Source organism: Shewanella sp. 30m-14 (genome assembly GCF_052977125.1).
This window is the reverse complement of the sequence record NZ_JBRILW010000004.1, coordinates 1-115343: the sequence shown is the minus strand read 5'-3', so window position 1 is coordinate 115343 and position 115343 is coordinate 1. Positions and strand designations below refer to the sequence as shown.

The 115343-nt window shown below is 45.0% G+C and carries 89 protein-coding genes, 1 pseudogene and 2 riboswitches (1 of these 92 running past the window's edge); of the genes and pseudogenes, 40 read left to right on the top strand and 50 right to left on the bottom strand.

The genetic code is table 11. The features are described from left to right. The 6 genes from ACVBIU_RS04515 to nagB form a co-directional block, all read right to left on the bottom strand. Positions 1 to 306 carry the 5' portion of a PH domain-containing protein gene (locus ACVBIU_RS04515; RefSeq protein WP_220759134.1) on the bottom strand. It extends 69 nt beyond the left edge of the window, so the window shows 306 of its 375 coding nt (coding positions 1–306); its start codon is at positions 304 to 306; the stop codon falls past the left edge of the window. Positions 307 to 360: 54 nt separating this feature from the next. Then, positions 361 to 2232 carry a peptidase U32 family protein gene (locus ACVBIU_RS04510; protein ID WP_447162198.1) on the bottom strand — a complete coding sequence of 624 codons (1872 nt, stop codon included), beginning with the start codon at positions 2230 to 2232 and terminating at the stop codon, positions 361 to 363. Between the two features lie 275 nt (positions 2233 to 2507). Next, positions 2508 to 2825 carry a cupin domain-containing protein gene (locus ACVBIU_RS04505; RefSeq protein ID WP_447162178.1) on the bottom strand — a complete coding sequence of 106 codons (318 nt, stop codon included), beginning with the start codon at positions 2823 to 2825 and terminating at the stop codon, positions 2508 to 2510. Positions 2826 to 2888: 63 nt separating this feature from the next. Then, complete coding sequence (locus ACVBIU_RS04500) at positions 2889 to 3560, bottom strand: nitroreductase family protein (RefSeq protein WP_447163186.1); 672 nt, start codon at positions 3558 to 3560, stop codon at positions 2889 to 2891. 43 nt (positions 3561 to 3603) lie between these two features. Beyond that, positions 3604 to 4140 (bottom strand): SRPBCC family protein, encoded by a 537-nt coding sequence (locus tag ACVBIU_RS04495; RefSeq protein WP_447162180.1) that lies wholly within the window; start codon positions 4138 to 4140, stop codon positions 3604 to 3606. Between the two features lie 266 nt (positions 4141 to 4406). Beyond that, the gene (gene nagB, locus ACVBIU_RS04490) at positions 4407 to 5198 is read right to left on the bottom strand and encodes a glucosamine-6-phosphate deaminase (RefSeq protein WP_447163185.1); all 792 of its coding nucleotides are present in this window, start codon (positions 5196 to 5198) and stop codon (positions 4407 to 4409) included. Positions 5199 to 5479: 281 nt separating this feature from the next. Between nagB and ACVBIU_RS04485 the strand changes: the two genes are divergently transcribed. Next, positions 5480 to 6085: a pseudouridine synthase gene (locus ACVBIU_RS04485; RefSeq protein ID WP_447163184.1), complete on the top strand. Its 606-nt coding sequence runs from the start codon at positions 5480 to 5482 to the stop codon at positions 6083 to 6085. Positions 6086 to 6216: 131 nt separating this feature from the next. Here the strand turns inward: ACVBIU_RS04485 and ACVBIU_RS04480 are convergent, their stop codons facing one another. From ACVBIU_RS04480 to ACVBIU_RS04465, 4 genes are all read right to left on the bottom strand, one after another. Continuing rightward, positions 6217 to 8739 carry an EAL domain-containing protein gene (locus ACVBIU_RS04480; RefSeq protein ID WP_447163183.1) on the bottom strand — a complete coding sequence of 841 codons (2523 nt, stop codon included), beginning with the start codon at positions 8737 to 8739 and terminating at the stop codon, positions 6217 to 6219. Between the two features lie 585 nt (positions 8740 to 9324). After that, positions 9325 to 10830, bottom strand: a complete 1506-nt coding sequence (lysS, locus tag ACVBIU_RS04475; protein WP_447162184.1) for a lysine--tRNA ligase — start codon at positions 10828 to 10830, stop codon at positions 9325 to 9327. A 12-nt stretch (positions 10831 to 10842) separates the two neighbouring features. Next, positions 10843 to 11941 (bottom strand): peptide chain release factor 2 gene (prfB, locus tag ACVBIU_RS04470; protein WP_447162185.1). Its coding sequence is split into 2 segments (ribosomal slippage): positions 10843 to 11865 and positions 11867 to 11941, totalling 1098 coding nucleotides; the frame shifts between segments, so codons are not numbered across the junction. Between the two features lie 250 nt (positions 11942 to 12191). Then, a complete protein-coding gene (locus tag ACVBIU_RS04465) occupies positions 12192 to 12356 on the bottom strand; it encodes a hypothetical protein (RefSeq protein WP_447162186.1) in 165 nt (54 codons plus the stop codon). Positions 12357 to 12674: 318 nt separating this feature from the next. On the opposite strand from ACVBIU_RS04465, the gene fdhF reads away from it, so the two are divergent. After that, the gene (gene fdhF, locus ACVBIU_RS04460) at positions 12675 to 16994 is read left to right on the top strand and encodes a formate dehydrogenase subunit alpha (protein ID WP_447163182.1); all 4320 of its coding nucleotides are present in this window, start codon (positions 12675 to 12677) and stop codon (positions 16992 to 16994) included. Positions 16995 to 17081: 87 nt separating this feature from the next. Here fdhF and chrA read toward each other — a convergent pair whose 3' ends face one another. The 3 genes from chrA to ACVBIU_RS04445 form a co-directional block, all read right to left on the bottom strand. Next, positions 17082 to 18260, bottom strand: a complete 1179-nt coding sequence (gene chrA / locus ACVBIU_RS04455; protein ID WP_447162188.1) for a chromate efflux transporter — start codon at positions 18258 to 18260, stop codon at positions 17082 to 17084. A 210-nt stretch (positions 18261 to 18470) separates the two neighbouring features. Further along, positions 18471 to 19646: a glycerol-3-phosphate dehydrogenase/oxidase gene (locus ACVBIU_RS04450; protein ID WP_447163181.1), complete on the bottom strand. Its 1176-nt coding sequence runs from the start codon at positions 19644 to 19646 to the stop codon at positions 18471 to 18473. 133 nt (positions 19647 to 19779) lie between these two features. Continuing rightward, positions 19780 to 19917: a hypothetical protein gene (locus ACVBIU_RS04445; protein ID WP_447162190.1), complete on the bottom strand. Its 138-nt coding sequence runs from the start codon at positions 19915 to 19917 to the stop codon at positions 19780 to 19782. 434 nt (positions 19918 to 20351) lie between these two features. On the opposite strand from ACVBIU_RS04445, the gene ACVBIU_RS04440 reads away from it, so the two are divergent. The 3 genes from ACVBIU_RS04440 (at position 20352) to ACVBIU_RS04430 (ending at position 23945) form a co-directional block, all read left to right on the top strand. After that, positions 20352 to 20768, top strand: coding sequence for a hypothetical protein (locus ACVBIU_RS04440; protein ID WP_447163180.1), 417 nt, complete (start codon positions 20352 to 20354; stop codon positions 20766 to 20768). Between the two features lie 385 nt (positions 20769 to 21153). Further along, the gene (locus ACVBIU_RS04435) at positions 21154 to 22608 is read left to right on the top strand and encodes a cytochrome C biosynthesis protein (RefSeq protein WP_447163179.1); all 1455 of its coding nucleotides are present in this window, start codon (positions 21154 to 21156) and stop codon (positions 22606 to 22608) included. A gap of 1139 nt (positions 22609 to 23747) precedes the next feature. Beyond that, positions 23748 to 23945, top strand: a complete 198-nt coding sequence (locus ACVBIU_RS04430) for a hypothetical protein (RefSeq protein ID WP_439267985.1) — start codon at positions 23748 to 23750, stop codon at positions 23943 to 23945. On the opposite strand, the gene ACVBIU_RS04425 is transcribed toward ACVBIU_RS04430, so the two are convergent. The 4 genes and pseudogenes from ACVBIU_RS04425 to ACVBIU_RS04410 all read right to left on the bottom strand — a co-directional run bounded on the left by ACVBIU_RS04425 (position 23942) and on the right by ACVBIU_RS04410 (position 28928). Beyond that, a complete protein-coding gene (locus ACVBIU_RS04425) occupies positions 23942 to 25126 on the bottom strand; it encodes a GGDEF domain-containing protein (protein ID WP_447163178.1) in 1185 nt (394 codons plus the stop codon). The two genes, ACVBIU_RS04430 and ACVBIU_RS04425, sit on opposite strands and share 4 nt — an antisense overlap. A 165-nt stretch (positions 25127 to 25291) precedes the next feature. Further along, positions 25292 to 26866, bottom strand: a pseudogene (ahpF, locus tag ACVBIU_RS04420) (alkyl hydroperoxide reductase subunit F); the annotation flags it as partial. 353 nt (positions 26867 to 27219) lie between these two features. Next, a complete protein-coding gene (gene ahpC / locus ACVBIU_RS04415) occupies positions 27220 to 27789 on the bottom strand; it encodes an alkyl hydroperoxide reductase subunit C (protein ID WP_447162195.1) in 570 nt (189 codons plus the stop codon). Between the two features lie 395 nt (positions 27790 to 28184). Next, positions 28185 to 28928, bottom strand: coding sequence for a spermidine synthase (locus tag ACVBIU_RS04410; RefSeq protein ID WP_447163177.1), 744 nt, complete (start codon positions 28926 to 28928; stop codon positions 28185 to 28187). A gap of 311 nt (positions 28929 to 29239) precedes the next feature. Between ACVBIU_RS04410 and ACVBIU_RS04405 the strand changes: the two genes are divergently transcribed. Continuing rightward, positions 29240 to 29764, top strand: coding sequence for a DUF3332 domain-containing protein (locus ACVBIU_RS04405; protein ID WP_447162197.1), 525 nt, complete (start codon positions 29240 to 29242; stop codon positions 29762 to 29764). A 133-nt stretch (positions 29765 to 29897) separates the two neighbouring features. Here ACVBIU_RS04405 and ACVBIU_RS04400 read toward each other — a convergent pair whose 3' ends face one another. Together ACVBIU_RS04400 and ACVBIU_RS04395 are read right to left on the bottom strand one after the other, a co-directional pair. Further along, positions 29898 to 30635: a dienelactone hydrolase family protein gene (locus ACVBIU_RS04400; protein WP_447163176.1), complete on the bottom strand. Its 738-nt coding sequence runs from the start codon at positions 30633 to 30635 to the stop codon at positions 29898 to 29900. Positions 30636 to 30695: 60 nt separating this feature from the next. Then, positions 30696 to 31685, bottom strand: a complete 990-nt coding sequence (locus ACVBIU_RS04395; RefSeq protein ID WP_447163175.1) for a 2-hydroxyacid dehydrogenase — start codon at positions 31683 to 31685, stop codon at positions 30696 to 30698. A gap of 574 nt (positions 31686 to 32259) precedes the next feature. On the opposite strand from ACVBIU_RS04395, the gene ACVBIU_RS04390 reads away from it, so the two are divergent. The 6 genes from ACVBIU_RS04390 (at position 32260) to ACVBIU_RS04365 (ending at position 39124) form a co-directional block, all read left to right on the top strand. Further along, positions 32260 to 32670, top strand: a complete 411-nt coding sequence (locus ACVBIU_RS04390) for a hypothetical protein (RefSeq protein ID WP_447160978.1) — start codon at positions 32260 to 32262, stop codon at positions 32668 to 32670. Beyond that, a complete protein-coding gene (locus ACVBIU_RS04385; protein WP_447163174.1) occupies positions 32645 to 33193 on the top strand; it encodes a class I SAM-dependent methyltransferase in 549 nt (182 codons plus the stop codon). Before ACVBIU_RS04390 ends, ACVBIU_RS04385 begins: the two co-directional genes overlap by 26 nt. 23 nt (positions 33194 to 33216) lie before the next feature. Next, positions 33217 to 33507: a hypothetical protein gene (locus ACVBIU_RS04380; protein WP_447160976.1), complete on the top strand. Its 291-nt coding sequence runs from the start codon at positions 33217 to 33219 to the stop codon at positions 33505 to 33507. Between the two features lie 148 nt (positions 33508 to 33655). Continuing rightward, positions 33656 to 34333: a bifunctional tRNA pseudouridine(32) synthase/23S rRNA pseudouridine(746) synthase RluA gene (gene rluA / locus ACVBIU_RS04375; RefSeq protein ID WP_447160975.1), complete on the top strand. Its 678-nt coding sequence runs from the start codon at positions 33656 to 33658 to the stop codon at positions 34331 to 34333. Positions 34334 to 34515: 182 nt separating this feature from the next. After that, positions 34516 to 34977 (top strand): transcriptional regulator AsnC, encoded by a 462-nt coding sequence (gene asnC, locus ACVBIU_RS04370; RefSeq protein ID WP_447160974.1) that lies wholly within the window; start codon positions 34516 to 34518, stop codon positions 34975 to 34977. Between the two features lie 214 nt (positions 34978 to 35191). Beyond that, the gene (locus ACVBIU_RS04365; protein WP_447163173.1) at positions 35192 to 39124 is read left to right on the top strand and encodes a rhombosortase-dependent M36 family metallopeptidase; all 3933 of its coding nucleotides are present in this window, start codon (positions 35192 to 35194) and stop codon (positions 39122 to 39124) included. Positions 39125 to 39221: 97 nt separating this feature from the next. Here the strand turns inward: ACVBIU_RS04365 and ACVBIU_RS04360 are convergent, their stop codons facing one another. From ACVBIU_RS04360 to ACVBIU_RS04345, 4 genes are all read right to left on the bottom strand, one after another. Further along, positions 39222 to 39746, bottom strand: a complete 525-nt coding sequence (locus tag ACVBIU_RS04360; protein WP_447163172.1) for a hypothetical protein — start codon at positions 39744 to 39746, stop codon at positions 39222 to 39224. A 90-nt stretch (positions 39747 to 39836) separates the two neighbouring features. Then, positions 39837 to 40943: a succinylglutamate desuccinylase/aspartoacylase family protein gene (locus tag ACVBIU_RS04355; protein WP_447160971.1), complete on the bottom strand. Its 1107-nt coding sequence runs from the start codon at positions 40941 to 40943 to the stop codon at positions 39837 to 39839. Between the two features lie 105 nt (positions 40944 to 41048). Further along, a complete protein-coding gene (gene lysC, locus ACVBIU_RS04350) occupies positions 41049 to 42446 on the bottom strand; it encodes a lysine-sensitive aspartokinase 3 (RefSeq protein WP_447163171.1) in 1398 nt (465 codons plus the stop codon). A gap of 145 nt (positions 42447 to 42591) precedes the next feature. Next, positions 42592 to 42775, bottom strand: a riboswitch (Lysine riboswitch). A gap of 113 nt (positions 42776 to 42888) precedes the next feature. After that, on the bottom strand, positions 42889 to 43317 hold the full coding sequence (locus ACVBIU_RS04345; RefSeq protein WP_447163170.1) for a DUF3293 domain-containing protein: 429 nt from the start codon (positions 43315 to 43317) through the stop codon (positions 42889 to 42891). A 562-nt stretch (positions 43318 to 43879) separates the two neighbouring features. Here ACVBIU_RS04345 and arcA point away from each other — a divergent pair. After that, the gene (gene arcA, locus ACVBIU_RS04340; RefSeq protein ID WP_012153996.1) at positions 43880 to 44596 is read left to right on the top strand and encodes a two-component system response regulator ArcA; all 717 of its coding nucleotides are present in this window, start codon (positions 43880 to 43882) and stop codon (positions 44594 to 44596) included. Positions 44597 to 45001: 405 nt separating this feature from the next. On the opposite strand, the gene ACVBIU_RS04335 is transcribed toward arcA, so the two are convergent. Beyond that, positions 45002 to 47242 carry a DPP IV N-terminal domain-containing protein gene (locus tag ACVBIU_RS04335; RefSeq protein WP_447163169.1) on the bottom strand — a complete coding sequence of 747 codons (2241 nt, stop codon included), beginning with the start codon at positions 47240 to 47242 and terminating at the stop codon, positions 45002 to 45004. A 275-nt stretch (positions 47243 to 47517) separates the two neighbouring features. On the opposite strand from ACVBIU_RS04335, the gene ACVBIU_RS04330 reads away from it, so the two are divergent. Then, on the top strand, positions 47518 to 48507 hold the full coding sequence (locus ACVBIU_RS04330) for a class 1 fructose-bisphosphatase (protein ID WP_447163168.1): 990 nt from the start codon (positions 47518 to 47520) through the stop codon (positions 48505 to 48507). A gap of 447 nt (positions 48508 to 48954) precedes the next feature. Here ACVBIU_RS04330 and ACVBIU_RS04325 read toward each other — a convergent pair whose 3' ends face one another. Beyond that, entirely contained in the window at positions 48955 to 50745 is a 1791-nt protein-coding gene (locus tag ACVBIU_RS04325; protein ID WP_447160964.1) for a flavocytochrome c, read from the bottom strand. 405 nt (positions 50746 to 51150) lie between these two features. Between ACVBIU_RS04325 and ACVBIU_RS04320 the strand changes: the two genes are divergently transcribed. Both ACVBIU_RS04320 and ACVBIU_RS04315 read left to right on the top strand, forming a co-directional pair. Beyond that, positions 51151 to 53169, top strand: coding sequence for an ATP-binding protein (locus ACVBIU_RS04320; RefSeq protein WP_447163167.1), 2019 nt, complete (start codon positions 51151 to 51153; stop codon positions 53167 to 53169). 72 nt (positions 53170 to 53241) lie between these two features. Next, positions 53242 to 54624, top strand: coding sequence for a sigma-54-dependent transcriptional regulator (locus tag ACVBIU_RS04315; RefSeq protein ID WP_447160962.1), 1383 nt, complete (start codon positions 53242 to 53244; stop codon positions 54622 to 54624). 230 nt (positions 54625 to 54854) lie between these two features. Here ACVBIU_RS04315 and ACVBIU_RS04310 read toward each other — a convergent pair whose 3' ends face one another. The 6 genes from ACVBIU_RS04310 to ACVBIU_RS04285 all read right to left on the bottom strand — a co-directional run bounded on the left by ACVBIU_RS04310 (position 54855) and on the right by ACVBIU_RS04285 (position 65394). Continuing rightward, a complete protein-coding gene (locus tag ACVBIU_RS04310) occupies positions 54855 to 56120 on the bottom strand; it encodes a dicarboxylate/amino acid:cation symporter (RefSeq protein ID WP_447163166.1) in 1266 nt (421 codons plus the stop codon). Positions 56121 to 56602: 482 nt separating this feature from the next. Further along, a complete protein-coding gene (locus ACVBIU_RS04305) occupies positions 56603 to 57823 on the bottom strand; it encodes a phosphoenolpyruvate carboxylase (protein ID WP_447160960.1) in 1221 nt (406 codons plus the stop codon). Between the two features lies 1 nt (position 57824). After that, on the bottom strand, positions 57825 to 58478 hold the full coding sequence (locus ACVBIU_RS04300) for a hypothetical protein (RefSeq protein WP_447163165.1): 654 nt from the start codon (positions 58476 to 58478) through the stop codon (positions 57825 to 57827). Beyond that, the gene (locus tag ACVBIU_RS04295) at positions 58478 to 62167 is read right to left on the bottom strand and encodes an ATP-binding protein (protein WP_447160958.1); all 3690 of its coding nucleotides are present in this window, start codon (positions 62165 to 62167) and stop codon (positions 58478 to 58480) included. Before ACVBIU_RS04295 ends, ACVBIU_RS04300 begins: the two co-directional genes overlap by 1 nt. Before the next feature lie 424 nt (positions 62168 to 62591). Continuing rightward, a complete protein-coding gene (locus ACVBIU_RS04290; RefSeq protein ID WP_447163164.1) occupies positions 62592 to 63962 on the bottom strand; it encodes an alanine/glycine:cation symporter family protein in 1371 nt (456 codons plus the stop codon). A 207-nt stretch (positions 63963 to 64169) separates the two neighbouring features. Further along, a riboswitch (glycine riboswitch) is annotated at positions 64170 to 64303 on the bottom strand. 386 nt (positions 64304 to 64689) lie between these two features. Continuing rightward, positions 64690 to 65394, bottom strand: coding sequence for a DUF3581 domain-containing protein (locus ACVBIU_RS04285; RefSeq protein WP_447163163.1), 705 nt, complete (start codon positions 65392 to 65394; stop codon positions 64690 to 64692). Between the two features lie 312 nt (positions 65395 to 65706). Here ACVBIU_RS04285 and ACVBIU_RS04280 point away from each other — a divergent pair, with 312 nt between their 5' ends. The 6 genes from ACVBIU_RS04280 to ACVBIU_RS04255 all read left to right on the top strand — a co-directional run bounded on the left by ACVBIU_RS04280 (position 65707) and on the right by ACVBIU_RS04255 (position 72041). After that, positions 65707 to 66885: a porin gene (locus ACVBIU_RS04280; RefSeq protein ID WP_447160983.1), complete on the top strand. Its 1179-nt coding sequence runs from the start codon at positions 65707 to 65709 to the stop codon at positions 66883 to 66885. 177 nt (positions 66886 to 67062) lie between these two features. Continuing rightward, positions 67063 to 67590: an FMN-binding protein gene (locus ACVBIU_RS04275; RefSeq protein ID WP_447160955.1), complete on the top strand. Its 528-nt coding sequence runs from the start codon at positions 67063 to 67065 to the stop codon at positions 67588 to 67590. 214 nt (positions 67591 to 67804) lie between these two features. Then, positions 67805 to 68557, top strand: a complete 753-nt coding sequence (locus tag ACVBIU_RS04270) for a hypothetical protein (protein WP_447163162.1) — start codon at positions 67805 to 67807, stop codon at positions 68555 to 68557. Positions 68558 to 68938: 381 nt separating this feature from the next. Beyond that, positions 68939 to 69712, top strand: a complete 774-nt coding sequence (locus ACVBIU_RS04265; protein ID WP_447163161.1) for a PepSY-associated TM helix domain-containing protein — start codon at positions 68939 to 68941, stop codon at positions 69710 to 69712. Positions 69713 to 69997: 285 nt separating this feature from the next. Next, entirely contained in the window at positions 69998 to 70432 is a 435-nt protein-coding gene (locus tag ACVBIU_RS04260; RefSeq protein WP_447163160.1) for a GNAT family N-acetyltransferase, read from the top strand. A gap of 436 nt (positions 70433 to 70868) precedes the next feature. Continuing rightward, on the top strand, positions 70869 to 72041 hold the full coding sequence (locus ACVBIU_RS04255) for a sugar transporter (protein ID WP_447160951.1): 1173 nt from the start codon (positions 70869 to 70871) through the stop codon (positions 72039 to 72041). A gap of 127 nt (positions 72042 to 72168) precedes the next feature. On the opposite strand, the gene mrcB is transcribed toward ACVBIU_RS04255, so the two are convergent. Both mrcB and hrpB read right to left on the bottom strand, forming a co-directional pair. Next, a complete protein-coding gene (mrcB, locus tag ACVBIU_RS04250; RefSeq protein WP_447163159.1) occupies positions 72169 to 74532 on the bottom strand; it encodes a penicillin-binding protein 1B in 2364 nt (787 codons plus the stop codon). 24 nt (positions 74533 to 74556) lie between these two features. Further along, on the bottom strand, positions 74557 to 77061 hold the full coding sequence (gene hrpB / locus ACVBIU_RS04245; RefSeq protein WP_447163158.1) for an ATP-dependent helicase HrpB: 2505 nt from the start codon (positions 77059 to 77061) through the stop codon (positions 74557 to 74559). A 168-nt stretch (positions 77062 to 77229) separates the two neighbouring features. Between hrpB and thpR the strand changes: the two genes are divergently transcribed. Both thpR and ACVBIU_RS04235 read left to right on the top strand, forming a co-directional pair. After that, the gene (gene thpR / locus ACVBIU_RS04240; RefSeq protein ID WP_447160948.1) at positions 77230 to 77751 is read left to right on the top strand and encodes an RNA 2',3'-cyclic phosphodiesterase; all 522 of its coding nucleotides are present in this window, start codon (positions 77230 to 77232) and stop codon (positions 77749 to 77751) included. 65 nt (positions 77752 to 77816) lie between these two features. Continuing rightward, positions 77817 to 78128 carry a hypothetical protein gene (locus tag ACVBIU_RS04235; protein WP_447160947.1) on the top strand — a complete coding sequence of 104 codons (312 nt, stop codon included), beginning with the start codon at positions 77817 to 77819 and terminating at the stop codon, positions 78126 to 78128. 331 nt (positions 78129 to 78459) lie between these two features. Here ACVBIU_RS04235 and ACVBIU_RS04230 read toward each other — a convergent pair whose 3' ends face one another. Together ACVBIU_RS04230 and pepB are read right to left on the bottom strand one after the other, a co-directional pair. After that, on the bottom strand, positions 78460 to 79527 hold the full coding sequence (locus ACVBIU_RS04230) for a winged helix-turn-helix domain-containing protein (RefSeq protein ID WP_447163157.1): 1068 nt from the start codon (positions 79525 to 79527) through the stop codon (positions 78460 to 78462). Positions 79528 to 79798: 271 nt separating this feature from the next. After that, positions 79799 to 81076 carry an aminopeptidase PepB gene (pepB, locus tag ACVBIU_RS04225; RefSeq protein WP_447160945.1) on the bottom strand — a complete coding sequence of 426 codons (1278 nt, stop codon included), beginning with the start codon at positions 81074 to 81076 and terminating at the stop codon, positions 79799 to 79801. A gap of 302 nt (positions 81077 to 81378) precedes the next feature. On the opposite strand from pepB, the gene sfsA reads away from it, so the two are divergent. From sfsA to ACVBIU_RS04180, 9 genes are all read left to right on the top strand, one after another. Then, complete coding sequence (gene sfsA, locus ACVBIU_RS04220) at positions 81379 to 82083, top strand: DNA/RNA nuclease SfsA (protein ID WP_447163156.1); 705 nt, start codon at positions 81379 to 81381, stop codon at positions 82081 to 82083. 159 nt (positions 82084 to 82242) lie between these two features. Continuing rightward, a complete protein-coding gene (gene dksA, locus ACVBIU_RS04215; protein ID WP_248998233.1) occupies positions 82243 to 82686 on the top strand; it encodes an RNA polymerase-binding protein DksA in 444 nt (147 codons plus the stop codon). 54 nt (positions 82687 to 82740) lie between these two features. Then, positions 82741 to 83619, top strand: a complete 879-nt coding sequence (gene gluQRS, locus ACVBIU_RS04210; protein ID WP_447163155.1) for a tRNA glutamyl-Q(34) synthetase GluQRS — start codon at positions 82741 to 82743, stop codon at positions 83617 to 83619. 180 nt (positions 83620 to 83799) lie between these two features. Then, positions 83800 to 85104 carry a polynucleotide adenylyltransferase PcnB gene (gene pcnB, locus ACVBIU_RS04205; protein WP_447163154.1) on the top strand — a complete coding sequence of 435 codons (1305 nt, stop codon included), beginning with the start codon at positions 83800 to 83802 and terminating at the stop codon, positions 85102 to 85104. Continuing rightward, positions 85104 to 85598: a 2-amino-4-hydroxy-6-hydroxymethyldihydropteridine diphosphokinase gene (folK, locus tag ACVBIU_RS04200; RefSeq protein WP_447160941.1), complete on the top strand. Its 495-nt coding sequence runs from the start codon at positions 85104 to 85106 to the stop codon at positions 85596 to 85598. Before pcnB ends, folK begins: the two co-directional genes overlap by 1 nt. 135 nt (positions 85599 to 85733) lie before the next feature. Then, a complete protein-coding gene (gene panB, locus ACVBIU_RS04195) occupies positions 85734 to 86528 on the top strand; it encodes a 3-methyl-2-oxobutanoate hydroxymethyltransferase (protein ID WP_447160940.1) in 795 nt (264 codons plus the stop codon). A 64-nt stretch (positions 86529 to 86592) separates the two neighbouring features. Further along, positions 86593 to 87444: a pantoate--beta-alanine ligase gene (gene panC, locus ACVBIU_RS04190; RefSeq protein WP_447163153.1), complete on the top strand. Its 852-nt coding sequence runs from the start codon at positions 86593 to 86595 to the stop codon at positions 87442 to 87444. A 489-nt stretch (positions 87445 to 87933) separates the two neighbouring features. Continuing rightward, on the top strand, positions 87934 to 88440 hold the full coding sequence (locus ACVBIU_RS04185; RefSeq protein WP_447160938.1) for a DUF4124 domain-containing protein: 507 nt from the start codon (positions 87934 to 87936) through the stop codon (positions 88438 to 88440). An 85-nt stretch (positions 88441 to 88525) separates the two neighbouring features. After that, entirely contained in the window at positions 88526 to 88864 is a 339-nt protein-coding gene (locus ACVBIU_RS04180; RefSeq protein ID WP_447163152.1) for a DUF4144 family protein, read from the top strand. Positions 88865 to 88992: 128 nt separating this feature from the next. On the opposite strand, the gene ACVBIU_RS04175 is transcribed toward ACVBIU_RS04180, so the two are convergent. From ACVBIU_RS04175 to mpl, 5 genes are all read right to left on the bottom strand, one after another. Further along, positions 88993 to 89763: an ABC transporter permease gene (locus ACVBIU_RS04175; protein WP_447160982.1), complete on the bottom strand. Its 771-nt coding sequence runs from the start codon at positions 89761 to 89763 to the stop codon at positions 88993 to 88995. A gap of 2 nt (positions 89764 to 89765) precedes the next feature. Further along, positions 89766 to 90710 carry an ABC transporter ATP-binding protein gene (locus ACVBIU_RS04170; protein WP_447160936.1) on the bottom strand — a complete coding sequence of 315 codons (945 nt, stop codon included), beginning with the start codon at positions 90708 to 90710 and terminating at the stop codon, positions 89766 to 89768. 147 nt (positions 90711 to 90857) lie between these two features. Continuing rightward, positions 90858 to 91391, bottom strand: a complete 534-nt coding sequence (gene hpt / locus ACVBIU_RS04165) for a hypoxanthine phosphoribosyltransferase (RefSeq protein ID WP_447160935.1) — start codon at positions 91389 to 91391, stop codon at positions 90858 to 90860. Positions 91392 to 91398: 7 nt separating this feature from the next. Then, a complete protein-coding gene (locus ACVBIU_RS04160) occupies positions 91399 to 92052 on the bottom strand; it encodes a flavin prenyltransferase UbiX (RefSeq protein ID WP_447160934.1) in 654 nt (217 codons plus the stop codon). Beyond that, positions 92049 to 93443 carry a UDP-N-acetylmuramate:L-alanyl-gamma-D-glutamyl-meso-diaminopimelate ligase gene (gene mpl, locus ACVBIU_RS04155; RefSeq protein ID WP_447163151.1) on the bottom strand — a complete coding sequence of 465 codons (1395 nt, stop codon included), beginning with the start codon at positions 93441 to 93443 and terminating at the stop codon, positions 92049 to 92051. The genes ACVBIU_RS04160 and mpl overlap by 4 nt, the downstream gene beginning before the upstream one ends. A gap of 374 nt (positions 93444 to 93817) precedes the next feature. Here mpl and ACVBIU_RS04150 point away from each other — a divergent pair, with 374 nt between their 5' ends. The 3 genes from ACVBIU_RS04150 to ACVBIU_RS04140 all read left to right on the top strand — a co-directional run bounded on the left by ACVBIU_RS04150 (position 93818) and on the right by ACVBIU_RS04140 (position 96816). Beyond that, the gene (locus ACVBIU_RS04150; RefSeq protein ID WP_447160932.1) at positions 93818 to 95134 is read left to right on the top strand and encodes an anaerobic C4-dicarboxylate transporter; all 1317 of its coding nucleotides are present in this window, start codon (positions 93818 to 93820) and stop codon (positions 95132 to 95134) included. Between the two features lie 128 nt (positions 95135 to 95262). Then, complete coding sequence (bluB, locus tag ACVBIU_RS04145) at positions 95263 to 95907, top strand: 5,6-dimethylbenzimidazole synthase (protein WP_447163150.1); 645 nt, start codon at positions 95263 to 95265, stop codon at positions 95905 to 95907. A 195-nt stretch (positions 95908 to 96102) separates the two neighbouring features. Beyond that, on the top strand, positions 96103 to 96816 hold the full coding sequence (locus ACVBIU_RS04140; RefSeq protein ID WP_447160930.1) for an oxidative stress defense protein: 714 nt from the start codon (positions 96103 to 96105) through the stop codon (positions 96814 to 96816). An 85-nt stretch (positions 96817 to 96901) separates the two neighbouring features. Here ACVBIU_RS04140 and ACVBIU_RS04135 read toward each other — a convergent pair whose 3' ends face one another. The 4 genes from ACVBIU_RS04135 to ACVBIU_RS04120 all read right to left on the bottom strand — a co-directional run bounded on the left by ACVBIU_RS04135 (position 96902) and on the right by ACVBIU_RS04120 (position 102530). Next, positions 96902 to 98083, bottom strand: a complete 1182-nt coding sequence (locus ACVBIU_RS04135; protein WP_447160929.1) for a porin — start codon at positions 98081 to 98083, stop codon at positions 96902 to 96904. 236 nt (positions 98084 to 98319) lie between these two features. Further along, positions 98320 to 100179, bottom strand: coding sequence for a diguanylate cyclase (locus ACVBIU_RS04130; RefSeq protein ID WP_447163149.1), 1860 nt, complete (start codon positions 100177 to 100179; stop codon positions 98320 to 98322). Between the two features lie 326 nt (positions 100180 to 100505). Continuing rightward, positions 100506 to 101786 carry an O-acetylhomoserine aminocarboxypropyltransferase/cysteine synthase family protein gene (locus ACVBIU_RS04125; protein ID WP_447160927.1) on the bottom strand — a complete coding sequence of 427 codons (1281 nt, stop codon included), beginning with the start codon at positions 101784 to 101786 and terminating at the stop codon, positions 100506 to 100508. A gap of 219 nt (positions 101787 to 102005) precedes the next feature. Further along, positions 102006 to 102530, bottom strand: coding sequence for a DUF3087 domain-containing protein (locus ACVBIU_RS04120; protein WP_447163148.1), 525 nt, complete (start codon positions 102528 to 102530; stop codon positions 102006 to 102008). A gap of 414 nt (positions 102531 to 102944) precedes the next feature. Between ACVBIU_RS04120 and ACVBIU_RS04115 the strand changes: the two genes are divergently transcribed. The 3 genes from ACVBIU_RS04115 to ACVBIU_RS04105 all read left to right on the top strand — a co-directional run bounded on the left by ACVBIU_RS04115 (position 102945) and on the right by ACVBIU_RS04105 (position 105847). After that, positions 102945 to 104297, top strand: coding sequence for a Na+/H+ antiporter NhaC family protein (locus tag ACVBIU_RS04115; protein ID WP_447160925.1), 1353 nt, complete (start codon positions 102945 to 102947; stop codon positions 104295 to 104297). A 108-nt stretch (positions 104298 to 104405) separates the two neighbouring features. Continuing rightward, the gene (locus ACVBIU_RS04110; protein ID WP_447160924.1) at positions 104406 to 105122 is read left to right on the top strand and encodes a DUF998 domain-containing protein; all 717 of its coding nucleotides are present in this window, start codon (positions 104406 to 104408) and stop codon (positions 105120 to 105122) included. 8 nt (positions 105123 to 105130) lie between these two features. Further along, entirely contained in the window at positions 105131 to 105847 is a 717-nt protein-coding gene (locus ACVBIU_RS04105; RefSeq protein ID WP_447163147.1) for an RNA pseudouridine synthase, read from the top strand. Positions 105848 to 106328: 481 nt separating this feature from the next. Here the strand turns inward: ACVBIU_RS04105 and ACVBIU_RS04100 are convergent, their stop codons facing one another. The 6 genes from ACVBIU_RS04100 to ACVBIU_RS04075 form a co-directional block, all read right to left on the bottom strand. Continuing rightward, positions 106329 to 106883 (bottom strand): hypothetical protein, encoded by a 555-nt coding sequence (locus ACVBIU_RS04100; RefSeq protein WP_220757020.1) that lies wholly within the window; start codon positions 106881 to 106883, stop codon positions 106329 to 106331. A gap of 144 nt (positions 106884 to 107027) precedes the next feature. Beyond that, positions 107028 to 107750, bottom strand: coding sequence for a hypothetical protein (locus ACVBIU_RS04095; RefSeq protein WP_220757021.1), 723 nt, complete (start codon positions 107748 to 107750; stop codon positions 107028 to 107030). Between the two features lie 111 nt (positions 107751 to 107861). Next, positions 107862 to 108827 carry a hypothetical protein gene (locus ACVBIU_RS04090; RefSeq protein ID WP_447163146.1) on the bottom strand — a complete coding sequence of 322 codons (966 nt, stop codon included), beginning with the start codon at positions 108825 to 108827 and terminating at the stop codon, positions 107862 to 107864. Between the two features lie 134 nt (positions 108828 to 108961). Further along, positions 108962 to 109177 (bottom strand): hypothetical protein, encoded by a 216-nt coding sequence (locus ACVBIU_RS04085; RefSeq protein WP_447163145.1) that lies wholly within the window; start codon positions 109175 to 109177, stop codon positions 108962 to 108964. A 1049-nt stretch (positions 109178 to 110226) separates the two neighbouring features. After that, positions 110227 to 112383 (bottom strand): S46 family peptidase, encoded by a 2157-nt coding sequence (locus ACVBIU_RS04080; RefSeq protein ID WP_447163144.1) that lies wholly within the window; start codon positions 112381 to 112383, stop codon positions 110227 to 110229. A 259-nt stretch (positions 112384 to 112642) separates the two neighbouring features. After that, a complete protein-coding gene (locus ACVBIU_RS04075) occupies positions 112643 to 113842 on the bottom strand; it encodes an amino acid permease (protein ID WP_447160917.1) in 1200 nt (399 codons plus the stop codon). 670 nt (positions 113843 to 114512) lie between these two features. Here ACVBIU_RS04075 and ACVBIU_RS04070 point away from each other — a divergent pair. Continuing rightward, a complete protein-coding gene (locus ACVBIU_RS04070) occupies positions 114513 to 115067 on the top strand; it encodes a TMEM165/GDT1 family protein (protein WP_447160916.1) in 555 nt (184 codons plus the stop codon). The last annotated feature ends 276 nt before the right edge of the window (positions 115068 to 115343 follow it).

Here is a 115343-nt window from a genome sequence, read left to right as displayed (position 1 = left end):
CAAGGGATCTTTTTGGCCTGAGATCCAAATTTTTAACTCGGCGTCCATATCAAACGTGCCGGCAGTTTCCACTTCAAAATGGGTTATCGACTTATATGGCACCGAGTGATAACTCACCTTCTTACCCGTCACGCCTTGCTTATCAATTAAAATAAGCCGTTTATTGGTAAACACGAACATGTCGCGAATAACCTTATAAGCCAAGGTTAACGACTCATCGTCGGCCATAATAGGGCTTAATTCTTGGGTTAACTCCTCAAGGTTAACCTCTGAAGCATTACCCATTAGCGAATCTAATAATCCCATTGCTATTTTCCTTAATAGTGTGTGAGTGTTCGATTCGCCAACTTGTCGACGAACCTAATTCGTTGAGCGTACTTGTCTATTTTCGCCTACCACCATCATTTCACATTTCGGGCAGTCAAACACTAGCTTGAGTACATCTTTACCGATTTCTAACACCATAGGGTCGGCTTTAATCCCTGGTACCTCTTTCGGGCACAAGTTAAAGTTAAAGCGTAGGCAGTGTTTAGTCACCATTAATGGGACATCCTCAGAGATGCCGTTTTTCTCGTAGGTGTCTTGAATTTCAATCACGCCATGACGCTGGTAAAACGCTTTTGCTTGCTCGTTGGCCACATTGCCCAAATAGCTTAAGTGTTTAACCGGATAGACCGCATCTTGATTATATTTCCACGCCTTAGGACGCACATAATCATTCACTCGTGCCAGTTCCAATGCTGCAACAGTGTCACGACGCAGCCCGTTTAACTGTGAAGTTGGAATAAACCAGGTCTGTGCGGTGTCAATGCTGATGTTATGCGCTTTAAAGTCTGTGCTACCAAGCTTTGCTAGTTGCTTACGCAAACCTTGCTGCGTTTTTTCAATATCCGTCGCCGCCGTTTTTTCAACAACTAATGACTGCATTGCACTGTGACCATAAACGTCGGTCATGGTTAGCGACACGCCATCAGCCGTATCCGCTAATACCAGATCAACGCCGATAATACGTTTAGATGACTCTTTAGCCAGTACAGATTCAAAGGCTTGGTTGTGGTTACGATAAATCGTCATGCCAACTTTTAGCTCTTTTGGCATACGTGCCACAAACAGCGTTAGCCCTTCGGCGCGGTTAACCCGCAGGCCCTTTAGCTTGTCATCAGACTGTTTGGCTTCGGCGTAATCACTTGGAAAGAAACACAAGCCATCGCCGTTATTGAATGTCTCATTTGAGGTCACTTCAATATAGTCATTGCCAATACGCTTAACCGTCGCCACTTCTTCACCAATATATTTAGGCGAGCGGAAGTCACTTACGCCCTGGCTGCGCTCATTAACGAAATAATCGGTGCGGCCACGGTTAAAGGTTTTTTCAGGATCAGGCGTAAAAGAATGTTCACAACGTCCGTGAGATGATGCGACAAACTCACTGCGACGCGCCATGATCTTGTCTAACTCTTGACGATAATGTGCTGTAACGTTTTTAACGTAGCTTAAATCTTTTAAACGCCCTTCGATTTTAAATGAGCGCACGCCCGCATCAATCAGGGCTTCAAGGTTGTCAGTTTGGTTATTATCTTTAAGTGATAACAAGTGCTCGTTTTGCGCTAGCACTTCGCCTTGGCGGGTTTTAAGCTCGCCCGGCAAGCGACACATTTGCGAGCATTCACCGCGGTTGGCACTGCGGTTGCTGAACGAGTGGCTCAAGTTACAAAGGCCGCTGTAGGCCACACATAATGCACCATGAATAAAGAACTCAATTTGCATATTGGTGTTAGCAGCGACATCGCGAATTTGGCTTAAACCGAGTTCACGGGCAAGTACCACTTGAGAGAAGCCAACTTGCTCTAAAAAAGCCACTTTTTCTGGGCTACGGTTATCCATTTGCGTACTGGCATGCAGTGCAATAGGAGGCAAGTCGAGCTGTAAGATCCCCATGTCCTGCACGATAAGTGCATCGGCACCTGCTTCGTAGACTTCCCAAATGAGTTTTTGCGCCGCATCGAGTTCGTCGTCCATCAAAATAGTATTGATAGCGACAAACACTTGGGCGTGATATTGATGAGCAAAGGTACATAAGCGCGCAATGTCTTCGACACTATTGCCAGCAGTGGCACGTGCACCAAACGCTGGACCACCGATGTAAACCGCGTCCGCGCCATGGCGAATGGCTTCGATACCATAGTCGGCATTTTTAGCCGGAGCCAGCAGCTCTAGACGATTATTTTGCATCTCTAATGGAGAATGCGTCTCGCCAGTAGGCTTGTCACCAGACTTATCGCTAGGGTTGTAGATGCCAACATTGCTCATAAAAATCACTCAAAAAAGGGAAATACAAATATTTTGGGCGAAGATTATAGCAAAAATGCCGAGCTTTGGCGTTAGCTAATATAAAATCAATTTTTGAGCGATTCGCTATAGGTCGGAGTGGCGATTATCACAGTAGCTAATATCTAAGGGCGATAATCACAGTGACAATTAGCCAAATGCAATTATCACAGTAGCAATTAATAGTGAACCGCTAACCAGATAGTCTCAACCTCTTCACTCGTCCACGCCACACGATGTTTTACATGGGCCGGAATATTAAGATATTCCCCCACACTTAGCTCAACCACTGCACCATCAATAAATTCCAGCCTAGCCGCGCCCTGCATCACCATCACCCACTCGCTGCGGTGTTGATCATACCATTCACCTAAAGGGGTAATATGCGCCTTAGAAATGATGCGTTCAATGAGCACATCGCCTTGCTCCACCAGCGGCTCAAACGCCTCTTCAATTAAGTCTTGTGGTAGTTTATTAAAGATATTGTGCTTTTCCATCCGGCCTCACTTTTGTCATTAACCGCAGCGCTAAGCGACTAGGATAATAATAGGCTACTACGATTATAAAATGGTGCAGATCTCCTCTAGCGACTTTTTCTGCAATGCATGTTCTGGCACGGTCGCATCATCACTTGGATAACCGGCAATAATCAACATATAGGGGCGCTCATTGCTGCTGTCGCGGCCACAGACTTTAGTTAAAAATGACATAGGTTTAGGCGTGTGAGTTAACGTACCGAGCCCTGCGTGATGTAGCGCCTGAATTAAAAAGCCTGTGGCAATCCCCACCGACTCATGTACGTAATAGTTAGCCTTTTGTTCGCCCTCTTCCTCTGAGCGTTTTTGACTAAAAATGGCAATCAACCAGGGGGCATGTTCAAGGTAAGGTTTGTCGGCATTGGTGCCTAGAGGCTTAAGTGCATCGAGCCACTCTTCACCTGCACGACCAGCGTAAAAGGCTTGCTCTAACGCCTCGGCCTCGTGACGAATTTGCGCTTTAATTTCTGGGCTATTAATCGCCACAAAGTGCCAGGGCTGATGATTGGCCCCATTAGGTGCGGTGCCCGCCGCAAGAATGCACTTTTCAATGATCTCCTTAGGCACTGCGCGGTCTGAAAACTTACGGATAGAGTGGCGGCGCTGCACCTCTTTATAGTTTTGTGTCGCGCGCTCGAGCATCTCTGTTTGAGGGTATTCGATAAAATCATTAAGTGGATGATGCGTATCTGTCATATCGGTTCCTTCACTTGCCCTTCAATTGATCTACCTGTCAGGCCTAGTGTGCCTCAACAACCGTTTTTAGCTTAGTCAGTCCTAGGCTTAAGTCATTCTCAATCATGCCCTCGAAGTCCATAAACAGGAACATCAAATTCATCGGGTACGCTAACTGTCCGTCAAAGCCCCATATCACTCGCGTTTGATCTGCAGAAATAGCCTGAGTTTCGATATAGGCCAAATCCGTTGACTCAAAGGGTTTAAAAAATCTCAGCTCATAATCGATTCGCTTATCGTCATCAATACGCATAATCTCTTGTTCACCCACGCCAACGTCTTCTTTGTCACTCGCCCAACCAGCAACAAAGCCCACCATACCGTCTGTGCCGCGGTAGTTTTTTTGCATATCAGGATCCATCTGCGCCCAAACACTAAAGTTATCTTGGTTTTTAAGCAACTTAACGTAATCGAACACTTCTGCAACGGGCTTGTCTATGGTGATTTGCGATGTCACCGAATAATGGTTAGTGACAAACAAAGCCACAATAAATGGCGCAGCGATGACCACTAATATCAAAAGCAGGAATCTTTTCAGCATTATCATTTACTCTTTTTGATAAGAAGCATGACCTATTTATACTGCTGTCGTGCGAGATGAATTAAGAATATACATATTATTAACACAATGACAATTTTGGCTGATTAATTGGGTTAACCTCTCGCAAACCTCAAGGTATTAAAATAGGCTGGGAGAGGGTAAAAATGGCATAAAAAAAGACAAGCTATACTTGTCTCTTTTCTATGTTCAACTTTCTATTTGTTCTTTCTATTTATGTAAGTTGTTTAAACAAATAGCCGTAATCATTAAAGCCCTAATCTCGCCATCAGCTTTTGGTTTTCAGCTTCGATGTGTTTATAAAAATCACAATCTGTAAGCTTTGATGCGGCGGCTTCATCGATGACTAACACCGCATCTTGGTGCAATTGCAACGCAGAAGCTGGGCAAGCTGCGGTTAATGCCCCTTCCACGGTCGCTAAAATCGCATCAGCTTTATTTTCGCCTGTAGCCAATAACACCACCTTCTTGGCATCTAATATGGTGCCAATTCCCATGGTGATCGACAGGTGTGGCTGATACTCACCCGCGTCAAAAAAGCGCGCGTTATCATCAATCGTGGCCTTAGTTAAGGTTTTTACTCGTGTGCGCGACATCAAACCAGATGATGGTTCATTAAAGCCAATATGACCGTTACGGCCAATGCCGAGTAACTGGATATCGATGCCACCAGCCGCCTTAATTTGCGCTTCATAACCATGGCACGCTTCAATCGGGTTAGCTGCGTCACCTGGCGGCACAAAAGTGTGTGACTTATCAATATCGATATGGTCGAAAAGCTGCTCATTCATAAAATAGCGATAGCTTTGAGGATGCGTTCCCTCAAGACCTAGATATTCATCTAGATTGAAAGTGGTGACATTTTTAAAGGAGATCTGCTTAGCTTTATTGGCTGCTATCAAACCTTGATACAAGGACACCGGCGTTGAGCCTGTTGCTAAACCCAATACCGAATCAGCCTTTTGTTGCAGCTGCTTAATAAAAATGTTGGCGCCGTATTCAGCTACCGAGGCACTGTCTTTTAATATTACGATTTGCATAAACTTAATCCAATATGTGTTAGCTGTAGTCAACCAAGCGAAATCCGAAACGATGCAGTTAACTAAGTTCAGCCCGTAAGCGCTGAGTTTGGCTTAAAACCATTAGTGCTAAGAGACCAAAACGGCACTCGCAGTTAACTATGTAACATAACTATAACCTCAAATGACAGCGCTGTCATTAGCTATTATTTAATCATTGCTATCTCTGCCCAGCGGCTAAATAGCTTAATCACGCGCAATTCAGGTTATACTAACCTGTCCACAAATTTCGAGTTTCAACTATGTCCGACTCAGGTACAGCCACAGAGCAACCCCACTGCCACTTTATTATTTATAAACCTTATAAATACTTAAGCCAGTTTGTACCTGAATCTCGTAAGAGCAAGCCACTACTCGGTGAGCTATACGACTTTCCTGATAAAACCATGGCCATTGGCCGACTGGATCATGACTCTGAAGGTTTACTTCTGCTCACAACCGATGGGATGCAAAGTCACCTTATCCGCAGTAAAACCATTGAAAAAGAATACTATGTACAGGTAGATGGAGAGGTGACTCAGGCGCAAATTTTGCAGCTTAGCCAAGGAGTTGAAATTGGCATTAGCGGCGGAAAATACCAGACTTTACCTTGCAAGGTTAAACTGCTTGATCCTGAACCTGATTTGCCGACTAGAGGAAGAAAAATCCGCGATGCTCGCCATGGGCCTACTAGCTGGATTTCAATAACCATTGGCGAAGGAAAAAACCGTCAGGTAAGAAAGATGACGGCAGCGGTTGGGTTACCGACTTTAAGACTGGTTAGAGTTAGGATTGGGAATATTAAGCTTAATGCTATGCTTCCCGGTGATGTTATTCCTGTTGCCCAGATCGTAACAGAACTGTCGTAACAAAACGGTTCACAGCAGCCAATTGACGTCGACTACCGTCTCTATTCATAGCCGCCTCTGTTAACGACCCTCTCCATTAATAATCGCTTCTCTTAATAGGGTATTAGAGGGGTTAAGCAGGATGTTAATACTTAAAAGAAATCAGTCAGATCTTCAGGCAGTTTTGGGCGACTATAAAGATAGCCCTGCGCTTCATCGCACTGGTTAGCTTTTAAGAAGTCTGCTTGCTCTTGCGTTTCAACCCCTTCGGCGACCACCTGCAAATTTAACGCATGTCCCATCGCGATAATGGCTTTTGCAATCGCGGTGTTGTGAGTATCAAGTGGCAAGCCCGCCACAAATGACTGGTCAATTTTGAGCTTATGGATAGGCAGTGTCTTAAGGTAGCTCAATGATGAATAGCCTGTACCAAAATCATCTACCGAGACTTCAATCCCCATATCCCCTAACTTAGCTAAGCCTTGGCTGACCAGTTCGGGATCTGACATCATGCAACTTTCTGTGACCTCAAGCTCTAAACTCGTCGCAGCTAACCCCGTATCTTTAAGGATCTCTGTAACTTCATCGACAAAACTACGACGCTGAAGCTGCTGACCAGCAACATTCACCGCTATCCGTCCAAAGCAAATACCTTGCTCATGCCATTTTAGCCCCTGTTCGCAAGCCTTGATTAATACCCAGCGACCGATATCTTGAATTAAGCCGATCTTTTCCGCTAAAGGAATAAAAATCGCCGGGGAGATATTACCCAGTACCGGATCATTCCAGCGAAGCAAGGCTTCGAAACCAACCGTTTTACCCGTCACAAAGCTAATTTTAGGTTGGAACACCAAATAGAAAGCATCAAGTTCAAGTGCATCATGCAGTGCACTTTGAAGCTTAAGTTTTGCCACTGACTCCTGGGTTAAGGATTCGGTGTAAAAAGCATAATTATTACGCCCGTCATGTTTAGCTCTGTGCATCGCCACTTCAGCCCTGACCATTAAACTACTTGAATCTTGGCCATCATCAGGATACATCGCGACCCCCATACTCGCTGTTAAACGCGCTTGGCCATGTTCACCTAAGGTGAAGGGCTGATCGAACATTTGTCTAAGTTTATTGACGCTGAGTAACAACATGTCACTGTTATCAATATTAGATAAAATTACCGCAAACTCATCGCTACCAAGCCTTGCCGCAGTAGCGAGGTTATTTAACCCTGAGCGAAATCGTTGACTCAGCTCAAGCAGGACTTCATCGCCGACAAGGTGACCATAGCTTTCGTTTACCTGCTTAAAAAGATCGACATCGATATAGACTAGCCCCAGACGATTTTGGCTATGACGCGCCTGTTTAAGCTCTTGCTCTAATCTTGCTGTAAGCGCCATGCGATTAGGTAACTTTGTCAGCGGATCATGAAATGCGACTTTAGCCAACTCTGCTTCACTTTGCTTTTGAGCCGAAATATCATTAAATACTGCCACAAAAAAACGGATCTTATATTCATCATCGTAAACGGCACTGATATTAAGTATTTGCGGAAATATGGCACCGTTTTTACGCCGATTCCAAACCTCCCCGTGCCATTTACCTTTTTTCAGCAAGTCATCCCACAGCGTAGTAAAAAATGTTTTCTTATGCCGACCAGAGTTAAACACTCTTGGGTTTTGCCCTAAGAGCTCCTCTTTTTCATATCCGGTGATCTCCCTAAAAGCACCATGTGCATTGACTATAGTGCCGTCAATATCTGTGATGATCACGCCCTCGACCGAGTTTTCGAACACCCGTGAGGCTAACTCAAGCTGATCTTGCGCGGCTTTATGAGAAGATATATTACGTGAAATGCCGATAACGCCAGCCAGCTCCCCATTATCATTGATAACAGGAACCTTGGTGGTTTCCTGCCAGGACTCGGTATCACCAATATCTAAGCCTTCACATTCGCCAACCGAGACTTCTCTTCCTTTACGAATCGATTCAATATCGCTGGCAATAAAATGCTTGGCTAAACGGGATTCAAATAGTTCATCATCGGTATAATCAAGGATCTGCTCTCGTGGGCGATTCCAGGCAAGTTCTACACTTTGATTAACCAAAATATAGCGTCCAGATGTATCTTTCATCCACACATGCTCTTTCATACTGTCAATAAAGGCTTGTAAGCTAACCTCACTTGCTCTTTCACTTACCCTTCGAAGCTTATTCTGTTGCTGTTTAAATTGTCGATATACATGACTTAGGCTTTGTTCGATACTGCTGCCGCATATTGCTAGTAGGCGTCGAATATCGGCTTGCTTTTCAGCGTGACAGGCCGCGCCTTGAGTTACATTTTGCTGACTATTGTCAGGTGATGTAATCAGGCAAATATAGCCAAACAAGGCTCCATAAGGCCAGTTGATCGGAAATAAACACTGCAGTGAATCGTCTTCTGGCTTACTGATATCAAAGGACTTTTTAAACGGCGTGATGTCAGATTGGCCATACACTTGCTCATGGCTGGCTGGCAGCTGATTAAGCTGCTCTTCGGTCATATTGGCATAACTAATAGGAATAAGCTGGTCAGCTTGATCTATCTGTAATAACGCGGCCTTGCACTGGGCTATTCGTGCCAGCATATCGATAGATTGCTGCCACTCATCCCGTTGTGCTTGCGTTATATTGATATTAATCAAATCAATGCCCTATCAGTCTTTTAGAGGTAGTTCGAACACGCCTTATTCATGATTGATACATAAATGAGTCGTACGTTTGTTTTGCCCATCATCAAAAATTGAGCAATAAAACAGCCATAACACTAGTATTGTTAACGAAAAAAATAAAGATTAAGCCAATGACTAGCGCTAGGATATTCAATGCGCCTCAAAAGCCTTACCGAACTAATACTCTAATTGTCAGACACTTAAATCTATTTTTGATGACAGGACAAAATACAAGGGACCCAGTTAAATTTAGTTGACTTCAATCAACAAACTAGCGAGTTACCTCTCTAATGCCCTATATACCTATCACTTATAACAATTAGTGATACCTATCACTGATACCAACTTGCATAAGAAAGTGACCAACCATAGCGTTTTTTGGCAAACTAAGCCGAAAAATGATGCCATGGTTGCTCTCTTATGAAGTCATTAATGCAGAAGTCGCCAAGCTTCCATTGGCAAACAGGCATAAAAAAACCAGCCCTAGAGCTGGTTTTTAAATCGTTACTAATGCAAGTTGGCGCAACAAACACGACTTTGCAGTAATATCCCGGTTATTTAGTTCGCTTGTGGGCGCATAGCTGGGAATAGGATAACGTCACGAATAGTATGCGTATTCGTAAATAGCATCACGAGACGGTCAATACCGATACCTTGACCAGCAGTTGGCGGTAAGCCGTGCTCTAGTGCAGTAATGTAGTCTGCATCGTAGAACATCGCTTCGTCATCACCCGCATCTTTTGCATCAACCTGCGCTTTAAAGCGACTGTCTTGATCTTCTGCATCGTTAAGCTCAGAGAAACCGTTAGCCACTTCGCGGCCGCCGATGAAGAACTCGAAACGGTCAGTGATGAAATGGTTGTCATCGTTACGACGTGCTAGTGGAGAAATATCCGCTGGGTAGCCAGTGATGAACGTAGGTTGCATCAACTGAGTTTCAGCTGTTTCACCAAAGATCTCTTCTAGTAGCTGACCACAAGTCCAGAACTTCTCAACTGTCATGCCTAGGCTCTTAGCCAAGTCACGCATAAACTCAACATCTTTAACTTCTTCGTAAGTCATAGACTGAATGGTTGCGTTGTCAGGATTGTACTTCTTGATCGCATCCAACATGCTCAAACGTGCATATGGGCCACCAAAGTCAACTGTGTGCTCACCGTATGGAAGCTGTGGAGAACCACAAAGCTCAGTCGCGATAGAGCTTAGCATCTCTTCAGTCAGATCCATTAGATCGTTAAAGTCTGCATACGCCATATAGAATTCCATCATAGTGAATTCTGGGTTATGTCGTGGAGACAGACCTTCGTTACGGAAGTTACGGTTGATTTCGAATACGCGCTCAAAACCACCGACCACTAAACGCTTAAGGTATAGCTCAGGAGCAATACGCAGGTACATAGCGATATCAAGCGCATTGTGATGCGTCTCGAATGGACGAGCAGAAGCGCCACCTGGGATGCTGTGCATCATTGGTGTTTCAACTTCCATGAACTCTTTCTTTACCATGAAGTTACGAATAGCCGAAACGACTTTAGAACGCATGATAAAGGCTGCACGAGAATCTTCGTTAACGATCAAGTCAACATAACGCTGACGGTAACGCGTCTCTTGGTCTGTTAGGCCGTGGAACTTTTCAGGCAGTGGACGCAGTGCTTTAGTTAGCAACTGGTACTGTTCCATGTTCACGTATAGATCGCCCTTACCTGAAAGGTGTAGCTGACCGGTCACACCGATGATGTCACCGATATCTAGACCCAGGAACTTCTCTTTAAGATCTTTTTGAACATCTTTACCCGCATAAGCTTGGATACGACCGCTCACATCTTGGATCACCAAGAAAGGACCACGCTTAGCCATAACACGGCCAGCGATAGAGCGCTCAATGCCCATGCCTTCAAGCTCTTCTTTGGTGTTTTGACCAAATTCAGCTTGAATGTCTGCCGCTTTGTGTTTGCGATCGAAGTTGTTCGGGTGACCGTTTGCAGGGCAGTTGGTACGAATGTGCTCTAATTTTGCACGACGCTCTGCAATTAACTTGTTCTCGTCTAGTGTTTGTTCAGTCATCTTCTTCTCTCGTTAAAGGCCAGATTTCAGGCTAGCTTCAATAAACTTGTCCAGATCGCCATCTAAAACGCTCTGGGTATTTCGGTTTTCAACGCCGGTACGTAGATCTTTAATACGTGCATCATCGAGCACGTATGAACGGATCTGGCTGCCCCAGCCAATATCTGACTTGGCATCTTCGGCGGCTTGCTTATCAGCATTCTGCTTAAGCATTTCTAGCTCATACAGTTTTGCTTTTAGCTGTTTCATCGCTGCATCACGGTTTTTATGCTGCGAACGGTCGTTCTGACATTGCACCACAGTGTTGGTCGGCAGATGCGTAATACGGATCGCTGACTCAGTTTTGTTAACGTGCTGACCACCCGCGCCTGATGCACGGTAGGTGTCAATTCTTAAGTCCGATGGATTGATATCAATCTCAATCGAGTCATCAATCTCTGGGTAAACGAATACCGAACAGAAAGAGGTGTGACGCTTACCTGATGAGTCAAATGGCGACTTACGGACTAAACGGTGTACACCGGTTTCCGTACGCAGTGAGCCAAAGGCATATTCGCCAGTAAACTTGATGGTTGCGCCTTTAATGCCGGCAACATCACCACCGGTCACTTCAATCAATTCAGGTTTGTAATCATGGGCATCACCCCAACGTAAAAACATACGCAGTACCATGTTTGCCCAGTCTTGAGCCTCTGTACCGCCAGAACCTGATTGAATATCTAAATAACAATCTGATGCATCATGTGGACCCGAGAACATGCGACGGAACTCAAGTTCCTCTAAGCGCTTCTCAAGATCTTGTAATTCAGCAGCGGCATCATTGAAGGTTTCTTCATCATCTTCTTCAACGGCAAGTTCGAGTAAACCCTCGATATCTTCTAGGCCACTGTCCATATCATCGATAGTTTTCACTACCGCTTCAAGGGCTGCACGCTCTTTGCCTAAGGCTTGGGCGTTATCTGGATCGTTCCAAACTTCAGAGCTTTCAAGCTCTCGGCTCACTTCTTCTAGACGCTCACTTTTGGCATCGTAGTCAAAGATACCCCCGAAGAAGGTCGGTACGGTCAGCGAGCTCCTTGATTTTGAATTTAACTGGATTTACTTCAAACATGATTTAATCAACTTTTAAATGAGTTTTTGGCTAGGAAACAATGACGACACAACGCCATCGATTATCGGCTCAATTATTCACAGATAGAAAACCCGCTATTTTAACTCATGCTTTGCATGAAACATAGCGGCAAAAGCGCACAAAACAGCAATTTTATTCAACAAAGCTAACTCAAGTGCTAAAAACTAATATTTAACCAAATATTACTACTGCGCTAATCTCAATTGTTTTCATTTAACGCCATTTCGTGTCATTGCTCAACGGTATCTATTGCGCTTCCGTGACCTTTATCGCCCCGCCCTCCCGCTAACGTTATATCGGCAGTATTATCTAGCGCCACTGCGGCCTTCAACGCTTTCACTGAAGGTTTTTCGGCGCCTTGGGTGGGGTTTACATTGAACAAAATCGCTGACACGATAACCAAACCGCACTGTATTCACCGACAAACCACCGATAAACCAGGCCCAATGACCACAAAACGCCAACTGACGCAGCACTACCGTACACCAGTAAAACCAAGGTGCACATTTTAAGCTGCAAGTGTGAAATACCCCGCAGTTCCCACTGAAATCCAAGCTGCATTTTCTGCGTAAAAAAAGGCCACAGGTATACTCCAAGTTATAACTATTTCGCCAAGTCCGTTCTCTGTGAATGCTGATGTTGCGCCTAGGTTCTCAAAGCCTAATGAAGCGTATTCAATCAAGCTGCGACCCTATAAATAAAGGCCAATGCGATGAAACAAATAATAATTGATGGCAAGACCTTAGTTGCCAAACAACAAGACACTCTGTTAGATGTCGCGCTTAATGCCGATATTGCCATCCCCAATCTGTGTAAGAGCAATGCCCGTTATTTAGTAAAAAGCTCTTTAGTACACGATAGCAAGCAGCACTGTAATTTGTGCCATGTAGAGCTGCATACAGACGATAACAGCATTACCCATGTGCGCGCCTGCGAAACCCTTGTTAGCGATATTGCTGCGCAAAACATTCAAGTGATCACCCAATCAGCAGCGCTGAGTAAACAGCGAAAAGCGGCGCTGCAAGTGATCTTGTCTGATCACTTTGCCGACTGTGAGGCGCCTTGCCAAACGGCTTGCCCCGCGGGCGTTGACGTACAGTCTTACCTGTACCATATCGCTCAAGGCGATCACACTGAAGCCGTTAAAGTCATTAAGCAGACCTTACCTTTGCCACTCTCTATTGGCCGTGTCTGCCCCGCTTTTTGTGAATCTGAATGCCGCCGTGGCTTGGTCGATGAGCCTGTTGCTATCCGCCAATTAAAACGTCACGCCGCCGATTTAGATCTAGAAGGCGATGCGCCATATGTGCCGCCAAGACTTGCTGATACCAATAAAAAAGTTGCTATTATCGGTAGCGGCCCAGCGGGCATTTCAGCAGGATATTACCTGTCGAATAATGGTCACAATGTCACTATTTTCGAGTCAATGCCGCAAGCTGGCGGCTGGTTAAGATACGGCATTCCAGAGTATCGTCTGCCTAAGGCTATTCTCGATAAAGAAATTGACCTGCTGTGTAAAAATGGTCTCAAGATTAAAACCGATACACGCCTTGGTCGTGACATTCACCTTAACGGTTTAATTGATGATTTTGATGCGGTTTGTTTAGCCATCGGCGCGCAAAAAGCCGTGCCAATGAACTACCCCGGTATCGAGCTAGACGGCTGTTATTTAGGCGTAGATTATTTAAAAGATTACTGCACCGACAAACAATACATCACAGGTAAAAAAGTCGCAGTGATTGGTGGTGGAAATACCGCCATAGATTGTGCCCGCACAGCCAAACGTGATGGCGCCGATGTCACGCTGGTCTACCGCCGTACACGTGATGAAATGCCAGCAGAAGACTATGAGATCCATGAAGCTGAGCAAGAAGGGATCAAGTTCCACTTCTTAACCAATCCGATTGAAAACCACTGCGATGATAATGGCCGCGTGGCACAAGTGACCTTTGAAGTGATGGCGCTTGGAGAACCAGACAGCTCTGGTCGTCGCAGCCCAACCCCAACGGGGGAGACCTTTACTGAAGCGTTCGATACCGTGATCCCTGCGGTTTCGCAAACCCCTGATATGGCGTTTCTTGAAGATCCACAAAGCCAACTTGCCACTGGTGAAGTCGCTCTTACTCGCTGGAATACCTTCGAGGGTTGCGAGCACACCATGTCGGCAGGGCAATCTGCTGGGCTCGATAAACTGTTTGTGATTGGCGACTCTCGTACAGGTCCAGCCACCGCGGTTGCTGCTGTGGCTGATGGTCGAAAAGCTGCCGATGCCATTGAGAAACTCCTTAACCAGGGTTTGACTTGTGAGCTAGTAAAACAGCCATTTAACTCAACTAAGGCCGCTAAGACTCGCGCACTAAAATCCCTTAAGGCAGATGCGCTTTATCCTGCTGCAAGTGTGCAATCTCGCAGCCTAATGCCTGAGCTTGATAAGCTACAGCGCGCCCTGAATTTTAGTGAGGTTGAACTTGGCTTTGCCGCCGATGAAGCGATGAAGGAAGCCGCGCGCTGCTTAGAATGTGCCTGTCAGGCAAACACCGACTGTAAGCTACGAGATTATGCGACCGAGTATAAGGTTAAAGCCAGCGAGCTTGATCTTAGCCAGGCGCAACATTTTAGCATTGATACCAGCGCGCCATTTATTACCTTTGATGCTAACCGCTGCATTAGCTGTGGTGCCTGTGTTGAAACCTGTAAAGGTGCCAGTGGCCACAACGCGATATCTTTTGCCAAAGATCATTACCACGCCCTGCCAATCTCATGTGCCAGCTCAAGTGAAAGTGACGAGCGCAAAGCCCCGCGAGTGGGCTTTAGCGTTAGCATGAACGACAGCGACTGCGTGCAATGTGGCAACTGTGTACAGGTGTGCCCAACAGGCGCGCTAGTTGATGCCCGCGATAAGACTCAAGGGCTGACACCAGCACAAAAAGCGCCGCTTAAAATCGTATCGACTATTTGTACCTATTGCGGCATTGGTTGCCGAGTTAACTTGCATGTGGATGAGCAAAAGAACCAAATCCGCCATATCAGTGGTGATACATCATCGCCTGTAAATGAAGGCATGCTATGCGTTAAAGGTCGCTTTGGTTTTGACTTTGTTGGCAGCGACAAACGCCTAACCACGCCGCTTATCCGCAAAAATGGTCAATTAGTGCCTGCGAGTTGGGAAGAAGCCATCTCGGTTGTGGCGCAGCGCTTTGGGGAGATCAAACAAACCTATGGTGATAAAGCGCTAGCGGGTTTGTCTTCAGCTAAAGCCACTAACGAAGATAACTACGTTTTCCAAAAGTTCTTCCGCAGCGTTATTGGTAATAACAATATCGACCACTGCGCTCGCTTATGTCACGCCTCAACGGTTACCGCACTGCGCGAAAGCTTAGGCAGCGGTGCGATGACAAACGACATTCCAAGCATTAAAGACAGCGACCTTATCTTTATTCTTGGCTCAGATACCGAAAGCGCTCACCCGATTATCGCCTCTCGCATCAAGCAAGCAGTAAGCGAACATGGTGCTCGTTTAATCGTTGCCGATCCTAAGCGCGTCTCTATCGCCGATAAAGCCCAGCTTTATGTGGCACACAGACCGGGCTCAGATGTCATGCTACTGAATGCCATTATGCAGCAGATCATCAAAAATGATTGGCATGATCTTGATTACATTCAAGCTAGAGTCGAAGGTTTTAGTCAGCTCTATGATGAAGTGATGAGCACCGATTACAGCCCTAAGAATGCAGAGTTAATTACCGGCGTGAGCGCTAAAGATATTATCGAAATGGCTCACCTTATCGGTACTGCAGAAAAAACAGCAGTCTACTATGCCATGGGGATCACTCAACATACTTCTGGTCACGATAACGTCACCGCGATATCTAACCTGCAGTTACTGTGTGGCAATATTGGCGTAAAAGGAGCGGGAATTAACCCTCTGCGCGGCCAGAGTAACGTGCAAGGCGCCTGCGATATGGGCGCCCTGCCAAATTACTTTAGCGGCTATCAGAAACTTGACGACCCACTGGTCCAAATGCGCTTTCGCGAAGCTTGGGGAAAAGAAGATCTCAGTGCAGAGGTAGGACTGTCAGCAACAGAGATGATGCACGCGTTATCTCACGGCGAGCTTAAAGGGCTATATGTCATGGGCGAAAACCCAGTGCTGAGCGATCCTGACCAAAAGCACGTATTGCAAGGCCTAGCTGCGGCAGAGTTTGTAGTGGTGCAAGATATCTTCTTAACAGAGACTGCCGAGCTAGCCGATGTGGTCTTGCCTGCGGCCGCGTTTGCCGAAAAGCTAGGGCATTTCACCAATACCGAGCGCCGAGTGCAGCAGTTACTCCCCGCTGTTACGCCACCGGGTCTTGCCAAGAATGATTGGCAAATAATCCAACTTATTGCCACCAAGATGGGTGAAGATTGGGGCTACCAAAATGAAAAGCAGATTTGGCATGAGATCACCGACGTCACGCCACAATATCGCGGCATTACCTGGAAAGTTATCGACAGCCTAACGAGCAATGGCCTCCAGGGTCTGCAGTGGCCCTGCCCAGCTGAAGGTCACCCTGGCACGCCTATTTTGCATACCAGAGAGTTTACTCATGGCAAAGGTAAGATGCGCGCTGTGCACTACCGTCTTCCCGCCGAAATGCCGTGTAAAGAGTATCCATTGGTCTTATCAACTGGACGCTTATTGGAGCAATTCCACACTGGCACCATGACTCGCAAAACTGAGGGACTCAATCAACTCGGTAGCGCTAGGGTGATGATTTCGGTATTTGATGCTGACAAGCTCGGCGTGAATAACGGTGATATGCTCAAACTCAGCACAAGGCGCGGAGAGATTGAAATTAAGGCATTTGTCACTAAACGTGCTCAGGCTGGGGTCTTGTTCCTGCCGTTCCACTTTGCAGAATCTGCCGCCAACAAGCTGACTAACAACGCCCTCGACCCAGTGGCTAAAATCCCAGAGTTCAAGGTGTGTGCGGTAAAAGCTGAAAAGGTAGCAGAAGAAGTAGCCGAAATGACAGCAGAACTAGCGTAACTAGCGTAACTAGCGTCAAAGTAGATCAAAAAAGGCCGTAAGCGCATGCGCTTACGGCCTTTTTGTTGGTTTTCGTTTAGCTAGCTGCTAACTCATAAACGCGCCCACTAGCGCCCCTGCAACACCAAAACCTGTCACTAGGATAAATATATTTGGCTTAAAGATTTTAAACAGACCAAAACCTAACACCACCAAGGCCATATCAAGCGGAGATAGCACAGCACTGATAAATATAGGATTATAAAGCGCCGCCAACAAGAAACCGACCACACAAGCATTCACTCCCGCAACCGCGCCTACCACTTGCGGCCGCGCGCTGAGAGCATGCCAGCTTTTAAGTGCCACCAGCATAAGTAAGAATCCCGGCAGGAAAATAGCGAGTGTCGCAACCAAGGCCCCCATTAACGGCTGTTGCACCCAGATCTCTGCACCTAAAAATGCGGCTAAGGCAAACATAGGCCCCGGCACAGCTTGAGCTAACGCATACCCCGTTAAGAACTGATCGTTACTCATCGCATCGCCAACACTCGATTGCAGTAAAGGCAGCACCACATGCCCACCGCCAAAAACCATGCTACCCACTTGATAGAACTGGCTAAACAACTCAGTTAAATTCGATATCCCAGCTTGCTTAGATAACCCTATGACCACCAAGGAAGCAATCAATAAGCCGCTGAAGATACTTAACCAAAAGAAGTTGAGTTTTATCGGTTGCTGCGCCGTTGCCTTAGGTTCATCATCCTCAGCAGATAAGTAATAGCGACCCACCATAGCGGCTACGATGAGCAAGCCAAACTGTACAAGCATCGAAGGCTGCAGCAAGATAATCACGCAACTTAAGACCATTAATAGCTTGGCTTGCTTACGCTGACAAAACTGCTTAAACATAATCCAAATGGCATCAGCAACCACGACCACAGCCAGTAGTTTAAGCCCGTGGATTATTCCTTGAGTAAATGAATAATCCAGCCACTGGCTACTGGTTACTGCGAGTAAAAATAATAGAATAAACGAAGGAAGGGTGAAGCCTAGAAAGGCGGAAATAGCCCCTAACAGCCCGCCGCGATGGTAACCAATCGCAAAACCCACCTGGCTCGAGCCCGGTCCAGGCATAAACTGGCTTAACGCCACCAAGCTGCCATAGTGTTTGTCATCGAGCCATTTCAGCTCCTGTACAAAAGTCTGCCTAAAGTAACCGATGTGCGCTGCTGGCCCGCCAAATGACACTAGGCCTAACGAAAAAAAACGAAGAAAAATTTGAAACATAACCATCCATCAATATGTGCGCCAAGACGCCTTTAAAATAAGTGCTTTAAATAAGCTGCTTAGAATAACAGATACAGAATATGACACTAACGTTACAAAATAATGAAACCTAAAAAAACGGCAGTAATCTGTCACAAGTTAAACCAAGCTTGCAGAGGCGATAAGCTAAAAACAATATAAATCTTTTAGTGCTTTGCTTTACCTGCTTAGCTAATCCAACATTAGTCGCTCAAAATCGGCTAATGGCTGGCGCTTACCGATAGAGTCTTCCACCCATTCGAGCACTTCTGTTGCCGTCGTCCTATAAGTTGTCAGCTTGCCTCCATAGAGGCTTAATAACTTAGGGTGGCTTAGCTGACTTTTTTGCAGGGTATCTCTTGGGCGATCAAATGAATTGCCAGCCTGTTTTGGTAGCACTCTAATTCCACAAAAGCTGTCAACCACCCGCGTTTTCAATGCCTCTACATCACCAAACTGGGCAAAGTAGTGTTGATAAATACCCAGTAAATACGCCTCCTCTTCGGCGGTTATCTGGGGTTTGCCGTTTAACTTATCAAGCACGACTTCAGTGGTGCCAATCAAGGTATTACCATTCCAAGGCATCACAAAAATCACCCGTTTGTCAAAGCAAGACTCAAGGTAAAGAATGCCGTCATTAGCCGGAATATCGAGCAGCAAATGACTGCCCTGCACCCATTCTATGGGCTCTGCTGCAATGGGCGGGACCACATTATCTAACACATGGTTCACCCAGGGACCCGCCGCGTTCACCACCGCCAACGCTTCTACCTCTTGCTCAGCACCGTCGGCTTGGTAACGCACGATACAATGACTTTGCAAATGCTCGATATGAGTACATTTTGCATGCTCAATAACATGGGCACCTAAAGAACGGGCATTTTTTACGACCGCCTGGGTCAGAAGTTTGTCGTCTGTTTGCGCATCCCAATATTGATAAACAGCCTTAAGCCCGTTGAGTTTGAGCCCTTTGATTTTCGACCAATGCACTGAGGGTATCGATTTAAACTGCCCTAGCGCATCGAAATCGCTAAGCATGGCATACAAACTCAGTCCCGCCCTGATCGCCCATGAACTGCGACGACTGGTGTCATATACGGGAATATAAAATGGGATTGGATTCACTAAAGAGGGAGCAAGCTGTAGCAAAGCTTTACGCTCGGCCAGTGACTTTCTCACTAACGGCAGTTGTCCGGACTCAAGATATCGTAGGCCACCGTGAATAAGCTTGCTAGAGTTGGCTGATGTTTGCGCAGCAATAGTGTCTCGTTCAAGTAATAGCACACTATAACCGGCCGCAGCCGCGCACTGAGCAATACCAGCACCGTTAATGCCACCGCCAATAATGATAAGATCAACTGTCGCCATTTGTGCTCCTTAAAGTGCATCTGTTATTTTTGCTACTGCTTTAACGGCTTTTCAATCAGTGTTTCAGCCACTATTACGACAGATTTATAAAGACTGATTTATAAAGGCTGAGTAAAGTCCATAATTACCGCCACTAAATACGCATATACGGCATTGCACAATAACCTAGGCTAATAGAGGCTGTCATTACGCAGTGGAGCGAGAAACAGATCTGTTTGTTTGGGCTCAATGGTGTTTCAACGCTGTCTTTTGTCATAATCAGAGTCATCATAAGAGTAACCCTACTTTGTCCCCCGATTTAAGGCTCTAGTTCAGGCTCTAACTCGCGCTAGAGTCTAGGACAATAAACAAAACACCTAGCATATAACATACTTATGTTATTGATAAAATTCTAACCTTAAATTGAGCCGTAAAAATGCCCCTCTCTTGATGCACGCTCAGTATTTTTTTAGCTGTAACCTAACTCACATCATCCTAGGCGACATTGCGGCATCAATTTTATGAGCCTGGTTAATAGCATATTAGGTCGTGAAACTAGGTTGTGGGTTTGACTCTAATATCCGCCAAAGCATCATTAGAATAATTGATCTAAAGATGATTGCTTTTCAGATACTAATAGCATAAATTGCTCTCGAATTTGAACGATCCAGCTGTTTTTACGCTGTTAGTTTTTAAAAAGTTTTCATGTTATCAAGGATGTACAAAATGAAGTCTATAGCCGTAGTTGGTTTATTGTTCGCAGGAAGCGTGGCCGCACAATGTGATAACCAAACCCATATAGTCGATATTCCTTATGCAAAGAATAGCTCTTATTTTGCAGGACATTACGCATCGCAACTCGATAAGTTAAGTAAAAACACCCAAGCCAATAGCGGTTATTTGCTGCTCGAATTTAAAGTCAATCAAACTCAAACCACTGAAGAAGCGCGCAAGTATAATAAGTGGTTAGCACAAAGGCGTATTGAAAGAGTAAAAACTTACCTTGATAATGCGGCTTACCCCGCCCCCGTGATCACTCGAATATTAACCGCAAGTACCGACGAGAACCGCAATGTGTCAGTGGTATGGTGCGCTGCAGAAACCGAGCAACTGCAGATTCAAATTGCCAGTAAAGATGAATAACCGATAACGACTATAAAAAACGCTCAAACATTAGTCAGCCTGCAGCGTCTTTATTAACAAAATGCCAACATTGATCATAGGTACCCCAAAACAGCAATCTAGCTATGCACAACACCTATCAAACTGTTTATAAGGCTTTTAGCGATCAAACCTATGTATAACGAGTGGCTCGTTATGACTAGTTAAACAACGGCTTAATCAAGCCATTACAATTATTGCTAAAAGTTTAATTCTATTACCTAAAACTAGTCATAGTTCCCAAAAGTAATTTATTCGAGATTCCAGTAGCAAAAACCACACATTAATTTAGCAAATACTAACTATTACAGTAAAGTATCGGTAACCTAAGTCTCAATTCATGCCTAATTTGCCTTTTGGAGTTCGCATGGTCAAATCAGCTCTATTATTCATCGCCATATTTCTCTCAAGCCTTTCTATGCCAAGCTTTGCAGCTGACAGCCCAGTTAATGGTAATTCCATTAATGACACTGCCATTAATGAAGCCAATATGTGGCATTACACTAATTCCCAAGGGGAGTTAAAGGTAAAACTGTATTTCTTCTGGTCTAAAACCTGCCCACACTGCGCCGAAGCGCATCCATTTATCGACAGTCTGCCAGAGCGTTACCCCTGGATCGAGGTGGAAGATCATATGATCACTGCTTCCGGTACCATGAAGATTTGGCAGCAAATAGCCAAACAAACAGGTACAGAAGCGCGTTCAGTGCCTTACTTTGCTAGCGGTGAAAAAGCGGTGGTAGGCTACAGTAGCCAAGCTGTTACTGGTGAGTTTTTAGTGCAACGCTTAAAGTCATATTATGTATCACTTGGTGGTCAGTTAGCCCCTGAAACCGAGGGCCAATACACTAGTGCTGCTCCCGTCTCTGCGGGCCTATTTGAAACCTGTAAAGAAAGCAGTGACAGCGAAGGCACCTGTGATTTAGATTTAGGTTTAGATAGTACCAGTGAAATAGCCTCTTCTGATGTGCAACCCGTTGAGTTGCCACTCGTTGGTGTTGTCCACCCTGAGCAGATGTCGCTACCGCTATTAACAGTGGTACTGGCTGGCGTCGATGCCTTTAATCCTTGCGCTTTCTTTGTATTGTTATTTCTACTTTCAATTATGGTTAACGCCAAGAGCCGCACTCGCATGTTAATTGTCGGTGGCATCTTCGTATTCTTCTCAGGCTTTATCTACTTCATCTTTATGAGCGCATGGCTGAATATCTTCCAACTACTTGGCGCTGGTAGCGACGGCGGCTGGATTATTCTCGGGGCGGGTATGTTGGCGCTCGTCGCAGGCGCGGTAAACATCAAAGACTACTTCTTTACTAAAGGCGAAGTCACTTTATCCATGTCTGCAGAGAACCGCACCGGGTTGATTAAACGTATGGGTAAACTCACCAGCGCCAGCAGCATGACCGCCATGATAGCCGGTACCGTGGTGTTATCGATTTTAGCCAACGCGTATGAGTTACTCTGCACAGCTGGCTTCCCGATGATCTACACCAGCGTATTGTCGATGCATGACCTAGACACATTTGAGCGTTACATGTACCTGGTGATGTACAACGTGGTGTATGTCATCCCACTCGCGGCGATTGTTATTGCCTTTAGTGTGTCACTAGGTAAACGCAAGCTCACCGAAAAAGAAGGCCAAACCCTTAAGCTCATGTCGGGCATTATGATGATGGGCCTAGGTGGTATGCTAGCTATCGACCCAACGGCGCTGCAAAATGTGGCCTTAGCGATTGGCCTTATCTTAAGCTCTATCGTGCTGACCTTTATCATTACCCTTATTCGCAAGGGGATTGAGAAATCACGGATTGCAAAATCATAGTTTTCTTAACTGAAGAGTTAAGCTTGTGAAAATCTAGGACAGACATAGCTCTTCAAAAAGCATGAATCTCACCACGAAGCGCTGCGCTTCACGGAGAGCACGGAGGTAAAGATGAAGAGCTTAACAGGCCTCGGCTGTGGCTCTTCTCCGTGATCTCCGTGTCCTTCGTGGTGAATTGCTTTTGCCCCAAAACGTGTTTACCTTCGAATAAAGGTGATTACATTTTTTTACAAAGCGCTAATCCAACCACGAAGCGCTGCGCTTTCACGAGGAGTACGCAGGTGAAGATCTTAAAAAGCTTAAGCCGTTGCCTTTGTTCGTGTCCTCCGAGTTCCAACAACATCCGTGTTTAACCGCCAGTTCGCTATCCCTAGCTCTCGCTTATTAGCACATGGCTTCACCATATTCGCCGTGGTGAGCCACATTTATCGCTTTTGCTTTTCCTGTAGCGAACAACGAAATTTGGCCCCTTCTTTTCCGTAGGTCGGTATTTATGCCGACAAATCTAGTATAAAACCAAGATTGATGGGCTAAAGCCCAACCTACAAAAGAGAATATGTTTTCTGGCTGCTCTTCTTTGCTTTTATCATCTTTACTCTTTCTTAGCTTTACCGCTTTTACCGTGAGCGCAGCGCTCCGTAAGTGACGCTGTCACGTTCCCTAGGCCGCTGGCCGTACGGCTCTTCCCGTCTTAGCTTGAACCGTCTTTGCTTTTCCTAGGACCTAGGGCCTGCTTTTCCTCAAACCTAGCCCCTTCTTTCCGTAGGTCGGTATTTATGCCGACAAATCTAGTATAAAACCATGATTGATGGGCTAAAGCCCAACCTACAAAAGAGAATATGTTTTCTGGCTGCTCTTCTTTGCTTTTATCATCTTTACTCTTTCTTAGCTTTACCGCTTTTACCGTGAGCGCAGCGCTCCGTAAGTGACGCTGTCACGTTCCCTAGGCCGCTGGCCGTCCGACTCTTCCCGTCTTAGCTTGTATCGGCTTTGCTTTTCCTAGGACCTAGAACCTGTTTTCCTAGAACCTTCTTTTCCGCCTTAGCTTTAAAACCGATACACTCTGTAACACGACTGACCTTAAGTCTTTAAAGTGCGCGCCGATAACCAAATAACATTCTTAATTAATCGAGCTACATATGGCAGTTACTATTTCTAGTGCGAATCTTCAACCTAACATGAGCCATGGCGATGTTGGCGTTAAAGTCGCGCAAATGGCTAAAGACCAACAAAAAATTGAAGGTGATATCGCATTAAGTTTGATCAATGCCGCGATACCCGATACCCCACAAGCGCCTGTCGGTAACACTGGCCACAATATCAATACTACGGCCTAACTCGCTTCATTTAGTGATTCTCGGCTCTGGTTACCACTGTCGATGGATTCATATATACCCACCTTTAGATCAGTTGGGTATAAGTACCTATCTCGTCCCGCTGACTTTGCTTGATATAACAAGCGGTCAGCTACCTGTAACAATTCAGCGGCCTCCATAGATATTTGCCACTGCGCCACACCTTGAGAAACGGTGACATATTTTGAGGCTGTAGAACTCGGATGCACGAGTTTAGCTTCAGCTAATGCACGTTGGATCTTTGCAGCGACCTTTACCGCGCCAGTTAAATCCGTATCAGGTAGAGCCACCACAAATTCTTCACCGCCATAACGCGCCACGAGATCCCTCGGCCTTTCAAGCGCACAGTTCAATACCTTAGCAACGTTAATCAAATACTCATCGCCCACTTGATGACCAAGACTATCATTAAGCGGCTTAAAGAAATCCACATCGACCATGATAATGGATAACGGTTTGTCACTTCGAAGTGACGCTTTCATCTCTTGAGTTAACACCTCATCAAAGTGACGGCGATTACTGATATTGGTCAACCCATCAATCAAAGCTAAGTGCTTAAACTGCTGCATTAATTTCTTATTCTCGATATTACGGGTCACAGCTTTAAATAACCAACCAGAGATAATTTTCTGGCCTGATAAGATAATGCCAAAAAAACATAAAAACTTGGTGATGGGATAAACCAACACTTGCGAATATTGCAGTGAATGGTAGCTCGCACTAAAAATCAAAAATGGCAGAATAGTCAGTAGCATTGCATGGCGATGGGGAAATAAGGCTAACGCAAAAACCAGTACTAGAACGTCAGCTAATGACTCTATTCCCGGCATATTCTGTGCAGATAACAAGGCAAGATTGATGAGAACGTAACACCAGCCAATAGTTAAAAACGCTAGGTAGGCATATGTTTTATTTACGCTAATACGGCCAAGCCCTTTAAGCTTTACCGTAATAATCCCGATAAAAACAACAGCAAACAATGGCAGGGTTTTTAATTGGAGTAACTGAATGTCATCATAAAGGCTATCAAAATAATACGTATTGGCCAGCACCACAAATAACAGCGCACAACTGACGTAAGTCGCCCATAAAATACCGCGCTTTAAAATGGTAAACGTTTCTCTTTTTATCTGCGCGTGATATCGATGTGAATTCAGGGCCATTCTCCATTACTTATTACAGCTCTATGACTCATCCACTAAAAAAGCCAGCTTTTGCTGGCTTTATAGTAACGACTAATCGCTTTAGGCTGCAACATTATCGCTGCTAGAGTCATCAACTTTCTTATGTGTAGAGTCTTCAACTTTCTTATGTGTAGAGTCTTCAACTTTACCGGTATGAGAGTCATCAACATTATGACGAATTAGGTAATCAAATGCGCCTAGCGAAGCCGTTGCACCACTGCCCATGGCGATAATTATCTGTTTATAAGCGGAGTTAGTGACATCACCTGCGGCAAACACACCTGGCAATGACGTTTCACCTTTAGCATCGACAGTAATTTCACCGCGAGCTGTCATATCAATAGTGTCTTTTAACCATTCTGAGTTTGGCACTAAACCAATCTGAACAAATATGCCAGCAAGTTCAACATGATGCGACTCACCTGTTGCTCTATCGGTGTAGTTAAGGCCATTAACGCGCTTACCATCACCGGTCACTTCTGTGGTCATCGCCTGTGTAATAATCTCGATATTGCCCATCGATTTTGCTTTACGCTGCAATACATCATCGGCGCGTAAGCTTTTATCAAACTCAAGCACAGTAACGTGCTCAACGATATTGGCTAAATCGATTGCCGCTTCGATGCCAGAGTTACCACCGCCAATCACAGCAACACGCTTACCTTTAAACAGTGGGCCATCGCAATGTGGACAGTATGCCACGCCACTACCACGATACTCTTGCTCACCCGGTACGTTCATTTCACGCCAACGAGCACCCGTTGCTAATAAAATTGTTTTACTGCGCAGCACCGCGCCACTTTCAAGGGTTAACTCAAATAGCTCACCCGACTTTAAGCTCAAAGCGCGTTGGTTATCCATGATATCCACGTCATATTCATGCACGTGAGCTTCAAGATTAGCGACCAACTTTGGTCCTTCAGTCGCCTTAACCGAGATAAAGTTTTCAATACCTACCGTTTCAGCCACTTGACCACCAAACTTGTCGGCGACAATACCGGTACGTAAACCTTTACGCGCCGCATAAATGGCAGCCGATGCGCCAGCTGGGCCGCCCCCCACCACTAATACCTCAAACGGTTCTTTTTCATTTAACTGCTCGGCTTTTCTACCGGCAGCATTCACATCAAGCTTATTTAAGATCTCTACAGTACTAATGGCTCCCATAGAGAACTGCTCGCCATTAAGGTAAACAGAAGGTACGGCCATGATGTTACGTTCATTCACTTCATCCTGGAACAATGAACCATCAATCATCACGTTAGTAATGTTAGGGTTAATCGCCGCCATCATATTCAGTGCTTGCACTACTTCCGGGCATGTCTGGCAGCTTAGCGACACATAAGTCTCAAACTGATACTCGCCCGGCAGTTGACGAATTTGCTCAATCACATCGGCATCCAATTTTATTGGATGCCCGCCGCTGTGCAGTAAGGCAAGCACTAGTGATGTGAACTCATGCCCCATAGGCAGACCTGCAAAAGTAATTTGGCTGCCAATCCCTTGACCTAGATCCGGGTTAATCACCGACATTGACGGCGTGCGCTTACCCACTTGCTCAGTCACTGAAATAAGTGAAGATAGGCTATCAATATCTGCCGCTAAAGATTTAAGCTCTTGCGCTTTTGGGCTGTCATCAATAGATACAACCAGCTCAACTGGGTGCTTGAGGTTTTGCAAATAAGTGTTCAGTTGATTCTTGACGTTTGCATCTAACATGATGACTCCTAAATATTAAAAGCTAATCTGGTATAGGTGAGCAGGCAGCACTAGCCATAATGCGGTTTAGTGTTAACCAAAACAAAGAGTGCTCACAAAAAATAAAAAGTGGATACAGAAAATAAAAAGTAAAACAGTTATATAAATCGTACTAACTCATTAAAAATAAAAAAGTAAAAAAGGCTGTAGAAATAAGAGTTTGTTCAGCTTAGCTTGCAGGGGGGCACTAAGCTGAACAATGGAGAGAGCCTGGTGAAGATGGCTACCAAGCTAACCCGTTTGGGGACAAGCTAGCGAGGTAAACACCTTACTTTCAACTCAATCTAGATTTAGATTTAGATTTAGATTTAGATTTAAATCTTACCGACTAGGTCGATTGATGGTGCAAGTGTTGCTTCACCTGGCTGCCATGCTGCCGGACAAACTTCACCGTCGTGTGTTGCAACATATTGTGCAGCCTGAATTTTACGAACTAACTCTGCTGCGCTACGACCAATACCTAGGTCATGTACTTCAGCCACTTTAATCTCGCCTTCTGGGTTGATAACAAATGTGCCGCGTAGTGCTAGACCGTCTTCTTCAATCATCACACCAAAATTACGTGTGATAGTGCCTGTTGGGTCACCAATCATTGGATACTGGATCTTGTTGATGGTGTCTGAACTTGCATGCCATGCTTTGTGAGTGAAGTGAGTGTCAGTAGATACTGAGTAAACTTCAACGCCCATAGCCTGTAGCTTCTCGTAATGGTCAGCCATGTCGCCTAGTTCAGTTGGGCATACAAAGGTAAAGTCAGCTGGGTAGAAGAATACGACTGACCACTTACCTAATAGGTCTTGCTCTGTCACTGGGTGGAAGTCACCTTTGTGAAAAGCAGTTGCTGTGAATGGCTTGATTGTAGAGTTGATAATTGACTGATGCATGTAATGCTCCGTTTTATAATTAAAGTTGAAAATACTATTTCTTAAAATTCAACAAACTGAATGAGTGATGATGAGTCTTTTAACGCCAGTTCGTTTTCGATGGAAGAATAATAGCGGAGCCAATGAATTAATGATAACGGGTAAAAGCTATCATGCTAATCTGTTTTTCCGAACAAGATTAACAAGCCTGCGATATCAGGCTTTCGCCTGAAAAGTACGACGCATAAGTACGGTGCATAAGTACGATAAAAAATGGACTTAAAGGTTTTAAGTAAAAGAGGGCAAGCAAATTTGGATTTTGGCACAGAGAAGCTAAAAACTATAAGTAGAAAATAGACTCGCTAACACATCGATAAGTATTAGCGAGACTTTACTCTTACTCCCAGACTTTTACTTTACTCCCAAAGGTCGAAGCGGGTTAGCGATCTCGCCAACTGAAAATCAAGCTGCTGCGATAAGGACTGCGCCTTGGTCTTGAGTGCACTGGCGCTAATGTCGCGCTTGACCTTACCCGCAAACACCACCCAATTGCCACTGCCAGTTAGGCAAGCACGTACTTCTACAAAATGCATATTAAGGTAGGCAAGTAGCTCACGGTTTTGGCTATGCTCTTTCCAGCAATTGAGAACCAAGTAGCCATCGGCTTTAATTAAGGCCGCGCACTGGGCAATAAAGGCCTGTGACACCTGCGCGGCATCCACCCCTTCCGCGCTGTAGATATCAGCAAAAACAATATCCACCTTCTTATGATCGCTAGCCTCTAGAAATTGCTTGGCATCTTGATGAATGACTTTAAGCTTTTTACTCAGCGGCAACTGGAAATATCGCTTAGCCAGCGCTATCACGTCATCTCTTAACTCTACTGCCGTTAACTTAATACCCGCATCAAAGTGGCGCAGCGCATGAATAAGTCCACCACCACCGAGCCCAAGCACAATTGCACTTTTAGGTTGGCTATAGAGTAGAACCAGCAACATGGCTTGCACATAGGTGTGCTGCGGAATATGCGGAGTGGCCTTGAGCAATTTGCTTTGTTCGTCGTTATCGCCAAACGCGAGGATCCGTGTTTCCTTATCCTCTAATACAATAAGCGGACCATATTCGTCTTGGGTTTGGTGTAATACTTGATAATCTGACATGCGTTCTCCGATATTTGGAGCGCTATTATGCGTTAACTATTATGCGTTAAATAGTACTTTAATAAAATGGTGACGCTCTAGATGTAACAAGCGCTGATACCGCGCATAAGCAGCAACAATTAACCCACATTACCAGACAAAAAACAGCACAAAACCAAACTTAAAAACAAATACCACACCGAGCAAACAAGCACCGCAAAGATCAAGACAAACACTACAATTTACCAACCTGGATTTGCTAGCGCTGTCACATTTCATTTTTGGCTTATACATACAATCAGCGCCATTCTCAATTCAGTAATATTAAACCAATGAAAAAGACAATCTCTGCCGTCGCGCTAACGGCAATTCTAAGCACTCAACTTACCGGTTGTATGGGCCAAATGGGCCTAAGTGCTATGGTAACTAAAGCTAACCTTAGCGCGGTTGATAACCGTTATGGCCGTGCTGGTCTATTTATACTTATGAGCCCAATTTATGGCTTCGCTGCAACTGGCGATCTATTTATCCTTAACAGCATCGAGTTCTGGACGGGCACAAACCCTATCACTGGCCGTTCCCCAGCGGTAGTCGATATGCCAGTTGAAGCTATTTTCAAAGTGAACCAACACATTGATGGCGATCTAACTAGCGCCCCGCTAAAAAACATCAAGTTAACTAGCGCTTCAATGGTAGCGACTGATGACAATACTTTGGCCATGACATTGGTTTATGAAGATGGCAGCCAACAGGTAATGTCAGGTGTTAAGCAAGACGAGCATGTCGACTTCTACCTAGATAGCACTTTCATTGCTCGCGTGAGCACTGATGAGCTTGCTGCATACCAGCAAGGTTAATGATTAGTATTTACTCCGTGACATACAAAAGGGCCAGTAATACTGGCCCTTTTTTTATTCGCAGTCTTATTCTGGAATGTGATTACACCTTTTATTGTTAGCGTTTTATGCTTAGTGCTTTATTCTTAGTTCGTTACTTCAGCGTTCGCTGAAAAAACGCTACCGCTTGCAGATACATCTGAATCGCTAACGCTGGATCATACCTGTCACCCTCATCTCGCATAAAGGCATGCTGGGCGTTCACCTCCAGCCAGTTAAACTTAACCTCTTTGGCTTCAAGCTGCTCATAGAGAAGCTTTCGCCCCTGCGCAGAAACATGGGGATCTTGCTTACCAAACACCATCACCAACTCTGCAGCAATATCACCCGTACGGCTCAATGAATCATTACCTTTATCACAAGGCAAGGTGTTGGAGTGTATGTCTGTTGGGTACAAACAAAATGCCCCCTGAATATCTGGATTAAGCGCCGCGCGATAAGCAAGGTGGCCACCAATACAAACGCCCATGCTGCCGATATTGCTACTGCAAAAACTTAAGCTGCGAGCAAAGTCGACCAGGGCCTCGGTATCACTATCATGGTCTTCAAGGCGCTTAGCAAATTTGTCTGCATTGCCTTTATCTTTACCGATATCATCGTACTCAAGCACGGTACCGATAGGGTTTAGTTCATGAAACACTTCAGGCACGAGTACCACAAAGCCATGCCCAGCAAGAATCGCTGCAGCTCTTGCGATTGGGGCGGTTTGTTGAAATATCTCTGAGTAGAAAATAATACTGGCAAACTGCCCCTCACAATCGGGGCGATACAGGTAGGTTCGCATGATTCCTGTTGCGGTCGAGATATCATGAACTTCTTGAGTAATGATCATCGGCTTTCCTTGAGCGAGTCAGATAAATAAGTGCAATATCGATTACTTAACCTTTAAGCGTTAATACAACTCGTTAGGGCAATGTTCCCCTGCAAGTAACTGCTTAACATTACTTAAGGTTGTATGTGCAATTGCACCTAATGCTTCTTCGGTTAAAAATGCCTGGTGACCGGTAAATATCACATTGTGGCAGGCTGATAAGCGTCTAAATACGTCATCTTGAATGATTTCACTCGACTTATCTTCAAAGAAAAGCTCTTTCTCATTCTCGTATACGTCTAAACCGAGCGAACCCAGTTGTCCCGATTTCAGCGCTTCCATGGCATCGAGCGCATTAAGCAAACCACCACGGCTGGTGTTAATAACCATGACGCCGGGCTTCATTTTTGCAAAGCTACTCTCACTTAATAAATGGTGGTTCTCTTTTGTTAGCGGGCAATGCAGACTAATAACATCACAAATAGGATATAGCTGCTCAAGCGTTATGTACTCAACGCCTAAATCAATAACCGCTTGGTTAGGATAAGGGTCATGAGCTACCACTTTACAGCCAAAACCTTGCAATACTTTAATGGTCGCTAGGCCTATTTTACCCGTGCCAATCACGCCCACTGTGCGGCCGTGCATATTGAAGCCCACTAGGCCTTCTAAAGAAAAATTTGCATCTCGGGTACGCTGGTATGCTTTATGGATTTTACGATTAAGGGTTAGCATAAGTGCCACCGTGTGCTCTGCGACTGACTCAGGCGAGTAAGCGGGCACATTAACGACCTTCATCCCTAGGCGCTCTGCAGCCTGTAGGTCGACGTTATTAAAGCCTGCACAGCGCATAGCAATAATCTTTGTTCCGCCTTGAGCGAGTTCAACTAGCACTTCTTCACATAGGGAATCATTCACAAAGGCACAAACAACCTCAAAGCCTGCTGCTAATTTTACTGTTTGCATACAAAGACGATAATCGAAATATTCAATGCTGGCGCCGAATGCGGTATTGGTGCGGTCAAAATGCTGCATGTCGTAATGTTTGGCGCTAAAAAAGCCTATTTTCATTGTAGAAACCTTACCTTAGGAGGAGGGAAAACCAGAACAGTGTATACCAATCGGTATTATGATATTAGCAGATTTGTTTGAGGGCTATTACACGATACCTAAGCCAGTTGAAGATGCAGGATTCAGCGGGCATTTTCAAGTCGTTTGGGTATACACCTGATTGAAGATGGATGTCTTTGCGAGTAAATGATAAAAAAGCGAGAAAGAAAAAGTGATAAAGAAAAAGCGAGCTCCTGACAGCTCGCCTTTCCTGCTTGCTCTGAATTGATGGTAAGAAAAGGATACGTTCTCTTATCAATTCAGACCTTTTCTATTATTGACTGAGCATAAAAATATCAATAACAGCAAGGAGTAAGCTAATGAATATGAGATTATCATTAAGACTAAACAGGTATCGATATCTGCTTCACAAATTTATGACATCAGTACTTAATTGGACAGGATTTATACAGCCGTCCCCGCTAATTAACTTACATAACGTCATTAGTGTCTGAGCGTGTGATCCCTCAACACTTTTAAAATGGTTATTTCCTGATAAGATTTGCCACAATCAAACAGTATAAGACTCCTTAATATGGCCAGAAAAGAACTCACTGAAAAACAATTTATGATCCAACGTTTTTCTAAGACTGCACTACGTGCTTTACACATATTAGGGATCACTGGTGCAGGCGGTGGCATTTTGTTACATGTACCTCAAGAACAGTGGCAAATATATTGGATTATGGCCATGAGCACAGGCTCAGCCATGATGCTCTGGGAGATGGTGCGAGACTGGCGCTGGTTGATCCAGCTTAAAGGCGTTCTCACTATCGCCAAGCTTGGCTTGCTAGCACTGTTCATTCCTCTTGCCTCATATAAACCGGAACTGCTCATTTTTATCGTGTTACTATCTGTCGTCGTATCTCATGGCCCTGCAGGCTTGAGGCATTTTTCAGTTGTACACGGACGCAGAATTGATGGCAGAAAAGAAGTTAAAGGCTAATAGCGCAGAATTAATCACCCAGTTTGCTACTTTATCAGACTATCTAACACCCGCCTGCAAGGTGCTAGATCTTGCCTGCGGCAGTGGCCGTAATGGCCAGTGGTTTACCGATAGAAATTGCCAGGTTAGCTACCTTGATAAAGACCTGACAGGCCTTGATATTGCTCTGCCAGATAAAACCACTGTCATCGAACGACTCGAATGGAACCTCGAAGATGGCAGTGCTCCACTCCTCCCCCAAGCTCACTACGACATAATACTGGTATTCAATTACTTACACCGGCCTTTGCTTAACCAGATTATCGATAGCATTAAGCCTGGTGGTCTGATCATTTACGAGACGTTTACCGAGCAGCAGGCTCAAATTGGTCGACCTCGTAATCCTGACTTTCTACTTAAAGCGGGTGAATTAAAAGCAATATTTGCTAACTGGAGCTGCCTACATTACTCTGAAGATCTATTCGGAGAATTACTTAACGCCAGTTATAAAGCGCAAATTATTGCGCAAAAGCCGTTGGGATAAACAGGACTAATTAGAGGCACAATATGTTTCCATACCCAGAGCAGTATCGAATCGCACTCCCGCCGATAATCACAGGTTTAATGGTGGTATGGGCGCTTCTCAGTCGACTGGTATTTGGTGACGCCAGTGTTTTAAGCCTCTATCCACTGCTTGCTCTTTTTCCTATCGTAATCATTTTACACGGCTTACTCATTTGGGATGCCAGAAGCATGGGCCGCTTAGATCAATCCTTTTATGCGTTGATCCACTGTATATTGGCCTTTGTGGTTTGGACCTTTGCCATAATGCATGTCAACGGTAATGGATTTTCATAACGCTATTGCATCAGCTTTCAACTCTTTGCTAGGTCTGCATTGACGAATAACGATTGGTGTCGATTGTAGCCACAATTATCTTAAATCTGCTTGCATGAAGAACAGTCTAAGAGGTATCTTTGCCGCGCATTTTTAATAAGGTTCCATCATGACTGATTTCGTCTACTCACCTCCAACCACGCCCTGGCTTGAAATACTTTATCAAGATAAAGATATCATGGTAGTTAATAAGCCTTCAGGACTACTATCCGTTCCGGGACGAGATCCTGCTTACGCCGACAGTACCTATAACCGCGTACTTGCAGAGTTTCCTCATGCCAAAATAGTACACCGTTTGGATATGGCGACCTCAGGTGTCATCGTGGTGGCATTATTGCGCAGCGCTGAGTCTGAGCTAAAGCGTCAATTTAGAGACCGAGAAACCGAAAAAACCTATTATGCGCGTGTGGCTGGTTACGTTAAAGACACTCATGGCAGCGTTAATCTGCCGCTGATTTGTGACTGGCCTAATCGACCGAAACAAAAAGTCGACCATAAGGTAGGTAAGCCATCGCAGACCCATTATGAAGTGATCAGTCGTGGTAAACGCTCAACCTTGGTCAAGCTGACACCGATAACGGGTCGTTCACATCAGCTCCGCGTGCATATGATGGCCTTGGGTCATCCGATTTTAGGCGATAACTTTTATGCTGACCCATTAGCGAAAAGACTCGCACCGCGTTTACTGCTGCATGCTCAGTCACTCACGATTACCCATCCATATACTAAAGCAAGAATGACTTTCAGTTGCGATGTCCCCTTTATGGAAGCTAAGGGAGAGCAGTAGCCTTCTTAGCAACTAAGCTGAGCCTACTGAGCTGTTCCTACTGAACAGAATCAACTAAGCAGCACTATCTAACGATGCAAACAAGTGAGCCCCGTCACTGACTTATTTGATAAATTGGTAGAATATTCCTCAGAAAATACGTAGATTGTTTAACTAACCAATAAGCAATTGACGTATTTATTATGGAAACCCCATTTCAAAGAGACTCACTCGATAATCAAATCTTATCTGCATTAATGAAAGAAGCCAGAACCCCTTTCGCAGAGCTAGCTAAACGCTTCGGAGTGAGCGCTGGTACCATCCATGTGCGCGTCGAAAAAATGAAGCAAGCAGGGATCATCACAGGGGCACAGATCACCGTTAACCCTAAAGCGCTGGGTTACGACGTCTGCTGTTTTATCGGTATCAACTTAAAAAGTGCCGGTGACTACCCCGCAGCAATCTCCAAACTCAATGCCTTAGAAGAGGTGGTTGAAGCCTATTACACCACAGGTAATTACAGTGTATTTGTAAAGGTAATGTGCCAGTCTATTGATGGACTGCAGCATGTTCTGATTAATCGTATCCAATCAATCGATGAGATCCAATCTACTGAAACACTCATCAGTCTGCAAAACCCGATTGTACGGGCGGTTAAGCCTTAAAACTAATAAAAATAAGTTATAAGTTTTAGTCATTACACCTAAATGTATCGGAAAGAGTTATAAACACTTTTTTCGACACTTTTGTTACCAACAGTTGAATTATATGTTACAACCTTGTCAACCGACTTAGTTCGGGTAGCTATAAAAAGCAAGAAAATAAGAAAAATATGACCGCGACCCATGTAGGTTTAGGCAAATTGACAAGGAAAATGTTGTGAAAACTAAATTATCTATAGCGATTACTGCTGCACTCGTTTCTAACGCTGCACTTGCTGTCAGCCATGCTGATGAATCTCCAACTTACAAATCATTTGACGTGACTCAAACTGTCAAGCAACAAACAATGTACATTAATGCCCCCACCGTAAGCGGAATGCCTAACCAGTATGACGCGCAGCTAGCCAGAACAACTTTTCAATGGGCAAGTAAAAGTCAGTCTGTACCGAGCTTAGCAGCTCTTTCTTTAGAGAATAAGGCTTCACATGCTGCTGAGTTTTATTTAGGAAAATTAACCGGAATATCTTCTTTAAAGCAGGGAGTAGCTCAAGCAGTTCTAGTTAATACACATGATCTAGGTCGCGGCCCTATCATTGCAAAATATAAACAAGAAGTTTCTGGAGTAGAAGTATTCAATCGTGAATTTAACATCATGATGGATCGTGACTTTAAACTTGTAGCATCTTCTGGTTATTTTGCGTCAGAAAGAGCAGCTAAATCTGTTTTTTCTGCTCTAAAGAACATTGATGGTGCATTTGGTGATGCAGCTAACTCTATCAGCGCAGCATTTAACGCAATGGGCGGCGACAAAAATGCTATTACGTTAAATGTAAAATCCTCAAATGATAAATATGAAAAATTTGCAGTCGTTAACTCTTCAAACAGCAAAGTAATCGTTGGCGAACCTAGAGCTAAAAAAGTATTTTTCGAACATAAAAACAAAATGGTAGCTGCTCACTACGTAGAAATAGAAACTGGTGAGTTTGACAGCCGTGATTCAGAATATTTTGGCTACGTCATTTCAGCTAAAACGGGTGAAGTGCTATTTAAGAAGAACCTCACTAGCCACGCCGCTGATTTTAATTACCGTGTCTATGCAGATGCAGACGGTAAACCCTGGGACAGCCCACACGGTAATGTTATGCCAGCCCCAGCTGGAAGTGATACTGACGCCTACCTAACAGCTCCTTATCTAGATGCACCAATGGTGTCATTAAAGTCTGGCCCTATCAGTACTAGGGATCCTTGGTTAGCGAGCGATGCAACTTCTACTCAAGGTAACAACGTCACCGCATATGTTGATGCAATTGCACCGCAAGGGCTTTCCAATGGCGATTATCTTGCCGATATAACAAGCAGCAATACATTCGATTACCCATACAATGATAAAGAAGCTGAATATTCAGTAAACAACCGTAAGGCTGCAATTGTTAACCTATTCTTCATGAATAACTATTTACATGATGACTTCTATGACCACGGTTTTGATGAAGTATCAGGTAATGCTCAAGCATCAAACTACGGCCGTGGTGGCGTTGAAGGTGATGCACTAAACGTAGAAGTCCAAGATAACTCAGGCTTTAATAATGCCAATATGAGTACACCTGCCGATGGCGGCTCTCCGCGCATGCAAATGTACCTATGGGAAACAACCCAAGCTGTAAATGGCGTTGATTTTGGTATCGCAGCTACATCCCATACCTCTATTGGTATGTTGGAAAATATTGGTTTTTCAGTATTTGGCCCGGATACATTCAAGGTTTCAGGAAGTGTCGTTCGTATTGATGATGGCTCAACTGTAACCGATGGCGCTGCAGGCACTATTTATGACGGTTGTGAAGCAACAACCAATGCTGCTGATATAACCGGTAATATTGCAATAATCGATCGCGGCGCTTGTGCATTTACCCAAAAAGTTAAACATGCTCAAGATGCTGGCGCCATTGCTGTAATCATCGCGAATAATAAAGATGCTGATGCCGTAATTACTATGGCTGGAGATGATGAAAGCATCACCATTCCTGCCATGATGGTTTCGCAAAATGAAGCGGCGGCTATTTATGCGCTACTAGATGCAAATGAAACAGTGTCGATAGATATGTTCAAAAATGATTTATCCCGTGTTTTCAAGGATAGTTCATGGGATAACGCTATTGTTGCACATGAATGGGGACACTACATCAGTAACCGTTTAGTCGGTAATGGATCGGGTCTAAGCAGTAATCAAGCTCGCTCTATGGGTGAAGGTTTTGGTGACTTCCATGCCCTACTGTTCGGCTCTGACGCTGCGGATAACTTAATCACTGGCAATGAAAACTATGCCGGTGGATATGGTGATACTACTTATGTAGCTAGTTTTGTTAATGGTATTCGTGAGTTCCCATACTCGACTAATATGGAAATCAATCCATCGACCTTCGCTTATGTGGAACGCGACCCAGAAGTTCATGGCTCTGGTGCCGTTTATGCAGCCATGTTATGGGACGCATTCATTGGGCTAGCAAATGATGAGCGACATACTTTTGATGAAGCAAAAGAGCTGATGAAAGGCTACCTTGTTGCTGGTTATAAGATGATGCCTATGGCACCGACCTTTACTGAAGGTCGTGATGCGCTTTTAGCTGCCGCATTTGCAAATGATGAACAGGATTACAAAGTTATTCTCGGTGCCTTTGCTCGTCGTGGTATGGGGCTAGGAGCTAAATCGCCAAGCCGTTTCTCTACCGATCACGCAGGTGTTGTTGAGTCATACAAAACGACCTTATCTGCTTTTGAAGTAGCTGATCACCAGTTAGATACTGATTACGAAGGGTCGACACTAGGCTATTGCTCAAAAGATAGCATTTTAGATAAAGGCGAAACGGGTACAGTTAGTTTCACTATTGAAAATGGTGGAGACAGCCTGTTAACAGACTTAACGGGTACTATCGAAGTCGTCAGTGACCACGATATCACTTTTGCTAATGATGGTAAGGTCAGCTTTGCAGATATCAATTTATTTGCATCCGCTACAAGTGAGCCTATTGAATTTACGCTAAACGAAGCTGGTACGGGAGACGAGTTAGTACTTAAGTTTGTACCAAACCTTGCCGACGGCGTAGAAGCTGATGAGTACACGCTATCAACAACAGTCAATGTTGACTTTGAGACCCGTGAGCTAGTTGGTACCACTCAATATGAAGATTTGAATACACTTTCAAGGCTTAAAGATTTCACCGAAACTGTGATGGTTGGTGGTGATATGGCAAAGGGTACCTTTGGTCTAGATCAGTGGGATGCAACGGATGGCTTTATCTCTGCTACCGGCAATAGCTTTACCTCTGATGTAGGATACCAAACACGTCCAACATCTGTAGGTTACGACGGCGAGTTTACTATTGCTTTCTGGCATTTATATAACTTAGAAGCGGGCTACGATGGAGCTGTTGTTGAAGTCAGTATTAATGGCGGAGATTGGGCTGATGTTACTAAAATGGGCGGAACATTCCTAGGTGATGGCTATACCGATACCGCTCTTGAAGAAACTGAAGCTGCAATTGCCGGACAAGATACTTTCTCAGGCCTAAATTATGGTTGGGAAACCATTAGCTTTGGTGAGTCTTTGAATGGTAACGAAGTCCAGTTCCGCTTCCGTATTGCAACTGACTCAGCTGTAGTGCCTGAACCTGAATTTGGTTTTGCCGCTGGTTGGTATATTGATGACATCACGTTCACGAATACACAAACCAGCATCTTCTCTAATGTTATAGCGGGTGATACATACGCCTGTGACAACCGTCTTCCAACCGTGACAGCAAGTGCTAGCGCAACAAGCGTAGATGAAGGTGAAGCTGTAACGCTGTCTTCTAAAGTTGTTGATCCTAACGCTGCAGATAGCCATACCTATAGCTGGAAGCAGCTCTCAGGAACGAGTGTAGAACTCATTGATGCAGACAAAGCCGTTGCGACCTTCAATGCACCTATGGTTGAAGAGAACGAAACTCTTGAGTTTGAAGTCACTGTCAACGATGGTACAGCTGATGTAACTAGTAAAGTTAGCGTTAAGGTTGAAGATGAAGTTGAAATCAACATTGTCGATACTAGCGGTGGCTCATTAGGTTGGTTATCACTAATACTACTTCCGCTTGCTGGACTTCGTCGCCGCAAATAACGCTTTTAGCGACATAAGATAGTGCTGTAAAAATGTACTTCACAATAAAAAGCCATAACGAAAGTTATGGCTTTTTTATTCTGCTTTATTCGTCGTTTTAATAGTACTCAGCCTTGCTACGCCCGCTATAATCGATTTCTATTTCGACCAGGATCAGCTTTTCATGCCCCTTAAGCATTAGGTATAGCTCGTATAAATCAGCATTGTTATCTACAGGCGTTAGACGGTAAGTTTCAGAGGCAATAGTTTCAATTGTAAAGGACGGCTCTACAAAATTGACAGTTTGCTTACTTTGCACAACAAAGCTGCCTTTAAGTACACCAGATTCCGACATATTCGGGTTAAACACAGCTGTGCCTGTAACTAACCGGGGGGTGTCAGCAGTATATTTATCACCGTTTAATAAGTAACTTCTACCATTTGGCTTCAATGTTTCAGTTTGTCGTTTTAATGAGGATGTTACTAAAGGTTCTGCCGCAACGTCAGCAATTAAATTCGCATTGGAATTGGCGTTAGTATCTTCATTGCTAGGATTAACCCCTAGAGTTGTTACCGGAGTTGCTTTATCTGCAGTACAACCGGCACCTAGACACAATAGTGCCAGTAAGGGGATTAGTCTCATAAGATTGCTCCAAATAAAATCTTTATATGTACTTGCTCTTTGATTTGTACATTATCATAACATTAGACATTTTGAAGATTTTAGAATGATTTAAATCTCAAACAGGTTGGTCATCACCTTATAAAGTTCAGTGCCTTGGTACACAGAAGCTGAGGCAAAATGTAGGATAGGTACACAATCTTGCTGAAGGCTAAGCGGAGTTAACTCTTTATCTGTGCCATATAGATCCAGCCTTAATATATTTGCCAATGGACGACCCGCATCAAGCTTTTCACCGAGCACAGCTTGATACTCAACAAGGCCTGCCGTTGGTGCATGAAACTTTTTATAATCTTTCAGGTAACAGCCATACCTTGTCATTTTGGCAGGTTCAACCTTATCACTGACCACACCTCGATGACTTAAATAAGCCAAAATACCCATCGCATCATTGGCCGCATCTTCCATATCGATACGTTCTTGGCTTCCAAGCTCTAAAGTAAACGCCCCAACAGGCACCTTAAAGCTGCGTCCTTGAGACTGTACAAATTCGGTTAATTGCCACCAGGGGCAAAATGCCGCTTCATCCATAGCGCCGCCAAAGTCATTAGGGATCACTAAGCTATAAGGAATAGAAAAGTAAGCCGCTGAAGCCACATCGTATTGTGGGCAATATAGATGTTTACACGATTTAGGCCCTGTATGCAGATCTATCACAATATCAGCTGCATGCGCTAAAGACTGCAAAGTCACCGCAAGGCGCTTTCCAGTTGTCACGCCCCATTCACTGTTTAGATGCAACTGGCAAGACTCTATTAGATGTAAACGAAAGGCTTGAGTAAGCGCCTCATTATCTAAATGAGAATGCTGCAGATACCAACTGGCAACATCAAGGTTATGATCTAAGTATTCGCGGTTCCAATTCACCCCAGTAATAGGGTCGAAACGTCCCAGGGTAAACTCACCGCTTTTCTGATTAATACCTAGAGGGTTGGCTAGCGGCAACAGAGTCACCTCACCTCTTACATCCATTTTTTCTAATCGTTTCATCAACTGAAAAATAACCGCGTTACCCTGCACCTCAGCGCCGTGTACATTGGCTTGAATAAAAACCTTAGGCGCTAATGGGTCTTTGCCTGCCATACGATAAACAGGAACATTCAGTTCCTGTCCTGTCGCCAATTCACCGACTTTCAGGCTCGATTGGGTAAATTCCATAAATTACCGTGTTCCTAGCAATTAGTTTAAATGAGGCTTCAAAGCTTTAGTTTCCACCTCATAGCTTTCAAATATTCAGCTTTCAAACATTTAGTTTTCCAGGCCTTAACTTTCAAATAAGTTTTCATGTAGGGCGCGGATCACATTAGCCGCCTCGGCCTCATCGACCAAAATACACAAGTTATGTGGACTCGCTCCTTGGCAGATCATACGTACATTATAAGTTTCCAGTACTTCAAATACCCTTCGGCACACGCCTGGCGTCGAGGCAATATTGTTGCCAATCACCGCAACCAAGGCTAAACCATCTTCAACACGCACGCGGCAATGCTGCGACAACTCTTGCAATAACGCCTCGCTAAGTAAGCCCTGCCCACTTGAGTCAGAGCCAGTTTTATCTAAGGTTAATGCCACATTGACCTCAGATGTGGTGATTAAATCAACACTGATCTTATGGCGGGCTAAGGTTGCAAATGTTTCAGCCAAGAAGCCTTGCGCATGCAGCATTTGTAAGCTGTGAAGATTAAGTAAAGTTTGATCGCGGCGCACGGCAACGGCGCGGTATACCGGCTCACTTTGTACCGTATGGCGGATCCAAGTGCCGCCCTGTTCAGGAGCCCAGCTTGAGCCAACAAACACCTGAATTTTTTGTCTTACGGCAGGCAATATTGTTGCAGGGTGTAAAACTTTAGCGCCAAAGGTCGCCATCTCAGCGGCTTCATTAAAGCTAATTTCGGCAATCGGACTGGCATTAGGCGCAAGTCTTGGGTCTGTGGTGTAAATGCCGGCTACATCGGTCCAGATCTCAACCGCTGTCGCTTGCAATGCTTCGGCCAGCAATGCGGCTGAATAATCGCTACCACCACGGCCAAGGGTTGTGGTGTTGCCTTCACTATCTGCGCCCACAAAACCTTGAGTCACAATCACTTGCTCTGCAAGTAGTGGCTTAAGATGTGTTTGAGCAAGCTCAGCAATCTGTTCTATTTGGGGTTCGGCGCGGCCATGGTGGCTATCGGTGCGCAGTACTTGACGAACATCAAATGCTGAAGCGTTAGCCCCCTTCTCTCTTAACACTGCAGCAAAAAACACAGATGAGCACATCTCGCCCTGGGATAGGAGTTCATCCATCACGGCTTTGCTACGGGTAAGCTTTAAGCGTTCGCTTAGGGTCGCGATATGGCTCAAGGTACGATCAATTTGAGCCGCCACATCACTTGGGCTGCCTAGCTTATCTAGAATTTGATATTGAATAGAAGCGATCTTTTTAATCAGCGCCTTTGACTCTTCCGCGCTGGTTTCTGCCTGCGTGAGTGCCACTAACTGATTGGTCACGCCACTCGAGGCGCTAACAACTACCACTCGGGTTTGTGGATTAGCAATAATAATATCTGCACAGCGCTGCATGGCGTCATAGTCAGCCACTGAAGTGCCACCAAACTTGGCGACGTTTAACTGTGTTTGCTCTTGCGAGCTTGTAGATAATGAAGCATCGACTAACAACATAGTACTGCCTCCACATTATATAGAGACGGCTGACACTGACTAAATTGGGTATTTTGAATAACTAACATGAATAAGCTCCGAACTAACTTCGTTCGAAGAGCCTGGTGCAATGATATGCACCCCATAAGATGGGGAAACAGCGATCGTCACCAGAAGCTCTCCACCATAAAAAAACATTGGTGACAATCGACAGGATTCAGCCTGCACAACCAACATTCAAGCCTGACCAAATGGCATTGAATATCTCGGCGCTAATCTCCCTCATAAGCCATCATAGGAGTTTGGTCCCCTCCAACTTACTACCTAGTTAGCGCTCCTCTTCTGTACTTACCTTGTATGAAGCAAATTACTTTCGAAAAAGCTGCTTTGTATACAAAATAACAGGTTAAAAAATATCAAAAAATAACCAATTAAGTCAATGGAAATCTTAGATGATTTAATTTCATACCATATCTGGAAGCTCCATGACCCAGTTGACCCGAGGAGAAAATGCGCCCAACAATGTTTCTTGGCAAGGCAACAAGCAAGGAACAAGTTGCAATTGATCCGCTTCAACATAATAAATGGCATTTTGATTAAACTGGCAGCCGAGTTTAATGGCCGAGGCCTTATCGGTTGATATTGCCCAACTCTTTTCCATATGCTTTCTATCTTGAGATGCGCCTATCATTGCTCGGTAGGGAAAGCCCGATCTGTGTATTTCATGTTGAAGTTTTCGGTCTAAAAGACCATTTTGGCAAGGAGTCAGCACGACTCCTTTTGGGTTGTACGCAGTGATGATAGCGAACGATAATTGAGAGGATAAGGTTTGAGTAAACAGAAATTCAGTTTGTTGATAAGTGTGCCAAAGGCTGTCGACTGAGTTGTTCATTGCTAACAAATTCTCCGATTTAGGTGGGATTATTATAGCAAACTCGTTAGCGCTTCCTAGTTACGTGATACAGGTCACACGCGACAAAAATATCAAAACTAATTAAATCAATACTATAGTTTGGAAATAGTGATCTAAATCATATCATCAAGTAATTTTGTTAACATTTCATTTGTTAACAAATGCCTAAAACGAGTACAATAGGGCTTGTTGATTGACTCACGCCGATACATGTAACGAACACATTTTGTTACACATATCTGAAACAGATAGAAGAGTAATCCACACAGCTGTATCAAATGTGATCTATGTTTGATTTAACATTTAAACTTCATAGAAAACGGTCGTTAAGGAACTTTTTCCTACAATTGTTAATCGAAGTTTATACAGTTCACGTTTTTCCATATGTGAGATACCCATACTTTGCTTATCATGCAGTGTGTTGCTGTTTCGAGCCAGTTTTGAAAGCACCTACGTGTATCAGTGATTTATCAGCATAACTAGATGGAGTATAAACTTTATTATACTCATGGTTAGAATTGACAGAGATTAGGTAATTAATATGCAAAACCCGCACATTCTTATTGTTGAAGATGAAGCAGTAACAAGAAACACACTTAGAAGTATTTTTGAAGCAGAAGGATATGTGGTCACTGAAGCCAATGACGGCGCTGAAATGCATAAGGCTATGCAAGACAACAAAGTTAACTTGGTCGTTATGGATATTAACTTACCAGGCAAAAACGGTCTTTTACTAGCTCGTGAACTTCGTGAAATTAATAATATCGGTCTAATCTTCCTAACAGGTCGTGATAACGAAGTTGATAAGATTCTAGGTCTTGAAATTGGTGCTGATGATTATATCACTAAGCCATTCAACCCACGTGAATTGACAATCCGTGCACGTAACCTATTAACTCGCGTTAATAGCACAGGTACAGATTCTGAAGAGAAAAGCGCAGTTGAGTTCTACCGTTTCAACGGTTGGAGCCTTGAAATCAACAGCCGTTCTCTTGTTAGCCCACAAGGTGAGTCATACAAGCTACCGCGCAGCGAATTCCGCGCTATGCTTCACTTTGTTGAGAACCCAGGTAAGATCTTAAGCCGTGCAGACCTTCTAATGAAGATGACTGGCCGCGAGCTTAAGCCACACGACCGTACTGTTGACGTAACAATCCGTCGTATCCGTAAGCACTTCGAAAGCTTACCTGATACGCCAGAAATCATCGCAACAATCCACGGTGAAGGTTACCGTTTTTGCGGTAGCTTAGAAGATTAATTCTAAGCTCCGTTTCAGTACTAATTGAAGTGCTGATAAATAAAAAGCCAGTCAATTGACTGGCTTTTTTTATGTTTATATTTAATCCGCCGCTAAGAGTGAATGGCAGCGTCCAATAATTAGAGTATCTACTTAAATAAAATTGAGTTTAATTGAGGCTCAAGATTATTTTTCGAATAATAACAAAGCATCCCCCCAACAATTAACTACCTACAAAGTAGTAGCCAATTGGAGCTATTCCATCGGTTGGCATAAATTGTACAAATACTATTGCGCCATCATTCAGCATCTAAGCTAACTATTAATCATATTTAATTTAAAATTCATCATTATTAAAAACGTAGCAATGATCATTAATAATTAATCACCACTACGCTTTACACTTAATAATCAAGAACAAACCAATTACTTTAGTTGACGGTCTAAAAAGTCTGCTAATGAGCGATATAGATGTACCCTCACCTTCTCACCGCGCATCGAGTGCTTAGAGCCTGGATAGTCGATCATCTGAAACAACTTCCCCTCATCCTGCAGCGCCTTATACACGCGCGTACTGTTCTCAAATAAGACATTATCATCAGCCATACCATGGTACATCAGCAAACCTGACTGATAGCCGGTCACATACGGCAGCACACTGCTGGCCTCATAACCTTCAGCATTCGTCTCAGGGTGGCCTAAGTAACGCTCAGTGTAGTGAGTATCGTAAAGTGACCAGTCTGATACTGGCGCACCTGAAATAGCCGCCTTAAAGTAATCCGGCGCCTTAAATAGGCTCATTAACGCCATATAACCGCCATAGCTATGGCCATAGATTGCGATATTATCAGAATCGACGAAAGGCAAAGTACGTAGGTAATCCACGCCCACCTTCTGATCGTTAACCTCTACCTCACCAAGCTGCTTATAAATCACATATTCAAACTTGGTGCCACGGTGCGCCGAGCCACGGTTATCGAGCTGATAAACAATATAGCCTTGTTGCAACAGGTGCTGAGTAAAGTAGTCTTGATGACTCCAGCTGTTCACCACCAGCTGCGCATGTGGGCCGCCATAAACGCGCACCACCACAGGATACTTCTTCGATGCATCAAAGTTCGTCGGTTTATACAATCGGTATTGCAACATCTGGCCATCTTCAGCCTTTAGTTCACCAAATTCAGGTACCTGCCATAAACCAAAGTAGTTATATAGCGGGTGACCCTTTTTAACTTCGTTTTGCTCAACCCAGGCTAGGCGCTCACCGCTACGGTCGTGCAGGCTCACCTGTGGCGGCTGTGAAAGACTACTAAAATAATCGAGGTACACTGGTTTATTGTCGGCAAATACCGCCTCGTGCATACCGCTACGCTGGCTGATGCTTTCAACCTTGCCACCACTGAGTGCCACGCGATAAAGTTGCTTCTCGGTGACCTTAGTCTTGCGACCGGTGAAGTAGATATCTCCAGCTTTTTCGTCAACATATTCAACCGCATCGACCGCCCAATCACCAGAGGTTAGCTGGCGAATAACCTTGCCATCTAGACCAATCAAATACAGATGATTAAAACCGTCTCGCTCAGACGCCCAGATAAACGCATCTTGCTGCTTTAAAAAGTGCAGGTCGTCATTAAGATTTACCCAAGCTTCACTGCGTTCGTTAACTAATTCTTTATCGTTTTTAATGTCATCAATCGCCACCACGCGCAGATCTAACGCTTGCTGATCGCGGCTCTGCCACTGATAAGACAAGTGCTTACTGTCAGGTAACCATTTTACTCGCGGCAGGTAAATATCAGTGTCTTTACCTAAATCAATCCAAGCCACTTTTTTACTGTTAAGTGATACGACGCCCAGCTCAACGCTAACGTTATTTTCACCGGCATAGGGATAACGCTGCTCGGTCAGCTTAATTCCATCGGCATAAATTTCGTTGCGAGTCACCAACTCAACACCTGACTCGTCGATACGGGTATAGGCAATCGCAGACTCATCGGGCGCCCACCAGTAACCCGTCATTCTGCCCATCTCTTCTTGAGCTACAAATTCGGCCATGGCATTTTTAATCGCGCCGCCGCCATCGGTAGTCAGCGCGGTGATCTTTTGCGTTTTTAAGTCCAACACATACAAGTTTTGCTCACGCACAAACGACACAAAATGCCCTTTAGGCGAGAGTCTCGCATCAGTCGCAAAGCCCTCACCCGTTTCAAGCAGTTTTACCTTGTTGTCATTGACCGAGTAGTAGTACAGCAAGCCCGCAGCGGGAATTAAAATCGCCTCACCATCGTCAGACCAAAAGTATTCCATGATCCCCTGACCATAAATACGCTGACGCTCACGGCGCGCCTTTTCTTCGTCAGACAATTCACCCGCTTCAAGCTTATCAGCATCAATCAATACGCTTTGCTTGCCGCTTGCTACGTCCATCTGCCATAAGTCATACAAATGTTGATTGTCTTTGCGTCCAGCAAGATAGGTAACACGCTTACCATCTGGTGACAGCTTTAGCCCGCGTGGGCTGCTGCCAGCAAGAGCAGGAGATGCGTACATACGCTCGATAGTGAGTGGCTCGGTGCCACCGGGGAGTGATGATGCTTGAGCAGTTGCTGTAGAGCTCAGCACCAAAGGCAAAGAGGCTAGCAGTAAACTCATCCAATTCTTTTTCATTATTATTCCCTGGATTAATCGCGAAATCTTATTCAGTCGTTCCAAATTGAAAGTTAGACTGAAAATTCGCCTACATTGTGCCTTAATCATTAGCAAAACAAAAACTATGCACTCAAACCCTGCTTTAGTCCTACTTGAGAGCAATCAAGCAGAAAGCCAATCTTTACGGCTGAAAAAACTAGCGCACTGAGGTATCATCGCCACAATAATAAAGAATACACTTTTGTCCTGACCTCAAACTCAATTTACTCACGTAAAATTGTATAGGAAACAAGATGCAAACTCTGGCTGAAAACCTGACATCACAAGCAATTTCTCCTACTCTTGAAAAACTTATCCTTACCCTAGCTAACACCTCTAAAGAGATTAGCCACGCAGTACGCCACGGCGCACTAGCAGGCGTGTTAGGCGCAACAGAACAAGAAAACGTTCAAGGCGAGACTCAGAAGAAACTCGATATCATCACCAATGATATGCTCAAAGATGCCCTAAAGGCCGACGGCACAGTGCGTGGTATCGCATCGGAAGAAGAAGACTACGTGGTTGAAGCCGATGCTAACGGCGAGTTCCTAGTATGTTTTGACCCACTAGATGGCTCTTCTAACATCGATATCAACTCGCTTGTAGGTACTATCTTCTCTGTATTGCCAGCCCCTGCTGGCGAGCTAACTGAAAAAAGTTTCTTGCAAGCAGGTCGTAACCAGGTTGCGGCGGGTTATGTGCTATACGGTCCATCAACCATGTTGGCATTAACGACTGGTCAAGGCGTACAGCTATTTACCCTAAACCCAGAAACTAACGAGTTTTTGCTAACAGATGGCGCAATGGCTATCAGCAAAGACACTGGCGAGTTTGCGATTAACATGTCAAACCAACGCTTCTGGGAAGCGCCAATGCAGACTTACATCAGCGACTTGCTGCTAGGTCAAATTGGCCCACGTGAAAAGTCATTTAACATGCGCTGGATTGCAGCCATGGTTGGCGACGTACACCGCGTACTTTGTCGCGGCGGTATTTTCACTTATCCGACAGATAATAAGAACCCAGAAAAGCCATACAAGCTGCGTTTAATGTACGAAGCTAACCCAATGGCATTCTTGGTAGAGCAAGCAGGCGGTAAAGCGTCTACGGGTTATGAAACCATTATGGATATTGAGCCAACTGAGATTCACCAACGTGTAGCGGTTATCTTAGGCTCAGCCAATGAAGTTGATGCTTGTCTTGAATACCACGGTATTGATTACAGCGAAGAACCTGCTGTATAGGTAATAAGATAGGTCCTAGGGGTTGAGATAGGTCCTAGGTTCTAGCAAAAGCCGAAGAAAAAGCGCAATCCTATGTTAGTAGGGTTGTGCTTTTTTTTGCGCCTAGCTCTGGCGCTGGGGCTTATCGCTATCAGGCGGCGCCTGACTTTTAAGTTAGACTTCGTCTAACAACTAACGTCGCGGCGCTTCGCCCGCACCCGAGCTTTAAATGCATCAGGCTCAGCCTGATGCCTTACCAATGTGCAACGCCACGACCTTTATCAAACGAAGTTTGATTGCATTAAACATTAAGCAACTAAGCAACTAAGCAACTAAACACAAAAGTTGCACAAACAAAAAAGCCTCCATCTATAAGATGAAGGCTTTCAATTTAAAGGTTAACTTAGAGAGAAACTCTGGAGCTAGCCTTTATCAAACTAACATTTCGAAAAGTTAGCTCTTTTTCGACTAATTCTTTTTAGAATAAGCCGCTGCATTCTCACCAGCCATTCTACCGAAGGTGACGATATCAGAGATAGCGTTACCACCTAGACGGTTAGCACCGTGAACACCACCAGTTACTTCACCTGCGCCATATAGACCTGGGATAACTTGCTGCTTCGCGTTCATGATTTCAGCTTTAGAGTCAATCTTCACGCCGCCCATAGTGTGGTGAACACCAGGAGTCACTTCGATTGCGTAGTAGTTACCTTCGTTAAGAGCACGAGGTAGGTTAGGACGTTCAAAGTCTGCATCCTTACCGCTCTTAACAAGTGTGTTGTAGCGTGCAACAGCTTCAGTTAGGTTCTTACCGTCAATACCTGTCTGCTCACCTAGTTTAACTAGCGAGTCAGCACTTGGTACAACACCTAGACCGATGTACTTATCAATCTTACTTAGCGACTTACGTACTGAGTCATCAAAGATTAGGAAGGCTGATTTGCCTGTTTGGTTCAAAATCGCTGCAGAAGCCTTATCACGTGTGGTGATTTCGTTGACGAAGCGCTTACCTTCACGGTTAACCAAGATTGCGCCGTTACCACGAACCGCTTCAGTAACCATCACACCACCTTTAACAGATAATGTTGGGTGAGCCTGGATGTATTGTAGATCTGTCATCGCCGCGCCTGCATTACCTGCTACGTCGATACCGTCACCTGTGGCACCAGGTTGGTTAGTTGAGATGAAGCCTTTTAACTTAGGATCAAGTTTTGATACACGCTCGTTGTTCTTAGCAAAACCACCTGTTGCTAGGATAACTGCGTCAGCTTTAATCCAGTAGTAACCTTTGTACATACCTTTAACGAGTAGGCCTTTAACATTGCCTTTATCGTCTTTAAGAATTTCGATACCACGGGTGTTCATACGCATATCAACGTCACGCTTAACCGCGTTATCGTAAAGTACTTGGATTACGTGAGCCCCCACACCTGCACCACCTGTTGGACGGTGTGAACGGTTGGCTGATGCGCCGCCCATACGACCTACGTCGTTAAGATCTGCGCCCATTGCGGTTAACCAATCAACAGAACCTTTAGAGTGTGAAGTGAGTACTTCAACTAGCTCTGGCTCGTTTAGGTCACGACCACCTTTCATAGTGTCTTTGTACATAGACTCAACACTATCTTTAATGCCTTTGGCTTTTTGCTGATCAGTCCAAGCGGCGTTCATGCCACCTGCTGCAAGCTTAGCGTTACCGCCAATAACAGGTTCTTTTTCAATTAGAATCACTTTAGCGCCGTGATCAACTGCAGATACCGCTGCAGAGAAACCTGCGCCACCTGAACCGACAACAACGACATCAACGGTGTCACGTGGTGCTGCAGCAAGGGCTGCTTGACGATCTTCAGTGTCTTTTAATAACTCATCGATGCTTGGCTCATGACGTTCCCACTTCTTAGTGTAAGGCATGTCAAAGTCGAAGCTATGGCAAGAGTCACAGTAGACCATCGATTTTTCGTGAGCGCTGTGACAAGAAGTACAAGCCACTTCGCCAGGGAAATGAGAGTCATGGGCATTGTAGTGCTCATGTTTAGTTTCTTCAGCAACTTCAGCGAGTGTACCGTGGCAAGCTACACACTGTTCATTCTCGTAAGTTAAGCTGTCGTTTGAAAGCTCACCATCTGGCATGTGGCAGCTATCACACTCTTGGTTTTCACCGTGGAATTCTGCCAAGTTGTCTGCCGCAATGGCGTTAGACATAAAGCCTGCTGAGCCGAGAAGTGTTGCAATACACACTGCTTTTTTAAAGTTTTTCATCTCATTTCCTCGCCTTTTTATTGCTGTTCTTAGCAGCGCAAAAAGCTATCACGTTATATACGACAGTCATAAACGCTGTCTTAAATACTCAATTCGAGGTAATTGTCTGCCTATTGCGTTAAGGCATCAACTGCATGTACCAAGTAGCTAGAGAAACTGAACACTCGATCACAGCTTGTAAAAGCGGCCATGCAAACATGCATAACCTGATAGGCAGTTATGCAAAAATGCATAAGACTAGGTTAACAAGATCACAAACCGGCCAAACTCAAAAGCTAAAGATGCTTACAATGATAAAAACCTGATAAACCAAGGGTTCGGTAGCACTTAAAGCCAGTACGTATTGCTTTAAAAGCGAGAAACCCCGCACAGTTATGCTGCATAAGCTCATGCTAAGATTCAAATATGAAAACATTTGTTAACTTAGTTTGCAGTCTTTGCACTCTCTACATATTAGCACTCTCGCAGCCGTTGCATGCTGAAGAGCCACACCTTAAGCAAAACATCGTCTTTGGGGTTCATTCAAAAACTGCGCCGCTAGAGTGGCGTAACAACGGTGTCGACCAAGGCTTTAATCTTGAGTTAATGGACCGCATCGGCCAGCTCACAGGTAAACGCATTGTCACCCGCCGCAAAAGCTTTCAACAACTGCTCAATGATGTACATAATCCAGATTCATTAATTGATGTGATTGCGGTTGTGAGCCCGATTAGCATCGACAGAGAGTTGAGCCAGTCAGACCCTATTTACGCTACCCATGCCAAAGCGTATACCCTGCAAGGTAAGTCATTTATTAATGGCTGGGCTGATCTAGTAGGTAAACGTGTCGCCATTAAAAAAGGTGCGTTTGTCGATGTGTATATTTCAGGAAAAAAGCAGGACTTTACCCGCGTCGATGTCGACCTGTATGAAACCGGCTTTCAAAAGCTGATAAAAGGTGAAGTCGATGTAGTCATCGCTGAGAACTTCGTGGCTAGACGTTTAATGCCACTGTATCCATCAGTCCGTAGCTCAAGTGATCCGCTTATTTATGGCGCCTTCAACTTTGTGAGTAACCATAAGAATGATGCGCTGATGGCTCAGATAAATGATGCCCTCAGACAATTAAAGCTATCGGGTGAGTACGACCGCTTAGTCAATAAGTGGTTTGGTACTGGCCGCGAGAAAGTTGATCTGAACTCCGCTCAAAAAAGAATGTTATCGTTAGCCATCTTTGTCAGCTTGCTCTCTGCCGTCGGTATGCTACTCACCGGCTTTATCAGTCTCAGCCTACGTAAGCGTTCTAAGGCGCTTAAAAAAGAGCTAGCCCAGCGCAAAAAAGCCGAGTTAGCCATATCTAGCCTATCGAAACAGTTCCAGTCAGTGCTCGACGGCATTCCCCATGGTGTGACTCTGTTTAACCAAGACGGCGAATGCTTATGGAGTAATGACAATAATAACGACCTACTGACAAACTCTGAGTTTCACTACATTGATGGCGAAACCTTTAACTTGAGCCATGCGCTATCTGGCGCACTAGCTGAGCAAAAATCGCAAACCGCAGATATGCAGATCAACAACCAGTATTGGCAGTTGCAGTTACACCCTATCAGCAAACTACAGGTGGTAATTCTGCTAGAGGAAGCCACTGAGCAGCATAGGCTACGCCAAGCTAATGATGAAGCCAGCCGCCTGGCATCCCTCGGTGAACTGTCGGCGGGTATTGCCCACGAAATTAATAATCCTACCGGGATTATCGTCCACGCTATCGCCTTTATTAATGACGCGCTAAAGGATCTTTCTGAGGCCAGCAACCATTATCAGAAGCAGAACCCGTTTTGGACAGTGGCAGGCTTGCCTCCAGACTCTGCAATGGGCGAACTTGAGTTAAGTGGCCAGTCTATTCACGAGGGAGCAGAGCGGATAAGTCGCATTGTTAACGATCTCAAACGTTATGCCTTACCGAGCCTAGCCAACGAATATCAGCCAATTAGCCTTAATGAAGTAGTAGCGGTATCGCTGCGCCTTACAGCCAACCAGACTAAGATATTTAATGTCACTACCGACCTGCTAACTCCCTCACCTGTTGTTATGGGTGATGCCCAGCAGCTACATCAAGTGCTGATTAATCTTATCCAGAATGCCTGTCATGCCATAAGGCAGGACGCAGAGTGCTATGAATGCGGCAATCACATCGATATCAAAACCTGTGTAGAGCAGAGCCATATCTGCCTTGTCATTAGCGATAAAGGAGTCGGTATGGATAGAGCAACATTACAAAGAATTACCGAGCCCTTCTTTACCACCCGCCGCTCAAGTGGTGGCACTGGACTGGGCTTATCGGTGTGCAGCCGCATCATCAAAGAACACAAGGCCGACATGCAGTTCAGTTCACGTCTTGGCGAAGGGACTGAGATTAAAATTCGCTTTCCGTTGGAGTACTAATTTCTTCATCAATACACCTTGAATTGAAAGCCACTGGGCTCTAGAACAGATATTTAATAGGATTGGTATCAAATGAAACTTGCTAGAAATATTCTTCTTGTTGACGATGAAGCCTCTTGGCTTAGAACGCTTTCTATCACGCTTAATCGCTTAGTACCGGAAGCGAAAATTGATACCTGCGTCGATAGCCGCCAGGTGATGAGTCGATTGCAGACCGGTGACTACGCCCTTGTGCTGCTCGATCTGACCATGCCATTTCACTCCGGCGAAGACTTACTAGAGATGATCCGTAGCGAGTTTCCTAAAACACGAGTGTTGATAGTCACAGGTGTGAACGAAGTTGACACTGCCGTGCGCTGCATTAAAAACGGCGCGTATGACTACTTTATTAAAACCGATAACGTCGACGACCTTGCCCGCACAGTGCGCCGCGCATTAGAAGTGGTTGGCCTTGAGCGGAACTACTTAAGGATTAAAGAAAGCTTTTTAAGCCGCACCTTAAATCGTCCCGAGGTGTTTAATAATATTCTCACCTGCGAGCCAGCGCTGCTTGACCAATTCCGCTATCTTGAGGCGGTCGCCTTAAGCCCTGAACCGATTTTAATTCAGGGTGAAAGTGGCACAGGTAAAGATGAATTTGCCAAATCGTGCCATCAGCTTATTTGTGCTGATGCGCCGTTTATTAACGTCAACTTAGCCGGTATTAGCACCTCAGCCTTTGAGCTGCAGTTATTTGGCCAAATTCATACTCAGGACGATGGCCAGATCAGTGCTCAAGCGGGGGTATTGCACCAGGTGCAAACGGGCTTACTCTATTTAAATGAAATTGGTGACTTGCCAATTGAAGCTCAAGCTAAACTTGTGGATGTGATTGAGCATAAACAGTATTACCCAATCGGTAGCGACAGAGCCTATCCGGTAATGTGTAAAATCATTACCTCGACCCAGCATGATCTGCTTGCACTTAATCAAGCGGGGAAATTTAGAAGTGATCTTTTATATCGCCTACGATCACACACAATCAAACTGCCACCATTGAGACAGCGTAAGCTAGATCTATCTATGCTTATCAATCACTTTATTAGCTTAGCAGCGAAGGATATGGGGCTTTCAGAGCCGCAACAACCCAGCTCACTGGCGCAGCAGTTATCGGAATACGATTTTCCTGGCAACTTGCATGAGCTTAAAGGCATGGTGTTTGATGCTGTCAGTCGCAGTGACGGGATCTCTCTTAATATCACCCCGTTTATGGAAGCAATGAACCTCAGCAAACCGGCTAATACGTCTGATAGCGACCAGTTTATCTTCCCTAAGAATTTGCCGACATTAGCACAGATGAGCGATGCGTTAATTCACGAAGCCTTGAACCGCACCGCTAACAATCAAACTGCAGCGGCGCAAATGCTTGGCATCAGCCAAAGCGCGCTAAGCCGGCGCATCACTAAAGAAAAGTAAGCAAGAAATAAGAAGTAAGAAGTAAGAAGTAAGAAATAGAAAACAAAAATGCCAGCAAGTTGCTGGCATTTTTATCTTTAATAACTAACGTATTTTACCTTTAATAACTAGCCTTGTTGATCTTTAACCATTGCGCTAGTCGTTCGCGTTAACCATTACTATTAATCAATCACGACTAGCCATTCACAATTAACCATTCACTCGTAATCGCTAGCAATAATCAATGGTGGTTAAAGCGAAGCTTGGGCTTGAGCCTGCGCTGCTAACTTAGCGTCACAGCCCTTTTCCGTTTCATCAACAATGGTGAGTACAGCAGTGTCACCCACTACGTTACACGATGTCAGTACCATATCAATTAATCGGTCAAGCGCTGCCACAATGGCGAAGGCTTCTACGGGAAGGCCCATTTGGTGAATAAGCACACCAATCATCACCATGCCGCCACCGGGTACGCCACCTGCGCCAACTGACAGTAAGAAAACACTGAACATCAATGCTGGTAGCTGCTCCATTGAAATTGGTGCGCCGAACGCATTAGCCACAAAGAAGATAGCAATCGTGATATAAATCGACACGCCGCCCATGTTCATGGTTGCGCCGAGAGGTACACCAAAGCCTGCCACTGCGCGGCTCACACCCAGCTTTTCGGTAAGCGTACGCATGGTCACTGGGATAGTGGCATTTGAGCTCGCTGTCGACAGTGAAAACAAAATTTGCTCGCGGGTCTTAGCGCGAAACTCTTTTGCTGAAACTTGTGTGAACATGCCAACGGCAAATGGATACACTACGAAAATCCACAACAACAATAAGCCTAAGATCAACGCCAGATATTCAACCACACTGCCAAATATCGCCGCTTCTAGTGTTGCACCAAGCTTTAACATCAAGGCAAACACACCGATAGGGGCTAATTGCATCACGACGCTAATCAACTTCATCATGATCTTGTTAGCAACTTGAAAGCCATTTACCGCGCTTTGCGCCGCATCGCCTAAGGATTTAATCACGCCACCAAGTAGCAGCGCCATAAAGATAACCTGTAGCATGTTACCCGAGCTAAATGCCGCAACGGGGTTGCTCGGCACTATGCTCACCACTAAATCTACAAGGTTAGGTAGCTCAGTGGCGACAATATCGACACCGCCGCCACTGGACATATCGACGCCTTTACCAGGAGCAAGCAATAACGCCACCCCTAATGCCGCGACAATAGCCACTAGAGTATTGATGATGTAAAAACCGAATGTTTTACCGCCTAGGCGGCCGAAGCTGTTGAGATCCTTAAGCTCGCACACACCGCAAACGATACTGACGAACACTAACGGTACCACTAGCATCATGATCATATTAACGAACATGGTGCCTGCGCCTGAGGCCAAGTCAACGATAGTGCCAGAGAATAAGCTGATATCAGCGAGGAAGTATTGGATGATAGAGCCAAAAATTAGCCCTGAAAATAGACCGATAAAGATCCGAGTCGAAAGTGATTTAGTCATTTGCTTGCCTTATTAGGACATGTCTTAACGCATGCCTTCTATTGCCTTCAATTTTGATGAATTATAGGTTTTCATCTCTATGTGCCAAGGATAGTGAAACATGCTGGCAAAAATTTCAATCAAAATGGCATAATAAGTTTTTGATACAGGCAGGTAACCACTGAGCACAATAGCAGCCAAACCATTGATAAGCAACGCTTTTTGCCAACCATAAAACACGACTTAAATTTCACAACTTTTACACCAGCAACATATCCGCATCATTTTCCACACAGAAACTTAAAAACAGAATAGTCAAAAACGTCACCAACAAGCCATGCGAAAGAGTAATCAACCACAAAATACCACACGCGCAGCACGATGCCGCTACCCCGAGACAATAACACCGATTAATGCTCATAAAAAAGCACCTTAAAAGGTGCTTTTTATTAAGCTGTTTTGCGGCCTATTAGGCTTGCTTTAGCCTTGATTTAGACTGGCGATTACGCCAACCACAGCTCCACATCCTTAATGATGAAGTTACCGCTATACACAGGATCTGGCTCACCGATATGCTCAAGCTCGAAGTAGCTACGATGCTCTTCTGGCAGGCCCTCATAACCGCAGATCACCTGATACAACCATGATTCTCTATCCCAAGGCAGACCATGCTCATCGAGGTAATCCAATGCTGACTGGCTCTTGCCCGAGTCGATTACGGCACAGAAATAGCCATCTACCGCTATCTTGAGCGGGTTATCGGGAATATCGAAATCTTCCACCTGGGTCAAATCTACTGAGACATCTTGCTCACGCATAACGCCAACATCATTTAAGCGGTCGATACGTTTAATATTTGAGACGATCTCTAATAACTCAGGCTCTAAGCTATGGTTTTGTACATCTACTGCCGCAGGCGCAAGAAGTGGCTCAGCGATATTAAACAACGCCGGGAGCTGCTTGTGGCTAACGTGATCTGCAGGGCGATAATCAGGGTGTAAGTCGGTATACAACAACCAACCTTTTAGCAATCGAGTACGGCCACGAATTTGGCGAAAACGCCCAAGCAATTCAAGTAAACGTGCCTGCACAACACTAAGCTCTTGAGTACAGTCACTTAAGGTTTCTTGCAAGGTGGTAACCAGCAGCTTTCTAAGCTCTCGAATATCACCAGCGATCTCACCGAGCTCACTAAACTGGAACATCTCAAGGCCATTTAGCAGCTCAGATACCTGGCTCTGAGCTAACTCATTTTCGCGGATTTTCGCGTTAATGCTGCCTACATAGCCAAATTCGTTGTTGATGCGGCTCCACAGCACACGAATTGAGTAACGTAGACCATCGGCAAAACTGTAAACATGTTCACTTAAGTCGGCAAGGTAAGCCTCAGAAGCTGCAAAGTCGACATTATGACGCGCCTCTTTATAGTGAGCAGCCAAGGTTTTAATGGTCGCCAGTGACGAGCCAACATTAGAGTCAATCTGACGATTACGCTCATCGCTCAAGGCTTCCTCAAGCAAGGCTCGCACCGAACGCTTAAGGCGCAGCTCCTGCTCAGGCTCTGGTCGCCACAAGATATCGCTTTTCTGTAGCTTATCGATGGCGCCAGCGTTGCTCTCATCAATCGAGACCGAGCCTGACAAGTAAACGTCCATCACCAGCTCTGCATGGCGTCCAAGCTGTTTTAGCAGCTTAACACCAGCTTGGTGTAAGTTACTGCTCATATTAGATCAGATCCCTTTGCGTTGCGGTCTCGGCCTGCGCTTCAAGACTTAAGCCTTCGGTCTCATCGATAAAGCGGATCACTTCATACAGGTAATCGAGCTTACCAGTGGCGATATAAATTTGCTTCTCACTGTTAGGGCGAGTCAGATAACCTAGCTCGACCAAGCGCTTAAACACTAACTTTATCTGTGCATCTACATTGGTACTGGTAGAGCCAAACAGGCGGTAGTGACTGATTTTGGCTAACTGCTCACGAAATGCTGGCGTGTCTTCAATGCGGGTTTGCAGCTCAGTTAAACGCACCGCAACACCTTCAGAAAGCGGGGCGTCTTGGCCACTGCCCTCTTGCACTAACACTAGCCACTCCACCAGCGGGATAAGCGCATTACAGATATCTTTAAACTGCGATGAAATGACTTTACGCTCGCTATCACCTAGCTGCTGATAACCACAGAAAAACACTTCGCCTTCACTGGCAGAGCCGATGGTACGGTTGATCTGGTTAAGGTAGTTTTCAACATGTTCACGAGTCGACGGACTTTTAAGTGCGCGCCAACCGTCTTCATCAGTGGTGCGGCAGATAAACTGACCTTTAAGTAAACGCTCGATCAGGGCGCTAGCCCCTACAATGGCGGTTTCGGTTACTTGGCTCATTACACGGCCTCCTGAGTGCGTCGCTGATTAAGTTTATCGGCGATAGGATTAACTTGAGGCTTAACCACCTGCAGTTTCTTAGTTTGTTTATTGATGATGTAACGGTTAGCAAACAGGCTCAACACCTCTGACTCTGGGTTCGGAAACGCGCCCAGTACTGAGATGTTGTTGTTCTCACAGGCATCAAAAATCTTCTTCACGTTACCGTGGTGCAAGGTACCTAGCTCATCAATCGGCCAGTGAATGGTCACCTCGGCGCGGCCACGAAGCAGACGGGTAAATGCCAGTAAGAACTTACACAAAATCAAGTAAGCCATACCGTGACTCGATGATTCATTTAGCTGTCTGTCGGTTCGAATAATCAAATCGCTATTGCCCTCTTTTAGGCGCAATTCAATCTCTAGCAGCTTAGCAATGCCACCTGACAGTGCTGCGCGGCCGATAATGTCTAACGCGCGGCGCATGCTGTTGGTGTAATCCTCGCCCGGTAAGTCATTAAAGCCATCGGCTTTCCAGCGCTTAAACGCCTTAACAAACTGCTCCAGCTCAGGCCAGAACTCAAGCTCACTAATGCGTGAACGAATTCTAACGGCTGATTCTGATACGCCGTCAAGGAACAGTTCTTCACCCACCTCGCGTGTAATACGCGCACTTTGTGAGGCGATACGGCGGTCGATATCGGCGAGTACATCGTAGAAGGCCGTTAAGTCGACACCAAAAATTCGCCCTTGCTCGCGTAGCGCCATAATCGATTGCGGCACCATCACGTTCAGCAGCTGCTCCAGCTGTGGCACCAACTTGCGGTAATCGATAATGCGAATGCCTTTGTCATTAACAAAGCTTGATTCTTCACGGGCGCGCTCCCAGGTCTCTGATAAACCTGAACCTGATTTGCTGGCGATCACTGAGTCAAAGTGCTCAACATATTGCTTAACTGAGCCCATCATAGAATCACGCTTAAGCAGTTGGTCTTCACCTTGACGCAAACGCTCAGACAGGCTGCCCTGTGCATCATCATTATTTGGCGGTAGCTTAAGCTCGCTCAGTTTACGCATCACGCTGCGCAGTTTAGTTAAGTTCTCCGATGCTTCAATTTGCACCGCATCAGAGCGCTTACGCTCACCATCTAGCTCGTTACGCTTAGCTTTAACTTCGTTAGCTTTACTCTTTAGCTGTTGCTCTAGATCTAGGCTGGCATGTTTAACTTTGCTCAGCTCAGATTGTAGCTTTGGCTTACGTTTAAGCCAGGTGTGCTGATACCAGTCTTCGTAACGCAATACTTCGCTACGGCGCTGCTCGGCTTTACTGATATTGCTTTCTAGCGTGCGGATCTCCGCTTTTAGGGCAACGATTTTGGCTTCGTCGACACCACGAGACTTAAGCTCATTCTTGTACCACTGCTCACAGGCTTTTTGCTCGCTTGCAGCGTGATCTCGGCGGTTTTGAATATTGGCTTTCACTTGCCCAAGTTGATTGTCTAATGCGCCAACCACTTCTTGCCAGTAAGCATTTTTCTCCATGCGCGCTTCAAGCGCTTGCTCTTTTTGCTCTGCAAGCCACTCCTGCTGCTGGCTTTGCAATTGCTTGATATCACTATCGATACGGGCAAGTTGCTTTTGCGATGCTGCTTTGCGCTCATTCAGCGCTTGGTTAATCTTTTCTTGCTCGGCGCGCTTGTCATCAAACAGGCGACGCAGATCATCACGGCTATTCTTATAAGCCGTACGGGCAAACGTTAGCTCGCGCAGCAGGTTATCCAGCTCAGTGTTGCTAGCAACTAAGATATCTTCCGCTTCCGCTTGCAGCTCTTTAGCGCTGGCTAACATCTCTTCGGCAGCGGCGTGCTTAACTCTTAGCTCTTGCTCTGAAGCGGCATATTCTGGCGCGTCGATAGCTTTTAAGTCGAGTGCAATGCCGTATAGCGCTTCTAGGTTGTCGCTGTTTAACTTATCGCTAATTAGGCTTGGGTGTAGATCGCTACGGTGCAGTAGCTCAGAGTTAATCACCTTACCTAAGGTGTTTTCCCAGCCGTTAGCTTCTTTACGTAAAAACTCCAGCAAGGTATGCGACTGCGGGAACAAAATATGTTGCAGCTCTTCAAGCTCACTTTGGCGCTCGGTGACTCGAATACCGGCGACACGCAGGCTCTCGTTGGCTTGATCGCGCTTGGCCCTAAGCTTACGCTCCTCGCTCGATAGGCGATCGACTTTAGCATTGCAGGCCTCTTGATTTTCATCCGCGCCAGATATGCGCTCATCAAATACCGCAAGGGCAAGCTTTTCATCTTCTGAGTAAGTCACGCTGTCGACGCGAACCTTAAGCTCAGCAGCAGAGACTTTGAGCTGGTAGGCTTGCTCGCTAAATTGGGCCTGGCCTTTTTCGGTCGATTCACGCCACTCTTGCTCAAGCTCAGCAAGCTCACTGCGGCCCACCTCTCTTTGCTTATCGCGCGACTCTCGCAGGCTATCTTGCTCTTGATGCAAGTTTTCTAGCTCACGGTTAAGGCCTTCGCCAATCTTGCTGCGACGGGCGTTATAAGCCGCCTCAATATCTTGATGCTTTTCAGTTTGTAACTTATGACGCTCGCTTAGGTTCTCTAAACTGCCGCGCCAGCTCGGTAGCTGCTCTAAATCTAACTTAGCTTGTTCAATGTCGGCGTCTTGGAAGTTAGCATGCTGATCTTCAATTGAGTCCAGCTCATGCTCACACTTAGCCACGTCACCTTTGGCGGCTGACAAGTCGAGGTTAAGTTCGTCGCGCTGCTCTTTCCACTCATCATCTAACTGACGCAACTGAGCATTTAAAGCTTTAGACAGGTCTTGATGATGCTCCTGGCGCTCAATTTCTGTGGTTTCGTCTTTGCTATAACCACGACGTAGGCTAGCTAGGCGCTGCTCGGTACTGAGTAATTGGTTAAACTCTTGCTCCAGCTTTTCAAACTCTGGGCGAATTTGCTCAAACCCCTGGATAAGCTGACTCTCACGGATCCACGCTTCAACACGTTGTGGATTAAGGCGAGAGCTAGGCGGATTAACACCGTCCTCTTCTAAAATGGCTGCGATCATTGATTTGATCGTTTCCATCTTGCCCTCTTTCGAGTGCACCGCTTTAGCCAGTTTTTCGATATGGCGCAGTGAATGCTCAGCTTCACACAAGGAGAACTGGCGCGCATAGTTGCGCAGTTCATTGCGATTACTGCCGGTGCTTAATAGCGCGCGATCATTCTGGATAATGGCGCGATATTCGCGAGTATTGAGCAGATTAGTTACCGCCACACCTGCGCGCTTCATCTCACGGCCAAGTTCAGCCATGGTGTAACACTGAATGCTATCCCCCTGTTTTGTCTTGATGTAATCCTCAAGCTCAAACCCCTTCGCAATAAAGCGGTAATTAACCCCTTTACCATCACCCGCAGAAGCGAGCACAGCCTGATAAGCGAGGCCGTCAGACTTGATGTATTCATAAATGATGTAGCTTGAATCATGAGGCAAGTACCAGCGCTCAAAGCTGTCACGGGTTGATGGCACCACTCGACTCGGGTATTCACCATAAAAAACCGGTACCAACCGCTGTAGGGTAGTTTTACCCGATGCGTTAGTGCCGCAAATATTGGTGTGGCCATCCAGAGCCAGTTCTACCACGCCAGGTAGATGAGTATCGATAAGTATGATGCGATTTAAGCTTGGCATTGCATTCCTTAATCCAAACAGAGCCGTAACGGTAAGCGCTATGGGCTTACATTAAGCTAAAAATGTCAGGTCTAATGTTAGGGCTATAAAAAATTTTGATGGTCACTAAATTAAAGGAAAGCACCGCGCTTGGCAATCGTGTCTAAGCGACAAAAGAGGCGGTTTGCTGTAATTTTGTGACCAAGTATCTGAAGCGAGATCATACGCCATTTTTGGGTATTTAGATGCTCAATCAATCGGCAGTTAACAAGCGACGCCATTAGCGAGAAACTTAAACTGACAACCAATAAAAAACCCGTCTCACCAATGATAAGACGGGCTCGAATTTTGACTTTGGCTAAATTACTGAACTCTTTACAAAACGCTGCAGTTAAGCACTTTTTTGTTCTTGTTAGCGCTAAGCATTACTGAGTGTACGAGTCACTTAAGCCAGCGAGCTTTGCGTTGCTAAGGCTTGCTGCTTAGCAAAATACTTGCGCGTCTCTTTTAAGATCACGTGTCTTAAACCTAAAATTGCAATCAAGTTGGGAATAGCCATTAAACCGTTAACGGTATCAGCCAGCATCCAGATAAGATCTAAGTGAATAAAGGCACCACCAGCAATCAAGGCTAGAAAGGTAAATTGATAAAGCTTAACCCCCTTCTCACCAAGACGACTAGCGGTTAGGTAATACCAACAGCGCTCGCCATAATAATGCCAACCTAAAATGGTGGTAAAGGCAAAACAAACCAGCGCAATAGTCACCACGTATTGACCTACGATTGCCGAACCTCCCGCTGCAAATGCCGCGCTGGTCATAGCGGCACCTGCGGTATCACCACTCCATACGCCGGTAATGATCAGCACAAGCCCTGTCATGGTACAGATCAATATGGTATCGAAGAAAGTCCCCGTCATGCTTACCAGACCTTGCTCAACCGGTTCGTTGGTCTTAGCCGCTGCAGCAGCAATCGGTGCGCTCCCCAGGCCTGACTCATTGGAGAACACGCCGCGAGCAATACCAATTTGCAGCGCCTGCGCAACGGTTGCACCAAGGAAGCCACCCGCTGCCGAGATAGGCGTAAAGGCTGAATGGATCACTAACTCAAACGCTGGCATGATCTGATCTGAAAAGGTAAACAGCACCCACATGCAGGCAAGTACATATCCCAGAGCCATCGTCGGCACCAGCTTTTGCGCCACGTTCGCGATGCGCTTAACACCGCCCAATGTCACCGCTGCAACCATTAAGGTAAGAACGACCGCGGTCACCCAGGCTGGCACGTCAAAGGCTATCGTCATGGCATCGCTAATCGCGTTAACTTGCGCAAAGGTACCAATACCAAAAAACGCGACACCCACACCGAAAATAGCGAAGATTTGAGCGAGCCACTTAAGGCCGAGACCACGCTCGATATAGTACATTGGACCACCGGCGATATTACCTTTTGCATCTGTGGTGCGGTATTTCACCGCCAGCATACATTCGGCGTACTTGGTTGCCATGCCAAAGAAGGCGGCAAGCCACATCCAAAAAAGTGCCCCGGGGCCGCCAATCTTAATCGCGGTGGCCACACCAACAATATTACCGGTACCAATAGTTGCCGATAGCGCGGTACATAAGGCAGCAAAAGAGGATAAGTCGCCCTTACCACTTGCAGGTTTAAACAATAAACCCAGCGCCATAGGCAGCTTAAAAACTTGAATAAGTTTGAGTCGAACTGTGAGATAAAGACCGGTACCGACCAATAGGCAAAGGGTAACAGGTCCCCAGACTATGGCATTGATATCGGCTAAAAGCGCGTGAAAATTCATGGTATTCCTCGAGTATTAAACAACAAAACTCTCTAAATAAGAGTTATTAATAATCGGAGGAGGAAAAGAAATGGCTGTTGCACATCACAGGCGTTTGCAACGAGCAATTGAGTCTAGCTAACATTACTAAACGTAAGTTAGGTAGAAAAAGGCGCAGCGACAAACGACAGTGACTGGTGTATGTGGTTAATATTAACCAACACAGTCATCCTCTCCTCTGTCCTTTTGCCTGAGCGTTTCGCGTTTACTCAGTGTATAGAGTAAACACTTTCGCCTTCGGCGCTGTGTGACAATTAAGCTTCGAACACTTAGCTGCTCACAGTCTCTCCAGAGGCTCGTCCAGTAACAGTCCTCACCACTATGTGGCACCTGAAAGAGTGCTTTGTTAACTGCGATTAGCAATAACAAAGTTGCCTCGTCGGTGTGGGGTTACTCCCCACTCTCCTGCTACCTTCATCCGAACGGATCCCTATCCTTGTCTAACCATTAGGGTCAGCAAGTGATTGGGACACGTAGAATGCGCCCTCTGCGCGCTGGCATCAAGTGAACTTAGTCACATTTTTAAGGTTAACCGTTCATTCGAGCGCTTTTAAATCAAGCTGGCGCTATTTTGTTCTAAAACTACAAAGCTAAAAAACATAAAAGCCACTCAAGCAAGTTAGCTTAAAGTGGCTTAAAGCAGGTATATAAAGCGCAGTTTTAATACCAAGTCGTATAAAAAGCTAACTTAGCCGAAGGCGATTCTGCGGCTTTCATAGGCATCAAACATCTTCTGCGCGGGCTCATCTTCGTATGGGCGCAGACCACTCATGACCAAGGTTTTAACCCCGGTACCGACTACGGTATCACCACTGAGTAGCTCAAAGGTTAGCGTCACATCCCCGCGTTTGCCTTCGATCGCTAGCTCTTGCTTAACCAGAGACAAGCTTACCTCGTTAAAATCTAGGGTGGTTAAATCAAAAGACATGCTCTCGTAGATCACCAAGGGGCGAGCAGGGTTAATCATCATCTGCTGCTGCTTCATCATAGGCACCAAAATGTGCATAAAATTAAGACCTGAGAACGCCACATATTTACGAATAAATGACTCTATCTGTGTCTCGCACTGACGCACATCACCGCTTCGATGTACTTCCAGATAACGTTTATCTTTGTCATCTCGGATATCAAAGTCTTCAGTAACAGCTGCAGGAAACTGCAACTTGACACCATCGCCAACCATACCGGCAAAGTTGAAGGTCATTTTCTGGCTTAAACCATACTCATTAAGCACTAAGGCGAATAACAGGTCGCCAGGAACACAAAAGCGTTTGGCAGCAACATCATGAATTGGATTAAAATCTTGCGCGACGATTTTGGCAAAATCACTCGCCTGCTGAGGAGTGATAGATACAGATTGATTTTCTTTTTTAAAATAAGAACTTAGAAACATATTCACTCAAAAATCTATTTAGCCATAAAAATGACCAGACAGTGTATACCAAGATTCAACTTTCACTCACCCGATGACTTGGTGAATGCCGATGAAATGAACCTGCACCGTCGAACAGAATTTTTTAGTCTAAATAAAGCCTCCCTCTAACCCCATGAATAAAAATTAAAAAAACCACAAATCGCCCAAAAAACTCCCAATAAAATCCAACTCAAACACAAACCTGAATGAGAATAGTTTGCATTATGATAAGCAATTGATACAATCTGCGACAAATAAAGCAAATTGATTTAACATTTGGGGAATGAAATGATGAAAAAAACCTTACTTGCCACAGCGCTAGTTGGCATGTTTGCGTCTCAAACTGCCGTTGCAGCCGATGATTCAGCAGAACTACGAAAAATTATCGAACAACAACAGCAAGTACTTCAAGATCTTGAAAAACGTCTCGACGAAACAGAAAAGCGTGTTGAACAAACTGCTGACGTTGTTGAAGAATCAGTCTCTGTATCGGTCACTGAAAGTTCGACGACTATCGGTGGTTATGGTGAGCTTCACTACAACAACATTACTGATAACAAAACTGGTAACGATAAGAAGTCCATCGATTTTCATCGCTTCGTATTATTCTTTGGCCACGAATTCACTGAAAATACACGTTTTTTCTCTGAGCTGGAAATTGAACACGCTCTATCGGGTAACGATAAGCCTGGTGAAGTTGAGCTAGAGCAAGCTTATATCGAGCATGACTTCAATCAAATGTTCACAGGTAAAGCGGGTCTATTCCTCATCCCTGTCGGCATCATTAACGAAACTCACGAGCCACCAGCATTTTACGGTGTTGAGCGTAACCCTGTTGAGAAGAACATCATTCCAGCAACATGGTGGGAAGCAGGTGCACTGCTAAATGTTAAAGCCGCTCCAGGCCTTGTATTTGATGGTGCTATCACTTCAGGTCTTAAAGTGGATGACACTTATAATATTCGTGGCGGCCGTCAAAAAGTTGCTAAAGCAGACGCCTCTGATCTTGCTTACACCGCCCATGTTAAATACACAGGTGTGACCGGTTTAGAGCTAGCAGCAACTGCGCAGTATCAATCTGATTTAACTCAGGGCGCTGCTGGCGTTGATAATGCCGCGGCGACATTACTGACAGCACATGCTATCTATTCTATTGAAGCGTTCACCGTTAAAGCACTGTATGCACAGTGGGATATAGACGGTAAAGAAGCAAAAGCCCTTGGTCGTAACGAGCAAAACGGTTGGTACATTGAGCCGTCTTACCGCATCAACGAAAGTTTTGGTGTGTTTGCTCGCTATAACGAATATGACAACAATGCGGGTAATAACGAAGACACTAAAATTGAGCAAACTAACGTAGGTATCAACTACTGGTTGCACGAGAACGTAGTGTTTAAAGCTGACTATGAAACCGTGGGCGGCGCTAAAGATGCTGACGGTTTTAATTTAGGTGTTGGCTACCAGTTCTAAGCTAAACAGCCCGCTCCCAATGACGTTAGCTCCAATGACGTTAGCTTCTGTGGGATTAGCTTTAACAACGTTAGTTTAAATGACGTTAAGCTAATGCAGGCTGTTACCAAAAGAGCGTCCAACTCGGGCGCTCTTTTAAAATCAATTCGAATAAGCTGTTAAAATAAGTTGTTATATATGAAGTTACCCTTAGTCATTTTTATCACTGCTATCAGCTTATCGCTGCTGACAAGTGTGGCGCACGCTCGCGGAACCTATCAAACTCCTGAAGACTTTATATCTCAAGCCTTTAATAGCACAGTTCCTAAAGCTAAAGTGCTATGGATTGATGACGAGACCAAAAGCGTAATTGAATCGATTCTCGCCCATAGTTTTAAAAAAATGCGTCTGCGTTATTGGCAACAAGGCGATGAAAGTGTGTGGGTGATGAATGAACTCGGTAAAGAAGCCCCTATCACCGTCGGCATTCATGTTAAAAACCATCAAATAGCCCAAACTAAAGTCTTGGTTTACCGAGAAAGCCGCGGTGATGAAGTCAGGCATGATTTTTTTACTGACCAATTCAAGTCAGCCAAGCTCACCCCAGCACTCAAGCTTGATACCCATATCGACGGCATTACCGGTGCAACATTATCAGTAAGAGCGCTGACCAAGTTATCACGTATCGCGCTTTACTTAGATGGGTATATCACCACCAAAAACTAAGTAATAACAACGACAAAGTGAACCAGAGTAACCTCGAGTAAAACCATACCAGTAACGGCGCAACATAACTGCAGTTCGCAGACATGATCTCTGTTGCACCGGCGCTAATACTCAGATGCGCTAATGGTACATCTGAGTAAATATCACTACTCTTGCCAATAAAAACAGTGCTAAATTATGCTTACCGTTTGCCTTATCAATGGCAGAGTAACTAATGAATTCTAAAGTCAAAATACTAGCGACAAGTTTGTTATGTCTGAATATCAGTGGCTGTGAATATATCGACAATATATTGCACCCAGATGATGGTAATGAAGTGATCGTCGATAACAACTTCAGAAATGATGCGCTGCAACTCGGTTTATCTGATGACACCATAACCCGTTTATGTACAGCGACAAATAAGGTTAGCGTTAAATGCATCACCCAATTTAATGTTGAAACAAGTCAACAAGAAGTCAGAGTTGAATACGCTTACAACGATGTGATTCAGAAAAATGATTACGCCAAAAGCACCGCTGTAAGCCGAATTATTTTTCATCTGCCCGCAGACGGCGCCACTGCCAATATTGAATTTGAAAACAGCCGAGTTTACCAGTTCAATGATGGTTATCAGTACACTTGGCAAGAACCCACTGATTTTGCTACAGCTGATTTGGTAAATGATGCCAAAGAGTCAATTGCAACACTCGATAATTTATCTGTGACAATTCGTGTATCTGATTCTCAGCTATCAAATATTTCTGCAGTTTCAATAAGTAATGATGATTATTCATTAACTGAAGCGCAAGATCTGATTAATGCAGCCAACAGCCTGTTATTTCCAGAATTAATCGTCAATGTCACCAGTAGTGAAGTAACAGTGCCCACCGATGCATCATTTGCGATGTTTACTACGGGTCATCGCGCTATTTTAGCTGATTATTCTTCTGTTTATTCAACCGCGATTGAACAAAGTTGGTTCTAGCTTTAAGGCTTAGTGAATGACCGACTAAATAGCCTACTAAGTGATTGATTAAGTCAGTAAGTGAGTAACTTTAAGTTAGTCTTTCCTTGAGTAGGCCTGCTGTTAGGCTGGCCTATTCGCTTGAACGACATTCTTACTCAACGCCATCAACCGCATTGCTTTATTCTCTATTTTGAGAAGTAAAGCACGACGAAAAACTAAACAACCCATTAGCAACAACATTTAACGGTTCAGTAGTGGCAGCGGTTGCTGTAAAGTAAATGAGCAGCATTCGTATTTAACGTCTTAACTGAGTATGCCCTAAGCAACCAATTAAGCAATGCGCCTTAAGCAACACAATGACGACTCATTAAAACAACTAGAAGGTCAACAGGCCCTAAAATGACCCGAAAACACCCAAATTTTAGAGTTAGACTATTACGTCAACTTCGCCCCTGGCACCGCAGAATCGGTATTTTTTCTACCTTGTTGGTTATTTTTATCGCTATCACTGGCGTGTTAATCAATCACAGCAATCACCTATCTCTCGATACCGCACATGTTAAGCAGACCTGGTTACTCGATTACTATGGGATAAAACCACCCACTGACGTTGCCATATACCAACTCAGCCCTTATCACCTCGCCAGCTCTGACAATGAGGTTTGGTTAAACGATAAGTTAATATTAGAAGCGGGCAGTGAGGTTTTGGCCGTCGCCGTCAACCAAGAGATGATTGTCGCCATCGATAGCCAACACCTGTATTTACTCTCCCCTCAAGGCGTATTACTTGAAACCCAAAGCTCAGCCACGGGGTTACCTGATCATATTCAGGCAATTGGATACAGCGAAGCGTGGTGGCTACAAACAACAAGTGGCCAGTATAAGGCCGATAACGATATTATCGAATGGACTGCGGTAGCGCCTTCGGCTGTTATTAATTGGGTTAGCCCTATAGATAACGCAGAAACAATCAAGGTTGCAGAGCAAATTAGATCGAGTCGGTTAACGTGGGAGCGGGTATTACTCGATATGCACAGCGGTCGATTCTTCGGTTCTCTCGGCCCTTGGCTGATGGATCTAGTGGCATTAAGTTTATTGATTATGGCGTTTACAGGATGCTATATCTGGTTACAGCAAAAACCGCCTAGAACAAGGAAAGGTCCTAGGCCCTAGGTCCTTCTTTGTAATGTAGGTCGGCATTTATGCCGTCAATCCAGGTATGTTTAACGGCAAGGCTGATGGGCTAAAGCCCAACCTACATCAGAAACACCATACACATCTTTGACTGTATAGCAGGACGAAGTCCGCTCTAGCCGCGAAGCGTTCTAGATTCTAGGTCTTAGAGAAAGCAGGTTATAGGAAGGGCTGAGACGGAATAGCACAAAGCTAAGATGGTTTAAGCTGAGACGGAAAACTAAAGTAATAACACTAAAATAGTAACGCAACTTGGAAGTTGAAATGAAAGTTAAAATAGATGTGATCCATGGCGAATCTCAGTCCGTATTTGATGCTTTGGTTGATGGCGTCAGGCAACACAACTTTGCCCATATGGGGCCTGAAACCTCCAAAGCTCTTTCGGTGGTTGCCCATGACTCTAGTGATAGTAGTGGCAGCGGCAAACTTATTGGTGGTGTTGCCGGACGTACTATTTACGACAACTTTCTAATTAACGTGGTGTGGGTCGATAAAGCAGCGCGAGGCACAGGACTTGGCCGCAAGCTTATGCTGCAAGCCGAGACTGAATCCAAAAAGCGCGGTTGCACTATGGCGCAACTCGATACCCTTTCTTTTCAGGCTCCGGTCTTTTATCAAAAACTCGGCTTTGAAATTATTGGCACTGTACCTAGCACCGCGAAAAGCCCCGAACGCTATTTTTTATTGAAGAGGTATTAAAATAAGGTTCTAGGAAAAGCAGGTTCTGGATCCTAGAGCCTTCTTTATAGTAGCTCGGCATTTATGCCGTCATTTCCCCTTTAGTTAATCCTCATCCGTGATGGGCTAAAGCCCAACCTACATTGAAAACACAATGCAGGCTCTTGCCTGTATAGCAGGACGCAGTCCGCTCTAACAGCAAAGCGTCCTCGCAGCGAGTTTACGAGTGCTCTAGGCTCTAGGCTCTAGGCTCTAGGCTTTTAGCTTTTAGGTCCTAGGTCCTAGGTCCTAGGTCCTAAATAATCCAAATAATATGCGTTAAGTCAAACTGTCTCACTGCTCACAAGTTAAACATTTTATATCTCACACCATCGCTAACCCTCTCGCCAAAAATCCGATTTGGGCGTAGACTTGCCGCCCTTTCAATTTTGATTTAGACCCGATGAAACCAGACCCGATGAAACAGCGCCTCCTCGCTTGGGCTCCAGTGTGGCTACTGGCACTAACGGCCTTCGTTTTTGTCTCTACTGAATTTGTTCCTGTAGGCCTATTATCAGCCCTTGGCCAAAGCTTTAATATGAGCGCGGTTGCTATCGGCCCGATGCTCACAGTGTATGCCGCCGTCGTTGCGCTGGCATCACTGCCTGCGGTGCTGCTGTTTGCACGCTTTGAGCGTAAAAAGCTGCTGCTTGGATTAATGTCTATCTTTATCATTAGCCATGGGATCTGCGTCTGGGCGCCAAGCTACGACATCTTACTATCTGGCCGCATCGGCATCGCCTTAACTCACGCACTCTTCTGGGCTATCGCTCCGGCGCTAGTGGTACGTTTAGCCCCTGAAGGACAAGGCGCAAAAGCGTTAAGTATCTTCGCCACTGGCTGCGTATTGGCGCTAGTACTTGGTATTCCACTGGGACGAGTAATAGGCCAATTAATCGGTTGGCGTAGTATTTTCGCCTTAATTGGCTTACTCACTCTAGGCATGATGTTACTACTGTGGCGCGGTCTACCAAACTTACCCGCAACCCATGGCGGTAGCTGGAGAAGCCTACCAAGCTTGGCTCGTAATAAAGCGCTACTCTGGCTGTATCTGTTAACCATGACACTCGTTACTGCACACTACAGCGTTTACACTTATCTTGAACCATTACTGCAAGAGCATTTTGGCTATTCGGCCAATATCACCACTATGATTTTGTTGATATTCGGTGCGGCAGGATTAATTGGAAGTGCGCTTTTTAGTCGCTATCAAGCACGTCATGCTCAACAACTGCTTACCTTAGCGATAGTATCGCTCGGTACTTGCATGGCAATATTACCTTTCATTGCGAGTCAGATCTGGTTATTGCTGCCACTGTGTATTTTATGGGGTACGGGCATGATGTTGATGTGCCTATCTTTACAATCAAAGGCGCTCAAGCTCGCGCCAGATGCTACCGATGTGGCTATGGCTATCTATTCTGGTCTATTCAATGTTGGCATTGGTGGCGGCGCTTTGCTGGGCAGTATCGTTGCGGCAAAATATGGTGTCGTTCAAAATGGCAACTGGGCCGCTTTCCTGGTGGCTCTAGCCATTATTCCCTTGATTTATCTACTAAGGGCTCGTCGTGTGCAAACGCTAGCAGGCTAGTATTACTCGATTCTACAAACAAAAATGGCCAGAGATACAAAGCATCACTGGCCATCTTCACTTTATTAGCTAATACCTTAGCGCTTGACCTATTAGTCACCTACGTATTAGTTATTCATCTAATCAGTTATCCACCTATCAGTTTCTTCCACCAAGGCAGCGGTTCACCGCAATTGGCCGCAGGTTGATAGCTGTCTCTAAGTGCTGGCACCTTTACCACATTGGCGCATTGTGGCTCTTGCGCTTTACCAGTGTCACGCTCAAAGTAGCCCTGCACAACCCCATCAACTGGCGCCATACGTAAGCTTAATGGCGCACGATGATTAAGAAATGCCTGATAAACCGCCATAGCGCCGCTACTGCCATAGAGTCCGGTTTTGCCGTTATCATCTCGGCCAACCCAAATGGCGGCGACATTGCGCTCATCGAAGCCGGCAAACCAGGAATCGCGCGAGTCGTTACTGGTGCCAGTCTTACCCGCTAGCGTCACATAAGGGAATGCATTACCCAAACGTCTAGCCGTACCTGACTCAACCACTTGAGTCATGGCATATTTAACTAAGTAGTTACTGGCTGCAGGAATACTTTGCACCGCTTGCGGCCTAGAGGCTGCCAGCGGCTGGTTTTGGGCATTCAATACCGTAGTCACCGAATTTAAGTGGCGGTAACGACCATCATCGGCAATAGTTTGGAACACCTGCGCAACCATTAATGGTGAGCCATTGACTGCGCCAAGTAGCATAGAAGGATACTCAGGGATCGTATCTTTCCAGCCTGCTTTATCTAGCGTGGTTGCTACACTACTCACGCCTATCGCCATGCCAAGGTTAACCGTCGGCACGTTCATCGAGTTCTTAAATGCTGTCAGTAAAGGCACTTGATCTCGAAACTTTTTATCAACGTTTTGCGGCGACCAGGTCTTGCCTTGGCCATTTTTCAGCGTAATGGGCTGATCTTTTAAAGGCGTCATCAAGTTATATTGCTTACCATCATTCAACGCTGTGGCGTACACAAATGGCTTGATCAATGAACCTATAGGCCTGCGAATTTCTACCGCACGGTTAAAGCCTTTATAGCTTGGCACTTTATCGCCCACCATCGCAGCAATACCTGCCGAATACTTATCGGTCAGAACCATACCCACTTGCAGACTTTTATCATTTTTACCCAGCTGCTTTAAGGTGTGTTCGACCGCCTTTTCTGCCGCCTCTTGCGCCATTGGATCTAGCGTGGTGTAGACTTTTATCCCTGACTCTTGCAGTAAAGCGTCACCATAGCGGCTAGCAAGTTCATGCTTCACCACAGAAAAGAACGCAGGCAGTTTCTGGTGCACTGACTTGTTGGCTAATCGAAGCCCCAAAGGCGACTCTACCGCCGCTTGATACTGGCTCACATTCAAGTCACCAGCTTCCATTAGCAAACGCAATACTAAGTCACGTCGCTCCTGCGCACGCTCAGGGTAGCGCCACGGATTGTAATAAGATGGCCCTTTAATCACCGCCACCAAAAATGCCTGCTGCGGTACCGTCAATTCTGCAATTGGGCGACCAAAGTAAAACTGCGAAGCTAAGCCCATACCGTGCACGCCACGGGCTTTATCTTGGCCCATATACACTTCATTGAGGTAGGCTTCTAAAATCTCACCTTTTTCATAACGAAAATCGATAATGATCGCCATCAGCGCTTCGCGCAGCTTTCGACTCAGTGAGCGTTCACTCGATAGGAAGAAGTTCTTTGCCAGCTGCTGAGTCAAGGTAGAACCACCTTGTACTGTGCGCCCTGCGCTGATATTCACCATAGCAGCACGTAATATGGCGAACGGATTAACGCCGTGATGCTCATAGAAACTGCGGTCTTCAACTAAGATAAGTGCGTTAACAATAGGTTGAGGGATCTTATCGGTCGCCACAAACAGTCTATCTTCACCATCACCAGTGATAATTCTGTCGAGCAGCACAGGCTCTAGATGGAATACGGCCAATTGACGTTGATCGCTATTGCGCGCTACAGATCCCACACCATTACTGTCGAAGGTAATCATCACCCTCTGCTCAGCTTGCTCGCCTTGAGGATGCAAAAATGGTCGACGCCATAGATCGATTTTAGTCTTGGATGCTGAAAACTCGCCGACCTGACGCGGATTAGCCACCTTACGATAGCCAAGCAATTTAAGCTCTGACATCAATTGGTCATGGCTCACTGCAGCGCCAGGATACAGCGCCATCGAGCGACTAAAGACCTGGGCTGGCAGATGCCATTTTTGCCCTTCAAACTTACGGGCAATAATTTGGTCAAGATAGATAGCATAAGATGCGATGATCACGGCTAAGACAAGGCCCAGCTTCCAGCTGATGGACCAGATTTTTTGCCCCCAACCACGACTCGTTTTCTTTTGAGTGGGCTTTCTTGTTGCTCGCGGTTTTTTCGCGACGGTTTTCTTCTTCGCCGGCGCTCTTTTAGCGCCTGTTTTAGGTGTAGCTTTATCTGTCATTATCGGTCCGCGACGTGCTCAAGCTTATTGCGAGCTAAACGTCTTCTTTTTAGTAAATTTGGTCGGTTGGGTATTGGCGGGATCATCGGGCCATAAATGCTTCGGATACCTTCCCTTCATCTCTTTCTTAACATGCTCATAGGGCCCTTGCCAAAAACTCGCAAGGTCAGCGGTTAACGCTAACGGCCTATGTGCAGGGGACAACAACTCCATCGTCACAATGAGTTTGCCCTGTGCAAGTATTGGGCTTTGTGGCATACCCAATGCTTCTTGTAGCCTTACGCTCAACAATGCGCGGCCGTTAGCATCATAATCGATGCGAACTTGCGTCCCTGTCGCCATTGGCCAGCTTCTTGGAAGTAACGCCTCAAGTTGCTGCTGCAACTCCCAAGGTAATAAATTAAGCAGCAGAGTATAACAATCTATTTGCTGTAATTGTGCCAAACTGCGCACGTCATCTAAGTAAGGGGCTAGCCAGTCATCAAGCTCATTTAGCAATGAGTCATTATCTAATGCTGGCCAAGCATGTTCTGGGCAGTACTGCGTCGCTAAGGCGACACGATTTTGCAATTGCTGACATTTGCTGTTGAAATTAACTAATGCCAATCCCTTTAATCTTATCTGCTCTAAAAGGGCGCCCTTTATTAACCGCTTATCGACGACTTTAATCGCCTCTTTGGTTAATAATATTTGGCCAACTTTACACTGTTTTTCAGCATAGAAACGCCCTTTTACCTCATCCCAGCCGCAATACTCTACGCTTTCAACCAAGCTGGCTAACTGGGTATCAAACAATTGCTCATTGAGCGATGCCGCTAAATATACCTTACCTTGGCTGCGACCTTCAGTTTCTTGCAGATCTGCAACCACTAACCAACTTGCCCCTGCTAGCGCATCTTCACTCGCCAGTTCAACACCACTACCGTTCGCCAATTGATATCCACTGACCCCACGGGCCTTGGCAATTCTGTCTGGAAAGGCAAAAGCCAGCAGCATGGCGATATCATCATTGCTGGCATGGCGCACCGCCTCGTTCAGATCAATGTTACCTAATGCGCCAAGATTTAAGCTACTGACCCAATTACGGATCTGCTGGCGTGTCTCACCCTGAATCGCTTCATTAAGATAACGGCTAATATCTGCACCTTGCCTACTACGACTACGTGACTCCAAGGTTGCCGCCAAAATGCAGGCGAGTACCGCGAGATTAATATCTTGCTGTTGCCCAGCTTGCTGCTTGGCAAGCAATAACATGTGCGCCAATCTTGGATTACAACCAAGTTGGTGCGCGGCGCGGCCGTGGCTGGTAATTGAGTGTGAGTCATTCACCATGCCCATAATTTGAAGTAAGTGCCAACTTACATTTTCATTTGCCACCGATGGTGGGGTGAGCATTGGCAGCTCACCTAAGGATTTAACGCCCCAATAGGCACCGTCGAGTACCATTGACAGCAGATCGCTATGAACAATCTCTGGCTCATCGGCTTTTAATAACCGCCCATGCTCCTCTTGGCTCCATAATCGAGTACAAAAGCCTGCCATAAGACGCCCAGCTCGGCCCGCACGCTGTGCTGCCGAGGCCTGACTGATGCGCTTTAGTGATAACCGAGTGACACCGGTTTTGGGGTTAAAACGCGCCTGGCGTTTATAACCGGAATCGATGACCTGAGTGATCCCCTCAATAGTCAGACTCGACTCTGCCACGTTAGTGGCAAGTACCACTTTTCGCATCCCGCTTGGCGCTGGGGCAATCGCCAGATCTTGCGCCTTAGCACTAAGGCTGCCATATAGCGGACAGATAATGATCGTTTTAGGGTCTAAACGTGCGCTCAGCATGGTGTGTAAGCGATTAATCTCACCCTGACCAGGTAAAAATGCCAACAACGATCCTTGTGAATGCTCATTAAGGCTATTGATGATCACCTTCGCCATATGGTCCAGCCAGTGACCCTGACTCGGAACACTGCTATAACTATGCTCAACAGGAAAGCTGCGTCCTTCACTGTTAAGCATTATGGCCTCAGGCATCAGCTTGGCAAGCGGCAAGCCAGACAGCGTCGCTGACATGGCGAGGATTTTTAAGTCCTCTCGAAAGCTCGCTTGGATCTCTAGCGCCAGCGCCAAGCCAAGATCTGTGGTGAGATGCCTTTCGTGGATCTCATCAAAAATCACCATATCAATACCCGTTAACTCGGGATCTTGCTGGATCATACGAGTAAGAATACCTTCGGTAACGATTTCTAAACGGGTATTAGCACTGACCCGCGAGTCACCTTTGACTCGGTAGCCCACCTCTTTGCCTAATTCACCTCCCCGCTGCTTGGCAATAAACTGCGCAACATTACGTGCAGCTACCCGCCGAGGCTCTAGCATTAAAATTTTACCGCTTATTTCTGGCCAATCGAGCATATCAAGTGGCAGAGCTGTTGATTTACCAGCGCCAGTAGGAGCTTCGAGGATCACCTGCTGCTGACACTTAAAAGCGTCACGCAATGGTTGTAGCAGTGCATGTATTGGTAATGAGGTCACGAGAAGGTCTTTTATACCGTTATAATAAGTTCATGCCATGAGTGATTCGGGAAAAATGCCCGTTAATCTGCATGAATGAAATGAAACCCATGCTCGCTAGTGTACTCTAAAAGCCACCTAGGGCTAAACGTATCATCGGCTTTAATACCTAAACTTTGAGAACCTTAAATGCCAGCGACAACTAAACGTGTATTCTTAGGCTTTAGCCTCAATGCCGCGCAAACTGAGCAGATAACGGCGGTCCAAGCTCAACTTGTCGATACGGTGAGATTAGTTCCGAGTGCTAACCTGCATATGACGCTCGCCTTTTTAGGCGCTGCCACCCCAAGTCAACTGCAAGCACTTATCGATAGTGTCGATAAAATGAGTAAACCTACGTTTAGCGTCACGCTCGATACCCTGAGCCATTGGAGTAAGCCCAAAATTATCTGCCTCAAAGGGGATGCGAGCGACAACGGCTTGCGCCAATTCGCCCAAGATGCGCAGCTCATTGCCGCAAAGCTTGGCTTACATTGTAGTGAGCACAGTTATAACCCCCACATTACTCTTGCGCGCAAGGCTAAAGGTGAAGCAAGAACAGTCGTTTATCACCCCATCTGCTTACAACCGTTACAATTGCATTTGTTTGAATCCTACCCCGGCACCAATGGGGTCGAATATCCAACACTCCAGCACTGGGATTTAGCTTAAGCCTTTGTCATCGATTCAATCTGAGCTACCCTATGCAGTATTAAGTTCTTGCTAATGAGATAACGATGGAAAACACCGAAATAACCAAAGCGCAACTGCTTGCTCTACTCACTTCTTGGAAGCTAGGTGAGATCGATGCCGAAGCACTACAAAACTGGATGGTAACTCACTACGATCCACCAGAAGTGAAAATTGGTACAGGTGAAGCCGAGTGGACTCAAGAAGCGATGAATATCGTGATGAATGAGTATGAAATTGCCAAAATCGCCAAGTTTAGATTAGACAATGCTCAATACGCTATCGACTTTGTTAATTGCAGTGAGAGCAACTTTAATCAAACTAAGCATCTATTTATTCATGATGGATTTATCGATTAAGCGTCTTAGCCAGATTAACAAATCTGACAAAAAGCAGACAAAAAAATGCCACCTGGTTTAGGTGGCTAATCGAAGAAGCTTTAGTGTCTAACCATTGATAATCATCAAATGAAGCTAAACAAGCTAAGATAAATAGTGAGCAGTTAGAGCCCTAAAATTCGTTACCAACTCAATTCATTCATAAAAAATTGTGGGCCACTCTGCCTGCAGACAAACGATAACTTGTCGTCGCTTGCTGATTGTTTGCTGTCTCTATTGGTACCATAGACTCCCTTAATGACCCACTTACAAACTTTGAAATAATCTGAAAAGTGTTGAATTCATTCCAACCCTATCGCTTTTCAGGCTCAAAATGAGCAAGCACCAAGTTATATAACGATTCAGAGTCGAGCACGACGGCCTGCCCGCCGCTTTTATAAATCGCATCCACAACCCCCGCCGACTCGACATAGGTGTATAGATAAAATGGAGTCTTATTACCACTCGCCCTAATCGATTGTAATAACTTGAGCCCAGCTAATGAGTCTCCGTGGCGGCCCATGTCAGAGATCACCGCTTGATAGCTATACATAGATAACAGCATTAAGGCTTCTTCCGAAGTCACAGTGTTATAAACACCGATCCCCTTTTGCTCAAAAAAAGCTTTTTCTAGCAAATTATTTTCGGGATGGTCATCAACCCACAGCACTCGCCCTATCGAACCATGTTGTTCACTGTAAACCAGTTGCTTTACGGGTTCATTATGCTCAAGGGTTACACTGTTACCATGCTCGTGACTTGGACGACTAACATGCCAAAACTGCAATATCAGACCGAGTAGCAACAAAAATGCAATGACAAGCTTAGCAACGTTCTCCCACCAAACTGGCAGCCAGTTCAAACCGGCCTTACGCTGCGGATGTGAAGCTGCAGGCTGCGGCTTATCTTCTGCACGTTCAACCGTTCCCTTTTGCTCTGCTTTATTAGCGCGCTGCTTGTGCAACAATGCTTGTTGCTGGCTTTGCTGTGCTAACTCTGCCTGCTTTAACTCAACCTGCTCTAGCTCAGCCTGTTCTAGCTCAGCCTTCTTTAGCTCAGCCTGAGCCATGAGCTGCTTGCCCAGCACCTGCTCTAAGCGATAACCGCGACCATGAACCGTATGAATGAGTGGGCCTTGGTAGCCAGCTTGGCTAAAGAGTTTTCGAGTATCGGACACAAGCTTAGATAAAGACATATCTGAGACGACCGTGTCTGGCCAGATCAAGCTTAAACAGTCTTGTTTACTGCAGTGTTCAGGGTAGGCCTGCGCCAAGGTAAGCAACAGAGTGATATTTCGTTCATCGATAGCCACACCATTGCCATCGATATACAGTTCTAATGCTTCACTGTCTATGGAGAACTCACTAAAACTCAGCATCATTGGGAGAAGAGCCTATGTTTTGTTGCAATGGTAGTTAAGCAACAATACTGCAACATAACACAAGATTTGGCAAAGACTGATTGCTAGGCCTTTGGTATTAGTGGTTGATTATTAACCGCTAACCACCAACTGCCACCACAAAAAGAAAGCCCCGCTATTGCGAGGCCTTGAATGGTAAGTCGTTGTAGTCTTAAAAATCGTTAAATCTTAATCAATCATCTTAATGGCACATTTAAACGACTCATTTTAGCAATGATCACAGCCTTACAAATTAGTCTTCAAGTAAACCCGCGATAGTCAACACCCCATGGGTCGTCGCGCCCGGAGACCAAAGGTGATCACCCGCATCAGAAAACGCCGAGGCTAAATCAATGTGCAACCAATTAGCTTGTGGCGAAACAAAGCGCCATAGGAACCCCGCTGCATTTGATGCACCGCCTGCTCCGCCGCCTTTCATCGGGCGACTGTTTGCCGTGTCTGCGTATGGGCTTGGGCAATTGTCTTTATGCCAAGGATCCAGTGGCAATGGCCAAACACGCTCACCCACAGCCAGTGCCTTTTGCTGTGCAAGCGCCAGCACTTCAGCCTTTGGCGAGAAAATCGCATTATAGTTAGTGCCAACCGCCATCACAGCAGCGCCTGTCAGTGTCGCAGCATCAATAATCAGTGGCGCACCGGTTTCTGATGCAGCTTGTAAACCATCAGCTAACACTAGACGACCTTCAGCATCGGTATTCACCACTTCAACTGTTACGCCATTTTTGTATTTTAAAATGTCACCTAGCTTATAAGCATGGCCACTAATCAAGTTTTCCGCGCAGCATAAAAACAGCTTAACGCGCTTATTAAGGCCAGATTTCATCGCAAGACCTAAGGCTGCGGTCACCGTTGCCGCGCCGCCCATGTCACATTTCATACCCAGCATGCCTTCTGAGCCTTTAATGCTATAACCGCCTGAGTCAAAGGTGATGCCTTTACCCACTAGTGCAACAGAGACTGGCGCGTCATCAGTTAATGGGTTGAAGTCTAACTCTAGTAATGCTGGCGGACGATCACTGCCGCGACCTACAGCATGAATACCAATCCACTTTTTCTCTAATAGCTCTTCGCCTTCAATAATGCGATAGCTCACCTTGTCGCCACCGATAGCACTGAGCCACTTTGCCGCCTGCGTTGCCAGAACAACGGGAGAGAGATTTTCAGGTGTTTCGTTGATCAACTGACGCGCAAAAGTGGCGCTTTCTAGGCGACTAGTCAGCAATGCCTGAGTGGCATCATCGCCAGTCCAGTGAATAACAGGTGTTGTCATTGCGGTAGCAAAGCCTTGGGCAAATGCCCACTGCAGATCTAACGTCCATAGAGCGCCTGTCAGTGCCACTTGAGTGACCCCTTGCAGTTCGAGTTTGCGTGCGGCTTGCTGAACATGAAGCAGGGCGTCGCCCTCAATCAAATGAATACAGGCAACGTCGCCTTGAAAGGTAACATCTGCTCTGCCCCAATGGGCTGCAGCAGCTTCGTGAGTTAGGGTGACTTTCATTAAATCTATCATTCTAGGTCCTTTATATGAATCTATGTTGCCAAGACTGTAGCTATGTAGCCTGAGTTTTCGACAACCAGCCTATTTTTAGTGCAAGCAGTCTACTGGATCCTTATCTATTTCTAAAGGCAGCGCTTCAAACTGCGCAGCTATAGTAGTGGAACTATTTAAAGACAGGTTAAAGCCCTTAATACAAAATGACTGCTGTAGAACCACAGCTACAAAACCACTGATACAAAGCCTTCGCCATCCACCGCCAACTTTAACCAAAACTCTGTTAACCTATCGCAAAATCATTCATATAAAGAAGCCTTATGCAATTTATCCCTAGCTTCGAAAGTGGCGTACTCATCCAACGTTACAAACGCTTTCTAACCGACATTACCCTTGATAACGGTGAAGAGGTGACAATTCACTGCCCCAACACTGGCTCGATGAGAAACTGTTTATTTGTAGGTGAAAAGGTGTGGTTCTCCGTGTCTGACAATCCTAAGCGAAAATATAGCCGTACTTGGGAGCTAGCCGAAACACCTGAAGGCCATATGATTGGCATTAACACTGGCCGCGCTAATGCTCTCGCAGAAGAAGCGATTAACAACGGCGTTATCAGCGAACTGCAAGGTTATGGCTCACTACGCCGAGAAGTAAAATATGGTAGCGAAAATAGTCGTATCGATATTCTGCTCGAAGATGCTGATAAAGCTAACTGCTATATAGAAGTCAAAAGTTGTACTTTATTAGAAGAGGGGCAAGGTTACTTTCCAGATGCTGTCACTACACGTGGGCAAAAACACTTGCGAGAACTGATGGAAATGGTCCAGCAAGGTCAACGAGCCGTATTACTATTTGTTGTTCAGCATTCGGGTATAAATAGTGTGCAAGCTGCGGCGCATATTGACCCAGATTATGCCGCACTACTTAGCGAGGCTCATGTAAAAGGTGTAGAGATAATCGCCTATAAAGCCGACTCATCGCCTATAGAGACACGTTTGGTTAAATCCTGTCCAGTTAGGCTTTAATTCAAAAGATAGGGTTGAAATTGTCCGTAATAGCGGACATAGTCAAAGAATAGACCCCGATTAACACAAATTATTTGCCTAGTATAAAGCTTTCTGGTATAGATAGCGGCCGTTATTAAATGACGCCCTACAACGCAAATGATTAACAGGAGATGCGTTATGCCTCAAGGCACTAGAAAACTTGGCGTGCTCGCTATCGCAGGTGTAGATCCTTACCAGGAAAAACCAGGTGAGGAGTACATGAACGAGGCTCAATTGGGTCACTTTAAGAAGATTCTTGAAGCATGGCGTAACCAATTGCGTGAAGAAGTCGATCGCACTCTTAATCACATGCAAGACGAAGCTGCGAATTTCCCAGACCCTGTCGACCGTGCAGCTCAGGAAGAAGAGTTCAGCTTAGAATTACGTGCTCGAGATAGAGAGCGTAAGCTTATTAAGAAGATCGAAAAGACAATGCAAAAGATTGAAGAAGATGATTTTGGCTTCTGTGAATCTTGCGGTATCGAAATCGGTATTCGTCGATTAGAAGCTCGTCCAACAGCCGATCAGTGTATCGACTGTAAAACGCTTGCTGAAATCAAAGAAAAGCAAATGGCAGGTTAATTTCTGTCTGAAGTGCGGAGCTTAGGCTCCGCTCTTTCGTTTTATTATCAGCACATGATTAATACGACTCCCTATATAGGCCGTTTTGCGCCGTCCCCATCTGGTCCTCTTCATTTTGGTTCATTAATCGCTGCCCTCGGCAGTTTTTTGCGTGCCCGCTCGCAAGGCGGAAAATGGCTGGTTCGTATCGAAGATATCGACCCACCACGTGAAATCTTAGGCGCAAGCAGTGCTATTTTGAAAACCCTTGAAGCCTATGGCTTAGAGTGGGATGACAGCGTGCTCTATCAGAGTCAACGCCTTGATGCATACCAAGCTAAAATTGAGCAGTTACTTGCTGATAATCAAGCTTATTACTGTCAATGCACACGCAAACAGATCCAAAGCATGGGCGGTAGTTACGACAGCCGATGTGGCACGTTATTACAGCCTCTGACACAAGGCGCGATTCGAGTACGTAATCCGTACGCAATCGAGCATTTTGTCGACCAGCATATGGGGCGAGTGTCAGTTGATAAAGGCTTTGCTAGTGAAGACTTTATTATCAAGCGTAGCGATGGATTATATGCTTATCAGCTCGCAGTCGTGCTCGATGATATTCATCAGCAAATTACTGAGGTGGTAAGAGGATGTGATCTGCTGGAGCCGACTTGTCGTCAAGAAAGCTTATATCAGATCCTAAAAACACCGGTGCCCAAATGGCTACACTTGCCGTTAGCCTGTGCAGAAAAAGGCAGAAAACTGTCTAAGCAAAATCATGCGGCTGCGATCGATAATTTACACCCGCAAGCCAGTATTAACGCGGCCTTAGCTTTTCTAGGCCAACGTCCGGTGACTATGGAGTCTCACGTAAGTAAGATGATTGAACAGGCCGTGAGTCAGTTTGATTTGGCCAAGGTGCCAAAACAATCGGAAATACTGCTTGATACGTGAGATCAATCGTATACTCATTAAGCTTTAATTGAGTTATCATAGCGCACTTGTTTTTACCCAAATTAAGATCCAAATCAGAGGTGTCCCATTTTTCGCCGTATTAGCCAATTCTGTAAACAGCTATTTGAAGATAGTCCAAAAGCTGAAGAACACACACAGACAGGTCTTAGTTTAGAGGTCGTGTCTAGAAATGCGCACGCTATTTCTCGCAAACAGATCAGTGACAATGCGATCAAAGTACTCTATAGACTGCACAAGTCAGGCTTTAAAGCTTACTTGGTAGGCGGTGGTGTACGCGATATTTTATTGGGCTTGCAACCAAAAGACTTCGACGTTGTTACCAATGCCACCCCTGAAGAAATTAAACGCTTATTCCGTAACTGCCGACTAGTTGGCCGTCGCTTCCGTCTCGCGCATATCGTTTTTGGACGCGATGTCATTGAAGTTGCGACCTTACGTGGCCATCACGTTGATAGCGGTGAAAAAATCTCAAAGACTAATGAGTCGGGTCGTCTATTACGCGACAATGTCTATGGCAGTATTGATGAAGATGCCGAGCGTCGTGATTTTACCGTCAACGCCCTGTATTACGATATCAGCGATTTCTCTATTCACAGCTACGGCGGTGGATTACAAGATTTAGAGTCTCGTACTATTCGCTTAATTGGCGATCCTGAGACGCGCTATCGTGAAGACCCTGTGCGTATGCTACGTGCAGTGCGTTTCGCCACTAAACTGGATATGACTATTGAAGCGAAAGCCGCAGAACCGATTAAAGGTTTAGCGGGTTTGCTTAAAGATATTCCAGCTGCCCGCATGTATGAAGAAGTACTGAAGATGTTTTTCGCCGGAAAAGCGCTGCAAAACTTTAATATGATGCGTGAATTTGGCCTTTTCGAACCGTTATTCCCATTAGTAGAAACACTGCTAAAAGAATATCCAAACGGTGAAACCGCTAAGTTAATGCAAGAGATGATGCAAAGTACTGATGAGCGGGTCGCCCAGGATAAACCGGTTACCCCAGCATTTTTCTATGCAGCACTGCTTTGGTATCCATTGAGCCAGCGTGCCGATGATATTGCAGTAGAAAGTGGCCTATCAACCTATGATGCATACACTGCAGCTATGGGTGATATTATGGAGCAGCAATGCCGCTCGATTAGTATTCCGCGCCGCTTTAGCACTGTAGCCAAAGACATTTGGCAGTTACAACTTAGATTCGAGCGTAACAAGGGCACCAAAGCTTATCGATTTATGGAGCACCCTAAGTTTAGGGCCGCTTACGATCTACTCTTGCTACGTGGCAATGCTGAAGGCGGCCTTACCGCTAAAAATGCTGCTTGGTGGAAGAGCTTTGTCGAAGGCAATGAAGATCAGCGCAATGTGATTGCTCGCTCAGCCAATAAAGGCGGCCGTAACCGTAATTCTAATCAACGCCGACGCCGCAAGCCTGGTACAAAACCGGCGCCAAATTCTGCAGAATAATGGCTCAAGTATATATTGCATTAGGCGCAAACTTAGCCGATCCGATTAGCCAGCTCAATAGTGCTTGTGAAGCATTATTGAGTTTGGCAAGTCCGGGCTCTCTTGTCATTTCTCCCTACTATCGCTCAGCCCCTATGGGAGATGTCGAGCAGCCTGATTACGTTAATGCTGTTGCTGGATTTCACACCCGCTTGCCTCCTATTGAACTCCTCGATGCATTGCAACATATTGAAAACCAGCAAGGCCGTTTACGCGCACTTCGCTGGGGACCAAGAACACTCGACCTCGACTTGTTACTCTATGACGATCAACACATCGATATTCCTCGCCTAGTGGTGCCCCACTATGGCATGCGTGAACGCAGCTTTGTACTGGTACCTCTGAGCGATATCGCCCCAGAGCTCATCTTGCCAGATAATACGCCGCTATCGAGTCTTATCAATAAGTCATTAAAAGCAGAGTTAGTATTGGCACAAGCGTCAACTGTGAAATAACAGACATTCAGTCAATGTTGATTTCTGCTAGTATGGCGAGCATCTGTTTAAATAAATATTCGACACCGAGATCATTGAAGTTGAGCCTTTATTGGCATATAACAACCTCACAAATTGGGTTTTAAAATTACCATTATGTCCAAAATTACAAGTTCTACACTGCGTACCTTTAAGCAAGAAGGTAAGAAATTCACTGCATTAACGGCCTATGATGCCAGCTTTGCTAGCGCGTTCGATAGTGAAGGTATTGACGTGTTATTAGTCGGTGATTCAATGGGAATGGTACTACAAGGACATAGCGACACCCTGCCAGTAACGGTTGACGATATTGCCTACCATACTCGTTGTGTACGTCGTGGTATTGAGCGTTCACTGCTGATCGCTGATATGCCATTTATGAGCTATGCCACGCCTGAACAAACCATGATTAATGCCACAACGCTGATGCAAGCTGGCGCTAGCATGGTTAAGGTTGAGGGCGGTAAGTGGCTGCTAGAAAGTGTCGCGATGCTGACTGAGCGCGGCATTCCAGTCTGTGCTCATTTAGGACTAACGCCGCAATCAGTTCATGTTTTTGGTGGCTTCAAAGTACAGGGTCGTGACGCCGATAATGCCCAGCGTATTCTTGATGAGGCTAAAGCCTTAGAATCCGCAGGCGCACAGTTGTTGGTCGTAGAATGTATTCCAGCACCGTTAGCAAAAGCGATTACTCAAGCACTTACTATTCCGGTGATAGGTATTGGTGCAGGTAAAGACACCGATGGCCAGATCTTAGTTATGCACGATGTACTTGGGATCTCTAGCGGCTATATTCCCCGTTTTTCTAAAAACTACCTCAAGCAGACCGGTGAGATCCGCGCAGCTGTTCGTGCTTATATTGACGAAGTGGCTCAAGGCGCTTTTCCTGGCGAAGAGCATACCTTTAACTAATTATCTGCTCCTAGTCCATCCACTGGGAGCGCATTTTCAAATTGAGTGTTAGAGCAGTAAAACCATGATCACGACTCAATCTATTTCAGATATCCGTGCGCAAATCAAAGCATGGCGTCAAAAAGGTGAAACCGTTGCATTTGTCCCCACTATGGGTAACTTGCACTTAGGCCATATCACCTTAGTCAAAGAAGCTAAAACCCGTGCCGACCATGTCGTTGCCTCTATCTTTGTCAATCCGATGCAATTTGGTCAAAACGAAGATTTAGATGCCTACCCAAGAACCTTGGCCAACGACCAAGCCGCATTGACGGCAGCGGGAGCCGAACTGCTGTTCACCCCAACGCCAGCCATCATCTATCCAAAAGGAATGGATGCACAAACCTATGTTGAAGTACCGAGTATTTCAGAGCAGCTTTGTGGCGCTAGCCGCCCTGGTCACTTTAGAGGTGTGGCAACTATCGTCTGTAAGCTGTTTAACATAGTACAGCCCGATATTGCGGTATTCGGACAAAAAGACTTTCAGCAGTTATTAGTGATCCGCACTATGGTTGAAGACCTCTCTATGCCGATTGAGGTTGTCGGCGTTGATACCATACGTGAAGCTTCTGGCCTTGCCATGAGCTCGCGCAACGGTTACCTAAGCGAGGAGCAAAAAGCTCAGGCATCACAGATTAAGCGCAGCTTAGACAAGATGGCCACGGCGCTCACTGCTGGCTTAGCAATTAAAGATGTTATAGCACAGGCGCAAGCCGAGTTAACCGAGGTAGGCTTTAAAAACGATTACCTTGATGTACGAAATGCCAATACTTTTGCTAGCGCGACTGCGGATGATAGCGAATTGGTCATTCTGGTTGCTGCCTATATGGGCTCAACACGATTGATTGACAATCTCGTCGTCAATTTGGCGAACTAACATTTATCTATCTGTGCTTGCAGTACTTGCGTTCAGTGCTTAAGTTCCAGTACTTGCGTTTAAGTGCTAGATTTAAGTGCTAATTTAAGTATCGGCCCATAAGCATTTTGATGCTGTGCAATTTAACGGTTCACAACTTAGTTTTGAGCCGTTTTTTATTGCACAAACATCAGCAGAGCTTGCCAAAAATGGCCATTCTCCACAGTTACAGCACCAATCACTAGATTAAAGAACCATCAAGCAATAGCTCCAAAAATCATCAAGTTAATAACTCATCCCTGCCTGCTATATAGGAGTTATCGATACTTTTAAAGTGCAATTTTTTAGTGTCAAAAAACTGGTGTTTTCAGTCAACTTAAGCCATAGTACGCACGTTGTTAATTTTTAAGTACTATTGTTAATCAAAAACAACCTGCACGCTAAATCAACATATATTTACTGATATCGACTAAGTACTGTTATCGACGGTCAATAAGGATAGTTAGCCGGATGGCGAGAGTAATTTTCACTTTAATTTGCCTGATTCTTACTGCTTCTGCACAGGCCAATAGTATTTTTAAGTGCATAAAAAACGACAAAATCGTTTTTAGTCAGCAGTCGTGTCCAAAAGAATTCCGTCAGCATAAAATCGAGTATCAGCTAGGGATCACCACTGAAACCGATTCAGATAAACGCACCAAAGTGCAAGATCCGCTACAAGCCTTACTTAACAAAAAAACCATCTCTAAAAAACGCTTACTTCAACTACTTGATAGCGAAGTGTATCGCCTACGCCAAGAAAACAGCTATTACGAAATACTCAGAGCCAGCGAATTGCAAAAACTTGAACGTGACCGTTATTGGCAGAAGAAACCACTTAATGATCCTGAATATGTAGCATCACTCAAAGAAATGAATCTACACTTCGACCAACTCGTGCAAGTTAACGCTGATGCCATTACCCTGCTTAGTGATAGAAAATCATTGATAGAACAAGAAACCACTGCAGCAAACTAAGCAGTGATTGCTATCATCTCTTACCTACATATTTAAACAACATCTTTTAATGGCCGCCCGAGTCGACGACAAGGAGACTTTTCAAATGGATATCCAATCCCTTAATTGGCCTATTTTGTTAAAACAAAAGCAGCAAGACGAGCTTTTCTACCTTGACTCTATAGATGACTATGCAGAGCAGACAAGCATGCTCGCTGAGCTTCACAACGCCATCTTTATCGATAGTGATGGCAAAAGCTATCAGCTAGATAAGAGTCATCACACGCCATGTTTGCATTTGTGTTCACCTCAAATCGATTTTGAGACCCTGATCCAATGGACACGTCTGCATGCTAGCCAAGCAGGACACTGCTGCACCAGTAAACTCAGTGCTAAGGATATAAGGTCATTGTTTGAGATTATCGCGTTTATCGAGCATCAATAAGCCAATACAAAGATCAATACTAATACCAACAGAAACAAAAACGCCAACAGCAAAACTGTTGGCGTTTTTTCAATCAGCATCTCAATTGCTATTATACCAATTGAGATGCTGTAATCGCTCAGCGCTGATCAACTTCTAAGGCCAATGCCGCGAGAGATCAAGTAGTAAGCCACACTCCACAAACCAACACAGAACCCCACCATCACAGCTACAGATAAGGGGATGCTCATATCTGCGTATCCCAAGAAGCCATAGCGAAATACGTTGATCATGTACACAACAGGATTAAGTGCCGACACGCCTTGCCAGAAATCTGGTAGCAGTGACAACGAGTAAAACACGCCGCCTAAGTAGGTCAAAGGCGTTAAAACGAAGGTGGGTACAATACTGATATCATCGTAACTCTTCGCAAAGACCGCATTGATTAAGCCGCCCAAGGAAAACAGTATCGACGTCAGCAACACAGTCACGACCACTAAACCTGCATGATGAATGGTGATATCCACAAAGAACATCGCCACCATGGTGACAATAGCGCCCACGCATAAGCCACGGGCAACACCGCCGCCGACATAACCGGCGATAATCACATAATGAGGCACTGGCGCAACAATTAACTCTTCCAGGTTTCGCTGAAACTTAGCGCTGAAAAATGATGAGGCCACATTAGAATATGAACTGGTGATCACCGCCATCATGATAAGGCCTGGCGCGATAAACTCCATATAGGACACCCCGCCCATATCACCGATCCGCTTACCGACAAGATTACCGAAAATTAAGAAATACAGCGTCATAGAAATAGCTGGCGGTACTAGCGTTTGTACCCAAATACGGGTGAAGCGGTTAATCTCTTTGGTTAAAATACTTTTAAAAGCCGTGAAATACAGCGCATTCATATTCATTTCACATCTCCGCTATTTTTACCCTTTTCAACTAACTCAACAAACAGCTCTTCTAGACGGTTCGCCTTGTTACGCATCGATAATACCTGAATACCTAACTCGCTGAGTTGCACAAATACGCTATTTAAGCCCTGCTCTTTAGCCACATCAACTTCCAATGTATGGCTATCGCTAAGACGGCATTCGACGCCGACAAGCTGAGGCTCTATGCTCAAATCGTCTCTTAAATCGAGAATGAAGGTTTCCATATTTAGGCGACTAAGCAGCGACTTCATGCTAGTGCATTCCACCAGCACACCTTTGTCGATAATGCCGATATTACGACATAGCATTTCTGCTTCTTCTAAATAATGCGTAGTAAGAATGATCGTCACGCCCTGGGCGTTGAGCTCAGTTAGGAAGGTCCACATTGAGCGGCGTAACTCAATATCCACCCCTGCGGTTGGCTCATCGAGGATAAGCAGCTTAGGCTCATGCATCAATGCGCGAGCTATCATTAAGCGTCGCTTCATACCGCCTGAAAGCTCACGGGCAGCGCTATTGCGCTTTTCCCACAAATCGAGCTGACTTAGATATTTTTCGGCTCTAGCCAGTGCTACATCGCGTTTTACGCCGTAATAGCCAGCCTGGTTAACCACGATTTGCAGTACTGTCTCAAATTGATTGAAATTGAACTCTTGCGGCACTAATCCAATACACAGCTTAGCCAGTTCTAACTCTTTATCGATGTCGTGCTCGAACACAGAGACTTTACCCGCGCTCTTTTGTACCAGTGAGCTAATCACGCCTATCGTGGTCGATTTTCCTGCGCCATTGGGTCCTAAAAGTGCAAAAAAATCACCTTTATTTACCGTTAAGCTGATCCCTTTAACCGCTTCTACTCCGCCTTTGTAGGTTTTTTTAAGAGAGTCGATAACGAGGGCGGCTTCTGAATTTGCCATGGTTATTTCAATCCATTTGAAAGATATATAAAAACTCCCGCGATTGCGGGAGTCGATAAGGTAATTACGTCTCAAAATGAGCACTCAAATCAGTATGCAATCACAGCCTAATTCCAATGCCTATTTTGTTACGTAATTGATACCTAGTTAGTCCTCTAACGGGACAACTTTAGCGATGTAAGGCAGGTTACGGTACTGCTCTGCATAGTCGATACCATAACCAACGATAAACTCGTCAGGGATAGTAAATCCAATGAAATCAACTGGTACATCTACTTCGCGGCGTTCAGGCTTATCAAGCAACGTACAAAGGGCTAGGCTCTTTGGCTCACGTAGCATCAGCATTTCGCGCACCTTGTTCAAGGTATTGCCTGAATCAATGAGATCTTCAACGATCAGTACATCACGCCCCTGAATTTCAGACTGTACGTCTTTAAGGATTTTTACGTCGCGGCTGCTACTCATCTCATTACCGTAGCTTGATACCGACATAAAATCGATTTCAACATGACCTTTAATACGTCTGCAAAGATCTGCCATAAAAACAACAGAACCTTTCAACAAACCTACCATCAATAGACGGTCGCTATCAGCATAATGAGCATTGATCTGCTCAGCCAAAATATCCAATTTTTGATTGATCTCTTCAGCAGTGATCATCACTTCAGTGGTGTGTTTCATAAAACTCTCAGTAGTCGATGTCGCTAACGTTATGTTTGTCATAACCCCAACGATTCGTTAGTGCATGGTTAACGCCCAAATGGTCAAGAATTCGGGCGACCATGAAGTCTACCAGATCTTCAACCGATTTGGGATTATGATAAAAGCCTGGCGCCGCGGGCATAATGGTCACACCGAGCTTTGAAAGTGACAACATATGCTCTAAGTGTATGGCACTAAACGGAGTTTCTCGCGGAACAACGATTAATTGACCACGCTCTTTAATTACTACATCGGCAGCTCTTTCAAGCAAATTATTACTCATACCTGTGGCAACGGCCGCTAACGTACCTGTGCTACAAGGGCAGATAACCATCTGCTTAGGTGCGGCAGAACCCGATGCAGGCGGCGAAAACCACTCCTCTTTGCCAAGTACAATCAGCTCACCGCCGACGTCACCAAACTGCGCCAGTAGCTGCATCTTGGCTTTATCGCCATTAGCGCTCAGCTGCAAGCCTTGCTCTGTAGCCAATACTACCCTAGCGGCAGAAGAGATCATCAAGAACACCTGATAATCACTTTTCAATAAGATCTCGAGCAGTCTCAGTCCGTAAGGTGCACCAGATGCACCGGTCCACGCCAGGCTGATCGACTTTTCTGCTTTACGGTATGTTGAAGTCATGACTCATTATTTACCTGTTTGCTGCGAAGCTTAGTAAGCAGCTTTTGATGTAAGCCACCGAAACCACCATTACTCATTACAATAATAGTATCAGTGCTAGTCGCTTGTGCTGCGACCTTATCAACAATCTCATCAATATCGAATAAGACCTCGACCGGAATTGAAGCAGAGCGCATTGCAGAACTCACATCCCAGTCGATATTGCCAGCTTGATACAGATAAGCATTACTCGCTAACGCTAATGAGTTAGCCAAGGTATCTTTATGTACGCCGCTTTTCATGGTGTTCGAGCGCGGCTCTAAAATTACTGTGACTTTAGCGTCGCCTACACGCGCACGCATGCCATTAAGTGAAGTCGTAATCGCTGTTGGGTGATGGGCAAAGTCATCATAGACTTCAATCCCATTAACCGTATCAAGCAGCTCCATACGACGCTTAGGCGGTGCAAACTGAGTTAATGCAGCAATGGCAGCCTCAGGTTTAACGCCCACATGTCTTGCTGCTGCCATCGCCATAACGGCATTCTCAATATTGTGCTGGCCGATTAATTGCCAATCGAGCACACCTTGTGATTCACCATCGAAGAAGACTTCAAACTTATGACCATCTTCGGTCAAATTTACCGCATACCAACCCTGTGAGCTTTGTGCAAGATGATAAGTCTCTTGCTCGCTCCAGCAGCCCATATCTATCACTTGTTGCACGCTCGCCGCATCGGCAGGCCATATAACTTTGCCTTCGCCCGGCACGGTGCGTATTACGTGATTAAACTGACGCTGGATCGCTTTTAAATCATCAAAAATATCAGCGTGATCAAACTCTAAGTTGTTAATCACTAAGGTGCGAGGCTGATAATGTACAAACTTAGAACGCTTATCGAAAAACGCGCTGTCGTATTCATCAGCTTCTACCACAAAGAAAGGTGAACCACCAAGACGGGCTGACACCCCAAAGTTTTGCGGTACGCCGCCAATCAAGAACCCAGGCTCATAGCCACAATCTTCCAAAATCCATGCGAGCATGCTTGAGGTTGAGGTTTTACCGTGAGTGCCTGATACCGCTAGCACCCAGCGCTGAGGCAAAATATGCTCAGCTAAAAACTGTGGACCTGAGGTGTACTTAAGGCCACGATTTAATACCGCTTCAACACAAGGGTTACCTCGGCTCATCGCATTACCAATCACCACCAAATCAGGCGCGTCATCTTCACTGCTACCGAGCTGAGATGGATCGAAGCCTTGGATAAGCTCAATGCCTTGCTCTTCAAGTTGCGTGCTCATTGGCGGATAAACATTGGCATCACTGCCGGTGACTTTGTGCCCTTCTGCTCTAGCCAATAACGCTAGACCGCCCATGAAAGTGCCACAAATCCCTAAAATATGTACGTGCATACCAGTCACTCTGATGAATGAAAAATCTGCCTCATTCTACCCAATTGCGTGCCAGTTTGGCAGTTAACTCGCGTTTAAATCTGTTGAGTCACACTCGGCCTTAGCACGGCATAGCTCATTTAAACTATTTACACCAGATTAGTGCCGTGATTTCTCGCCACTATTTCTCGCCACAGGGGGCATGTGTAACTTCACAGTTTTTGCCAAAACTTCGACAAATGATTGCGCCCTATCACCTTGCTGTCATCGCGCTATTTAAGCATTCGGTAACATACGGTATAACTCCATCTTAACAGCGAGCTTCAATGGCACGCTTTATCATTATCGCTCAGTCAATACGCCTGTTTGCGCAAAAATCCTAAAGGAACCCCGCTATGTTTTTCATACATATGCTCTTGTTGTTAACTGTAATTTTTGTGGGGATCCGCCACGGTGGTGTGGCCTTTGGTTTACTCGGTGGTTTAGGTGTTTCGGTATTAGCGTTTGCATTTGGCATTGCGCCAGGCTCGCCCCCTATCAATGTAATGTTGATTATTCTCGCTGTCGTTGCCGCATCAGCGACACTTGAGGCCACAGGAGGCCTCAAACTATTGGTTCGCTACGCCGAAAAGCTACTGCGCAAACACCCAAACCAAATCGTCTTTCTTGGCCCTCTTTGCACTTATTCATTGACTGTATTGGTGGGTACGGGTCACTCGGTTTACCCGCTATTGCCGGTTATCTATGATATCGCCTATAAAAAAGGCATTCGCCCAGAGCGCCCGCTAGCAATAGCCACTGTAGCCTCGCAGATGGGGATCACTGCTAGCCCAATTGCAGCAGCGGCAGCGGTCGTTATTGCCACCTCGATGGAAAACAATCTCGATATCAGCTTGGTTGACGTACTCGTCGTCACGATTCCGTCGACCTTAATAGGTGTGTTAGTCGCATCAGCCTGGAGCCTTAAGCGCGGTAAAGATCTGGATAAAGACCCAGAGTTTCAAGCGCGCCTTCAAGATGAAGAATTTAGAAATAGCCTAGTTGATAGCGAAGTTGAAACTGACGATGTAGCTAAATCAGACAGCACCGCGAAGAAAGGGTTAAGTATTTTTCTACTGGGTATATTGTCGGTTATTGCCCTAGCCATATTCAGTGAACAACTGCTGCCTGAAGGGGTCAAGATGTCGGTAGCAATTCAGTTTATGATGCTATCGGTTGGTGCGGTGATATTACTGGCGACTAAAATTGATCCGAAGAAAATCGTACACAGCAATGTGTTTATCGCGGGTATGACAGCGGTGATCATTATCTTCGGTATTGCTTGGCTAAGTGACACCATTATTGGTCATCACAAAGCGTATTTGATTGAATCAGTTAGCGATATTGTTCATGCCCATCCCTGGTCATTTGCCATAGCAATGTTTACCGCTTCGGTATTTCTTAAAAGCCAAGCTGCAACGCTGACCATCATGCTACCGCTTGGATTCTCATTAGGTATTCCCGCACCTGTTCTTATCGGTGTCCTGCCAGCTTGTTACGCATACTTTTTCTTCCCGTTCTACCCAAGTGACTTAGCCGCCATCAGCTTTGATAGAACTGGCAGCACCCATATTGGTAAGTACATAGTGAATCACAGCTTTATCATGCCAGGCTTTATCGGTGTGGTAACGGCAACGGTTATAGGCTACTTTATCTCTATGATGGTCAATTAGTTTTAAACTAAAATAAAGCTGATTTAGCAAACATATCGTTAAGTTCTAAGGCGTCATATTTTGTATATACGACGCCTTTTTATTATCTCGATTTCATGCAGAGAGCACTATTTCATGCAGATAACCCTATGAGCCGCCAATTTTCAGCCGATGACAGCCTTTTACTTGCCGATATTATTCAACTAAGGCGCGATGTAAGAGGTAATCGCTTTCTAGCTACCGATATTGATAATTACACCATGGATAAGCTACTCAACGCCGCCTTAAATGCCCCGTCAGTAGGCTACTCTCAACCTTGGCAATTTGTAGTCATCCGCTCTGATAACGTTAAACAACAAGTACATCAATCATTTGTTAAAGAAAATGCCGCTGGCGCTAAGCAGTTTAGCTCTACTAAACAGCAGCAATATCAGAACTTAAAGCTTGAGGGGATCATGGAAGCCCCGGTCAATTTAGCCGTTTTTTATCAACCAGTTTCAAAGCCCGTGCTGGGACAGACCAGCATGCCTGATATGGGGCGATTTAGCGTAGTTTGTGCGATTCAAAACCTCTGGTTAATGGCTCGCTCACTCAATATTGGTGTAGGTTGGGTCAGCATCGTCGATCCAGAAGCCATTAAAACAATACTCAATGCCCCCAGCAATAGTGAGCTTATTGGCTATCTATGTATTGGCTATGTTGAAGATTTTCTCTCTGAACCTGAGTTAAAAACTGCTGGTTGGGAAAAACAAAAAAACAAGAGCCAGGTGATATTTACCGAGAGCTTTAACTAATACCAAGCGGCATAAAACTATCGAGATAAACTAAAGAACCGCTCTGCTAGAAAAACCACATTAAAAAAAACTAATTAAAAAATAATTAAAAAAATAGTTAAAAAAATAAAACCCTTTTTAAAAATGACTACGTTTATACATAACAAGATAAACAAACCTTGATAAATCTCATCCGTTTTTACTTTTGGAGTCATTATGAAATCATCAATTATCGCAGCACTCATCTCAGGCCTTATTGCTTCAACTAGCATGATAAGTACCGCTCATGCAGCCGACGGCCTAGATTTTCCTAGCCTCAACACTGTAGGCACAAGCCAGCTCACCGTAAAAGCGGATATGGCAGAAGTTAATGTTGAAGTGGTGATTAAGGCAAAGACCGCACTGGAAGCCAAAACAGAATCAGATAAAGCCGTGGCTCGCTTTTTACAACGCCTAGAAAAAGCTGGCGTTAATAAAGAGCGAGTGCAAAGCGCCAATATCAGCCTACAACCGCAATACCGCTATGAGAAAGATAAGCCTAATCAGCTTACCGGTTATAGCGCTAGCCGCCGCATCAAGGTCACAGTGATGGATTTAGCTAAGCTTAATAGCATCCTTGATTCAGCCCTTGAGCAAGGGATAAACCGCATCAATAACATCGCGCTAAAGTCGAGTAAAGAAACGCAATATGTTGAACAAGCAAGAATGGCCGCGATAAAAGATGCCCAACAGAAAGCGAAGATGCTGGCTGAAGGGTTTGGGGAAAAACTCGATGGTGTTTGGCAGATTAGTTACTTTGAGCAGCGCCCTATTCAACCGGTAATGTTACGTATGAACTCTGAAGCAGCAAGCTTCGATGCAGCTCAAACTTACCAGCAAGGGCAGGTCGTGATCCAAGATAGAGTCGAAGTGACCTATCGCTTAAAATAGCCTTATTAGGTTAAATGAAGTAGAAAAAAGGCTTACCCAGTTTCAATTTCAACTAGGTAAGCCTTTAATGTTATTGAAACTATTACTACAGAATAAAGCGTACGCCTATTGCAACACCATCATCTTCAGGTTTACCCATCAGCTTTTCTTGCTCTTTATTAGTACTGTCAAAGTTACTCAAATCTTTACGGCCTTCAAGATAGAAAATAACACTGTTTTGCCAAATATAGTGCCCGCCGGCAACGAGTGATTCACGCTCAAAAATATCACCGTTATAAGCGTCTTCATATTCGTCACCCGCCTTTAAGATGTTGTACGAGATAAATACCTTAAAGTCATCTTCAAATAGGTAGGAGAAAAGTGACTCTAGACCCGTTGCATCCGGGATAATCCGCCCAATATTATCGGTATCATGGTATTGCTGTTGATTGGCATTTAATGCCGCATAAAACCCGTCGTCGTCCCATGCTCCCCAGGTAACACCGCCACCATAAATATAATCAGTTTCGGTTAGTCGCGAACCATTAGACGATCTCGCTTTAAACTCACCAAAGTTGGCACCAGCAGTGAAGGTCAGCCTATCGGTTGCATCAAGAGTCAGGCCTGCACCGTAGGTATAGTTATACTCAACATGAGTGACTGTTGCAGGAGTCGTTACCATTGCCGCTACTTGGTCTACCGGTTCGATAACATCGAAGGAGTCATCTTTTAACTGTGCCTGCAACGCAAAACTAAACATACCAAAGCTGTTACGGTACTGCAGTGCTTTATCGGCACGGCCCGTACCATTAAAGGAGCCATCTCCTTGATAAGTGTATGTACCAGATGCATTACCATCCCATACAAAGCCATAGTTAGTATTATAAACAACGTCATACCATGCCCCCCACTGCTTACCAATAGCGAGGGAGCCAAGCTTGTCATGACTAACACCGACATAACCTAAGCGATTGCTAAGAAAGTTATCAGTGGTGGTTTCAAAGAAACTTTCACTGCTATATGACAGGTTCGTATCACCAAAAGGGTTTACCCCCCACTCGAGCTTAGCGTAAGCCTTCCAGTCATCAGACATCTCACGTGTAAAACCAATATTGACTCTAGAGCTACCGTTTACGACTTGAGTCTGTCCTTGGGTATCGATAATACGTGCATCAAGGTAGCCGCCAATTCCTATGGAGTTTTTATCATCTTTATAGATTTCAACAGCGAAAGCCGATGGCGTTAAAGCCAATGTGGCAAGGGGTAATATTGCTAGCGCTTTTTTCATGGGATCTCCAACCTTGGTTATCTATTCATCAATCCGTTTAGCGAACATCCTAACTGAAATAGTCTCGCGCTCTAGCACGAATAAAATTCAGCTCTCGCTAAATAAAAAACATAGCAAACAAATGACTTAATACAAGTTTTGGCAGACTTAATCACTTGAAAACAGTGAAATAGGCTTATACTCATTCAGTCACGGGGAAACATGTGGAATATGATAGGGGAATAGTGGTTTCGAACTTAAGCGTAACTCTGGATAAAGTACACCGCATTCTTGCCTGAAAATTTGGCCTTATAGAGTCCCTTGTCCGCCTGATTAACTAGCTCTGTTAAACACCTTTGCTGCCCAGTTAACGCCGTAACACCAATACTCACGGTCAACTCAATAGTCACATCGTCAAATGTATACGCTTGAGCGGCAATCCCCTCACGCAAACGGTCGGAGATCTGCATCGCCTCCTCTTGACTTGTCTCTGGCAAGACAATTAAAAACTCTTCACCACCAATTCGGCCAATTAAGTCTCTCTCTCTTAGCCAACGAGCACCACGTTTCGCCACCGCTTGAATGGCGAGATCACCAACATGATGGCCGTATTGATCATTAATGGATTTGAAGTTGTCGATATCGAAAATGATCACCGCTAAACGTCGCTGCTTCTTAAGCGCTTTATCGACCATACGCTGCCCAAGGCTAAAGGTATGCGCGCGATTAGCAATCCCCGTTAGAAAATCGGTTTGTGCACTAAGCTTAAAGGCTTTGCGTGATTGCCACAAAAACAAGATTGCGATCAGAAGGACTGTGGCCACTAAGAAGAAGATGCTTAACCTTAAGTCATAGATGCGCTCTTTATCGACCACCGCCGCTAAACTCAGCTCATTAATCGCTAGCTTGTTCGCTAGCAGTAGATTCTCGAATTCAGCGACTTTAGAGTTATGATCTAAGGCTAAATCAATCACTTCATTATCAATAATCTGATTATTAGTTTGCCGCTCTTGATCGATCACTTCTAGCAAGATGTTTACCGCAGTTAAGTAATGCTGCTCATCCAAGGCAATAATCGCATTAGCCTTTAGCGTCAAACTGGTCATATTTTTAGGGAAACTACGGTCTTGTTTAAAAATACGCGCCATCGCCGCTGCTCTTTCAACATCTCCGGTTCGCAAATAGGCTTCGGCTAAAAACAGGTAACCACTACTAATAAAGTACTGTTCTTGAGTGGTTTGTTGCAAAGATAGCGCTTTTTCTAAGTGCTCAATCGCTGTGACATACTGGTGTGTTGCCAGTGCAACTCGACCTGCATTAAGCTGGGCAAAAAAACCAAAGTCGATAAACTCTGGCGCCGACTCCGTTAATTTAAATTGCTGCTCAATATTATGCTTTGCCTTGTCCCAGTCACCGAGCTTAACCGCTTCACTAATCATATTGTGCTGCATGTTAAACATATCTTGAATATCGTCTATCTCACTCCATGTTTGATAGGCTTTTTCAAAGTTGCTATAGCCACGTTTATGTAAACCGACCGTACGGTAAAGCGACCCTGTTGCGTTATAAATCATCGCCTTACGGTTATAATTAGTATTGGCTTCAGTTTCAATAAGCAGCATAGCTTCATCAAGCAAGGCAATGCCTTGATGAACATTGGTAACCTTGTTATAGCAAAAAGCATTTTGGGTCAGTGTTTTGGCTAGGAGCTCTTTATCGCTTTGTTGTCGGGCCAATACCAAGGCTTTTTTTCTGTCGACGCAATAAACCAGGGGATCGTTGCTCTTTAAGTAGAGAGCAAAAGAGCGCTCTAGGTAACTGTCGATCAAAACGTTAGATGCACCAAGCGGCTTTGCGATGGCTATAGCTTGATCGTAGCGGGCAATCGCTTGATCAAGTTGACGGTTTTTTTCATATTGCTGAGCATACAAAAAATGCAGTTGGGCTTGGTCTTGAATACTGGCGTGAGTAAAATTTAAATCGAAACTATCAAGAAGGGTCAGTCCATCGGCCGTAGAAGCGTCAGCAAGCTGTTGCTCTAAAGATTGTAATGATTGTGATACTTGCGCGCATATACCCGCTACAGAGGCCAAATAAGCCACTGTAAAAAGTATCATTGTCTTTAGCCATTTTGTTGCAACAAGCACTGCCAACCCAGGTTCTTTTACAAAAATCCTTAACCAGCTTAACACAAACACCTATCCTGTATATAGGCTTGATTTAATAAGGACTTATCATTAGAAGCCCCCCTTTACATAGCCCATATTTTTTATGCTAAAACAGCAGAAAATCGCTTCATATTAATATCAATAAGCAATGAAGATAACGGTAAATATCAATATTAAACACACAAAAGGCTAGCGACCTGCGCTAGCCTTTTGTACTGAATCGACACCAGCAAGAACATGACGGATTAACGCTTCACTACAGCTTGTTCTGTACATTAACTCGCTTTATCTAGTGCCTGCGCCACGTCGCTAATGATGTCATCAATATGTTCGATGCCCACTGAAATACGCACTAAATCCTCTGACACCCCAGCTTTGGCTAATTCTGTTGCATCCAATTGCCTATGAGTGGTTGAAGCAGGATGACAGGCTAAAGACTTCGCATCGCCAATATTAACCAATCGCAAAATCATCTGCAGTGCATCAATAAAGCGCCCCCCAGCCACTTTGCCATCATCGGCCTTTATTCCAAAACTGATGATCCCTGATGCCTTACCACCTGTAATTTTATGGCAGTTATCCTGAAACGGGCTATTTTCAAGCGCAGCATAGTTCACCCAGCTCACCTTGGGGTGCGACGCTAAATACTGAGCTAAGGCCAAAGCGTTGTCACAATGACGCTCCATTCTTAACGCCAAGGTTTCTAGCCCTTGTAACAGCAAGAAAGCGCTCTGAGGCGCTAATGCGGCGCCAGTATTACGCAGCGGCACCACGCGGCAACGGCCAATAAAGGCTGCCGGGCCGAATGCCTGGGTATAAACCACACCATGGTAAGACGGGTCGGGCTCATTGAGTAGCGCAAAACGCTTAGGCTGCGCTGTCCAGTCAAACTTGCCACTATCGATAATTGCGCCGCCAATAGTGGTGCCATGGCCGCCGATGTATTTAGTCAAAGAATGGATAACGATATCTGCACCATGTTCAAATGGTTTACACAGCACAGGCGTGGCAACCGTGTTATCTACAATCAAGGGCACACCGTGCTTGTGAGCAATGGCAGCTAAACGCTGTAGGTCAACAATATTGCCCGCAGGATTGCCAATCGATTCGCAAAATAGCGCCTTGGTTTTATCATCAATCAATGCATCAAGCTGCTCGAAATCATCAAAGCCCGCCATACGTACTTCAACACCTTGACGCGGCAAAGTATGAGCAAACAAGTTGTAGGTGCCGCCATAAAGCTGGCTGGTGCTAACGATGTTGTCGCCCACTTCGGTGAGCGCTTGAATCGCATAGGTAATGGCCGCCATACCCGATGCAAGTGCGAGGGCACCGATGCCGCCTTCTATCGCCGCAAGGCGCTGTTCAAGCACATCTGTCGTTGGGTTCATGATGCGAGTGTAGATGTTGCCAGGCACTTTTAAGTCAAAGAGGTCTGCACCATGCTGGGTATCATCAAAGGTATAAGAGGTGGTTTGATAAATTGGAACCGCTGCAGCCTTGGTGGTCGCTTCCGATTTATATCCGTGGTGCAGAGCTAAAGATTCGAGTTTCATCGCGTCATGTCCTATTCCATTTGATTGAAATACGAACATAACAGTTAGCCATCTAGAAGTCTAAATAATTTTAAAGCCCGAACTTTAAAGCTAAAGTTTGAAAGCTAGAGTTTTAAAGCTAGAGTTTTAAAGCTTGGGCTTAAACTCAAAGTCGCCTGCATTTTAAACGCGACTCGATGGCCCAAGCTGCCCCAATGGTGCAGAGCTAATACAGCAATCTTAAATCTTATCGAGTATTTCCGGCTCAAACTGCTCAGGCGTAATGGCTATCCCTAACGCTGCTATCTTTTCATTTAGCTGCGCCTGATCTTGCTCTACTTTGGATATCGTCAGTGTGTTGTCATCGAGGGTGTAAACCTGCTTTAAGCTAGCAAAGTAAAAACTCAAGATGATAAACGCATTGGTGTCATCATTGTCTGCTGCTGCTTTTATCTTGGCTAATTTTCGATAAATTTGGTTATGTAACTGCTTTAAACGCCAAACGTAATACACTTCTTTGAAAAACGGCTTTTGCTTTTGACTATTGAGCACCGCACTGCAGGTGGCGAGTGCTAAAAGCACACCAATAAAGTTTAAATGAAAATTCCCGGTTGATTCACCACTCGCTGACACTGGAGCACCAAAAAAGTGGATCAGCAACGCGCCAAAAGCTAGCGCCAATATTGCCAAACTTGCCACGAACCCCATGATCACGAGGTTAGTGCTCTTACGGTAGCTTTGCTTATCCACTTCCATCAATTGCATATGGGTTCTCTTATTTAAAGTCGTTATTTAGCCGATGAATAATGCCATGGCCGCGATGAGTAAAGTATATTGCAAGTAGCGCTTAGCCGCTAAAACTAAATATTAAAATGCTAAATGAAAGCACGCTAGCAATATACCCAGCATCATATGGAGCAGTGTCTAATTGGTAACGAGCCTCGGCTACTTAAGCCACACCTAAATAACCCAACCGAGTTCACAAGTTTCATTAATTACTCGATTAGCGGTAAAAACATCTAGACGTCTAAATTGACAGACGTCTTTCAATCTCATATCCTCTCAACTATTGAGATGTACCATTCTATGATTTAGCTAACACTAATGACGAGTCTGTTCCAGCTAGGAGGGCGATGGGAACAATGGTTCAAAGACTGATTGAAGATAAGAGAGATAACATTGACGACTTCCAGTAATGCCCCACAAGCCCAAAACACCGCTGCGGCCACGGCCCCATCATTTTTAGCCCTTACGCCGCTATTTTTGTTTTTAGCGCTATTTATTGGTGCTGGCGTTTACTTTCAAAGCCAAGGCGTAGATTTTGCGTTTTATCAGCTACCCAGCGTAGTGGCAATTTTACCGGCCATTATCTTTGCCATTTTGATTTCAAAGCAAAAGCTTAATCAAACGATTGAAACCTTTATCGCAGGCATCGGTCACTCAAATATCATTGCCATGTGTATGATTTATTTGTTAGCAGGTGCCTTTGCCGCAGTCGCTAAAGCAACCGGTGGTGTTGATGCCACTGTCGCCTTAGGTCTGTCTCTAGTGCCATCTAACTTATTACTACCTGGCTTTTTCGTGATAGCGGCATTTATCGCAACAGCCATGGGTACCTCGATGGGCACCATCGCAGCAGTAGCCCCTATTGCACTTGGCGTCGCTAACGAAGCGCAAATTGACTTAGCCATTATGGCTGGCGCGGTGATCTCTGGCGCACTATTTGGTGACAACTTATCTATTATCTCTGACACCACGATTGCAGCCACTCGTACTCAGGGCTGTCATATGAAAGATAAATTTAAAGAAAACCTTATCTTCGCTATTCCGGCTTCTATCATCACTTTAGTGATATTTACTCTTGCCGGACAAGGTCAAGCTGAGGTTGCACCGCAAGATGTCGACTTCATCAAAGTCATCCCATATCTAACCATTTTGTTTTTAGCCGTTGCTGGTGTAAACGTATTTGTTGTACTCACAATCGGTATCTTACTCGCAGGTATTACTGGCATAACCACCATGGATTACGGCGTGATCCAGTTCGGCCAAGATATCTATGCAGGCTTTGGTAGCATGCAAGAGATCTTCATTTTGTCTATGTTAGTGGGCGGTTTAGCCGCACTAATGCAGCAGCAAGGTGGCTTAGCTTTTGTTAGCCAACAAATTGAAAAGCTGATCGGTCGTTTCTCTAAAGCTAAGGGCGAAGCATCATGCCGCGCATCAGAGCTGGGGATAGCTGCTATCGTGGCAACCACTAACACTTGTGTGGCTAATAACACGGTATCGATTGTAGTTACAGGCGATATTGCTAAAGATCTCGCGCAGAAGCATGGCGTAACACCAAAGCGCGCCGCCAGTATTCTCGATATATTTTCATGTATCATTCAAGGGCTTATCCCATACGGTGCACAGGCGCTATTAGTGGCTTCAACCTTTAGCCTATCTCCGCTAGATGTTGTCACTCACGCCTGGTACTGCATGATCTTAGCTGTGGTAGCAATTGCGATAGTCATCTTGCGTAAACGTCATTAATCAGGCAGTTTAAAGATAGGGTCAGGAAGACCCTATTCTATTAATCAAGGAGTACATGTAGATGTGCTCCTTTTTTATTGTTCGAAAATAACAATAAGCCGGGATCACATGGACGATAAATTACAAGAACAATCAATGCAGTACGACCTTCACCGCCTAGTGGTAGTGATGATTTTTATTGGCGCATCAATTGCGGCAGCAGGCGTCTCTTTATCCGTCTGGTTTGAATATCAAAATATCGGCTTCGATGTATTAAACCGCCGCGCAGACTTTCTCGGTGATTACACCGCCACCCGTTACGCCTTTATTTACAATATGTCCTTAATGATCGCTGGACTGTGCATTTTACTGTCGATGCTAGGGTTATACTTACTTCGCCTTGGTTACTTTAGTCACTATTTGTCGCTTATTGGGGCCGTCGTGGGCTTTGCCATTATTTTAATGGGCGTATTTCCGATTAATTATCTTGAGCTACATAGATTAGTATCCACTTGCTATCTGCTTGGCACGGTGTTGATGTTTTTCCTCTGTATTAGCGATAAATTTAACCGCCATTCTATTTGTAGCTGGCCAGTGTTTTTTTTCAGCGTACTGGGATTTATCGCCGCATCAGCGCTAGTGTTTCAGCTTAACTGGCGCACGTTAGACTTTGATCCCTGTATCAATCACAATATCAAACTGCATTTTTGTTGGCCCGCCATTACCATGTGGTGCCTGATCAATATCGTCATGCTTTGGTGCCTTGCATTCGCGTGGAGCATACGTAAAATTGCAATTAATAATTACCTCGAACTGTCACAGCGTTATCTAGCTGGAGAGCATTAAGCCCATCCATGAGACTTGCAAAATACCTTGCCTTAACCGGCTGTTGTTCCCGCCGCGCCGCGACCCGCTTGATAAGAGACGGACAAGTTCGTATTAACGACCGCCTTGCTAACCATGTTGATAGTGTCACGATTATTGATACTGCAGATGGCCAGCAATGTTTAGAGCAGATTTATGTAAACCAAGAGCTTGTTCGCGCCGTTGAAGCTAAAGCGTATTGGTTATTTAATAAAGCCGTTGGCACCGACAGTCGCCTACTGCCAGACCAGCCCAATAGCCTATTGCATCTGTTGCCTGCGTCACCCCGCCTCTACCCTATCGGCCGTCTCGATAAAGACAGCCGCGGCCTACTGATATTAACCAACGATGGCGAGCTCACTCACCAGTTAATGCACCCCGATTTCGGTCATGCTAAGACTTACCATGTGCAAGTTGACCGCGATTTTGATGATGCTTTTCTTGCAAGCATGGCCGCTGGGGTGAGTTATAAAGATGTCACCACTTTGCCGTGTGTGATGCGTCGTTTGGACTCTGATAAGTACCAGATTACTTTAACTCAGGGGTTAAACCGTCAAATTCGGCGTATGTCTCAGGCGTTGGGGTTTAAGGTTATCGACCTTAAACGGGTATCGATTCAAAGTTTGCAGCTTGGGAATTTGCCAGAGGGTTCTATGCGACCTTTGAGTTCCGTTGAGCTGACGGAATTGTTAGCTTCTGTTGCTTAGGTTCTAGGTTAGAGTTAACCATTAAACTTTTTCAATCAGGCTGCGCCTGACTTCTAAGTTAGACTTCGTCTAACAACTAAAGTCGAGCCGCCCCGACGAAGTTGTTGATCCTCAGTTATTTTCGAAAATCGCTATCGCCTCATATTCGCCGTCCATGGCTCACCTAAGGCTACCTCGTCATCCATGACTCGCTCACGCGATTGTTCTTCAACACCTTCGGCAACTCCGATGGGGAATAGGTGTTTTCTGTAAGTTAATAATGGACTGGAAGCTTGGATAATGGCTGAGACTAAAACATTTCTAACGCACTTTTGGACAAAAACGAGCTAGAACTCAGGCTCTAAATTTGAGTCTTGGGGTTAGTAAATCTATGGTGTTCGACCATGCAGTAACGCCCGCATAACTGGCTAATAAAGCTTGATTACAATTGGCGAAGCACGAACCAAGCCAAGCTTTATTAGTCCATGCGTTGATGCGTTTGTTATGTGAAATTACACTCGGAACATAGTTCTTTAGCGACTTTTGTGCTCAACGTTGGAAATAGCTCTTTTAGTCCAGCAGGGTCAGCATTTCCCAGTGAACCGAATTTGATCCGAATACGTTTAGCTGATTCATATACGCCATCAGGTAAAAGCTGAACCAGTTCCAAAGCTCTTTGGTAGTATTTGTTACTAGGTGACATTGGATGTGCTGTTTCACTTTTTGACAAATCTATGGAAAAGGCAACTGCGATACCTTCCTCTAAATAATTTGTATATCCAACGACGGGATTTAATAGGTGGATTGTTTCATGCGCTAACTCATATAACGCTGTTGGCCAATAGCCACCAGCATTATTGCTTAAGACTGCCCATGCCCCGTCATTTTGCACGCGATTTCTTATAAAAGGACCATCTTTTTCGAAAGTGGGTTGAAATACTTCTTTATCATTAGCTTTTTTGCCCACTAGCTTTTCAGCTTCTCCCAATAGAAATTTTTGGAGAGCCCAAACTGAAACTTCCGAATCTTTGGGCAAAACTTTATCAAATACGTACATACATCCTCTTTTTACATAACGCCGCGTTAAGTGGTGAGCAACGCCAACTCCCTACCTAAACCATTGTGACATAAACACTTAAACTGAAGAAAGCCAAAAACGCCATGCGTTGGGAATCCGTCTTAAACGCTTCGTTATATACAACTACACGTTTTCCATAATCTCTTCACCATTTAGAGCAAACAAAATAAATAGCAAAAAGGCTATGGCCTTAAAACTATTCAACTTGCTAACATAATCTGTGTGGATTCCATGAAGTACACCATGACGATTTGGTAGCAATAGTTGACTTTCTACTGTATGCCCTGTTTGTTTAACTAAGTCGCCATCTGTTTTAGATAAGACTTCAGAGTAAACTTCATTAAACATGCGTCTAAACAAACTGCCGTCTTTGTAATGCTGAGATAATAATTCTAAAGAGTCACGACTTATAAAGTCATTTATTTCTTCACTAAACTTATTTTTCGCAATTTTAAATCGACTACCATATAAGCTAACTCCGAATTTATCATAGAAAAGTCCATCAGCTTGGCTAAAACTCAAATGAATCGCTGCCCCATAAAAGCCTACTTCATGGCATTTTTTGATTTCCTCAAAGAGTACAGATCTTAATGGTTTATACTCTGCAAGACTTTTCCAGTAGAAATCCCAATCTTCCTCAATTAACATAATTACAGCATCATCAAAACTCTCATGCTCAGTAATTTCACGATGCAGCCCAAATATAAAGACTTCATTTAGATACCACCCTTGGCTATACGCATAATTAGCTAAATATTTCATATCTTCAGCTTTTTCTGAAGGCCAAGTCTTCGCCATTTCGACTACTTTATTTAAAGTACCTTCTAATTTTTCTCTAAAGCTCATTTTTCCTCCTGCATATAACGCCGAACATAAGTTGCGCCGCGATGAATTCACCAAGCGCACCGTACGTCATACCAAAACTGCCGATCAAAACTCGTCAACCCCATGTTTTTGTTACGTTTCTTGCAGATGAGGTGAAACTTTGAACAAAAGTTTACTCGTGTAATCAATTGCCAAACGAGCTTCTGATTGAGAAACAAACTCTGCTTTATGTATGGCATCATTTCTCGGTTCAACGAGTAAGTTTCGATAATTGTATTCTTGCTGCAATAGGTCAAGATTCAACTGCTTGTCAGCTAAGTTAAAACGCCCTCCAAGAGTTCGATTGCTTCTTACATTTAAACGAACTCCGATCTCTTCATCTGACTTACCACAACTAGAGAGCTCAACCGTAATTAATTCAGTAAGAGCATTTTCAATCGCAGCACCACATTCAATCACAGCTTTGCGATAGTCTTTCTGCAAATACGCACGATTTGCCTCTAAGTAGAGCTTATAAGCCAGCTTTAGTTGAGCCCCAGACGAAGCCAATGAGCACGCTTCAAGAAAGTGAGCATGGGTGACGTTTTTCTGCCAGTTATCAAGACATATAGTTATTAATTTGTCTTCGGTGATTCCTTTGTTTTTGCCGTCTTCACTCCAATGAAAGAGATGAAAATTATCACCATAAGAGTTCAATGTCTGTTCAACTCTCACATTTTGATTAGACATTACTTCTAAATAATCCAATAGTAAGTTCACCCATGACACGAACGATTTATAAATTAACTGACCGTCAATTTCGGCGTCATGAGCATGAAACTCAAATACCACTTTGTGTAGACTAGAGTGACCACATGGATATCGATTAGGCTTGCCCCAAAATATAGGCTCACTTCCTTGCTTCCACCCTATAGCAACCTCAGGTGCTGTTAAGAGCTTCCACAAAGGGTCAGTTTCATTTTTCGTCCAGATTGGAAGATGAGGTATATGTATAAATCCGTTGATTCCACCAACCTTAACCGGATACGAGTTTCCAAGCACAGATTTATCTACATTAATCGGAAACTTGAACTCAAAAATACTGTAAAGATTACTCATAATTCTCCGTAGAAACATAACGCTCGCCTAACACGAACTGTGCTGGCATGTTGTTTTTGCTATGTCTGCTAAAACCATGCCTGCAAACAGTGTCGTTTTTGAGGCGCTTGTTAAATATTCTTTGTACGATAAAACTACCGCAACATAAAATAGTAATCTGTCAGTAGCAACTTCATTTCACTACGAAAGACCCCTTCTGCATCTTTCTGCTGTAACCAGATAAATAATTCTCTGTTATTCATAGAATCTTGCTTAAGCAAAAATTCAGCGTGTAAACCAGGGTTGTTGATTTTCATCTCTGAAGCAATTTTTTCAAGTACAGACTCAATCATTTTAGGTAGATTACTCATAGATATTTAACATTTTAATATGACGCTCGCGCGTTTTGTCGATGATTGCCGGAAAAGTGCGCACTGAATTATTAAATAAAACTCAATAATAACAATAAATTAAACGTCACCATTGAGAATTGTATCCAATACACCTTTGGTAAAAGTGCGCTCGCGCACTTTGCTTGCCTGTTATCCCGCGATAAACGAGAATGCACAATTACACCTTTATAGTTTTTCACCATTATTTCTACATAACCCAACGGCAAAACGCGCATTACACCGGACAAAGTAAGCAATAAAGCCCTAGCTATTACGATATAACTGTACAAAAACACAGTTCAACTAAGCTTGATTGCAAACCACTACGACCTAATAAGTACACCAATTATCCAGTGTAGTTACGGCCGCTGCAGGCGATTAATAACCATGAAGCTGCAATCAAGAATTCACCACTTGATAGCACCAATTCAATAAATGTAATCAACCTTCATTCGAAGACTAGCAAGCTTTGGGGCAAAAATGAGTTACGAAACTCACAGGAAACACCAGTTCCCCATCGGCGTTGCCGAAATGTGTTGGAATAAATCGCGTAATGCCGACAGGGATATCGGCGTAGCTTTCGCGGGGCAGGCCGTTCTTTGGCGTCCATGCCATCACGGCATTTGTGAATCCATTCACATCAGATGCCCCATCGGAAGCGTTAGCTATTTATCCATAAGCATGAGGCCCGTATCTAATGCATGTAACTTCGTCGGGGCGGCAGGGACTCTTTATAAATGAAATGGTCAAGAGGGGGTAGCTGTTGACTCTTTTTCCCCTTCTTGCCCTGTGTGAGCTGGAAGCTCACGACTTTAGTTGTTAGACGCAGTCTAACTTAAAAGTCAGGCGCAGCCTGATAGGTGGCAAAGTCACGGCTTTTATCAAGCGCTGCTTGATTGCTTAAACGTATCGTTCAGACCAGTTTGAACTGGAAACTCAATCTAAACCACCAAAAATCAAAAAAGCCGAAACACCTTAATGTTTCGGCTTTTGCATCCAAAAGACCTATCTAACCTTGGTCTATAAGGTTAATTAACAATTTCCATCTCTTCTAGCAGGTTATCTGCATTATCCAGATACTTCATCACCCAAAGCATATAACGGCTATCCACCTGGATAGAACGGTTAGTCTGTGGATCGTAACCCCAATCACCGATAATACTCTCGTATACGCCGTCAAACAGCAGCCCCACCAGCTCAGCACGGCCATTTAAGGTCGGTGAACCTGAGTTACCACCTGTGGTATCAAGCGTCGATAGGAAGTTAACTGGTACTGAGTCTAGTGATTTTACGTAGTAATCACCGTACTGCTTGTTAGCGATAAGCTCTAACTGCTTAGCTGGTGCGTTAAATGGCTCTACACCTGTGTCTTTCGCCAAGATGCCCTCAAGGCGAGTAAACGGCACCGCTTTAAGACCATCTTCTGGTGAGTACCCTTTCACATGACCCACGGTAACACGTAGGCTTGAGTTGGCATCGGCGTAAACCGGCTTACCTTGCTCAAGGTTATAGGCGATGATGGCGTCCATATACATAGGGCGCACCTTCATTAGCTCACCTGCTAACTGCTTCTTGTCATTTTCACGCTGCATACGCTCATCGTACGTGGTTACTGCGTACTGAATGAACGGGTCATTTGATTGCTTGAAATCAGCAACTGATTTGTCCATCCAAGCAAGGCGCGTTGCTTTGTCTGAAAGCTGGGTATCGGCGTACATCTTATCCAGCGTTTTATTTAGCTCGGCCGCGTTAAAGTTGTTAGTAATACCAAACGCCTTATCAAATGCTGGTAGGCGCTGATCTTGTGGCAGCGCTGCGTAACGGGTTATGAGATCCGCTAACATGGCTTTATCAACACTGGCCGCATAGCGGCGCTCAATGCGCTCCATGCCAGAGGTAAAACGGGTCATATCGCGGTCTTGGAAACCTGGCTCACGTTGCATATCTGGCAATGCTTTTTCGTTCGCTAGACGATATAAACGGTTAGCTGTACTCAGCATGGTGCTGTAACCCATGTAGCTCAGCAGTAAATCACGTTCTTGGCCTTGTTGGCTCTTAGCGATTAACTTATCAAGCTCAGCCAGTACTTTGCCGTATTGCTGCTCACGCTTCTTGTCCGCTTTAATCCAGTTAGCTAACTCTTGCTCTAAGCCTTTACGGTCGTCAAGCATGGGCGATTTGCCGTAGAACTCGATCATCGAGGTAAAGTTTTTAGCATAATTTGCTAGGCCTGCAATTGAGCTTTCATACTTAATGCGCTCATCACTGCCTTCTGGCGCAGTTTCTTTGATGATTTCAATTAAGCGTTCACGTAAGACTTTACCTTCTGGATATGCCCACTCAAATTGATTTTCAACTTCGTTGGCGGTGCGGTAACGGTTGGTACGCCCTGGGTAGCCCGCGACCATCACAAAATCACCTTCGCTCACGCCTTTAGCCGACACTTTCAAGAAGCTCTTTGGCTCGTATGGCACGTTGTCTTTGCTGAAATCTGCAGGCTTGCCGTCTTTAGAGACATACGCGCGGTAGAATGAGTAATCACCGGTGTGACGTGGCCACATCCAGTTATCAACGTCGCCGCCGTACTTACCAACGCTAGCGGCCGGGTTATACACTAAGCGCACATCGCGAATTTCTAGCTGCTTAACGAGGTAATACTCAAGGCCGCCGTGAAAGCTATAAACTTTACAGCGGTAGCCGTCTTCTTTTTCACACTCGGCGACTAAGCCTTTTTCTTTCTGCTCAATGCCTTTGTAAAATGCATTACCGGTTTCGCCCTCAAGGCCTTTTTTCACCTTGTCGGTCACGTTAGTAACACTTTCGGTCACGAAAATGCGTGAGCCCGGTGTTGCCGCTAGCTCTTCGCCAAACGACTTAGCTAAAAAGCCATCGCGTAGCAGGTTATTTTCGGGCGTTGAATTGTACTGGATTGAGCCGTAAGCACAGTGGTGGTTAGTCACCACTAGGCCTTTTGGTGATACAAATGATGCCGTACAGCCACCTAGGCTGATCACGGCATTCATAGGAAATTCGGTCAATTTTGAAATCGAATTAACGTCGATTTCTAATCCCTTCGCTTTCAGTTCATCTGCCATGGCAGGAAGTTGATGAGGCTGCCACATACCTTCGTCAGCTACGGCACCAAAAGAGGTGGCGATAGCTGCTGTCAAAAGCCATTTTTTCATTTTATAAGTCCATTTTTATATTATTTTTAAAAGCATTTATTATGAGTATTTTTAAGATTTTTTGTTGATTGCTTGTGCTTCGATAGTCAATTTTGTTGGGCCCGAAAAACAAAAAAGCCGAGCCATTATTTTCATAATCGAGCTCGACTTTATCATAAGATGCTATGTTGATAACAGATTCAGAATTAATCTCTTACAAAGCTGTTACCTAATCTAATTGATATACTTATTTGTCTATAAGTAGATTAATCTTGGCAAATTATAGCGCCACCCATAGCTGGGCTAGAATAATGGTTGCCCCTGCAACCCCAGCTAAAGCAAGTGCCGTGTTACCGCCACACACCTGATAACCGCCTAGGTTCTGCTTACGCTGACGTAGTGCCATCGCTATCGGTAGGAAGATAATCATCACCACTAACGGAATCGCAGCGTAACCAAGCACCTTGTAGAAACCATCTGGATAATAAAGTGCACACAATAGCGGTGGCACAAAGGTCAGCAGCCAGGTTTGTGCGCGGCCAGCTAGGCCTTCTTTAGCGCGAGTGAGTTCGGCAATATAGTCAAACAAGCTCATGGTTACGCCAAGGAATGAGGTCACCAATGCCAGGTTAGCGAATAGATCGATGAACTGCTGCAAAATTGATGATTCAGCCACACCTTGCAGTGCGCTAACCAACATAGGTAATGAGCCGCTAAATTCATACACGGTTTTGCCACCTAAGGTACCAAGTGTCACCAACAGCCACAGGATATAACACACCAATGGAATGGTTGAGCCGATAATCAATACCTTACGCAATGACATCGCGTCACCATCTAAGTAGCGCACAATCGTGGCAATACACACATGAAAACCAAATGAGGTGAATACAATTGGAATTGCCGCTAACCACAGGTTGGTTAAGTCACCACTACTAACCATGCCTTCAGTCGAGTTGCGCATCAGTAGGCTCATATCCACTTCTGGTAGCAAGTAAGCGACCACAATCACAAGTAATGCGATCATTGAGGTAAACAGTACCCGTGAAACTTTATCAATCCAGCGCACACCAACCGCAATCAAACCACCGAAAATAGCGGTAAATATCAATACAGCAAGCTGGTTGTCCATCTTCATACCAACCAAGTCCATCTTAGACTCAAGCAGCGATGAGCCGCCCATCAGATACACCATGGTTAAGGCGAATAATAAACTTAAGAATGACGCTCCCTGAAAAATCTGCCCCACTCGGCCTAATGTTTTGCCGGTAATAGAGTGCATATTAAGACCCACACCCGTGCGCAGGTTAATTTCAAGCATCAATAGAGAGGTATAAATTGATACGCCCCAGATGGCGATGAGTAAAAGCAGTGCGGGAAGTGTACCAAGTGAAGCTGTTGCCAGAGGCAGGGCTAACATGCCGCCACCGATTGCCGTTCCGGCGACAATGGCAACTGAGCCAAGTATTTTTGAGTTCACAAAATTGTCCTGTTAAATTTTATAATTTATTTTTGTAGGTCAGATTTAGAACGACTTTGAGGGAGAGGATTTTGCAAGTTAACAATAACATTAACAGCCCCCAATCGAATCTGGTCATCATCGACCTTGCGATTCCAATTGGCCCCAACGGCTAGTTAAATAATACGTGTATTCACCTTATCAACATAGCCACTGAGGCTGGATAAATCGTGGAAAATACAGTGTGAATTGCTTCATTACGGCTCTACTCTAAAATTGACTGAGTTGACATTACCAGCTGCGTCCCTTGCTAGCAAGCCATCTAAGCCACTAAAAACCAACTTGGCACGAGTTATTAACTTGCACACAAAACTTAAGCAACACTAGGCTGACCCGCTGCTAATTTTCACAAAAATATAGGCTATTTCCACGCCAACGGCGTTGAAAAATACAACGCAATCGCTATAATGCCGCCTCCGCTTCAGGGGAGTAGCTATCAGTAGAATGACTCACAATGATTTAAGTCTTCTACTGAGTATGTATCAACATAATTGGCCAGATGCCATGGTACATACAGCAGCTCAATGTGCACTAGCCGTTGAGTTTGCCCAGCAAGACCTGAGCACCGCACCTCTTAATTTGGGGAAGAGTTGCTGTGCTTAGAATTGCTATCCCCATATAGGAATACCTCTTGGAAGCACTGCTCGCATCAACATTCACTGTTGCTATTGCTGAAATCGGCGATAAGACGCAACTACTCGCGCTAATTTTAGCCGCACGCTTTAAAAACAAAACTGCCATTATTCTGGGTATTTTTCTATCGACGCTGGTCAATCATTTTGCTGCAGCTTGGCTCGGTCAATGGGCCATATCCTGGATAAGCCCTGAAGTAGGACGCTATCTTGTTGCCGCATCCTTTTTTGCTATCGCCCTGTGGGTACTCATTCCCGATAAAGTCGATGCCGAAGAGAGCCGCTTTTATGCGATGGGGCCGTTCCTCGCCACCTTTGTGCTGTTTTTCATTGCCGAAATGGGCGATAAAACCCAAATCGCCACCGTTGTGTTATCGGCTAAGTATGACGCCTTAGCCATGGTTGTCATGGGCACTACTTTGGGCATGCTGATTGCCAATGTGCCCGTTGTCATCGCTGGGCACTTCAGCGCAGAGAAATTACCGTTAAATTGGATCCACCGCGGCTGCGCCGTCTTGTTTGCGTTACTTGGTGTCGTGACCTTAGTATTTTAGGAAGTTAAAGCTAAGACGGTTCTAGGCTCTAGGCTCTAGGCTCTAGGTTCTAGGTCCTAGGTTCAAGGAAAAGCTATAGCAAATCATCATTTTAGGTCGGCATTTATGCCGTCAAATTTATTAGCATGATTAAGGCTATATAAACTGATGGGCTAAAGCCCAACCTACATCAAAGATATTTGATATTTGATGTTTGATGTTTGATGTTTGATGTTTGATGTTTGATGTTTGATGTTAGCAAAACAGAGCTGACTGAGGAAAAACCAATTGTAGGTC

Excerpts from the sequence above, each read along its gene's own strand:
- ACVBIU_RS04130 (WP_447163149.1), bottom strand. The coding sequence starts at position 100,179 with ATGATACTTTTTACAGTGGCTTATTTGGCCTCTGTAGCGGGTATATGC.
- fdhF (WP_447163182.1), top strand. The coding sequence starts at position 12,675 with ATGAAACAAATAATAATTGATGGCAAGACCTTAGTTGCCAAACAACAA.
- sfsA (WP_447163156.1), top strand. The coding sequence starts at position 81,379 with ATGCAATTTATCCCTAGCTTCGAAAGTGGCGTACTCATCCAACGTTAC.
- ahpC (WP_447162195.1), bottom strand. The coding sequence starts at position 27,789 with ATGCATCAGTCAATTATCAACTCTACAATCAAGCCATTCACAGCAACT.
- mrcB (WP_447163159.1), bottom strand. The coding sequence starts at position 74,532 with ATGACAGATAAAGCTACACCTAAAACAGGCGCTAAAAGAGCGCCGGCG.
- panB (WP_447160940.1), top strand. The coding sequence starts at position 85,734 with ATGTCCAAAATTACAAGTTCTACACTGCGTACCTTTAAGCAAGAAGGT.
- asnC (WP_447160974.1), top strand. The coding sequence starts at position 34,516 with ATGGAAACCCCATTTCAAAGAGACTCACTCGATAATCAAATCTTATCT.
- folK (WP_447160941.1), top strand. The coding sequence starts at position 85,104 with ATGGCTCAAGTATATATTGCATTAGGCGCAAACTTAGCCGATCCGATT.
- ACVBIU_RS04135 (WP_447160929.1), bottom strand. The coding sequence starts at position 98,083 with ATGAAAAAAGCGCTAGCAATATTACCCCTTGCCACATTGGCTTTAACG.
- ACVBIU_RS04295 (WP_447160958.1), bottom strand. The coding sequence starts at position 62,167 with ATGCCAAGCTTAAATCGCATCATACTTATCGATACTCATCTACCTGGC.
- lysC (WP_447163171.1), bottom strand. The coding sequence starts at position 42,446 with ATGTTGTTAGTCGATGCTTCATTATCTACAAGCTCGCAAGAGCAAACA.
- mpl (WP_447163151.1), bottom strand. The coding sequence starts at position 93,443 with ATGCACGTACATATTTTAGGGATTTGTGGCACTTTCATGGGCGGTCTA.
- ACVBIU_RS04440 (WP_447163180.1), top strand. The coding sequence starts at position 20,352 with ATGAAGTCTATAGCCGTAGTTGGTTTATTGTTCGCAGGAAGCGTGGCC.
- ACVBIU_RS04320 (WP_447163167.1), top strand. The coding sequence starts at position 51,151 with ATGAAAACATTTGTTAACTTAGTTTGCAGTCTTTGCACTCTCTACATA.
- ACVBIU_RS04160 (WP_447160934.1), bottom strand. The coding sequence starts at position 92,052 with ATGACTTCAACATACCGTAAAGCAGAAAAGTCGATCAGCCTGGCGTGG.
- ACVBIU_RS04435 (WP_447163179.1), top strand. The coding sequence starts at position 21,154 with ATGGTCAAATCAGCTCTATTATTCATCGCCATATTTCTCTCAAGCCTT.
- ACVBIU_RS04380 (WP_447160976.1), top strand. The coding sequence starts at position 33,217 with ATGTTTCCATACCCAGAGCAGTATCGAATCGCACTCCCGCCGATAATC.
- ACVBIU_RS04425 (WP_447163178.1), bottom strand. The coding sequence starts at position 25,126 with ATGGCCCTGAATTCACATCGATATCACGCGCAGATAAAAAGAGAAACG.
- ACVBIU_RS04175 (WP_447160982.1), bottom strand. The coding sequence starts at position 89,763 with ATGAATGCGCTGTATTTCACGGCTTTTAAAAGTATTTTAACCAAAGAG.
- lysS (WP_447162184.1), bottom strand. The coding sequence starts at position 10,830 with ATGACTGAACAAACACTAGACGAGAACAAGTTAATTGCAGAGCGTCGT.
- arcA (WP_012153996.1), top strand. The coding sequence starts at position 43,880 with ATGCAAAACCCGCACATTCTTATTGTTGAAGATGAAGCAGTAACAAGA.
- ACVBIU_RS04265 (WP_447163161.1), top strand. The coding sequence starts at position 68,939 with ATGACCCGAAAACACCCAAATTTTAGAGTTAGACTATTACGTCAACTT.
- ACVBIU_RS04305 (WP_447160960.1), bottom strand. The coding sequence starts at position 57,823 with ATGAGCAGTAACTTACACCAAGCTGGTGTTAAGCTGCTAAAACAGCTT.
- ACVBIU_RS04390 (WP_447160978.1), top strand. The coding sequence starts at position 32,260 with ATGGCCAGAAAAGAACTCACTGAAAAACAATTTATGATCCAACGTTTT.
- ACVBIU_RS04495 (WP_447162180.1), bottom strand. The coding sequence starts at position 4,140 with ATGCTGAAAAGATTCCTGCTTTTGATATTAGTGGTCATCGCTGCGCCA.
- ACVBIU_RS04095 (WP_220757021.1), bottom strand. The coding sequence starts at position 107,750 with ATGAGCTTTAGAGAAAAATTAGAAGGTACTTTAAATAAAGTAGTCGAA.
- panC (WP_447163153.1), top strand. The coding sequence starts at position 86,593 with ATGATCACGACTCAATCTATTTCAGATATCCGTGCGCAAATCAAAGCA.
- ACVBIU_RS04405 (WP_447162197.1), top strand. The coding sequence starts at position 29,240 with ATGAAAAAGACAATCTCTGCCGTCGCGCTAACGGCAATTCTAAGCACT.
- ACVBIU_RS04510 (WP_447162198.1), bottom strand. The coding sequence starts at position 2,232 with ATGCAAAATAATCGTCTAGAGCTGCTGGCTCCGGCTAAAAATGCCGAC.
- hpt (WP_447160935.1), bottom strand. The coding sequence starts at position 91,391 with ATGAAACACACCACTGAAGTGATGATCACTGCTGAAGAGATCAATCAA.
- ACVBIU_RS04410 (WP_447163177.1), bottom strand. The coding sequence starts at position 28,928 with ATGTCAGATTATCAAGTATTACACCAAACCCAAGACGAATATGGTCCG.
- ACVBIU_RS04430 (WP_439267985.1), top strand. The coding sequence starts at position 23,748 with ATGGCAGTTACTATTTCTAGTGCGAATCTTCAACCTAACATGAGCCAT.
- ACVBIU_RS04180 (WP_447163152.1), top strand. The coding sequence starts at position 88,526 with ATGGATATCCAATCCCTTAATTGGCCTATTTTGTTAAAACAAAAGCAG.
- ACVBIU_RS04285 (WP_447163163.1), bottom strand. The coding sequence starts at position 65,394 with ATGTTTCTAAGTTCTTATTTTAAAAAAGAAAATCAATCTGTATCTATC.
- nagB (WP_447163185.1), bottom strand. The coding sequence starts at position 5,198 with ATGCAAATCGTAATATTAAAAGACAGTGCCTCGGTAGCTGAATACGGC.
- ACVBIU_RS04485 (WP_447163184.1), top strand. The coding sequence starts at position 5,480 with ATGTCCGACTCAGGTACAGCCACAGAGCAACCCCACTGCCACTTTATT.
- ACVBIU_RS04110 (WP_447160924.1), top strand. The coding sequence starts at position 104,406 with ATGGACGATAAATTACAAGAACAATCAATGCAGTACGACCTTCACCGC.
- ACVBIU_RS04345 (WP_447163170.1), bottom strand. The coding sequence starts at position 43,317 with ATGAACAACTCAGTCGACAGCCTTTGGCACACTTATCAACAAACTGAA.
- pepB (WP_447160945.1), bottom strand. The coding sequence starts at position 81,076 with ATGATAGATTTAATGAAAGTCACCCTAACTCACGAAGCTGCTGCAGCC.
- ACVBIU_RS04290 (WP_447163164.1), bottom strand. The coding sequence starts at position 63,962 with ATGAATTTTCACGCGCTTTTAGCCGATATCAATGCCATAGTCTGGGGA.
- ACVBIU_RS04085 (WP_447163145.1), bottom strand. The coding sequence starts at position 109,177 with ATGAGTAATCTACCTAAAATGATTGAGTCTGTACTTGAAAAAATTGCT.
- ACVBIU_RS04090 (WP_447163146.1), bottom strand. The coding sequence starts at position 108,827 with ATGAGTAATCTTTACAGTATTTTTGAGTTCAAGTTTCCGATTAATGTA.
- ACVBIU_RS04280 (WP_447160983.1), top strand. The coding sequence starts at position 65,707 with ATGAAAAAAACCTTACTTGCCACAGCGCTAGTTGGCATGTTTGCGTCT.
- ACVBIU_RS04385 (WP_447163174.1), top strand. The coding sequence starts at position 32,645 with ATGGCAGAAAAGAAGTTAAAGGCTAATAGCGCAGAATTAATCACCCAG.
- rluA (WP_447160975.1), top strand. The coding sequence starts at position 33,656 with ATGACTGATTTCGTCTACTCACCTCCAACCACGCCCTGGCTTGAAATA.
- ACVBIU_RS04310 (WP_447163166.1), bottom strand. The coding sequence starts at position 56,120 with ATGACTAAATCACTTTCGACTCGGATCTTTATCGGTCTATTTTCAGGG.
- ACVBIU_RS04260 (WP_447163160.1), top strand. The coding sequence starts at position 69,998 with ATGAAAGTTAAAATAGATGTGATCCATGGCGAATCTCAGTCCGTATTT.
- ACVBIU_RS04185 (WP_447160938.1), top strand. The coding sequence starts at position 87,934 with ATGGCGAGAGTAATTTTCACTTTAATTTGCCTGATTCTTACTGCTTCT.
- ACVBIU_RS04120 (WP_447163148.1), bottom strand. The coding sequence starts at position 102,530 with ATGCAATTGATGGAAGTGGATAAGCAAAGCTACCGTAAGAGCACTAAC.
- ACVBIU_RS04275 (WP_447160955.1), top strand. The coding sequence starts at position 67,063 with ATGAAGTTACCCTTAGTCATTTTTATCACTGCTATCAGCTTATCGCTG.
- ACVBIU_RS04450 (WP_447163181.1), bottom strand. The coding sequence starts at position 19,646 with ATGGCGACAGTTGATCTTATCATTATTGGCGGTGGCATTAACGGTGCT.
- ACVBIU_RS04105 (WP_447163147.1), top strand. The coding sequence starts at position 105,131 with ATGAGACTTGCAAAATACCTTGCCTTAACCGGCTGTTGTTCCCGCCGC.
- ACVBIU_RS04330 (WP_447163168.1), top strand. The coding sequence starts at position 47,518 with ATGCAAACTCTGGCTGAAAACCTGACATCACAAGCAATTTCTCCTACT.
- ACVBIU_RS04335 (WP_447163169.1), bottom strand. The coding sequence starts at position 47,242 with ATGAAAAAGAATTGGATGAGTTTACTGCTAGCCTCTTTGCCTTTGGTG.
- ACVBIU_RS04230 (WP_447163157.1), bottom strand. The coding sequence starts at position 79,527 with ATGATGCTGAGTTTTAGTGAGTTCTCCATAGACAGTGAAGCATTAGAA.
- ACVBIU_RS04500 (WP_447163186.1), bottom strand. The coding sequence starts at position 3,560 with ATGACAGATACGCATCATCCACTTAATGATTTTATCGAATACCCTCAA.
- ACVBIU_RS04270 (WP_447163162.1), top strand. The coding sequence starts at position 67,805 with ATGAATTCTAAAGTCAAAATACTAGCGACAAGTTTGTTATGTCTGAAT.
- ACVBIU_RS04445 (WP_447162190.1), bottom strand. The coding sequence starts at position 19,917 with ATGATGACTCTGATTATGACAAAAGACAGCGTTGAAACACCATTGAGC.
- ACVBIU_RS04140 (WP_447160930.1), top strand. The coding sequence starts at position 96,103 with ATGAAATCATCAATTATCGCAGCACTCATCTCAGGCCTTATTGCTTCA.
- ACVBIU_RS04080 (WP_447163144.1), bottom strand. The coding sequence starts at position 112,383 with ATGAAAAAATGGCTTTTGACAGCAGCTATCGCCACCTCTTTTGGTGCC.
- dksA (WP_248998233.1), top strand. The coding sequence starts at position 82,243 with ATGCCTCAAGGCACTAGAAAACTTGGCGTGCTCGCTATCGCAGGTGTA.
- ACVBIU_RS04235 (WP_447160947.1), top strand. The coding sequence starts at position 77,817 with ATGGAAAACACCGAAATAACCAAAGCGCAACTGCTTGCTCTACTCACT.
- ACVBIU_RS04150 (WP_447160932.1), top strand. The coding sequence starts at position 93,818 with ATGTTTTTCATACATATGCTCTTGTTGTTAACTGTAATTTTTGTGGGG.
- ACVBIU_RS04400 (WP_447163176.1), bottom strand. The coding sequence starts at position 30,635 with ATGATCATTACTCAAGAAGTTCATGATATCTCGACCGCAACAGGAATC.
- ACVBIU_RS04325 (WP_447160964.1), bottom strand. The coding sequence starts at position 50,745 with ATGAAAAACTTTAAAAAAGCAGTGTGTATTGCAACACTTCTCGGCTCA.
- bluB (WP_447163150.1), top strand. The coding sequence starts at position 95,263 with ATGAGCCGCCAATTTTCAGCCGATGACAGCCTTTTACTTGCCGATATT.
- ACVBIU_RS04315 (WP_447160962.1), top strand. The coding sequence starts at position 53,242 with ATGAAACTTGCTAGAAATATTCTTCTTGTTGACGATGAAGCCTCTTGG.
- ACVBIU_RS04505 (WP_447162178.1), bottom strand. The coding sequence starts at position 2,825 with ATGGAAAAGCACAATATCTTTAATAAACTACCACAAGACTTAATTGAA.
- ACVBIU_RS04255 (WP_447160951.1), top strand. The coding sequence starts at position 70,869 with ATGAAACAGCGCCTCCTCGCTTGGGCTCCAGTGTGGCTACTGGCACTA.
- ACVBIU_RS04100 (WP_220757020.1), bottom strand. The coding sequence starts at position 106,883 with ATGTACGTATTTGATAAAGTTTTGCCCAAAGATTCGGAAGTTTCAGTT.
- thpR (WP_447160948.1), top strand. The coding sequence starts at position 77,230 with ATGCCAGCGACAACTAAACGTGTATTCTTAGGCTTTAGCCTCAATGCC.
- ACVBIU_RS04360 (WP_447163172.1), bottom strand. The coding sequence starts at position 39,746 with ATGAGACTAATCCCCTTACTGGCACTATTGTGTCTAGGTGCCGGTTGT.
- ACVBIU_RS04125 (WP_447160927.1), bottom strand. The coding sequence starts at position 101,786 with ATGAAACTCGAATCTTTAGCTCTGCACCACGGATATAAATCGGAAGCG.
- gluQRS (WP_447163155.1), top strand. The coding sequence starts at position 82,741 with ATGATTAATACGACTCCCTATATAGGCCGTTTTGCGCCGTCCCCATCT.
- ACVBIU_RS04395 (WP_447163175.1), bottom strand. The coding sequence starts at position 31,685 with ATGAAAATAGGCTTTTTTAGCGCCAAACATTACGACATGCAGCATTTT.
- ACVBIU_RS04300 (WP_447163165.1), bottom strand. The coding sequence starts at position 58,478 with ATGAGCCAAGTAACCGAAACCGCCATTGTAGGGGCTAGCGCCCTGATC.
- chrA (WP_447162188.1), bottom strand. The coding sequence starts at position 18,260 with ATGTTTCAAATTTTTCTTCGTTTTTTTTCGTTAGGCCTAGTGTCATTT.
- ACVBIU_RS04355 (WP_447160971.1), bottom strand. The coding sequence starts at position 40,943 with ATGGAATTTACCCAATCGAGCCTGAAAGTCGGTGAATTGGCGACAGGA.
- ACVBIU_RS04170 (WP_447160936.1), bottom strand. The coding sequence starts at position 90,710 with ATGGCAAATTCAGAAGCCGCCCTCGTTATCGACTCTCTTAAAAAAACC.